The following is a 115343-nucleotide window of genomic DNA, read 5'->3' on the forward strand; positions in this document are numbered from 1 at the left end:
AGCGGCATATTCATTCACCACCAACTCTTTAAGAGACGCCGCCACAATGGCCGCCCCTCTTGCTTGACCAAGTTTGAGCGCTGAATTGGCGTTTTTTGCCAAAAACACTTCTTCGATGGCAAATTCACTTGGCTGATATTGGTCCAACAACTCCGTCACGTTGTTAAATATGTGCTTGAGTCGAACAGACAGAGCTTCATCAGGTAAACGTATACAGCCGCTGTTTACATATACGCTTTTGCCATTGATTACATCAAGGATACCAAAGCCCGTAATCCGAGAACCAGGGTCGATGGCGAGAATTCGTGTTGTGGCCATGTTTCTTGCGCCTTATATAGTAACGGCATATTTCAGCAGCCCTTTAAGCAGTATGCAATGAGAATGAATAAAAAAGGCCGCTTTATAGCGACCTTTTACGGTTTTTTTGCACATGGGTGACATAACGATTGCTTATCTCACCCCCATTGAGCTCGAAAACAATCAATAACCGCCTTATTGACTACCCTTCAACCACAGGTTTTCTGACTCGAATGTTAAGCTCTTTCAGCTGCTTATCGCTCACTTCACCAGGTGCTTGCGTCAACAAACAAGTCGCGCTTTGCGTTTTAGGGAACGCGATAACATCACGAATAGAACTAGATCCTGTCATCAACATAACCAGACGATCAAGACCAAATGCCAAGCCGCCATGCGGTGGCGCACCGAATTTCAAAGCATCCAGTAGGAAGCCAAATTTCTCTTCTTGCTCTTCCTTGCTGATATTGAGCAATTCAAATACCGTTTCTTGCATAGAGGATTGATGAATACGAATTGAACCACCGCCCAACTCTGTACCGTTCAACACCATGTCATAGGCTTGCGACAGCGCATTGATTGGGTCAGCTTTTAGATCTTCTGGAGAACATGAAGGCGCTGTAAATGGATGGTGAATAGCCGTAATGCCGCCGTCAGATGTTTCTTCAAACATAGGGAAGTCAACAACCCATAAAGGCGCCCATTTGCATGTGTAAAGATTCATATCTTCACCCAATTTGCAACGAAGAGCACCAAGGGCTTCACACACAACCTTTTTAGAATCTGCACCGAAGAAGATCAGATCACCATCCTGCGCTTCTAAACGCTCAAGCAAGGCCGCTCGCACTTCAACAGGCAAAAACTTAACGATAGGCGACTGCAAACCCTCTTCTAAATTGGATTTATCGTTTACCTTGATGTAAGCCAAGCCCTTAGCACCATAGATACCCACAAATTTCGTGTAGTCGTCAATCTGCTTGCGAGTTAAGGCATTGCCACCCGGCACTTTCAGTGCAGCAACACGGCCTTTTGGATCCTTTGCAGGGCCAGAGAAGACTTTAAAATCCACATCCGACATCAGATCACATACACTGACAATGGTAAGCGGAATACGCAAATCTGGCTTGTCGCTGCCGTAAGTTTCCATTGCTTCCGAGTAAGCCATGCGTGGGAAAGTTCCCAAATCCACATTCATCAACTCTTTGAAAAGACTCACGATCATCTCTTCCGTCATACCCATGATTTGCTCTTCACTCATGAAAGACGTTTCGATGTCCACTTGAGTGAATTCAGGCTGACGATCGGCGCGCAAATCTTCATCACGAAAACATTTAGCGATTTGGTAATAACGATCAAAACCAGACACCATCAACAACTGCTTGAAAAGCTGAGGCGACTGAGGTAGCGCGAAAAAGCTACCTTGCTGAGTACGACTAGGTACCAAGTAATCACGCGCGCCTTCTGGTGTGGCACGGGTCAAGATAGGCGTTTCAATGTCCAAAAAGCCGTTATCATCTAAATAACGACGCAAAACAGAAGTTACCTTGGAGCGAAAACGCATCTTTTGTTGGATTTCTGGACGACGTAAATCGATGAAACGATTTTTCAAACGAACGTCTTCACCAACAGATTGATGCTCATCCAACTGGAAAGGTGGTGTTTTAGCAGAGTTTAGGATTTCAAGCTCTGTACCCAAGACTTCAATTTCGCCGGTGTTCATGTTCGGATTAACCGTACCTTCAGGACGAGCTCGAACCAAACCTTTCAGTTTTACAACGAATTCGTTACGCACACTGTCGGCGATACCAAAACTTTCCGCACGATCAGGGTCAAAAACAACCTGCGTCACCCCTTCACGGTCACGCACGTCTAAGAAAATAACACCACCGTGGTCACGGCGACGATGTACCCAACCGCAAAGGGTAATTTCTTGTGAAATGTTAGAAGCATTTAACTCGCCGCAATAATGGCTGCGCATAATTTCTTTCCTATTACTGTCTCAGTAAGAGAGTGATGTGTTCTTTGGGTGTTCTCTATCTTGGTAGGCACCTTGGGTGTTTCTAGCACGAGATAGAACAACAGAATATTTAAGGCAACGCATTATATGCGAAGCGAAGGCGACTCTCTAGGGTCTGAACCAAATTTGTCTTATACAAGTCATGGATTAACAAACATCGAGGATCTCATATTGAGTTTGTTGCCCGTTTTGCATCAGTGTCACTTCGTCTTCTATTGAACGCCCCAGTAACACCTTACCCACAGGGCTTGATGGCGTGACCAAAAATATCTCTTCCTCTTCAAGGTCGACCCGCAAACCGCCAGCACAAGGGGAAAGAAAGAAATGCTTATTCTTCGGGTTTGGCGAATCAATGGCGGCCAAAGACACCAGACTCCATAATTTTATTGGCGACTCTTTGTCCACTGAGTTGAGCTCAGCTTTTACGAAGCTTTGCCAGTCCGCCTCACACTCCAATACTCGCTGGGATTGACCGTGAGCTAAATAAGAGGCTTCTAGTCCAAAAGTATCGTACTTATTTTCCGCCACACTTTCCTCGTTCGTCGCGGCATCATGAGCTTGCTTAGCCGCCCATTTCGCATTGTTATATCGGGCTAACAAGGCGTCAATTATCTGTTGATGTAGGTTACGTTTGTTCATTGCGCCCCAATTGTAAAATCAGCATTGTAACGAGCCGTTATCATTTAGACATTGCTTTATTTCTTAGTTGACATAATCAACTCAAATAAATATAATGAAAACCATTCTCATTAAAGAGGCAAATATGAACACTCAACTCGGCGAGTCATTACACCAACTAATGCACAGCTACCGCAATCAGTTGCGAATTGCCGCTTTAGAAGCAGGCATCAAATTGCCCATTTGTCAGATTCGATCACTAAAATGCATTAACTCGATCGAACACTGCAATGCCAGTGACATCTCCAATCAACTTATGCTCGATAAGTCACAAGTCGCTCGCGTGCTAAAAGAGCTGGTCAATGAGGGCTTAATCAGCAAAGCCCCCTGCCCAACGAATCACAGAAGTCAGCGCTTAAACCTAACATCAAAAGGCGAAAAGACACTGCTTGATATACGCACACTTGATCAGCACGCCGCTCAGACCATGACTCAAAACATGACCGAAAAACAAATAAACGACTTTATCGCATTAACCAGCATCATGCTGAGCAACCTTCGCTAACCCAGCGCCCCGCTTCTCATAATGCCTTTGAATCACATGTTTACACCAAGGAGTGAACCATGAGTAAACCACAGCCACGCGAACTCACTGTTATACAAAAAACATTGATCACACCTCATATGCTGCGTATCACGCTGGGTGGAGACAACATAAACACCATTCCAGACAACCAAGAAAGCGGCCACATCAAGCTTATTTTTCCTCAAGAAGGTCAGCGTCCGTTGATGAGAACCTACACTATACGACAACAACGAGCTGATGAAATCGATGTAGACTTTGTACTGCATGACGAGCCAGGCCCAGCGTCTTCTTGGGCGCAAACCGCAGAAGTGAACGATTCTATTTTGATTGGCGGCCCCGGCCCGACCAAAAGAATAGCCAAAGCCGATTGGTATTTACTGATTGGTGATATGACCGCCCTGCCAGCCATCAGTGTGAATTTAGCCGAATTGCCAGACAACGCCATTGGTTATGCCGTCATCGAAGTCATTTCGAAAGACGACATTCAACCATTGCCACACCCAGATGGCATTGAAATCATATGGGTAATCACCCCGCATCCAGGTGAAAACCCAGCCAATTTACTGGATCAGGTCACTGCGCTGAAATGGTACCTAGGGGAAGCGTCTGTGTGGATCGCCTGCGAATTTAGCAGCATGAAGGCATTGCGTCAGTATTTTAGACATGACAAACCGATTGCTCGGGGTCTGTTATACATTTCAAGCTATTGGAAGCTTGGTAACAATGAAGACCAACATAAAGTACACAAGCGAATGGACGCTGAAAGCGCCGATTAAACGCTTTGCTACCTTTTGTCGTAAAAAATTAGTCAAAAAAGACCCCCATCAATTGGATAGTCCAACTATTGGGGGTCACTTACATTTAGGTTGATTTTTTGTGGTGTATTTAAAGACGAACGCTTTCGATTATTAAGTCCACCACGCTATCCAAGCCAGTTTCGGCTATTGAAGAATCCGCCAAGGCACTGTCTTCAATAATAAAGGTGACGCCCGTTTGTCGAATAAGCGACACCTCTTGAGCCGTCGCATCTGCTTTGGCCAACGCCACCACGCCCTGTTTAAGTAGCAGACGCTCTAGCGCTTCAGCTTGAACCAATACCTCAGCCGTTACTGCGATCACCGCTGGTTTTTGTCCCAACCGTGCTGCACGATCTTCTGCACTGACTTTTGTCGCTTGTTCAAGATCTGCTGCGACCTCTTCCACCATACCAGCGCCAACGGTTACATTGGTTAAACGATCAATAATAATCAATGCACCGGTAAAACGACTGTCTGTGTATTCATCAAATGCCACAGGAGCATCAAATTGAACCACGGCCTCACCAATACCATTTAATTCCAAAGCATCGATTTTATGTTTGTCTAACGTATTCACATCGATACGATGGTTAAAATGGTGCACCTTACCAGGCACTGTTTGCGTGCCCAGCTTAAAATCGTAAAGTTTAACGGGCACCAGAGGATGCTCAGCCATCCACACAACAGAAGCACGCAGTGTCGAGGCGATCTGCGGCGCTTGGCCAACGTGCGACAACATACCACCACGGCTGATATCAATTTCGTCTTCCAAGGTGATCGTTATCGCTTGACCGGCTTTTGCCATCGCAAGATCACCATCATACGTAACAATACGCTCAACCTTTGATGTTTTACCTGATGGTAAGGCCACCACGGTATCGCCTGGCTGAACACGACCCGCCGCAACTGTCCCAGAAAAACCACGAAAATCAAGATTAGGTCGGTTAACGTACTGTACCGGGAAACGAAACGCATCTTGCTTCAAATCGCGATTAATTTGTACACTTTCCAAAATCGCCATGAGCGGCTCGCCTTGATACCAAGGGGTACTGTCCGACGCATTGACCACGTTGTCACCGCGAAGTGCTGACATGGGAACAAATTGTATGTCCGCGGGGTTACGGTCACCCAATTGATCCACAAACGACAAATAATCGTCTTTGATTTGATTAAAGGTCTCTTCTGAGAAGCCCACCAAGTCCATTTTATTGACCGCGACCACAAGGTGCTTGATGCCTAATAAAGAGGCAATAAAACTGTGACGACGAGTTTGTGTTTGTACGCCATATCGAGCATCAATCAATATGATTGCAAGATCACAGGTGGATGCGCCTGTTGCCATGTTACGAGTGTATTGTTCGTGACCTGGTGTATCCGCAATGATGAACTTGCGTTTTTCCGTTGAAAAATATCGGTACGCCACGTCAATGGTAATGCCTTGCTCGCGCTCAGCTTGCAATCCATCGACCAGTAATGCCAAGTCTACTTCTTCGCCTTGCGTACCAGATTTTTTGCTGTCGCGCTTTACGGCGTCCAAGTGATCTTCATAAATCAATTTTGAATCGTGTAGTAAACGGCCAATGAGTGTACTTTTGCCATCATCTACGTTGCCACAAGTTAGAAGGCGCAGTAGATCTTTTTCTTCATGTTGTTTCAAATAGCCAAGTATGTCTTGGCTGATCAATTCTGACTGGTGTGACATTTTGTTTACTCCAAACCTTAGAAATAACCTTGCTTCTTCTTTTCTTCCATCGATCCAGAAGAATCGTGGTCAATCATTCGCCCTTGTCGCTCTGAGCTTTTTGTCAGTAGCATTTCTTGGATAATCTCTGGTAAAGACGTAGCATCGGACTCCACCGCGCCAGTCAGCGGGTAGCAACCCAAAGTACGAAAACGCACCGACTTCATCTCTGGAACTTCACCATTCAATGGCATACGTTCGTCGTCAACCATGATCAAAGTACCATCACGCTCTACAACAGGGCGTTTTGCGGAGAAATACAAGGGCACAATTGGAATGCTTTCTAGGTAAATGTATTGCCAGATATCTAATTCGGTCCAATTCGACAAAGGAAAGACGCGAATGCTTTCGCCTTTGTTCACTTTGCCGTTATAGATATTCCAAAGTTCAGGACGTTGGTTTTTAGGGTCCCAACGGTGTTGTTTATCACGGAAAGAATATACCCGCTCTTTGGCTCTGGATTTTTCTTCGTCGCGACGAGCACCACCAAAGGCCGCATCAAAACCGTATTTGTCTAAGGCTTGCTTCAGTCCCTGAGTTTTCATCACATCCGTGTGTTTAGAACTACCATGTGTAAAAGGCCCTACTCCCTGCTCAATGCCTTCTTGATTTTGGTGAACAATCAATTCCAACCCTAATTTAGCCACCAGCTCGTCTCTAAAAGAGATCATTTCTTTAAATTTCCAACCTGTGTCCACGTGCATTAGTGGAAATGGCGGCTTGCCTGGGTAAAAAGCTTTCATTGCCAAATGCAGCATCACGGCGGAATCTTTACCGATCGAGTACAACATAACCGGATTATCAAATTCTGCCGCCACTTCACGAATAATATGAATACTTTCGGCTTCTAGCTGTTTTAAGTGAGTCAGTCTTGCCTCTGTCATAATTTCCTATCTCTGTTATCTGGCTTGAACAATGAAGCCAATATAACATTCTTTAAAGTTATAAAAACAAAATTAAATAGATGTATTTAGAATAAGCATAGCAAGAATGCCTTATAACTAAAATTCATAGAAATGGCAGTTAGAATGCAAAAAGCCGACATAAAGCCGACATAAAGTCGGCTTTAGTTCAGTTTTTGTGACAGTTTAAAAAGAGAGTGAGAGCCCTAGAGGTTTATTCATCACTAAATTGTTGCTCTAACATAAGCTGATTAATTTGCTTGCGAAGACGAATGATCTCGCCATTCACTTGGGTTCTGAACGCATCGCTGGATTCAATCGCATCTTGATGATTTGCCAAGGTTTGCTGAATTTTAGCCGTATCTGCGTTCTTAGACTCGATCGAAGCTTTTTGCAATGAAGCGACATCATCTTGTAAGGCATCCAGCTCTTGCAAAATTTGCTCTAAACTCAAAGCTTGCGCTTCGTTCTGACCCGTTTGAGCAGCAATTAGCGCATCCGCTGTTTCTAATTTTTTCGCCTGGGTTTCTTGTTGAACAGCGACTGCTTTAAGTGTTTCATCTAATGTCGCAACAGATGGTACTAGTTTGTTGTAACCGGCTTCTACATCGTTAAAGGCGTCTGCTTGAACGGCAATGCGCTTCGACTGCGTCGATAAGGTTTCCCGCATGGCAGACATTTTTTTGTCCAACGCATCAAGCGATTCGTTATTGCTAGCAATGGCTTTTCGGTTGGTATCATAAGAAACACCCCATAGCTTACGAATTTCACTGTCGTGCTTTTTCAGGGTTTCTTCTAACGTCTCACCTTGCTTGTTAGCCGACACATCGGCCGCTAGTAGCTGGTGATCCAAGTTTTGAATTTCACTTTTCGCACCGTACAACTCATTGCGCAACTGCATATTTTGTTGCCACAGCCAATAACCTGCACCAGAGGCAGCGACAATCAGCATAATTAACAAGAAGTACACGCCAGCAAGGCTTTGCTTTTTATGCACGACCGTTGGCGCATGGGCAGGTCTTTTAGGGGTAGGAGTGGAAGGCCCTTTTTTGACTGGTGTACTGGGTCTTCTTTCGCTGACTTCATCTTGATCCAGAGTCAGGCTTGGGATCTCAACATCATCGTCTCTTCGCATGGAAATCTTATATGGCCGTTATTAACAAAAATTATAGAAAATTAAACTAGAACAATCCTAAATAATATTATCTTAAGATGTTCGGTGCTACTATATAAGCACCATTAACTGCTTGATAACAAGCATTTTTCGTTAATAAAAAGCAAGGAGAATTGAAATGGCTTTTGAATTACCCGCTCTTCCTTATGCTAAAAACGCACTAGAGCCTCATATGTCTGTTGAGACGCTTGAATACCATCATGGCAAGCATCACAACACCTACGTTGTTAAGCTAAACGGTTTGGTTCCTGGTTCTGAATTCGAAGGCAAAACGCTTGAAGAAATCATCGCCTCTGCTCCAGCTGGCCCTGTGTTCAACAACGCAGCACAAATCTGGAACCATACGTTTTTCTGGAACAGCTTAAGCCCTAACGGCGGCGGCGAACCAACTGGCGTACTGGCTGATGCCATCAATGCAAAATGGGGCTCTTTCGCAGACTTCCAAGCGGCTTTTGATGACAAAGCCGTTAACAACTTCGGTTCAAGCTGGACTTGGTTGGTGAAAAACGCTGACGGCTCTCTAGACATCGTTAACACAAGCAATGCTGGTACGCCAATGACAAGTGGTCAAACGCCTGTTATCACCGTTGACCTTTGGGAACACGCTTACTACATCGACTACCGCAACGTACGCCCTGACTACTTAAAAGGTTTCTGGGCTCTTGCTAACTGGGAATTTGCTTCTGCAAACTTCGCCGCTTAAGTAAGCGTTCGTCTTTTAAGACCAGTCACAAAACGCGGCCTTTGCCGCGTTTTTTTTGTGAAAAAATATGGTTTATCGCTCTACTTTGGCGAACTCATTTCATTTTGCACAGACAACTTAGCCTGTATAAATTCAGAGTGCGGCATAAAGAGCAGCTCGCTAATTCGACGAATCCGATGATCTTCGTGAGCATCGATATCGCCATCCGCCAGCGCTACTCGCCAAAGGGCTTTCAACAATGCTAACTTTTGCTCTAACGTCGCATTTTCGTTAACCACTTTAGTGAATTGATAAAGATCGTTAGCATGATCCACACCTGAACGCGCTTCCGCATAGATACTGTCGATATCATCGCCTAAATCGCTCACTTGATGCAAAAAGGCTTTTACTTGTTGTTCTTCTTTTTCGTCCACTTCGTGATCGGCTAACATGACTTCCATTAGCAGAACCGTCACGGCTTTTTGGTACGATATTTTCTCACTTTCTTCAACCGGAAAACTGAACAGACGCTTTAACGCTTCTAACATGATCACTCCAAAATATAGGCTCTTAAGGCCTCAATAAGACTATTAGGAAATTGTCGATAATCAAGATAAGGACACCAGACACGCGGCAAAGACACATGCGCTAATTGCGCTCCACCGCCATAAACCGGCTCACCATTTACAGGCAAACGGTCTTCAAATGTTTTACCGACAATAAATAAGCCGCCTTTATAATCAACGAGCTGATCAACAGAAAATGTAATAGCGATGTTGTTAAATAAGCTGTTATCTCGATGATAGCGCCATTTCGCAGCATCCTCCGCGGTCAATTTCGCCATAATAGTAAAGATTTTACGCCAATGGTTGCCATTTAGTGCCACTAACTCAGCTACATTGGGTACTTCCAAGTAAGCCTTATTAGCATCACTCGGTAACTTAGGGGTATTTGGCAGTAAAAATACAAATGTTGCTTGAGCTGGAGGCGCACCTAACCATAGATCGTCCATTGTCTCTCCTCATTAATACAACCAGATTACCTTGTGACACTATCAATATCAGCAAATCAATCGGTAAAGATTATGGAATTGGCGCTATCCGCGACTGCAGAGCACCTTCTTTTGCGTAAATCCACAAAGAAAAGGTGTCTTTTGCCGCTTTAGTATTAGACACAGACGACACCTTTAAATTAGAATTCACTCATATAAATATGAGGAGTCAAATATGGATTCAATTTTTAACCCCCTGGTCGGTGGCCTACTCATTGGTTTAACTGCCACGGTTTACCTACTCACAATAGGTAAAGTCATCGGCATCAGCGGTATTTTATCGCAATTGCTGTTTAGCAAAGAGCGCCTCTTACCTTTCTTATTTATTGCCGGCCTGATCATCGGCGGCAGTGCTTACGGAGTTTTCACTGAGCAAACGGTGCCCTTTCCTGAAGTAAGAAGCCCTTGGTTGTTGATTATTTCCGGTTTATTAGTCGGCTACGGCACACGATTGGGTGGCGGCTGTACCAGCGGACATGGCGTTTGTGGTATTTCTCGATTTTCCCCTCGCTCCATCATAGCCACACTCACCTTTATGGCGACGGCCATCATTACCGTCGCGATCGTCAACTAGGAGACATTTTATGTACGCGTTCATCACATTGGCTTCTGGCTTGGTCTTTGGTTTGGGTCTGGCATTTTCTGAAATGACCAACCCAGCAGTTGTTATTGGTTTCTTGGACATCATGGGAGATTGGAATCCTTCTCTTATCATAGTGATGGCCAGTGCCATCGGTGTTGGGGTTATTGGTTACGCCATTAAAAATAAACGTATCAAGCCTTTAGTCGCGAGCACTTGGCAAGTACCGAACCTGCGCCATATTGATTCACAACTCATCATTGGCTCTGGCTTATTCGGTATTGGTTGGGGGCTGAGCGGCTACTGCCCAGGTCCAGGTCTTACGGCATTAACCAACAACCCAAATGAAGGACTGTACTTCATCGGTGCATTAATCGTAGGCAGTGGACTGCACTTTTTACAGAACAAAGCCACGCAAAAATAGACCCTTGAAATCATTCAATGAAAGAGACTTTTTCGGTCTCTTTTTTTTGCCTAAAAAAGCAAAAAATACTTGACCCAAAGCCCCTTGCGCCTTAAATTTCGCCCGCGTCATTGCTGAACATAATCCGCACCGCTTCAACTGCTGCGCTAGTCGCTTAAGGCCTTTAGGCCGGATAAGTAACAGCCACAAGTAGGACGGGAGAAGGTAAAGGCGTTTACTTATTTAATCGGTTTATGTTTTGCATAATCAAGGAGCTAAAAGCCCATGTCTATTGACGTTAATTCTTTTTACACCCCAGAAAGTTTCGCTCGTTTTAAAGCCTTTGCAGATACAAAAGAAACGCCTTTTGTGGTTATCGATACCAGCATTATCGACGAAGCCTACACAGAGCTGACCAAAGGCTTCCCTGTGGCGGACATTTTTTACGCTATCAAAGCCAACCCCGCACCGGAAATTTTAACCCTGCTGCGTGATCGTGGTTCAAACTTCGATGTGGCTTCTCGCTACGAGCTAGACAAGTTATTCGCTATTGGCGATGTGGCTCCAGAACGCATTAGCTACGGCAACACCATCAAAAAAGCCAAAGACGTACGTTACTTTTATGAAAAAGGTGTGCGTATGTTCGCAACGGATTCTGAAGCGGATTTACGCAACATTGCCAAAGCCGCACCAGGCTCTCGCGTTTATGTGCGCATTTTAACGGAAGGTACAGTAACAGCAGATTGGCCATTGTCTCGTAAGTTTGGTTGCCGTCCTGACATGGCGATGGATTTGTTGGTCTTGGCAAAAGAGCTGGACTTGATCCCTTACGGTATATCATTCCACGTAGGATCTCAGCAAAGAGACATAGGCGCTTGGGATGCGGCCATCGCTAACGTAAAAGTGATCTTTGAGCGCCTAAAAGAAGAAGACAACATTGAGTTACAGATGATTAACATGGGCGGCGGCTTCCCAGCCAACTACATCACCCGCACCAATGAGTTGTCGACCTATGCCGAAGAAATCTCGCGCTTTTTGGAAGAAGATTTTGGTACAGACCTACCACGTATTATTTTAGAGCCTGGTCGCTCTTTGATTTCTAATGCCGGTATTTTGGTGAGCGAAGTGGTGCTGATTTCTCGTAAATCACACACCGCATTAAATCGCTGGATTTTCACCGATGTGGGTAAATTTTCAGGGTTAATTGAAACCTTGGACGAATCCATTAAGTATCCTATTCACGTTGAAAAAGGCGGCGAATTGGAAGAAGTGATTATCGCTGGCCCAACCTGTGACAGTGCCGACATCATGTATGAAAACTACAAATACGGCCTTCCATTGAATTTGGCGATTGGTGATCGTATGTACTGGCTCTCAACAGGGGCCTACACTACGACTTACAGCGCGGTAGAGTTTAATGGCTTCCCGCCATTGGCGTCTTACTATTTGTAAAAACAGCGGTTGTTCTGTTATTGAATATCAAGCCTCTGCGGTCATCGCAGGGGCTTTTTTATTGAAATAGCGTTGCGCCTGGGTAATCATACTGACCTATTGCAAAAAGGAACTATCATGCCATTCTCTCTTAGTGAATTGACTATTTATCCCATTAAATCCATCCAGGGCATTCATCTTCAACACAGCCACGTAGACCTGGATGGCCTGCGAGGCGATCGGCGCTACATGTTGGTAAAGCCAGATGGTCAATTTATCAGTGGTCGTGAATACCCAACCTTAACACTCATTCGAGCAACTCAAACCGCAAATGGCATTTGGACCTTGTCACACCCCAAAGCCTCAGACTCTCTTACACTTGATGAAAGTCTATTCTCATGTATTTATCTGTCCGTCACCGTTTGGGACGATACCGTCGCGGGGCAAAAAACTCACAACCAAGCAGACGCCTGGTTCAGCGAGTTACTCGATAAACCCATTCAACTGGTCTTTTTTGGTGAAGCATCACGGCGCCAAACCCATCGTCGTCCCAACGCGCCTGTTACCTTCGCTGATGGTTATCCTTTTTTACTCACCACCCAAGCGTCTTTAGACGACTTGAATAAAACCAGCAAAATGCACATTGAAATGGCGCAGTTTCGCCCAAACTTAGTGGTTCAAGGTAATGAGGCTTTCGCTGAAGACAGCTGGAAACGTATTCGTATTGGTTCAGTCGAATTTGAGAACGTCAAACCCTGTGTTCGCTGCATTTTCACCACATTAAATCCCGCCACTGCGGAATCCGTTGGTAAAGGGGAACCATTAAAAACGCTGGGGAAATTTCGTTTGTTGGATAACCAAGAAGGCATCACCTTTGGCATTAACATGGTGGCCGTTACTACCGGAGAGATTCAACTTGGTGATTCAGTCGAAATATTAGAATACCAAGAAGCCGACCATTATATTGATCGCCGATAGTCCACTAAAACGAAAAAAGGAAGCGATGAAGCTTCCTTTTTTCGTTAGGCATTTAGTGAAGGAGTAATTAAGACTCTTGTTTTGCTAAGTACTCATCGTAGGTGCCGTGGAAATCAACAATGCCTGCATTTGTCACTTCGACAATGCGTGTTGCCAATGACGATACAAACTCACGGTCGTGAGAAACGAAGATCAGGGTACCGGGGTAGTTTTCCAATGCCAAGTTTAATGACTCGATCGATTCCATGTCCATGTGGTTAGTCGGTTCATCCATCACCAAGACGTTGGGTTTTTGCAGCATCAATTTACCAAACAACATACGACCTTGCTCACCACCCGATAAAACTTTAACGGATTTCTTGATGTCGTTTTGAGAGAACAATAAACGCCCTAATGTGCCGCGGATCACTTGCTCGTCGTCACCCTCTTGGCCCCACTGCCCCATCCATTCGATAAGGTCGACGTCTTTTTCGAACTCGTGATGATGGTCTTGTGCGTAATAACCGATATTCGCATTTTCAGACCACTTCACATCACCTTTGGTCAGTTCCGTATCGCCTACCAAACATTTCAATAGTGTGGTTTTACCGATACCGTTTGGCCCGATGACCGCGATACGTTCACCCACTTCAACCATCATGTTCAAACCGCTGAACAATTCTTCGTCATAGGATTTCGCTACGTTTTCGATTTGAACCGCCATACGGTGCAATTTCTTCTCTTGCTCAAAACGAATAAAAGGACTTTGACGGCTAGAGGGCTTAACTTCTTCCAACTGAATCTTATCAATTTGCTTAGCACGAGATGTGGCTTGCTTAGACTTAGACGCGTTTGCAGAAAAGCGGCTAACAAAAGATTTAAGTTCGTTAATTTGCGCTTTTTTCTTCGCGTTATCCGACAACAAGCGCTCACGAGCCTGAGTCGACGCCATCATGTATTCGTCGTAGTTACCGGAGAACAAACGCAATTCACCGTAGTCCAAATCGGCCATATTAGTACAAACCGAGTTTAAAAAGTGACGGTCATGGGAAATGATTATCATGGTGCAGTTACGCTCAACCAAAACACCTTCTAACCAACGGATAGTATTGATATCCAAGTTGTTGGTTGGCTCATCAAGCAATAAAATTTCTGGATCAGAGAACAGCGCCTGAGCCAGCAATACACGCAATTTTAGACCTGGCGCCACTTCACTCATCAAGCCGTAATGTTGGTCTGTCGGAATGCCCACTCCCAGCAATAATTCACCAGCACGAGCATCAGCAGTATAACCATCCATTTCTGCGAATTCAGCTTCCAAATCACCGGCGCGTAAACCATCTGCTTCGGTCATTTCAGGGTTGGCGTAAATCGCGTCTTTTTCCGATTTAATCGCCCAAAGCTCAGTATGCCCCATGATAACGGTGTCGATGACTGAATATTCTTCGTAGGCAAACTGATCCTGCTTCAATTTACCCAAACGCTCGTTTGGATCCTTAGAAACGTTACCAGAACTCGGCTCTAAATCGCCGCCAAGAATTTTCATGAAGGTGGATTTACCACATCCATTCGCGCCAATAAGACCGTAGCGCTTCCCTTCTCCAAATTTAACAGAAACATTTTCAAAAAGAGGTTTGGCACCAAATTGCATGGTGATATTGGCTGTCGTTAACAAAGCATTCTTCCGTATATCATGAGGTAAATTAGGCTGATCGTTCACCTTGCTAGGCAACGACAGCATTGATGTGGCGCATTATCGCACAAATTAGCCGAAGTCTTTAAGAGAGAAACCATCTATTTTCAACAAGAAACCTCTTTTAAAGATTTTGCTCGAACCAAACACTTTAAACTAGGTCAAAATAATCATCGGATTTCATAATTACACCGTAAAATTTAATCAAATCGCCTTACTTATTGATGATACTAATGTAAAGCTACATTTAACCGATAAAGTGATATGCCTAACTTGAATGGAGGAAGCAATGAATACGGTTTTAAAGCAAGAAGCCCATTACGACTTATCCCCATCGTACTTGAAAACAGGTTCTGTTCTTGGCGCCTTGTCCGAGGAGGCCATTCAATTTCTGGTCAATACCGGCGTGTTACACACTGTGAGTAAAGACGATTTGGTGTTTGCCTATGGCAGCAAAGGCGAAAGCTTCCATCTTGTATTGCACGGCAGCCTAGATTATTACAAGCAACACGACAATAAACTGCAGCGCACCCGCACCATTCGCTTTGGTGAAGCAATAGGTTTTGTTTCAATGATTGCTTTGCATGACCGAGTTGGCAGTGTTTACGCGCTGGAAGAGAGTTTATTGCTTGAAATATCCAGTCAACTATTCAGTGATTTCCATGACAAGTTCCCATTTGATTTCGGTATTTTAATCATGAATTTATCTCGAGATATGGCTAGGATTATCCGAGTACTGAGTAACGAACTGGTCAGAAACGATGTGGTCATCGAAGATGTGATAAAGAAACAATGAAGAGAAAATTGCGCTGGCACAAGTCTGTGCCAGCTGCGGGTACTGATAACTTATTTAACAGCAGCAACTACGGAGATTTCAACCAACAACTCCGCACGCGCCATTCTCGCTTCAACACAAGCACGCGCTGGGGCGTGACCTTCTGGAATCCAGGAGTCCCATACGGCGTTCATAGCAGCAAAATCTTTCATATCACGAAGGTAAATGGTGGCAGACAAAATGTAAGATCGATCCGATCCTGCTTGCTCCAACAGAGCATCTACTTTGTCTAGCATGGTACGAGTCTGCTCAGAAATATCCGTGTTCGCATCTGCACCCACTTGGCCGCACAAATACACGGTTTCGTTGTGCTTAACGATACGACTCATGCGTTGACCTACTTCCATGCGTTCAATTGTTGCCATAAAAACCTCTATACAATCTAAAAAATAACACCCGATGATTCTAGGTATGTCGCTTGCTGTTGCTCTGTTAAAAAAACAACGGCACCAATATAAAACGAGACGAGGTTAAAATTCCAGACCTTTTTGCGCTTTAATACCGCGTTTAAACGCGTGCTTGGTTTCTTTGATCTCGCTGACTGTATCGGCAAGCTCAATCAAGGCCTCTGACGCCCCACGCCCCGTAACCACAAGATGTTGGTTTTCTGGGCGATTCATTAAGGCGGTTAACACGTCGTCTTCCACTAAATATTCATAATGCAGCAGGTAAGTAAGCTCATCGAGCACCACCAAATCGATGCTTGGGTCTGACAGCATTTGAGAGGCTTTTTCCCATGCTTGCTCTGAAGACGCCACGTCGGACTCGCGGTTTTGCGTTTCCCATGTGAAGCCCGCTGGCATGATTTCCCATTGCACATTGTCTTGGCGTTTGAAGAAATCAATTTCACCTGTGTTCCATTCGCCTTTTAAGAACTGCACCACTCCGACTTTCATACCGTGACCAAGGGCTCTGGCCACCATGCCCAAAGCGGAACTGGACTTGCCTTTACCATTACCCGTCAGCAATACAAAAGTACCTTTATCTTCCTGCGCTTTTGCAATGCGTTTATCAACGTGCGCCTTAATTGATTTCATGCGCTCTTTGTGTTTTTCAGGGTCTTTAATCGCTTTTGCCATCGTGCTCTATTCCTATTAACCGTTGTGATTAAATTCGATCGTCTTCTGGGTCGTAACCAAGGTTCGGCGCTAACCATCGTTCTGCATCGTCTTTCGTCATACCCGTACGAGCAGCGTAATCGTCCACTTGATCCGGACCAATCTTACCAACACCAAAATAAGCGGCATCTGGGTGAGCGAAATACCAACCACTCACGGCCGCCGTGGGCAACATGGCATAACTCTCCGTAATCTCCATACCTATGTTGTCCTTCACGTCCAATAAACGCCACAATTTGGCCTTTTCTGTGTGATCTGGACACGCAGGGTAGCCAGGAGCCGGGCGAATACCTTGGTATTTTTCTTTGATCATTTGCTCATTGGTTAAGGCTTCATCTGGCGCATACCCCCAGAACTCTTTCCGTACTTTTTCGTGAAGATATTCCGCCGTGGCTTCGGCCAAACGATCCGCTACGGCTTTAATCATAATGGAATTATAATCATCATGATCCGCTTCATAAGCAGCGACCAATGGATCAATACCAAAACCAGCCGCACAGGCAAAAGCCCCCATATAATCTGGCACGCCCGCGTCTTTAGGGGCAATAAAGTCGGCAAGACTATGATTGTATTTACCCGGCGCCGTCAGCTCGTTTTGAATACGAAGGAAAGACAAACGCTCGATCACTTCTGAACGAGATTCATCGGCGTAAATTTCTATGTCGTCGTGATTCACTTGGTTGGCTGGAAATAATCCCACCACAGCACGGGCTTGCAAACACTGGCTGGCAATAACTTCATCCAGCATAACCAAAGCATCTTTGTACACACGGGTGGCTTCAACACCGACCACGTCGTCGGTCAAAATACGTGGGTAAGCCCCTGCCAATTCCCATGTTTGGAAGAAAGGTGTCCAGTCTATGTAAGCTTTCACTTGCTCGAAGTCGATGTCCTGCTCCGTCAAAATAGTTACCCCCAGTTTATTTGGCGCTACGACTTTGCCAGCAAATTCAATGGGGGCTTTGTTCAAACGCGCCTTGTCGAGCGACACACGACGACCCGCTTTGGCACGATCTTTATAGCGAATGCGGGTTTTTTCGTAATCGGCTTTAATGTCATTCACAAAGGCCTGATAACGATCTTTGTCTTTGCTGAGTAAAGCACTAGCAACACCCACACTGCGAGACGCATTGGTGACGTGAACCACTTGGTTACGCTTGTAGTTTTGTTCGATCTTCACCGCTGTATGGGCTTTTGATGTGGTGGCACCACCAATCATCACCGGCAAATCGAAACCCTGACGCTCCATTTCTTTTGCCACATGTACCATCTCATCGAGCGACGGGGTAATTAAGCCAGACAGGCCAATCATGTCGGCGCCTTCTTCTTTGGCGGTACGCAGGATTTTTTCCGCCGGCACCATAACGCCTAAGTCGATGACTTCAAAGTTATTACATTGCAGCACTACACCAACGATGTTTTTACCAATGTCATGCACATCCCCTTTCACCGTCGCCATCACGATTTTGCCGTTACTGGACGATGCTGTGTCCATATTAAGGCGCTTTTCTTCTTCGATATAAGGCATCAAGTAGGCTACGGCTTTTTTCATTACGCGAGCAGATTTCACCACTTGTGGTAAAAACATTTTACCAGAACCAAACAAGTCACCAACAATCCCCATGCCATCCATCAATGGCCCTTCGATCACCTCTAGCGGACGTGGAAAAGCAAGGCGCGCCTCTTCGGTGTCTTCGTCGATAAACTCGGTAATCCCTTTTACCAGGGCGTGACTCAAACGCTCAGACACGGGCAACCCGCGCCATTCTTGGGTTTCTTTCTCGGCGACTTCCCCCGTACCAGCAAATTCACCCGCCATCGCCAGCAAGTTATCAGTGGCATCCGGCGTACGATTTAATACCGCGTCTTCGACGGCATGACGTAATTTTGGTGGAATGTCTTCGTACAACGCCAATTGACCGGCATTGACGATACCCATGGTCATCCCTTGTTTGATAGCGTGATACAAGAAAACAGCGTGGATTGCTTCACGCACAGGGTTGTTGCCGCGGAATGAAAAAGACACATTAGACACACCGCCTGATACCTTGGCGTACGGTAGCTCCCGAGTAATATCTCCTGTCGCTTCAATAAAATCTAAGGCGTAGCGGTTGTGCTCTTCAATACCGGTGGCAATGGCAAAGATGTTCGGGTCAAAAATAATGTCCTCTGGCGGAAAGCCTACTTCGTCGACCAAGATATGATAAGAACGACGACAAATCTCAATTTTGCGTGCGCGCGTGTCCGCCTGCCCCACTTCGTCAAATGCCATCACGATGACCGCAGCGCCATACTTCATCAGCTTACGAGCTTGCTCGCGAAACTTGTCTTCGCCCTCTTTCATGCTGATGGAGTTGACGACACCCTTGCCTTGCACCCATTTCAGACCGGCTTCGAGTATTTCCCATTTGGAAGAATCCAACATGATGGGCACACGCGAAATATCAGGCTCAGAAGCGATCAGTTTTAGAAAGCGCTCCATGGCCGCTTGCGAGTCCAACATGCCTTCGTCCATGTTGATGTCGATGATTTGTGCGCCGTTTTCAACCTGCTGACGCGCCACGTCGAGGGCCGTGTCAAAGTCACCTTCTTTAATAAGGCGCTTAAACATGGCCGAACCAGTAACGTTGGTACGCTCACCCACGTTAACAAACAAGCTGTTGCCATCGATGTTAAACGGCTCCAGTCCTGACAATCGACACACTTTTTCAATATGGGGAATGACTCGCGGCACGGCGTTTTCAAAGGCTTTTGCAAAGGTTTCAATATGCTCTGGCGACGTTCCACAACAGCCACCAATAATATTCAAAAAGCCAGAATCTATCCAACCTTGAATCTCTTCTAACATTTCTTCTGGTGTTTCGTCATATTCACCAAAGGCATTTGGCAAACCCGCATTGGGGTGTGCCGAGACGTAGGTGTCGGCGATGCGAGACAATTCTTCAACGTACTGACGAAGTTCTTTCGGCCCTAACGCACAGTTTAAACCCACAGACAATGGCTTAGCGTGGGAGATGGAGTTCCAAAATGCTTCTGTGGTTTGACCCGATAAAGTACGACCAGACGCATCGGTGATGGTACCCGAGATCATGATGGGGTAACGCACACCGGTTGTTTCGAAATAATCTAATACCGCATAAATCGCCGCTTTAGCATTTAAGGTATCGAAAATAGTTTCAATCAAAATTAGATCTGACCCGCCTTTTATTAAGCCATCAACGGCGACCGCATAGGCTTCCACCAGCTCATCAAAGTGAATATTACGAAATCCAGGGTCGTTTACATCAGGAGAAATAGTACAGGTACGGCTGGTAGGCCCAAGTGTGCCAGCGACAAACCTTGGTTTATCTGGATTTTGCGCGCTAAATTCATCGGCTGCTTCTCGAGCCAAACGGGCCGATTCAAAGTTTAACTCGTAGCTGAGGTCTTCCATGTGATAATCAAGCATGGAAATATAGTTTGCATTGAAAGTATTGGTTTCAATGATGTCGGCACCGGCTGCTAAATAACCTGAGTAGATTGCCTTGATGATGGAAGGTTGAGTCAAGGAAAGCAGGTCATTGTTACCTTTTAAGTCACTTTCCCAATCGGCAAAACGCTCGCCACGATAGTCTTGTTCTTCCAGCTTGTACGCTTGGATCATGGTGCCCATGGCGCCATCGAGAATCAATACGTTTTCAGCTAGTCGTTTCTCAATAATAGAATACGAATCGGACTTTACCACTCTCACCACCTCAAAAAAGAATATGCGAGGGTACTATACCGAAAAGTCTGCATCAGCGCGTTGAAAAAAAGTAATAAGGAGTTGAATGATCCGATATGAAAAAGCAGAACACCCACTTCATAGCGAAGTATCGGTTCTGCCTTTTATAATGAAGCGAGAGACAAAGTTCAGAGCGTGATTATTTTTTCGGCTTATTCAACCGACCCACTAAGAAACCACCTAATAAGCCCATTAAAATAGCGATCGACCAATAACCATATTTTTCCAGCAAATTAGTGTTAATCAAAGACAGGGTTTCACTGCCTCGATACACTTGTCGCTGAATCTTTTGGTCTTGAAAGTTCATTTGTTGCGACACAAACAGATTCAACTGTGCATTTGGCTTTTCATTCAACCCAGCCACACGCCAGCGCCATTGTAAGCGAGCGTTTTGCACCACCGCACTGGCCACCGGTTCGCTAACCATACGAATGTCGCTGTCTGTAATCAACTCCGCTTGATAGGTCTGACCAGTTAAAGCGGGCGAAACGTCTGCAGAGACTAGTATTTCAAAATTGTCATACAAGGCCATTTCACTGGGTAATTGCCACTGCACATTTTGCAAGGTAGAACGCGTTTGTGACTGTAATGAATCGATAGCAGCGGCAATGGTGATGCTGCGATTTTCATTTAACTCAAGAGATTGCTGGGTTTCATTTAGCTGCATAGCCAAAGCGGTTAATTCCGCTTGGCTGGCCAACAATGCCTCTTGAGCCGCGTTTAAACGGATGGAAAGCGCAGCATTGTCTTGCTGTGATTGAGCAAGTTCTTGGTCTAACGCTTTCCAGCGCGCTTCGTAGTTCGAGCTCTCATCTAGAGCCGCTTCCAACCTAACCACATCAGCATGGTAATCGTCTATCGCTTGCCCCTGTTCCAGTACGCGATTTTGTAAGCTTTCCAATTCGGTTCGTAGACGTTGGTTTTCACCTTGATAATCGAAAGCGTCATTTTTAGGTAATAAGCTTGCCATCGAGTCAGTTCTAGGTTGTTCAGTCATGCTAGAAGAAGGCTCTGCAACCTCAGAAGGAACGTCTGTTATAGTAGGCGCCACTTCGAAAGCTCGAATTCTATCCCACAGTATTTGCTGCTGCGCTCTGGAATCGGACAAGGCCCCACCCAAGATTAAGTTTTCTTTTTTTAACGCAGATAAACGCTGCTGATTGGCCTCGTTATCGACTTCAAGATTGGCGTAGGCTTGCTGTAATTGCGTGTTTTCGCTGAGCAAAGCCAAATAGCGAACGGGATACTCGTCGTTATTTTTGGGTAAGGACTCTAATCGTACAATTTGCTGTTTGAGAGCGGTATTTTCATTTTCTAATTGGCTAATGCGACGCTTGAGTAAATCGTTATCTAAAGTTAAAGCGGTATAACGGGATTCAAGCGCTGCCCGTGACGCTTTTTGCTCTTCTAAAATAGACAGTGTTTCTGCATCGATATTGCTTTTATCGCTTTGCAAACGCGCAATTAATTCGTCTTTTTGATCCAAAGACTGGTTAAGTGCGGCTAATTGAGCTTGATTATCGGCAATTTTCTGTTGCAAGGAGGATATTTGAGTGTCTTTGTCGCTTATTTCTTGCTCTAACGCAGAAATTTTCTCCTGATCTTGGTCTGCTTCAGGAGCAGTTAACTGCTGAGCGTCTTGACCTATCAAGGAAGTATCGATACCAGATTCAACGGCATCGGTAGACATCATGGAATCAGATTGTTCTTGGGAAGTGGTACTACAGGCCGACAATAACAGCCCAAAAGTAATCGGAATAACCATCCGCTTACATGATTTCATTTTTCGCTCCTTAACAAACTCAAGGTCGACAACAGATTAGATTCCCTCACTTATGACAGATTTCAGTTTAGATTGCAAAGAACCCGTAAAGATGACACGGGAGCGGTGGATTTAAGCCCACCACTCCCGCGTGTTTGTTATGCTAAGTAAGCATTATTATTGTACCTTCGCTTATTTAGCATAATCACCTCTTAACGGTATTTTAAAGATTACGCCAAACTTTTGGTGATAACCTCGTAAACGTCTTTCGACAAGTCTTCTGCCAAAATACGCTCTAACTCTGCCTTCATTTGCACACTCAATTCTGGCTGAAGCTTCTTCCAGCGCGTAAGCGGTGTGCAAAGTCGAGAAGCGATTTGCGGATTGCGTTTGTTGAGCACAATAATCTGATCCGCTAGAAAGCGGTAACCGCTGCCATCCGCCTTGTGAAAACCAGATACGCTTTGACCAAAGCCACCCAATACAGAACGCACCTTGTTCGGGTTTTTCAGATCAAACGCTGGGTGTTCCATCAAGCTTTTGACCGTTTCTAAGGCGGTGTCTTGCTCCTGGGCTGCGCTCAACATCAACCACTTATTGACAACTAATGGTTCGTTTTGCCATTGCTCATAAAAGGCTGCCAGTAATTCTGACGCGCTATCCAGCTGACCATTCACCGCAATCGACAAGGCCGCAAATTGGTCTGTCATATTATCGGCGCTCTGGTATTGAGCACGAACCGCTTGCTGCGCTTTCTCGTCACCCGCTTCAACCCAATAAGACAAGGCTATGTTTTTTAGTGAACGATGAGCGATTTGCTCCGCACTAGGTTGGTAGCCACTCGACATACTATGGGCTTGGTATGTGCGCTCGAACTCAGCGGACAAGGCGGTTGCCAACTGCTGTTTTAGGTATTGACGCGCCTGTTTAATCGCTGCGGGATAAATCGGATTCGCCAGTTCAGACAAGTAAGCTTGACTTGGCAAAGCAAGCACCAAGGCCACCATAGCGGGGTCTAGGCTGTCGTCGTTTAACAGTGTTTTAAAGCCGTCGACCAACTGAGAGTCAACCGCTAACGTTTCACCTTTAATGGCTTGATCGATCAAGGTATTAAGTTCGTTAACGGCCAATTGTTGAGCCGCGCTCCAGCGGTTGAAGCCATCATTATCTGTCGACATAAGCAGCAATAAATCTTCTGACGAATACTCATAACGCAACTTCACCGGCGCTGAGAAGTCTCGTAACAAAGACGGCACTGGTTGTGTGGTCACACCGGAGAAAACAACCGTTTGTTCCGACTCAGTGAGATGCAACACATGATCTTGCGCCGTCACGCCCTCAACTGTGGCTTCTAACGCCTTACCCTCTTTGTCCAACAACCCGACTCTAACCGGAATGTGCAAAGGCAATTTGGTCGGTTGGCCTGGTGTCGCTGGCGTCTCTTGTTTCAGCGTTAATTGGTAGCTTCCTGTTTCCGCATCAAAATGATCTGTGGCGGTCACAATCGGTGTTCCGGCTTGAGAATACCAGCGCTTGAATTGGGTTAAATCCACACCCGAAGCGTCTTCCATAGCGGCAACAAAATCATCGCAGGTAACGGCTTGACCATCGTGGCGCTCAAAGTACAAATCGGAGCCAGCGCGGAATTTTTCTTCTCCAAGCAAGGTATGTATCATGCGGACAATTTCTGAGCCCTTCTCGTACACAGTTAAGGTGTAAAAGTTGGATATTTCAATAAAAGACGCAGGACGCACTGGGTGCGCCATTGGGCCTGCATCTTCAGCAAACTGAGCCGTTTTCAAAAACGACACATCTTCAACACGCTTAACCGTGGCAGAATGCATGTCGGCCGAAAAGGTTTGGTCACGAAATACGGTAAAGCCTTCTTTTAGGCTTAACTGGAACCAATCGCGACAGGTCACCCGGTTGCCTGACCAGTTATGAAAGTACTCGTGAGCCACAATGGCTTCAACGCGCAGATAATTATCGTCCGTGGTGGTTTCTGGGCTGGCCAATAAACAAGAGGAATTGAAAATATTCAGCCCCTTGTTTTCCATCGCCCCCATGTTGAAGTCGTCCACTGCCACTATCATGAAAATGTCTAGATCGTATTCGCGGCCATAGACTTCTTCGTCCCAGCGCATAGAGCGTTTAAGGGCTTCCATGGCGTAATCGACTTTATCAATATTATGGGATTCCGTGAAAATTTGCAGAGTGATTTCACGCTGACTCTGCGTCGTAAACACATCATTTTTCACCGCAAGATCGCCTGCCACAAGAGCAAACAAATACGCTGGTTTCGGGAAAGGGTCGTGCCAAACTACGACGGTTTTACCTTCGTCGTTTTTACCACGCTCCACTTGGTTGCCGTTTGACAGCATGACAGGGTATCGAGCTTCGTCGGCAATAATGGTGGTAGTAAACACCGACATCACATCAGGACGGTCTAAATAAAAAGTGATATGACGAAAACCTTCCGCTTCACATTGAGTACAAAACATAGAAGAAGAACGATACAGGCCTTCTAGTTTTGTGTTGTTCTGAGGCTCAATAAGCGTTTCGCAGGTCAATACAAACTCGTCAGCGGTGGCGGTAATGATCAGCTTGTCTTCGCTAACACGATACTCTTCCGGCGGCAATGGGTAGTCGTCCATGGCCACACCAATCAATTTGACATCTTCGCCGCCATCCAACACTAAAGGCGCAGTGGATTTACCAAAAGCAGGGTTACGACGCATGTGCAAACGCGATGTGACAACCGTAGTGCTCTCATCAAGATCGAAGGTTAATTCAGTTTTGTCGATCAAAAAAGCCGGTACTGTGTAGTCTTTAAGGTGTATCGCGGAAGGTTGACTCTCTTTCATGTGCTGTCGCTCCTAAAATGTCAATGTCGCTTGGTAGCCAGTGTATTTGCGGATGTTGATAACGCCCGTGTCCAGAATCCAATATTGGCCTTTGATGCCCATTAGCGTCCCTTCTATTAAAGGCGTTTTTTCGGCATTCAGACTGGTAATTTTTGTGGGGTATTCAATAACAGGGTAAACGAACTCGTGGGTTTCGTTCTCATCAGACAAATCTGTAATGGATTGCAATCCAAACTCGCTCTGCAAAGCATCCAAGCCTTCGTATAACTGGCCGATCAGGCGCTCTTGTTCATGCTCAAGATCCATCACCAAGCTGTTGCCTTTGAGCATATTACGCCAATTGGTTTTGTCTGCCACCTGGGTTTTAAATAAGGTCTCCACCAGCCCTGACATACGACGATTTTGCACTCTAAATAAGGCCCTAGCCTGAGTGGCACCCTGATCTATCCAGCGAGTTGGGAGCTGGTCGCCGCGAGTGATCCCGACTTTTAATGCCGAAGAGTTGGCTAAGTAAACATAATGGCTTTGCATGCAATATTGCTCAGCCCATTCTGGTTCTCGACAGGTGCCAAGATGAAAATGACATTTTTCTGGACTCATAATGCACACATCACAGGCCGCTAATTTGCGAAAGCAGTTATAACAAAAACCTTGGCTGAAGGACTTTTTAGTCACTTTTTTGCAATTCGTGCAATGAATCACGCCATCAAGATGAAGGGAGACTTTCTTCGATAATAAATCGTTTACCAGTAACGATTCGCCACCAAGAGTCAGGGTATAAAACACCTGACCCTCTCGAGCTTCGGTAGACATTTTTCGTATATTGCCATGCAACATTAAGCCTGACCCTCAGGACCGTCGCCTACCCATTTGATGGTGTCTTCTTCTTTTTTGGTACTTTTACCGCCAATATTTTTATGCCCCGTGGTGTCTATAAAACCAACGCGGTCTTTCTCTTCTTTGTTGTTGTAATCGTAGGTAATAATCGCTTGCAGACAAAGTTCGGTTTGGTCTGGCGTCAAACGTACACCGTTTGGCCATTTTCCAAGCTCAACCGATTGCTTCAATCTCACGTATACTTCTGGCGACATGTTGTCGATCATTTCTTTAAAATTCATCTTTGTATCTCTCTGTCATGAAACAGGCTGTTTCGTTATTTATTACGATATTTGGTGATTAACCAATACAAAATACCGAGCCCTAAGCCCGATAGTAAACCAATGGTATGGGCGGTGTTTGCAATGCTGCCAAGTCCCACCATTTCTGGTAAAGGCGTGTAGCCAACCAACAACCACAGGGCAAAAAACGCCATCAATTGCTTGCTGATCAGCACCGGCCATCGAGGACTCAATAAAGGCAATAACCAAGCAAACCCAATCACGCCATACACCACACCAGATAAGCCACCGAATAATGGATAACCACTAATCTGGTATTGCAACACATTACTCAATACGGCAATGATCACTACACCTAGACTCCAGGCTACAGAGCCTAAAATGCGTTCTAACTTCCCACCGATGTCCCAAACCCAAAGCGTGTTAAACACAATGTGCAACACACTAAAATGCAACAACGCGGGGGTAAAAAGACGCCAATACTCATGGGAGTCTAATACTTGAGAAAGGGTAAAATAGTAAATTTGACCATTGCGAACATCAAACGAGCTGATGGCGAAATACCCGACAGTGGTAAGGTCAGCCCCCAGATTGGTCAGCGCGGCCACCAAAAAGGTGGTTAGCAACAAAATGGTAGTAACTGGCGCTGTTTTAATCTGAGCTAAAAAGCCATTTTCTTCGCTACGATTGTTGCCATGAGAAGTAGGCTCTTTTGACGGCCGAGCGTGTTGCAATGCCGTGGGATCTTGTTGCCAAGTATGAAACAGACTTTCAACGGTTGGTAGCTGATTAGGATCGCGAATCCAAAGTTCATTATGACCGTCTTTTGACACCACCTGATGCGCCACTTTATTCCGCCAAAGCGCCTCGGTTAAGTGCTTGGGGTCTTCGGTTGCTTTGAACTGATACACAAAATACATGACGGCCGCCGACTGACTTTTTTAGATCATTATGGTAAAAACACGCTTTACCGGTTCTCTCTATACTCGCTCTTCACTAAGTTGGACTACTTTATGGTCGATAACCCGTTTGCCAGCCCAATTTATCACGACAGACGTTATAAAAATCGTGGTTTTTAGGATGAATCAGTCGAATGCTTCCGGCTTTTTTAGTGATGTGTATTTCATCACCCGGCGCGGCGGTAATGTTCAACTGGCCGTCACAGCTCACACTGGGATAAGTCAGGTTAGATTCACACACCACAATACGAATGCGTGCATTCGCATCTATCACAATAGGACGATTACTCAAGGTATGCGGGTGCATAGGCACCAAGACGAGAGCGTCAAGCTTCGGCAGCATAATAGGCCCGCCTGCCGACAAGGCGTAAGCCGTCGACCCGGTTGGTGTGGCGACAATTAAACCGTCTGATTTTTGGTTCATCACAAACTGATCATCAATAAACAAATCAAAACGAATCATTCGAGCCGATTTACCCGGGTGAAGCACCAAATCATTCAGGGCTATGCCCTCACCGCTTGGGCGATTTTGACGCTTAATTTTCGCCTCTATCATAAAGCGTTTTTCTTCATGGTATTCACCGCCAAAAATAGGATCCAACTCTTCTTGAAGGTTGTGCGGGGAGATATCGGTTAAAAAACCAAGTGTGCCACGGTTAATACCCAATACAGGAATGTCGTAATTGCAAATGGCTCTGGCGGCACCCAAAAAGCTACCATCACCACCGACCACCATCACCATGTCACAGTGATCACCCAGCTCTTTTAATACTGATGAGTCAACTTTGATACCAGGCATCATGGCTGCTAACTGATCTTCAAGAACCGGCGCTATGTCTTTTTCTTGAAGATATTCCATCAGTTTCTTAACTGTGTCTAAAATCTGAGGTTTATCTAGTCGAGCAATAATACCAACACGTCTAAAAAGACTCATGTGTCATTCTCTTCCCGTATGTCGATGTCAAATAAAGTTACTCACACAAACGAATTAACCAAAAGATAGTGGCTATGTGAGTTTACATATGTGCAGCAACTCTAACATGAAGATGGCTATTTTCGCTATCTCGTTAACGGCCAACAAAAGGGTTACGACTTTGTGGATAGCCTCGCCAGCCTTGCAAGCCACCCGTGTGGATAAATAACGTACGTCGATACGGCCATTGACCCGTTTCTATGGCCTGACAAACTGCCCGCAAGGCCTTACAGGTATACACTGGATCCAGCACCTCAGTCGGATTGCATCGAGCAAATTCCGCCATAAAATCGATCAGTCGTTGACTATGTTTTGCGTAACCGCCCTCATGGCAATCACCATGAAAGTGCAGTTTCCCTTTTAAATCGCTCATGCTTACGCAAGCATCAGACAGCGTGTCAGCCACATCGAGAATCGTTGCTTTTTGTTCTGGCTCACCTTTTAAAGCACTAAAAACATGCAGCGCCGGCACATGAGAACACGCTAAGAAACCTGCTGCGGTGGTGCCTGTGCCAGAGGCGACAACCCACGCATCGTAATCGGGGTTTGCCGCATAAATTTGCTCCGCCCAATCACGACATCCCAACGCCCCCAGCAAGCCACCCCCGCCTTCCGGAATCCAATAAATATCTTGATGACGAGACGTTATACAGTTGGCCACATCAGACAATTCACCCAATCGAAAATCCTTGCGTTGTGAAGGCCACAACTCTACGCCCTGATCGGCCATGTCTCTTAAGGTTGGCGTCAGTGTGGGTTGCAACTCTCCTCTGACAACAGCCACCGCTTTAAATGGCAAATCTTTTAAGGTCGCACCAAACGCGTGTAAATGATTGGAAAATGGCCCTCCAAACGTACCTATTGTTGTCACATTTTGCGCCCTTGCCGCCTGCAAATGATGCTGCAACTTATGCCATTTATTGCCAGGTGCACTAGGGTGTTCCAAATCCCCGCGATAAATGGCTAATTGGCATTCTTGATCCACGGCAGCGGTGCGCCCGTAAGGCAACACAATCGAATGAGTAATTGACACAAAAACCACCCCAAAACAATGACGAATAAAAACGACAGAATAACACACGCTCATTCAACAAAAAGCTTGTTAATTAGGCGCTTAACCCAACATTGCTCCTTGGCGCGATGCGCCTGACATGATTTTTCCGCTTATTGTTAATCGTTTTTTTCGCCGTAAAAAGATCACTCAATGGGGCTTTTCTTTGTTAAAATTCGCGCACTCATCATTTGTGGAGATGAAACATGATTCCAAAGCTCTCTGAAGTTTCGCCAATTCAGGCGAAATACCTTTCCTTCATTGAACGCTTGAAAGCGTCTGGCTTCTCAGGGGAATTAAATCCTGATTACGCCAATCGCGTGGTTCTTTCGACCGATAACTCGATTTACCAAGTATTGCCTCAAGGGGTGATTTACCCCAAAAACATCCAAGACATTCAACTGTTGGTCAATTTATCCAATCAAGATGAATTCAACGATGTAGTGCTCAGTCCAAGGGGCGGCGGTACGGGCACGAATGGCCAATCTCTCACCGATGGTTTAGTCGTAGATTTATCCAAACACATGAATCGCGTGTTAGAAATCAATACCGAAGAAGGTTGGGCTCGAGTAGAAGCGGGTGTCGTAAAAGACCAACTTAATCGCGCGATTAAACCGCACGGTTTGTTTTTTGCCCCAGAACTGTCCACCAGCAACCGCGCCACCATTGGCGGCATGATCAATACCGATGCCAGTGGCCAAGGGTCGGTCATGTATGGCAAAACTCGCGATCATGTACTGTCCCTAAAAACCGTTTTGCTTGATGGAAACATCTTAGAATCTGGGCCGATCGACGACGACACACTGGCCAGCATTCAAAGCGGCAGTGATTATTCAGCCTATGCGCACCGTGTAGTAGACGGCATTCAAAAAAGCAAAGCGCAAGAAATCAAAGACACCTTCCCTGCCCTTAATCGCTGTTTAACCGGTTACGACTTGGCTCACATTCGTACCGAAGAGGGCCAATTCAACATGAATTCCGTGTTGTGTGGGTCAGAAGGCACTCTCGGCTTCATCGTCGAGGCCAAAGTTAACTTGCTGCCTATTCCAACGTATGCGGCTTTGGTCAATATTCGTTACGACAGCTTTGAAGGCTCATTGCGTCACGCCGGAGAACTGCTGGCGGTTAAACCAACGTCTATCGAAACCGTAGATTCCAAAGTTCTCGGTTTAGCCAAAGGCGACATCATTTGGAATTCTGTGTCTGAGTTTTTCCCGGAAAAAGAAGGCGAAAACATTCAAGGCATCAACTTGGTGGAATACACAGGCAACGACGAGCAGGCATTGGCAGACAGCATTAAAGTCCTCACCGATGCCTTAGACGCTTTGGCCGAAGAAGGCGGCAGCAGCGCCTTGGGTTATACCATTGCCATGGGCCACGAGAACGTCAACAAAATCTGGGCAATGCGTAAAAAATCGGTCGGATTGTTAGGTAATGCCAAGGGTGAAAAACGCCCTATTCCATTTGTGGAAGACACCGCGGTTCCGCCAGAAAATCTAGCGGATTTCATTATGGAATTCCGCGCTGTGTTAGACAGCTATAATGTGCAATATGGCATGTTTGGCCATGTAGACGCAGGGGTATTGCACGTTCGCCCAGCGTTGGATTTAAAAGACGAATCTCAAGAGCCGATGATTCGCGACATCACCGACAAGGTGGTGGCGCTCACTCAGAAGTACAACGGCTTATTGTGGGGCGAGCATGGCAAAGGCGTTCGTTCTGAATACGCGCCGGCGTTCTTTGGTGATCTATACCCGAGTGTTCAGCAAGTCAAAGGCGCATTTGACCCTCGCAACCAGCTGAATCCAGGAAAAATCGCGACGCCTTTCGAGCTAGGCGCTGACTTACTAAAAATCGATGAAGTACCATTACGCGGCCAGCTTGATCGCCAAATTCCGTTGCAAAACCGCGATCAATTCAAAGAAGGCATGTACTGTAACGGTAACGGCGCTTGTCACAACTTTGACCCGAACGACGCCATGTGCCCGTCTTGGAAAGGCACCCGTGATCGTCGTCATACTCCGAAAGGTCGCGCCTCGTTAATGCGCGAGTGGTTGCGTGGTATGAGTGGCCAAGGGGTCGATACCACTAAAGCCAGCCAAAACGCCAAAGACGCTAACTTCCTGCTCAGTTTCATTCCAAGAATGAAGAACACCTTGGCGAAACGTCGCGGCGAATACGATTTTTCCAACGAAGTGCACGAATCCATGATGGGCTGCCTCGCGTGTAAATCGTGTGTCGGCCAGTGCCCTATCAAGGTGGATGTGCCAGAGTTCAGAGCCAAATTTCTTGAACTTTACTACAGCCGTTACTTGCGCCCAGCCAAAGATTATCTAGTCGGTTCTTTGGAATTCATGATGCCTACCATGGCCATGTTCCCGCAACCATATAATTGGCTCGTCAGTCGTCGCTGGGTTAATCACTTCAGCAGCAAATACGTAGGTCTGACCGACAACCCAAAACTAAGTAAATTGAATCTCAAAAAAGAAATGTCCCGCCGAGGCATTCGTCTTGCCACTCCTTTGGCGATAGAGTCTCTTAGCTTAAAAGACAGATCTCGTGCCGTGATCGTGGTTCAAGATGCTTTTACCAGCTATTTTGAAACCGAGCTTGTCTTGGACACCATGGAAACCTTGAGTCGCCTTGGCTTCCAAGCCTATCTTGCTCCCTACATGCCTAACGGCAAGCCGCTGCACGTACACGGTTTTATGAAGGCATTTAATCGCACGGCTCGGAAAAACCTCGACATGCTGCAAAGCCTGTCATTTTATGGCCTGCCGTTTATTGGCATTGATCCGTCAATGACATTGACCTATCGCTCCGAATACGCCAAGACATTCTCAGACAGCCGACAAGTGCCAAACATTCAGCTAATGCAAGAATGGTTGATGACCAAACAAGAACATCTCGCTAAGCAACCTCTGCGCTGCGACGATTCGACTTACCACTTGATGACCCATTGCACCGAGAAAACCAACGCGGCAGGCTCGATTAAAGACTGGCAAGAGGTTTACAAGACCCTAGGGCTTAATCTTAAAATTGAAAGTGTCGGCTGTTGTGGCATGGCGGGAACCTACGGTCACGAATCGGCGAACAAAGAGACGTCTAAAACCATTTATGATTTGTCATGGAAGGAAAAGGTGAATGACCCAGGTCTGCTCGGCAAACTGGTCGCCACTGGTTACTCTTGTCGTACTCAGGCCAAACGCTTTGACGACGTGGCTATCCCGCACCCAATTCAAACATTGTTGAAGCATTTGCGAACCGCCCAAGTCGATTCATAGTCGGTAGCTAAGCAAAGACACTCTGTCCAATAAGGCTCGGATGAACCCGAGCCTTATTTTTATCTATAGGAATACCATGAGCCACCAAAATTTACTTCATGACAGTGCCGATGAGTTAGGCCCTATCCGCGTGTTTGATGACGGCCAATATCGCATCTTATCTTTCGCTGAGGGCGACGAACAAAGCCGTATTCGTTTATCCACGCCGCATATTTTGCAGCACGAATATACCCAAGCCATGATGCTGCCATTGCTGTTTTGTGAACCGAAACGCGTGTGCATTCTTGGTCTCGGCGGCGGCACCTTGTTGAATGCGTTGCACCATACTGTGCCGGCCATTCACATCACCGCTGTGGAATTGCGCCAAGAAGTCATGGACGCGGCCGAAATGTATTTTAAGCTTCCCAGAGGCAAACGCATCACCCTAGAAGTGGCCAACGCCATTGATTATCTGGCCGACGGCCTGCCCAAAAAAGTCGACCTACTCATGACTGATCTATACAACACCAGCGGTATGGACAGAGGCGTATTACAGGCCAGCTTTATTGAAAACTGCGCAAATAACATAAAAGAGGATGGCTGGTTGGCGTTGAACTGTTGGATTGATAATAAAAACAATACAGAACTTACTGAAATTATTAAAAAGCATTTCAATGACGTGCGAGCGCTCGATACTGGCACAGGAAACTGGATTATCCTCGCAGGCAAACGCATTAACACAGACAACGCTAAGGAACTCAAAGCCAGCGCTCAAAAACTCAGCAACACCCTAGGTTTTCAGCTCACCAAATGGCTATCTCGTCTAACAAGTCTTTAGGCTGCTCCCTTCTTTGGGTTTTGCTCTTGCACTTTCATCAGACCAAAAAAAAACCACTTACACACGAACATAAGTGGTTTTCATAAAGCAAGAAGCCAGGTAAACGCTGTTAGCCAGCTAACACGTTATCGACTAAGGCTTTGGCTTCGTTTTCCAATTCCGCCAAATGCGCTTCGGACACAAAGCTTTCTAAATAAATTTTGTACACATTTTCCGTGCCCGATGGACGTGCGGCAAACCAGCCATTCTCTGTAGACACTTTAAGACCGCCAATGGCCGCGTCATTGCCCGGCGCGTGGGTCAATACCGAGACAATAGCCTCGCCTGCCAAGGTCGTTTGAGTGACGTTTTTCGCATCAAGCGCACCCAATAACGCTTTTTGCGCACTGGTCGCTGCCACATCGATTCGCTTATAGAAAGGCTTGCCGTACTTAGCAACCTGCTCTTCGTACAGAGTTTGCGGATCTTTGCCGATCACCGCCAATATCTCAGCCGCCAACAGCGCCATGATGAAGCCATCTTTGTCCGTCGTCCAAACACTGGCGTCTTTTCGCAAAAACGACGCCCCTGCGCTTTCTTCGCCACCAAATCCCATGGTGCCATTGAACATGCCCTCAACGTACCACTTGAAGCCCACAGGCACTTCACATAAGTCGCGACCAAGCCCAGACACCACTCGATCGATCATGCCACTCGACACGAGGGTTTTGCCAAATTGAATGCCTTGCGGCCAGTTAGGTCTGTGCTGTGCTAAGTATTCTATCGCCACGGCTAGGTAAGCATTGGGATTCATCAAGCCGGATGAGGCACAGACTATGCCGTGACGGTCGTAATCTGGGTCGTTACCCACGGCAATGTCGAAATCGTCTTTTAGCTTTAGCAAACCTTGCATTGAATACGGTGATGAACAATCCATACGAATACGGCCATCTTTATCTCTTGGTACAAAACGGAAGGTAGCATCCACCTCTGAATTTACCACCGTTATGTTTAAACCGTATTTTTTTGCGATCGGCTCCCAATAATGGATGCCTGATCCGCCCATGGGATCAACCCCGATACGCACATTAGCCTTGGCGATCGCTTCCATGTCGATCACATTCTCAAGATCGTCCACATAATGCTGAATGTAGTCAAAAGGCTCAATCAAACCACTGGCTTGTGCCGCCTCAGCTGAAAGGCGCTTAACGCCTTCTAAATTATTTTCCAATAATGCATTGGCACGCTTTGCCACCCAATCGGTGATGTCTTTGTCGGCTGGCCCACCTTTACTGGCGTTATATTTGATGCCGCCGTCTTCTGGCGGGTTGTGCGATGGCGTAATCACAATGCCGTCACTCACATCGGTTTGCGACTGGTTGTGAGTCAAAATAGCGTGAGAAATAACCGGAGTCGGTGTATAGCCACCGTTTAATTGAGTGCGCACTCTTACGCCATTGGCAGTCAAAACGCTCAAGGTCGTTTGAAAAGCAGCCTCAGACAGCGCATGAGTATCTTTGCCCAAATATAAGGGGCCAGTTAACCCTTGCTCCTGACGATATTCCGCAATGGCCTGCGCAATCGCCAAAATGTGAGGCTCGTTAAAACTGGCGGCAAAAGCACTGCCACGATGACCCGATGTACCAAAACTGACTCGCTCATCAGGGTGCGTAACCACCCTCGGCTGCTTGGTGTAATACGCGGTCATCAGCTCAGGTACATTCACCAATAACTCATGGGAAGCAAGCTGCCCTGCTTGTGGATGAATTGCCATACAATCTTACCCCTGCTTTATCATAAAAAATGGATAGCAAGAGTCTCGCCTAAATACTCACCCGTTTCAATGACTTAACCCGTAAGCTCGGTAAGGTATGTGAAAAAACTAGGGTATTAGCGTTTACGCAAGATCAAACTGCCGATCGAATAGCCTGCGCCAAACGAACAAATCACCCCAATATCGCCTTTTGCTAAATCCTGATGATACTTAGCAAACGCTATGATGCTGCCCGCTGAGGCCGTATTGGCATATTCATCTAGCACCACGGGCGCTTCTTCTAAGGTTGCATCGCGACCCAGTAAACGACGACTGATGAGCAAATTCATATTGATATTCGCTTGATGCAACCACCAGCGCTTTAGTTCTGTTACCGGGATCCCTTCACTCGATAAATGGCTTTCTATGTGTTCGGCCGCCATGGGGCACACTTCTTTGAAAACCTTACGCCCCTGCTGGTGGAATAACTTATCCGCAGAATAAGGATCTTCGTCTGTCACACGAGTAATGTAGCCAAAATTCGATCGAATGGCATTTGAGTACACGGTCACACAGCGAGTGCTGAGCACATCAAAAGCCTGTTCAGAACGGCACGTCGCTGCGCCTTCTACGACCGTTGCGGTCGCCACATCGCCAAAAATGAAATGGGAATCTCGATCCATGTAATTCACTTGTGGGGAGGTTAATTCAGGGTTAATCACCAGCACACCTTTTGATGTACCAGCGGCGACGGCGTCAACCGCTCTTTGCAAACCAAATGTGGCGGCAGAACACGCCACCAGCATATCAAAACCAAACCCTTCGATACCCAGCGCCGCTTGCACCTCAATGGCGATCGCGGGATAGGATCGCTGAGTATAGGCACAAGATACAATTACCATATCAATGTCTGCCGGTGATTTATTCGCCGCGCTCAACGCCTTCTTCGCAGCAGCAATCGCCATTTGAGCCTGATGAGAAAGCTGATCGTCATCGCGAACTTCCAAAACAGGACGCATCCGATCAATATCAAGCACCCCTTCTTTTGAATAGACAAAACGGCTTTTGATGCCTGAGGCTTTCTCAATAAACGCCGCACTGGACAAAGGCTTTGCCTCTTCCCTTCCTTGCTCAATGAGCTCAGCATTTTGCTTATTAAAGCGCTCTGCCCAAGCATTGTAACTTTCCACCAACTCTTCATTGCTAATTTTGTGTTCTGGAGTCCACAACCCCACACCACTAATGACCACAGAATGACTCATGCTGTTATCCTTATTATTATTTTGACTATGCTATTTAATATGTACTAATGAGAAATTGTGACCCACTTATCATAACCTGTCCACTTATTGTAATAACAAAGATCAACAGACATAATAATTACTGATATCTTGACACCGATAAACAATACAACACAGCAAACAGGTGGGCCTATGACAAATAACAATGCATTAGTGTTATCAGGCGGCGGCGCTCGGGCGGCTTATCAAGTGGGCGTCTTATCGGCAATGGGGAAAATGGTACCTAAACACTCGCCCCTGCCCTTTCCTATTTTGTGTGGTACTTCGGCTGGCGCATTAAATGCTACCATGCTGGCGACCTACGCAGACGACTTCTCGAAAGCCGTTTCTACCCTCGCTTTTGTGTGGCGTCAGCTAACACCCGATCAAATTTACACGGTTGGCCGCTGGCCCATGGCCAGTTCAATGACAAAAACGCTCATGGCCCTGTTTCACTTACACAACCGCGATAACCCCATTGCCCTTATGGAAAATACGCCATTAAAGGATTTACTCACCAATAGACTGGATTTTTCACACATCCAAACCGCCATCGACAAACAACACCTCAAGGCGCTCGCCATCACCGCCATGAGCTACAGCACCGGCGAATCTACTACCTTCGTTCAAGGCCAGTCTCAATTGGCGGGATGGCAAGGGAATCGCCGCAAAGGCGTAATTACCAATATGGGAGTGGATCACCTATTAGCATCCAGTGCCATTCCTGTGATTTTTCCGGCTCATAAAATACAGCAACACTACTACGGAGATGGCGCGATAAGACAAAAGTCAGCCATTTATCCAGCCCTTAAATTGGGGGCTAAAAAGCTCTTTATTATCGGCGTGAGTGGCAACAGTCAGGTAGCATCCTCAACGCTTGTAGAGCCCAGTGATGAACTGAGCGCGCCGAGCATGGCACAAATTCTTGGGCAATTACTAAACAGTGCTTTTATTGATAACTTGGAGGACGACATTCGCCAACTGGATATAATGAATCGCTTAATTCAAGATTTACCGGAAAACAAGAAGGCGCAATACAGCCATTTGCCCACAGACACACTCATCGTTTCCCCCTCGCAAGAACTCAATGACATTGCGCATCACTACTTGGATACATTGCCTAAAAACATTCGTGTGGTACTAAAAGCGGCGGGAGGCTCTGCATCGGACAAGGTTAGCTCGGCAGCCAGCTATTTGCTGTTTACACCGCCCTATTGCAAAGCGCTGATGACGCTAGGATATCAAGATGCCATGAAAGAAAAGGAACGCATACACCACTTTTTATTCGAAAAATAAAAGTTATTCGCCCGAAAACTAAATGTGGACATGACGCTGAGCTAAAACCGCCGCTTTATCCGTCACCCAATTCAACAGGCGAGGCATGTTATCAAGGCTTATCGAGCTGCATAACTGTATCTGCCCCTTTGCAGTACAATTACTGTCAAGGTGGGACATCATCTGCTCAGGGTAAGCCGCCGTCAAACGTCGAATCAACTGTGAAGACACGCCCTCACTCGGCTCAACAATTTCACAAGCAGCGCCAAGCTCTTCTTCAAACAAAGCTTTTACTAAGGGATAATGGGTGCAAGCAAGCACCAAGGTATCTATTTGCTTCGTTTGCATGTTCTTCGCTAAAGAAGCAATGGTTTGTTTGATCCTCCCCACTGATTCAGGCCACGCATCTATGTCATAAGCCAGGCTTGAGCTGGATATAATAGACACATAGCTGTCGGCTTTCCAAAGCTCGATTAGCTGCGTCAGACGCGCACTTTGCGCTGTCACCGGTGTGGCTAACACCGCAACCCTACGCTGATTCCCCATGCGACAGGCGGGCTTAACGGCTGGCTCTACGCCGATAACAGGCAAGACAGTGGACGCTCTTAATGCTTCGATGCCAACCACAGTCGCGGTATTACACGCCACCACAATGGCCGACACACCTTCTTGATGAAAGAAGGCACCGATCGCCACCAACCTATGCTGCAACGCTTCTGGGTCTTTGTTGCCATAGGGCGCGAAGGTCTCATCAGCCAAGTACACCAAATCCAAGCTCGGAAGCTTGGTATGGATGCGATTTAAAATGGTCAGGCCACCTGCGCCTGAGTCCATGATGCCAATTTTCAAGGTTGTTCGAGCTCCAGCTTTCGAGCACTTTCTGGTAACAAAACCGGCTCTCTTTCTAATAGCACACCGTAACGCTCAAACACAGAGGCTTTAATGTCCGACTCTAACGCCAACAAACCTGCTGCCGAGATATCAGAATAATTCACTAACACCAGAGCCTGCTTATCATAAACGCCAACACGGTCACGTACCTTGCCCTTCCAACCAGCGTGATCAATCAACCAGCCAGCGGCCAGTTTCATACCACCTGCCACAGGAAAGGCGACAAGATTCTCGAAACGCGTTTTTAGATTCTCGTATGCAGTTTGGGAAACAACGGGATTCTTAAAAAAACTGCCGGCATTGGGCAGCTCGCTAGGGTCAGGCAATTTCTCACTACGCACTCGACAAACTAACTCGAACACCTCTTGCAAGCTTGGCTTCTCACTTAAATGCGCCGACAAACCACCGTATTCAAGTGTGAGTTCAGACTCTTTGTGTAGCGTTAATTCAATCGCCGTAATTAAAAGAGTACTTTTCCATTGTTGCTTAAAAAAACTGTCTCGGTAGGCAAAACCACACTCGTTAGCGTCCATCCAAAACACTGACCCATTATGCGTGTTAATCACTTGAATTCGAGTCAGTACATCTTTTACTTCGACACCGTAAGCGCCGATATTTTGTACCGGCGCGGCACCTGCCGTACCTGGAATCAAAGCAAGGTTTTCAATGCCGTGCCAGCCTTGCTCGACGGTATAGCGTACAAGCTGATGCCAGTTCTCCCCCGCCGACGCCGTGACTGTGACAGAGCCATTGCTATGCTCGACCGCATCAATTCCCTTCAAGCGATTGATGATCACCAGGCCCGAAATAGCACCACAAATAAGCAGGTTGCTACCACCACCTATCATGGTCACAGGCTGATCGGCGGCGTTCGCCCATTGCAATAGTGTGGCTAAATACTCTAAAGAATCCGCCACAGCAAAATACTCGGCTGGATAATCAAAACGAAAGGTATTGTAGCTGGCCAAAGAAACCTGTTTTTGCAAGCTCGCTTCTATTGCCTGTAACGCGTCGTCCGTCACTTTGCCGAGCCAGACTCTAAACGCTCGTCTGCGGTCAAGGTACGCGCTTCGGTTTCCAATAACACGGGAATGCCGTCTCGTACTGGGTAAGCCATACCACCGACCTTGCTAATCAATTCGGTACCATCTTTGCTTAATGTCAGTGCCGCTTTGGTAACAGGACAAACAAGGATATTTAATAAGGTTTTATTCATGGGTAAAGTCCGTTGTAATGAGGTTTAATTTGTCTAAAAAAGCGCGCTGAAACGCCTCAGATAATATTAATGATACGGGTAAATACCAGACATTGGTGTTTTCTAGCACCAAAGACTGACATTTAACCGCGTCTTTTTCTGTCATGATCACCGCCCCAGAGGTTGGAATATCGGCAGAAGTAAATTGATGGTGATCAGAAAACCAAGAATGGCGACTGTTCGTCGCTGAAAGACCTAAATCGTAAAGGGTATCCATAAAACGCTCTGGGTTACCAATGCCGGCCACAACGTGCCAGCTTGTCTTTGGTGTCGTCCCATTAGGCTCGAAAGCCGCCTGAAAATCGAGCCGGCGCTGTCCATCTAAGGATATGAGCTCAGTAGGAACCAAAGTCGCCAGGGTCACTGGCCAAGAAATTTTCTGCAAAGCCGGCGAAATGGCATTGGTCACACTGACGATAAAATCCACCGACGCCAGCCGCTCAGTAGGCTCTCTTAATGGCCCCACTGGCAGTAATTGGCTATTTCCCAACCCTCGTTTGGCGTCTAACATGGCGATTTCGATATCACGCTGCAGATGGTAGTGTTGCATGCCGTCGTCACTGATCACCACGTCAACATCATGATTAGCCAGTAGGTGCCTAACCGCATCCACTCTTTTCGGACACACTACCAGGGGGCATTTTGATCGGCGCGCTAACATCACAGGTTCATCGCCTACGGTTTGCACAGAACTGTTCTCATCCACTGATATGGGCGATGTGATCTTCGCACCATGACCACGGGACACAATCCCTGGGCGATACCCCTGCTGAATTAGCAATTCACACAAGGCCACCACCATGGGAGATTTGCCCGTTCCGCCCACACTGATATTACCGACCACGATCACAGGAACGGGGGCTTTATAAACATTTTGAGTATTGGTCAGAAACGCTTGGCGTTTTTTGGCTACCAAATAGCGCACCAAGGGCTGCAACGGGCGAAAGACATGTGTCCACCCCCATCGACCATACCAAGACCGGGTAAATAAAGACTCAAGACTCACTGAGACGATTCTCTTTGGGCTGTGTGAGCCAATTTCGTCATACCCAAGGAAGCCGCCGCATCATAGACTCGAAGCACCATATCGTAGGAAGATTTCGCGTCCGCCGTGATGATCAAAGGACGACTTACATCCCCTTGCGTGGTTTCTTTTAAGCCTTGTATCAAGGTACTGACTTTCTCATTGATCAAGGTTTGCCCATTGATGACATATTGACCATCCGCCGTTATTACCAACTCGACCTGCTTACTACGATCACTGCTTGGTGCATCCGAGGTAGCAGTGGGCAAATCAATGGTTAATTCGGTGCTTTGGTTAAAAGTGGTACTGACCATAAAAAAGATCAGCAACAGAAAAACAACGTCAATTAACGGCGTAAGATTAATTTGTACGTCATCTATTTTTTGACGTCTGAATTTCACTGAGCAACTCCTGACTTATCTCGTTCGCCGTGTAACGCATCAATCAGCTTGCTTGATTGCTGCTCCATGGTAACCACTAACACATCAATACGACGACTGAAAAAACGATGAAAAATCAAGGCGGGAATGGCCACACCCAAACCTGCGGCGGTGGTTAACAAGGCTTCTGAAATACCGCCTGCGAGCAAGGCCGTATTGCCAGCGCCATTTTCCATCAGCACCGCAAACACCTTGATCATACCAACTACGGTACCTAGCAGACCCAGTAAAGGTGCAATGGCGGCAATAGTACCCAAGGTGTTCATGAAGCGCTCCAATTCGTGAATCACATGACTGGCGGCGTCTTGCACACTTTCCTTCATGGCGCTACGTCCATGCTTAGAATTCAATAATCCGGCGGCAAAAATGGACGAAAGCCCCGCTTTGGATTGCATGGAACGAATGTAATCCAGCGTCATTCTATCGTCTCTAAGACGCGTCATTACTTCGGACAACAACCCCTGGGGAGCAACACTTGCTTTACGTAAGGTCCAAAAGCGCTCAAGAATGATGGCCAGCGTCAAAATGGAACAGGCCATTAACGGCCACATAAAAAAACCACCTGTTTGAATAAAAGCTAACACATCGCTCTCCAAATTAAATTTGTTGGTAATTTAACACACTCTCTAGCTTTTCAACACGTTTGCAAGTGTCAGATTTAAAGAGAAAAAATGAATACACACAAGCCGAATGTTGCAAAACCACGCCATCATTTTGAAAGAAGAAAGATAAGCGTTCTTCCTCGTCAACAATCAGCCAATTCACCTTTAATGCATCGAATAGTTCAACATGAGGTGACGGCTTTTGCAGCAGTATCCAGGCTACATCATGGGACAAAAGCCATTGCGGTGAGACATCCGCTAACCTGTTTGGCGACATCATCAATACATCGGAATGAAGGTGAGGGAAATAAGGATTTAATAGCAAAGAGGCCATGTCTTCTTTTGCCCAGCTGGCGTTAAGAGCAATGCTATCTTGTGCTCTAAACACAAATTGTCCCTGTTGATTTGATAACGATAAATCGGCTCTACTATGCTGAAAAAAACTCGGCAAAAAAATCACCAACCAAATCACCGCGGCACTTAAGACGCCTCGTTTTAACGGGCTTTGATAGACCCATCCCAACACTAATAACAGCATGATCCATCGCGGTACATCGGTCGAAAATGCCGTATAGAACAACAAAGGTAGACGAAAGACCGCCCACTCAAGCCCGAGAACAACAAACCCCAGCACCCAATCCAGCCCCATATACACATAGCTGGTGGACACCAGCAGCACTTCCAAACAGGACACAATGCCAACGGGGAACCAGACAAACGCAGCCAGAGGGATGAGCACAATATTCACCAATACAGAAGCACTGGAAATAGCCTCTTGCCAACCTAAAATCAACACCATGGAAGCGGTGCTCAGCATCACTTGTGCCATCAATAGTCGGGTCCATTTTATCGATGTTTGGCAATAGCCAACCAATAAATACACCATACTAAAAGACAACCAAAGACCCGGACTCAGGATCGACCTTGGCTCCACCAGCAACACCAACCAAAGTGCAAAAGAAATGATCCTGTGCGGCGAGACTTTCAATGACAACATCCGTGCCAGCATATACACGCTAAGCATAATGCCAGCCCTCACCACAGGCTCTCCCCAGCCAGTCACATAGGCGTACCCCAGCAATAAAGGTATTACAAGAATCCCATCGCAATGCCAGCGAGTTACACCAGAAAGTACTAGCCTTGCTGGCAAGCTTTGCCAGACCAGCCAACTGATTGAGCGACCAATAACGAACATAAAACCTGTGTGCAAACCCGATACAACAAACAAATGCGCCAAACCAAGGGTTCGAACGATCCAAGTGTCGCGCTCACTCCAAAGGTTATTGTCTCCCAATAAAAGTGCTTTGGAAAAACGCCAGGTTTCAAAGGAAGATAAGCGCTCATCGAGCGTAGCACGCAGACGATCTCTTGGTTTTGCCGAATTTTCCAACGCAGCGGTCGGATCTGCGTCAAAATTGACTCTGATTTGGGCAACTTGTCGTGTGATATAAAGCTGTTTCTGCCACCAATTTCCCGCTTTATCCTGGCGCGTAATCTGGTTTATCTCGCCCTTAAATAGGGACGCTGCTCGCTCGTCTATATGACCATAAATAGGCACAGGACTTTCCAGCCGATGTAGGGTCATATCATGAAGGGTTTTTCTTTCTCCATCAGGAGTAAAAAATGTTAAAGAAAGTTTTTGCGCTTTATGCTCGAATTGAGTTGGATGACTTGCTGTCGTTTGGTGGAAAACTTTTTTTCGTTCAAAATCAACCCAAACCACATCGTCCTGATCAAGTTGTATTTGAGAATAAGTCGTATTTTCGCTTAAAAAAACAAAAATAAAGGAGAAAAGTGCCAAAAACAATACGAATAAACGCTTTGACCATAATAGGTAGAGACACAAGAAAACTATGTAAGTAGAATACACCCACGAATAATCACTCGGCACCAAAATGGCGCCCATCAATATGGACAAACTACTTAGTAACATAAGACCTCCTTGTCTTAAATTGCTAAATTATTTTATACCTGATTATGCCGAAGAATTATCTTAAGAAATTCATACCTAATCCTGAAAAACTCAAACAAAGTAAAGCCTTAAGCTTACTGGGCTCTCAGATTTATCAGGCCAATTTATGGCACCTTAACCGCAAATCTGTAGCAAGAGCATTTTTCAACGGCATATTATGGGCGTTTATACCCATGCCTTTTCAAATGTTAGCAGCAGCTCTGTTAGCCATTCCACTGCGAGCGAATATTCCTTTATCCATCGCGTTAGTCTGGATCACCAACCCATTTACCATGCCTTTTGTGTTTTATTTCAACTATAAAGTTGGCGCGCTATTACTCGATTACCACAATGAAAAAGACTTTCAGCTATCGGTTGAATGGATCTGGGACAAGATGGAACACATCTGGCCACCACTCTACGCCGGTTCTATTGTGTCTGGCTTAGTATTTGGTGCCATCGGCTATGCTGCCATCAGTATTTTATGGCGCGTTCATGTGACGAAACGCTGGCAAGAACGTAAGCTTCGCCATCAAGACAAGCCCTGAGCAAACACTCACCTTTGGCGCTTGCTTTAGGGCTCATCATCATTACTTCATTTGTTCTAATGCACCTTGAGACAAACAATATGCCGAATCCATCCAGCTAAGCATTTTTTCATCATGGGTCACAATAAGAAATGCCATGTCGTGGGTCGTTTTTAATTCGTTAATCAGATTTTGAATTTCTTGTGAGGTTTTCTCATCCAGATTACCCGTCGGCTCATCCATCAATACACACGCTGGCTTGTTCGCTAAGGCTCTGGCAATCGCCACTCGTTGGCGCTCACCGCCAGAAAGCTGAGAGGGTTTATGATGCAAACGATCCGCCAGCCCAACTTGCGCTAACAAGGCCTCGCCCTGCTGCTTTGCCGTTTTCTTATCCATCCCTGCAATCCACATGGGCATCAAGACATTTTCTAAAGCACTAAACTCTGGCAACAAATGATGAAACTGGTACACAAAGCCCATCTCTTTGTTACGCATTTTGGCGCGTTTTGAATCTTTAATGCTAGACCATGACACGCCTGCTAAAGCGACATCCCCTGTTGTGGCCAAATCCAGTCCCGCTAACAAATTCAACAAGGTAGTTTTGCCTGAACCTGAAGCACCAACAATGGCACAAGCAGTTCCTTTATTCAGACTAAAGTCGATCGAATTAAAAACCTCGACGGTTTGCTTGCCGTCTTGGTAGTGTTTTGACAAAGCTTGACACTCAAGCACCACTTGATTACTCATATCGTAATGCCTCTGCGGGTTCAACTTTTGATGCGCGCCAAGCAGGGTAAATCGTGGCGGCTATGGTCATAATAAAAGCGGACGATACAATCAATTTAACATCCGACCACTGTAGCTCGGAAGGCAAATAGTTAATGAAGTACACATCAGCACTCAAAAATTCCACATTCAATAAGGCTTGCAAGCCGGCAATAATTTCGCTCACGTTCAATGCCAGTGCGACACCCAGCACAACTCCAATCAATGTGCCCAGCATGCCGATGAAGACACCCTGCACAATAAATACCCACATCACCTGGCCGGACGTAAGGCCCATGGTTCGTAATATTGCGATGTCGTTTCGCTTGTCTGTTACCACCATCACCAACGTCGACACAATATTAAACGCCGCCACGGCCACAATCAGTAAAAGCAACAAACCTATCATGGTTTTTTCCATCTTAATGGCTTGAAACAAGCTACCGTGGGTACGCGTCCAGTCGCTTACTCTGTTTTGACCTGGAATCTCTCTGGCGATGTTCCAAATACGCGACGGCGCAACGAATAAATCGTCAAAGGAAATACGCAAGGCCTCTATTTCATCTTCTTTATAACGCTTAAGTTTGGCAGCGTCTTTAATGTTGATGTAGGCCAAACTGCTGTCTAACTCGGCGCCTACCTCAAATGTTCCTACCACGGTAAAACGCTTTAAAATAGGTGCCACACCAGCAATAGAAACATTGGCCTTGGGTAAAATAGCCGTCACTTTATCGCCAATATCCACTCTGAGCATTTTTGCCAACTGAGCGCCTAAAACAATGCCGAAGCTGGTGTCATTCAGTGCATTAAGAGTCCCAGACGCCATGTTTTCATCAATGATAGAGACCTTGGCTTCCATCTCAGGGTTCACACCATTCAAAATAGCACCATGAACACTTTCACCCGATTGGAACATCACCTGAGCTTGAATATGTGGCGCTACGCCAACCACATCTGGCATACCTTCGACCAGTTGAGCCGTATTGCGCCAGTCATTGAGAACAGGGCTTCCCCACAAGGTGGCGTGAGGCACCATGCCCAAAATACGTTCACGTAATTCTCGGTCAAAGCCATTCATAACCGACAAAACAGTAATCAGCACCATTACACCCAGTGCAAGGCCAGCAATGGAAGAAAAGCTAATAAAGGAGATAAAATGATTGGATCGTTTGGCTCTGGCGTATCTTAGGCCGATAGCAACAGGTAGAAAATTAATCAATGTGTATCCTTGCGCGGTAAAAGCGTGGTAAAAAAATGGAGGGGTATGCGCCCTCCATTATGTACTAGGTTACCAATACGCTTATGCGTCGAAATCGATCCCGATACGACGACCTACATCTTCGTACGCTTCGATCACGCCGCCTAAGCCTTGACGGAAACGGTCTTTGTCTAATTTCTCTTTGGTTTTGGCGTCCCACAAACGGCAACCGTCTGGCGAGAACTCATCACCCAACAAAACCTCCCCTTTATATAGACCAAATTCCAATTTGTAATCAACCAGAATCATGCCACCTTCAGCAAAAATCGCTTTTAATACATCATTAACCTTGTATGTCAGCGCTTTGGCTTTGGCTAGATCTTCCGCTTTGGCCCAGCCAAATGATTCAACATGTGACTCGTTGATCATAGGATCACCCAAGGCGTCGTTTTTCAAAAACAATTCAAATGTCGGTGGGGTCAAAGTAACGCCTTCTTCAACACCCAAACGACGACATAAGCTGCCGGCAGCGACGTTACGCACCACACACTCCACGGGCATCATGTCTAGATTTTTGACTAGCGCTTCGTTATCACTCAACAAGGCTTCAAAATGAGTTGGGATACCAGCTTCTTGCAACTTAGTCATGATAAAAGCGTTGAACTTGTTGTTCACCATGCCTTTACGGTCAAGCTGCTCGATACGCTTGCCATCAAAAGCAGAAGTATCATCACGAAACACTAGAACCATTTTGTCAGGATCATCTGTGCGAAATACAGATTTGGCTTTACCTGCATACAGCTCTTGTCGTTTTTCCATTGGAGAGTCTCCGATTACTTGAGTGAGGGTTAATCTAATTTATTTTACAAAACGCTGGGCCAAAAGGAACGAGGTTAACTCTGGAAACTCCATAGTTGACACATCGATAACCAAGAAGTCGCCGGCTTTTTGATGGGTAATTTTGTACGAGTACTCGCGTTTGTCCCAGCTTACATCGTCTAAATTACGACGACGAACATTGAATAATTTTGTGCTACCACCGGTTCCATTAGGCACGTCAAAACTGATGACATCACCAACACGTTCCACTTCTTCATTAGGAACGGGCGCAATCATCTGTTCTGCATCAGGGATAAAGTAAAATCCCGCCGCATTTAGGTTCGTTTCAATCTCGGCTGGTGATACGTCTTTGCCCAAATATAGGGAGAAGTGACCTTGGTGATCTACCCAAATCGGGAAAGGTGCGCCATCGCCACGGTTCGACAAATACGCAGATGACTGATTGAGTTGACGCCCCATGGTTCCCCATAAACGAGCAACAATAGTGTGAGCGTCTTCGTTATTGGCCGGGGTCATCCAATCGCTTGGGTCGAGATTCTTCACTTCATCACGGTATTGAACCGATACCACGGTTTTACCGTCACGTTCAGAGAAGTTGAATTGGAAAGCAGTTTTAGCTGGGTGCAATCGAGTAATGTCACTCCATAGTGCCGCCCAGTAACCTTGAGGGTGAAAATCAAATGGTACCGTGGTAATGCTGGTGTCGGTTTGTTCCGCAATGGCAGAACCAGCTCCGTGGATAGCCGTCAAAAAGTCAGTAACAATACGTTTCGCCAACACGCCATTAGCAGACATGATCAATTCAATAGCGTCGCTGGTTTCGGCCACATCTACTTTCACCATTGGGTAAAAAATAAAGGGCGCTCTTGGATTTACAAATGGCTTGGAGTCTTCGAGATCGGCAATGGCGTTTTCATTTGGAATCACTAACACGTCTTTTGACGGTACAGAGCCTTCAGGCGCTTCTAACGTGGACGCGACCGCAGACTCTTGCTGATAATCATCTGAGCTGTCGGTAAAGAACGTACTACAGCCAGACAACATAAGCGTGACAGAACCAGCAGCCACTAGCTGCAAAGTAACTTTATTCATTTTCATAACACTCCAGCCTCTATCATGGCTTGGCGAACCGCAGAATGATGCGGTTGAGATAAAAGGGTCAAAGGTAAACGTATTCCCTCGTCACACAATCCTAGCTGACTGCATGCCCATTTTACTGGGATAGGGTTTGATTCTAAAAACAAATTTTGGTGTAAAGACGCTATGGCTGAATCCGTGGCGTGGGCTTGATCACTCAGACCCGATAAGGCCTGCTCAGCGGCTTGAGCCACCATTTTAGGCGCCACATTAGCGGTCACTGAAATGTTACCTTTACCGCCCAATAGCATAAGAGACACAGCGGTCGGATCATCACCAGAATACACAGCAAAATCGCTTGGTACGGCGTTGATTAACGCCTCACCACGCTCTAGATCGCCTGTGGCGTCTTTGACACCGACAATATTTTTAATCGCAGACAAACGCACTACCGTCTCGTTCTGCATATCGCATGCGGTACGACCCGGCACATTGTATAAAATTTGAGGGATATCCACCGCCTCTGCAATGGCTTTAAAATGTTGATACAAGCCTTCTTGAGTTGGCTTGTTGTAGTAGGGAGTGACTAACAAGCAGGCATCGGCACCGGCGTTTTTCGCACTTCGCGTCAGGTCTATTGCTTCGTGGGTGGCATTGGCCCCTGTTCCCGCGATGACAGGCACTCGACCTTTTACGGTTTCGACGACTTGACGAATCACATTAGCGTGCTCTTCTGTTGTCAATGTCGAAGATTCACCTGTGGTTCCAACCGCTACAATGCCATGTGTGCCGGCTTGTATATGAAACTCGATCAGATCATCCAATTTTTTAGCATCCACAGCGCCATCTAACGTCATCGGCGTGATAAGCGCCACTAAACTGCCCGTGATCATGTCAAGTCTCCGATAAATTATAAGCGCGCCTATAGTAACGTCCAGGCTCAGGTTTAACAATAATGAGGCGGCGTAAAGCCGGAGTAAATTCGCTCCAATAGGTGATTTATTAGGATTTTTAGAGTATCTGTTGTTAAGCTTAGGGGTCTTAAAACACGAGTTGGCAAAACGAATATTTGCTGATTCAAATCCACCTAATAGAGAGTAATTTTATGACCCTTGAGATTGGACAAGTCGCGCCGGATTTCAGCGCTAACGACCAAAACGGCAATACCATTACCCTAAGTCAATTCAAAGGCAAAAAAGTTGTCTTGTATTTCTACCCAAGAGATTCCACTCCCGGCTGCACCGCCCAAGCCTGCGACCTGCGCGACCACTACCAAACACTGCTCGACCAAGGTTTCGTTGTGCTTGGTGTAAGCACAGACACTGAGAAAAAACACCAAAACTTCATTGCCAAGTACGAACTCCCTTTCCCACTTATTGCCGACACAGAAAAAGTGGTACACGAGCTTTATGGTACTTGGCAGCTGAAAAAATTTATGGGGCGAGAGTCCATGGGAACAGTCAGAACCACGTTTGTTATCGATGAAAACGGCCTAATCAGCGACATCATCAGCAAGGTAAAAACCAAGGCTCACGCTGAGCAAATCTTAAAATAAGCCGGTACCTTGCAGAAAAAAAGAGAGCATTTTAGCTCTCTTTTTTTATGTCACTTTTGTCTCTTACACAGGGTTATCATTAGATTATTGGCGTGTTAAGCGATCGTTACTCAACACCATCGGAGACGAAGCACGATATGGATTGATATCTAACCCGCCACGACGAACATAACGTGCATAAACCGTTAAACTTTCTGGCTGACACTGGCGCATGATATCAATGTAAATACGCTCAACACATTGCTCATGAAAGTCTGTGTGTTCACGAAAGGACACTACGTATTTCAATAAGCTTTCATGATTGATCTTAGCGCCTTTGTACTCGATAAAAATCGAGCCCCAATCCGGCTGATTGGTAACAGGACAGTTCGACTTCAACAAATGACTGACTAAACGCTCTTCTGTTACGCCAACGCCCCTGTCCGTTTTCAGTAGATTTGCATCAGGGTGGTAAACATCCATATCAATGTCTAATTCATCGATACAATAATCTGGCGTTAACATCACCAAGGCCGCCATGGAATCCACATCACGAATAATCACAGTGACCTCGGCGCCAGCCGCTTTGGATAAATCACGCTCAATAATCGCCTGTACTTCCTCAACCGAGTCATAGCGCATTTGATTCAAGGAGTTTAAATACAATTTAAACGACTTAGACTCAATGATGTTCGGCGAGCCACAAGGCAATCGACATTCGGCAATGGCCACGATTGGCTTGCCTTTGGTGTTCAACCAAGACAATTCGTAAGCGTTCCAAATATCCTCCCCATAAAAAGGAAGATGCTCAGACTCAATGCCCATTTCAGACCATTTATTCACTCTTGCTATGGGGTAAAGCAACCCTGCATCGTATTCAGAAACATATTCTGTTTGCTGACCTAAGGGTAAAAAGCCCATTTAATTTCCTTAACTTCTAATACCTTTGCCTTGATTCAGTAACCGCAGTCCGAACCCAAACAACACCACAATAAACACGCACACAATTACCAACGCCCAGTACACGTTGATGTCGGACACGCCCAAAATACCAAATCGAAATGCATTGACCATGTATAAAACAGGGTTAAGCATGGAAACCGTCTGCCAAAAATCTGGCAATAAGTCGATCGAATAAAACACCCCACCAAGATAGGTTAAGGGCGTCAAAATAAAGGTCGGAACGATCGACACATCATCAAAACTTCGAGCGTAAATGGCGTTCACAAAACCGCCTAATGAAAACATCACTGAGGTCAGACACACCACTACTATGGTGAGCAGCAAACTTTCTAGCGCCATATGAGTAAAAAACAACGATAAAACCGTCACAATCAAGCCCACACACAAACCACGAGACACGCCGCCAAGAGTGTAACCGAGCAAAATCACCCAATTCGGTGTTGGCGAAACCAACAACTCTTGCACGCTATGCTGAAACTTCGCAGAAAAAAACGACGACGATACATTTGAATAAGAGTTCGTAATCACCGACATCATAATCAAGCCCGGCACTATGTATTGCATGTAACTAAAGCCACCCATTTCGCCGATTCTTTCGCCAATCAGATTACCGAAAATAGCAAAATATAAGCTCATGGTAATAGCAGGAGGCAATAAAGTTTGAGGCCAGATACGCGTAAAACGACGGATCTCTCGAACTAAAATGGTGTAAAAGGCGATCCAAATTTCTGAGTTTTTCATCCTATTAGCCTTTAATTAATTTAACGAAGAGTTCTTCAAGTCGATTGGATTTATTGCGCATGCTCACCACATTGGCAGAAATCGCATCCAATGCCTGAAAAATCACATTAATAGACTGACCTTTTGTTACTTCGACTTCTAACGAAGTACCATCTTGATTCACCACCACCCCGTAATTCGTCACTGTCCAATCTGTTGGAATTGGGGTATCTACGTCCAAAATAAAGGTTTCTTGATTCAAGGTTTTTAACAAGGCTTTAACGCTGGTGTTTTCGACAATTTCGCCGGCACTGATGATGGCGATGTTGCGACATAACTGCTCAGCTTCCTCAAGATAATGGGTGGTCAAAATAATGGTCGTACCCTGCTCGTTGAGTTTTTTAATAAACTCCCACATGGAACGACGCAGTTCGATGTCCACACCCGCAGTGGGTTCATCCAGAATCAATACATCCGGCTCATGTATCAGGGCCCGTGCAATCATTAGTCGACGTTTCATACCGCCTGACAACATACGCGATTGCACGTCTTTTTTTGACCACAAATCCAACTGTTTCAAATACTTTTCGGCGCGCCCTTCCGCTACTGCTCGGCTGATGCCATAAAAGCCCGCTTGCGTTACCACCACATTGAACACAGTTTCGAACACATTAAAATTAAACTCTTGCGGCACAACGCCTAAATGACGCTTTGCTTTGGCAAAATCCTGATCAATGTCTTTGCCAAAAATCGACACCTGCCCCGATGTTTTATTCACTAAGGAACATAAAATACCAATAGTGGTCGACTTACCCGCACCATTGGGACCAAGTAAGGCAAAAAAATCGCCTTTTTCTACGGTGAGATCCACGCCCTTTAATGCTTCAAAGCCGCTTTCATAACGTTTTTTGAGGTCTCTAATTTCGATTGCATATGTCATAATTGAAGTTCTCATACGGCATTGCCGACTAAACAGTGACTAACTTGAATAGGGTTTTACGTGGAATCACGCACAAAATACATACTTGACGCTTTTGCTGACTTACGTGGTCGAATGGCAGAACACACTCCTTTTGATCAAACCGATTTAGCAGAAGAGGACACCGACTTCTTAGAAAAATGGGACAATCTGACGCAACTCATTCAAGAAAACAACCACAGTTACACATTTGAAGCACAAGATATCTTATCGCGCTTTATACGCTGCTACGCGAATCTTGTACCATTAATTAAACGCGAACTTTTGTGGTTTGTTGGTGGAGAGTGTTTGCATTTTCTTGGCGACGAAGAAATTGCCCTCTATCAACAGCTTGAAGAGCATCTATACGAGCTCGATAGCCAAAATCAATCCTACGATATTGCGACAGAGATTCAGACTTTGCGCGAAACACCAGCGAACATCCATTAATACCAGCACAATCAACTGGGCGGGGATTACCGTTACCGCCCAGTCACTTTAAGACACCTTTTTAAATACCAAGGTACCATTAGTACCACCAAAGCCAAATGAATTGTTCAACACCACGTCTATTTTACGTTTTTGTGGTGTGATGGGGACATAGTTCAAATCACACCCTTCGCCTGGCTCTTCTAGGTTAATCGTAGGCGGTGCTACCTGATCTCGAATAGCAAGGATCGAGAAAATAGATTCTACCGCACCCGATGCACCCAACAGGTGACCTATCATCGACTTGGTCGAGCTGATGGCCACATCCGAAGCATCTTCGCCCATTAACGCTTTGACAGCCTGAGTTTCTGCCAGATCGCCTGCTGGTGTAGAGGTGCCGTGTGCATTAATGTAGTCCACATTTAAAGGCTTAAGTTTGGCATCTTTAAGAGCCGCACTCATAGCCGCAGCCGCGCCCTCACCACTTTCTGGCGGCGCCGTCATGTGGAAGGCATCGTCGCTCATGCCAAAACCAGCCAATTCTGCGTAGATTTTCGCTCCGCGAGCGACAGCATGTTCGTACTCTTCTAGCACCAAGATGCCTGCACCGTCGCCCATAACAAATCCCTCGCGACTTTTATCCCATGGACGGCTGGCGGTTTTATAATCGTCGTTACGAGTGGAAAGCGCTCTTGCTGCACCAAACCCACCGATACCCAGTGGGGTAATCGCCATTTCAGCACCACCGGCGATCATCACATCGGCATCACCATAGGCAATCATACGGCCCGCCATGCCAATGTTATGAGTCCCTGTTGTGCAGGCGGTCACAATGGAAATATTAGGACCTTTAAAGCCAAAACGAATCGCAACATGGCCCGAGATCATGTTTATGATCGCGCCTGGAACAAAAAAAGGAGAGATACGTTTTGGACCTGACTCTTTTAGCAGCTCAAGATTTTTTTCAATCATTGGCAAGCCACCAATACCTGAACCAATAGCACAACCTACACGCTGCAAGTCGGCAGTATCGCCATTAAGGTTGGCGTCGTCTAGGGCTTGAACAGCCGCAGCGATGCCGTATTGGATAAACAGATCCATCTTGCGCGCTTCTTTAACACTCATGTATTGAGTCGCATCAAAATCGGTAACTTGCGCAGCAAAACGAGTGGAAAACTGGCTAGCGTCAAAAGAAGTGATCTCCGATACACCACTTTTGCCTTCCAAGATGTTATCCCACGTATCTTTCACGTTATTGCCAAGGGGTGTCACCATTCCCATTCCTGTGACTACAACCCGACGACGAGACATAAGATTTCTCCAGCAATTCGCCCAAACTCTTAAGAGCCGTTAAATAAGAAAAGCCGCTGTAAAAAATACAAGCGGCTTTTCGGAAAACTCAGTTAACCAATAGCTTACAAGTTAGCGTTGATGTAATCGTTCGCTGCTTGTACGGTAGTGATTTTTTCAGCTTCTTCATCAGGAATTTCAGTGTCAAATTCCTCTTCCAAAGCCATAACTAGCTCTACTGTGTCTAGGGAATCGGCACCTAGGTCATCAACGAAAGAAGCAGATGCAACAACATCTTCTTCTTTAACGCCTAGTTGTTCACAAACGATTTTCTTAACGCGTTCTTCAATGCTACTCATTAGAAGTTCCTACTTTACTTATTAACAGCTCAGTGTGAGCATATTATAAAAATTCGATCACCTGAAAGGCGTGATTCTCAACATGAACCGGAGACGTATTTTCGTTGAATTAATTCTAAAATTCAACTCAAATTACGACATATACATGCCACCATTGACATGTAATGTTTCTCCAGTGATATAAGCAGCCCCATTTGACGCTAAAAACGCCACGGCGGCTGCAATTTCTTCTGGCTGACCAAGACGCGCAGCAGGCACTTTTTCAGTCAATTTTGCTTTGTGCTCATCTGGTAAAACCTTGGTCATGTCGGTTTCAATGAAACCGGGCGCGACACAGTTTACGGTGATACCACGAGATCCAATTTCAGCCGCTAAAGAACGACTAAAACCTTCTAACCCTGCTTTTGCTGCAGAATAATTGGTTTGACCGCCGTTCCCCATTGAACCTACTACCGAACTGATGCTGATAACACGACCGAATTTCGCTTTGGTCATGCCACGCAAACACGCTTTAGTGACGCGATATACAGAGGTAAGGTTGGTGTTGATCACCTGATCCCACTCATCAGCCTTCATGCGCATCATCAAGTTGTCACGAGTGATGCCTGCATTGTTAATCAACACAGTTGGCGCGCCAAATTCTGCTGTAATTTCTTTAATAACAGTATCTACAGACTCATTTGAAGAAACGTCCAACACCCAGCCTTTACCGTTATCACCTAGATAATCGCTGATGCTTTGCGCACCTGATTCGCTGGTCGCCGTACCAATTACCGTCGCACCCTGCTCAACCAATGCTGTTGCAATGGCTTTACCAATACCGCGAGTAGCGCCCGTTACTAAAGCCACTTTTCCTTCAAGACTCATGCTTGTCTCCAACAATGTATTTTACTAAACAAAACCACAATGGTTACGCAGACAAGGCTGCTTCAAAACCAGCCACATCCCCTAAAGAAGACGCCGCTAACCCTTTTACAATGCGCTTATTAAGGCCACTCAAAACTTTACCAGGGCCACACTCAAACGTAGTATCCACACCAAGTTCAGACAACAATTGCACCGATTGCGTCCATAAAACAGGCTCACTGAGCTGAGCCACCAAATTGGCTTTGATTGTTTGAGGATCAGACACCGCTTGAGCTGTCACATTTTGAACCAAAATGCAGCTAGGAGCGCTAAATTCAATGGATTCGAGCTTTTCAGCCAGTTTTTTACCCGCTGGAACCATTAATTCACAATGAGACGGTACGCTGACAGGAAGCGGTAACGCACGCTTAGCGCCGGCCTCTTTCGCCTTTACCATCGCTGCTTCAACGGCGGCCACATGACCAGCAATCACCACTTGTCCCGGCGAGTTAAAATTCACGGCACTAACAATACCAGATGCCTCTTCGCAGGCCTTGATGACCTTCTCATCATCAAGCCCAATGATCGCTGCCATTGCACCTTCGCCTGCAGGCACAGCTTCTAACATGTACTCACCGCGCAATTTAACCAAAGCCACGGCATCAGCAAACGCCATCACACCAGCACATACTAGGGCCGAATATTCGCCCAGACTATGACCCGCAACATAAGCAGGCTTAGCACCGCCTTGTTGCTCCCAAAGACGCCACAAAGCAACACTGGCGGTTAATAATGCAGGCTGAGTTTTATCTGTCTGGTTAAGTTTCTCGGCGTCATTCTGCACAAGATTCCATAAATCGTAACCCAGCACTTGCGAAGCTTGCGCGAAAGTTTGCTCAATAATATCGTGTTTCTCTGCGATGTCCGCCAACATTCCCAATTGCTGAGATCCTTGACCTGGAAAAACAAAAGCTAATTTAGTACTCATTTACTCTCCTGACTCTAACGCTTCATTACAAAGACGCGCCTCAATAGCAGAACACAAATCCGCTCGCGCAATATCAATTCCGTACTCAATCGCCCCAATCATTGCTGACAAGTCAGAACAACCATGACCTTTTACCAAGTTGCCACGTACACCGACCAAACAGGCCCCATGTCGACGCTCATCTTGGTAAAAAGTCTCAAACAAAGAAGACGCTCCTGCTACCCCTTTAAAACGCCCCATCAAAAAGGACAACAAACCTTCCGACGCTTTCAGTACCGCATTACCAACCATGCCATCACACACAATGACATTTTTATCTCCCTCAAATAACTCCGACCCTTCAGCATAGCCCAAATACAGCGGCCATGTTTTCTGGCTCAATAAAGCATCGGTTTCTTTGATTACCGCACTGCCCTTGGTACTTTCCACACCCACATTTAATAGGCCTACTTTTGGCGTTTCCTGACTCAATGCCTCAACATAAGCCGCACCTAATTCAGCAAAACCCACCAACATAGAAGACGGACAATGAACATTTGCACCAAGATCTACCAAACAGCGCAAAGGGTTCGAATACAATTCACGAATCAATGCAGGGTAAAGCTTGGGTTTTAACACACCTAGAATATGACGAGCCAAAGCCACCATAGCACCGGTATTACCCAAGGTCACCACAACATCGGATGATTTCTGCGCTAATGCATTAAGAGATTGATACAGGGAGCTATTTCGACGACGAAACAAAGACAAGACGATTTCTTCATCGCAGCCAACTACGTCTGAGCAAGGAACCAGCAATAGACGTTCGTTAGGAATAGGAAGCGCCAAATCAAACGAAGGGGAATAGTAGATGGTGATGACGACATCTTGATGACGAGAAAGAATCTCTACTGCACCGTCAAATGCAATGCGGGGACCTAAGTCCCCGCCCATCGCGTCTAAAGCTACCCTGATCATGGGTATCTTAGTTACTCACCTTTAGGGGTGATAACTTGACGACCGCGATAAAAACCATCAGCAGAAATATGGTGACGACGGTGAAGTTCACCTGTTGTCTTTTCTACAGAAAGAGTTGGTCCAGTCAAAGCATCGTGTGAACGGCGCTGGCCGCGACGTGAACGAGTTACTTTACTTTTTTGTACTGCCATTTTTGGAGCTCCTAACTTTACTTGGCCTTTAATTGGGCCAATATACTAAATGGATTCGGTTTTTCGTCATCCGGTGCGTCATCGGTAGACGAGGCATACTTTACAGCTGTTGGGTTGCAACCACTTTCTTCGTGATAAGCGACGATAGGCAGAGCAAGTATAATTTCTTGTTCAACCATATCTGCCAAGATTACTTCACCATCGGTCATGACAACAGGATCGTAATCATCTGGTAGATTTTTAGCGTGATCTTCGTCATAAACGAACGCCAGCGACAAATCTAACGCCAAATCATGATTAACCGCTCCCATACAACGTTGACAAACAACCTGCACTTGAGCTGTTAATGATCCGGTAGCAATATAACGCCTATCCTCATCAACTCTAAAGTCTAGATGAATAAAAGCATTACCCTCATTAGAGGCTAAAATAGCACAAAGCTCCTTAAATTGATTAAGGGGCAAGCACCCTTCTAACGCTTGCTCATGGCTAGCGTATTTACGAGGGTCAAAATATTTAGGTAACGTATCATTCAACATGGCGAGGAATACTATTGCCAAGCAGCCTTGATGTCAAAGTCTATGTGCTCTGAAAGTGGTTTTTTTCACTCTTTTGACCTATTCGTCAAAAAAAATCGTAAAATCCACCTACCTTCCCATTCAAACGGTGAAAAACATGCACCCAACACTTATTCTCGGCTCCTCTTCTCCTTACCGAAAAAGCCTATTAGAGCGACTACAGCTGCCCTTTTCATGCCATTCACCTGACATAGATGAAACCGCAAAAACTGACGAATTACCTATCGATCTCGTAAAGCGCTTGCCCATTCAGAAAGCACACGCTGTGCACCAAGAAAGGCAGCAGCAAAACAAACCTGCTGAAGCCTTAATCATTGCCTCCGACCAAGTAGCTGTTTTAGAGAACGACATCCTGGGCAAACCCATCACCGAAGAAAACGCCATTGCGCAACTTTCTCGTTTCAGCGGCCAACGCGTCACTTTTTTAACTGGGCTTTGTGTGCTTAATGAAAAAGACCAGTCTTATGAATACGCCCTCAACAAGTACCATGTGTACTTTAAAGTACTAGAATTAGCCGACATCAAACGCTATATAGCCATTGAACAACCGCTAAATTGCGCCGGCAGCTTTAAGTGCGAAGGGCTGGGCATTTGCTTATTTGAAAAGATGGAAGGCGAAGACCCCAACAGCCTCATAGGGCTGCCTTTGATCTCACTGTGCCGCTTACTAACTGTATACGGCGTTAACCCTCTTAGATAGGCTCAGTAGCCTTTTGGAAAAGAGTAATAGATAGACGATGGCGATTCGAGCTCATCGAGGGCTTTTTTCGCCACATCGTAGCCAAAATCAATCAGCTCTTTCGCTCGCCAGAACTCGTAAAAACCAGACACATTTTTAGGAATCGAAATCAATAGATCGGGCGGATACCCTGCCAATTTGTACTGAGTTAGAGATTCCTGCATGGTTTCAAACATCATGTTGATGGTTTGCAAGCGGCCCCAGCTTACCGGCGAGTAAGCAACCTCTTCCTCTAATTCTTGTTTATCGTCCTTTGAGAAAAATTCTTTGGCGCTTTGCCACCAAGCAGATGACTCATGCTCCTCTTCTTTTTTCACATCCTCATGTACCGTATGAGCCGGACCATTCAGGTCCACCGCAACTATATAATCGGCACCCGCGGGCACTGAAGGAATGATTGGCAAAGGATTAAGCACCCCGCCGTCAACATACAAACGCCCATTCAAATTGACAGGAGAAATAAGCGATGGGATCGCCGAAGAAGCGCGCATGGCATTGATAAGATCGCCCCGCTGAAACCAAAACTCTTTTTGATTCAACAAGTCCACCGCAACCGAGGTATAAGCAATGGGTAAAGACTCAATATCTGGCTCACCAATCATGCTGTGTATTTTTTCGAAAAAACGTTCGCCTTTAATGTAGCCCCCGTTTAACAGCGACATATCCAGTAGTCGAAGAACACTCATGCGATCTAGCGATTCAGCCCACTCCCGGTATTCGGCTAATTTACCCGCTGCAAAGACACCGCCAACAATGGCGCCAATTGAACAACCTGACACACTGACAATCTTATAACCACGTTCTTCAATCGCTTGAATCACACCTATATGAGCATGGCCTCGAGCAGCACCACTGCCCAATACCAAGGATACCGTCTTTTTCATCTTTACTTTGCTCTCATCTAAGGCCGAGCATATACAAATGAGACGCGATCTACGCCTAAAGACGGACGCCCAAGATCGGCCAAATTAATAAAACGTACCTTTTCTACCAATTGAGCGCCAAGCCCAGAAGAGACTTGATTAATCCAGCGATCACCAGACTGAATAGCACTCATTGTCGCGCTTGATTCGCTAGTAACAAAGCCCACCACCATTTGACCTGGCGGCAAGTCATTCAAAAATCGACGAATTCTTGGTGTGTCTTGAATTGGCATCTGCGCCACTATTTCGAACTCAGTATCCTTAGCCTGAGATGATGCCATTTCGTCCAGGCGAACCATCACATCACCCGCACCACGACGATTCAGATACAATACCTGATAAACTTCTTGTCGATTTTTAACCACCAGCAAATATTGGCTCTGATCGGCACCATACAATAAATAATCGCCAAAAAAATCGTTGGCCCACGCATTACTACTACCACAACTACGGCTTTCACACTCAAACACCACAGTTCGACCGCCTAACAGCATTTGCGAGCGATAATGAGCATAAACATCGGTTAACAAGATATTACGGTTTATTTTATACAAAGAAGAAAAATAATCACCTTGAAGCCTTACCACAGTATCTGGCTCCCAACCACGACCAGAGCGGCTGATTTTGCTTAACGGCACCTCCATTAACTGATCAGTTTTTGAATAGCTTTTTACCAGTTGAGCGTCTCGATAAGGCTGCATCGCAAGCACACTGGCCAATGAGTTCGCGCTAACGCACAACAATAAAGCAGAAAAAAACCAACCAGTCACACCTTGAAGTCGAATCATATTATTGTCCTACTACCCAATTAAACATCGGATTTACATCTTAGTTGAGGTCAATAAACTGCTGAATTTCAACAGCCACAGACAAGCAAGTATCTGACTCCAAATGGAAATGATGGTTCCCATCTAGCCATTTCAGTTTGATCCAAGGAAATTGGGCCGCACGCGCCTCAACCAGAGAAGGATTGTTCTTGTAAATACCGTCATTGGCAATTAAAGCCAATGTAGGGCATTTAATTTCTTTGATAAAAGACGTCACGCTCGCTTCGTCCATACGAAACGGGGAAGGAAAAGTCAGTTTGCCGTCGTGTCGCCACGTCCACACGCCCTCAGCATTTTGCTTAGCGCCACGTTCGACAAGCAAACGAGAAGCCGCATTGGACAAAGGGGTAAAGCCTTCCATACGAGCAATTACCATCTCTTCTTTGGAACCATAACTGGTTTGCCTATCTAATCGGTGCTTGGTCATCTTGTGAATCGCCCTATGAAGCGTCACCACTCTGTCATCTGGCGTACCTGTCAGTGGCCCCATATTATCCAGCACAATCAAACCACGCACCTTATCCGGCACAATGGAAGCGACCAACATAGCAACTGCACCACCCATGCTATGACCAATCAACCAAACACTTTGTTTAGACTGATTTAAAATAGACACCATGTCTAAAACATAATCCCAAAGATGATAAAAACTACCTGCTGGACGATGCTGGGATAGACCATGCCCAGCAAGGTCCAAAGCAACATGAGAAAAATTCGCTAAATGGGGTGACAAATTTGAAAAACTGGCGGCGTTATCAAGCCAACCATGCAAAGACAGAATTTTCACTGCAGATGCTTGCTTAGGTAAAGTTTGAACACCGGCCAACTCGGTGTGCGCAAGCTTATAAACTATTTCATTCCCCATATGGCACCGCTTCCTTATTGATCAAATATTAATACCCATTCGCTGACGATACTGATAGCAAAACAAGCATCAAGTTGGTGATGCATGCCAACGCAACTGACAGCACGCGCCGGCAAAAAACTCTCCCTCGATAGCCGCAATGCTCGCTGTTGTCATAGCAAAGCTCAGCGGCAAAGGGTCTTGAGCTAAATAATCCACAAAGTGATGAGCAAAAGGCTGATGTGTTACCAGCAACACAGACTCATAAGGCTGCTTTTCCAGCCAAGTAGCCACTTCAATCTTATTTGCTTCTGGTGTGATTAAAGGACAAGTCTCCACGACAACAGACGTATCCAATTCAGCCAAAAAGATTTTCGCCGTTTGTTGCGCACGGACAAAAGGACTGACAAAAACAGCACCCAAGGTTTCGGACCGACTCTTAAATTGTTTTGCCGCGGTTTTCACCTCAGCCACACCCAATTCAGTCAGCTCACGTAACTCATCTTTTGCATACCCAAAAGCTTGGGCGTTGCCATGCCTTAACACATACAGTCGTTTACGCATTGTCATCCGTGCCTGATTGAGGCCATGGTTGAAATGGAAAAGGTTTTTCTTCTGTTTGATAGGACAAGAAAGAAAAAATCTGGCGAATAAACAAAGCTATGCTTTTTAACCAAGAACCAAGAGTTTCAGGCTCAGTTTTAGAGCCAAACTTAATCATACTGACCAATACCAGCAAGAAACCAAACACGGTCACAGCAATGTTTAATATCACCCAAAATAACAACATAAAAATCACACGAAACCAAAAACCTTGGTCAGAATAGCCAGGCTTAGACATTATCTTTCTCCTCATGTGTCGCAAATTCGACATCCCATTTTTGCTCACCCGTCATCATTGAATCAATCAAAGATTCCAATGTCGCGTGCTCAAATAACAATTTAGACAAACCTTCAGCTAAAGGCATATACAAGTCATTGCGGCGCGCTTCTTCAACAACCATTTTAAGAGTGTTCACGCCTTCAGCTACTTCACCAATTCCTCCGACAGCATCCGCTAGAGGCTGACCAGAACCTATGGCAAAACCAACACGATAATTTCGGCTCAAGGGTGATGTACAGGTAGCAATTAAATCGCCCATTCCCGCCAGGCCCAGAAATGTCATGGGATTGGCACCAAAATGTACCGCAAAACGACTCATCTCAGCTAAACTGCGAGTCATAATCATCGACATGGTATTTTCACCCACCTTAAGCGCTTTAGCCAATCCACATACAATGGCATAAATATTCTTCAACGCCCCGGCCAACTCAACACCTTTGCTGTCTCTACTTTCATACAGTCGAAACGTCGGCGACTTCAACAATTCAATCACGCGAAGACGAACCTGTTCGTCCGCACTAGCAATAACAGAACCCGTCATTTGCCCTGCGGCAATTTCTTTGGCTAAGTTTGGGCCGCTCAATACCCCAATATGTTGAGTAGATGGGTTTCTACGCAATACATCGCTCATTAGCTCAAAATGGTTAGGGTTGAAGCCTTTTGTTGTACTGATTAATATTTTATCCGCTGTCAATAAGGGTGCGATACGCTTAACCACCTGTTCAAAGGATTTAGAGGGAATAGAAACAAACACAGTGTCACTGTCTCGTATAGCCTGCTCTAAATTACTGGTTGCTAATAGCTCCTGATGTAAGGGCGAATCGGGTAAATAACGGCTATTTAACCCCGTTAAATTAATCTCATCTACTTGTTGCTCATTGCGCATCCACTGACTAACTTGGTGACCATTTTTAGCCATAATGTTAGCCAACACAGTACCAAAACTACCACCACCTAATACGCAAACAGAATGTTTCATACTCTTGATTTCTCTTAGAAAGATCGCCTTGTTAATAAGACAAAAAACATTAACACCAATAAAAAAGACCGCGAAAGAACAATGCAGTTAGCGACTAAGAAGAACAGCTCACTTCTAACGACTTACCCCAACTAGGTGCCCTTTGTGCTAACGCCTCAGATTCTATGTGCTCCTCAAAAGGACGATTAAGCACGTTGAGCAATCGGCGAAATAATAAATAGTCACCCTGCTCTGCAGCTTGAATAGCTTCATGAGCCAGATAATTACGCAGAATGAACTTTGGATTCACTGATAACATCGACTGACTGACCACTTCCCAGGAACGTCCTTCTTCCAATCTCACCGCTTGATAGTTTAGTAGCCAATCTTGTAAACGCTGCCTGTCCACAACTTCGTCTAATAAAGGTGTGAATTCATCTGGCTTGAGGTGACTTAGCAAACGAAAGAAAACCGTATAGTCGAGTTTCTCAACGGACAAAATAGTCAACAGCGGCGTCAATACCGCTTGAAGGCTAGCATCAGAAACAAGGCCCATTTTCTCAAGCATTAACCCATTATAGTGTGCTTGCAACTCTACTTCATACTGTTCCAGAATGCTCACGAGCTGATGTTTTTCAAGACGTTTTGAGAAGCATTTCAACAAGCAATTTAAATTCCACAACCCTACACCTGGTTGACGTGAAAATGCATATCGACCTTCATAATCGGAGTGATTGCATACCCAATCTGGCTCATAATCTTCCATAAAACCGTAAGGACCATAGTCGATAGTCTCACCGGTGAAAGAAAAATTATCCGTGTTCATCACCCCATGCTGAAATCCAATCACATGCCATTTCGCTATCATATGAGCTGTACGCTTCACTACTTCTGTCAGCATATTTTCAAGTGGCGAATCAGTATCTAAACACTCAGGATAATAATACTGTAGACAATAGTCGATAAGCTGATCTAGCTCCGCATGTTTGCCTTGATAGAAAAAATATTCAAAGTGACCAAAACGAATATGACCATAAGCCGTGCGCAGCAACATTGCGCCTACTTCTGGCGTTTCTCGGTAAACCGCTTGACGGCTATCATAAAGTGCCAAAGCACGTGAAGTAGGGACAGATAAGGCGGACATTGCCTCGCTTGCTAGGTACTCACGAATACAAGAGCGCAGAACGGCGCGACCATCACCACGTCGAGAAAACGGGGTCAAGCCAGCCCCCTTCATGTGCAAATCGTAGAGACGGCCATCTGAGCCAGTAATTTCACCCAATAAGACACCACGTCCATCACCAAGGCGTGGTGAAAAACCACCAAACTGATGACCCGCGTACACCATGCTAAGACTCTCAGGCACAGGCACTTCGCCACTTAACTGGCGCTTGGTTTCGTCGGATTTAAAATCGATGGATAAAAAATCAGCCAGCGCAGGGTTAAACTCAACCAAACGCTGTTCTGATAAAGGCTGAATGAGCGTTTTCGCAGAAAACGCCTCACCCAGTTGTGCAAAGTGATGTTCTAAATTCATCTTGCCTCACTTCACGATAAGCTATGTATTATCGTGTTGTATCAACCATGTATTCACAACGAATGCTTTCACCCACTACTTTTTCAATTTCTGGGATCATAAAGGCATCGTCTTCACTGGCAAAGCTGACGGATTTACCCGTTTCCCCACCACGGCCAGTTCGACCAATACGGTGCACATAATCTTCTGGGTCTTCTGGTAAAGCATAATTGACCACTAACTGTACATTATCAACATGGATACCACGCCCAGCAACGTCGGTTGCGACCAATACTTGGATAACACCATCTTTGAAGTTTTTCAGTGTTTTTACGCGTTTATCTTGGGCGACTTCACCAGACAAAATAGCGCAGTTAATGTTGGCCTTACGCAAACGCTCGTACAAATCACGAGTTTCATCTCGGCGGTTAGCAAAAATAATCGTGCGCTGACCACCATTTTCTTGAATAAGCTGCTTCAATACCGGCCACTTTTGGTCTGCTTCAACCGTGTAAATCACCTGTTCAATGTTTTGGTTGGTTGCTTCTTTAGGCACCACTGACACTTCTTTAGGGAAGTAGGTCCACTGCTGAGCCAGTGCTTGAATGTCCTTCGGGAAAGTCGCACTAAACAACATGGTCTGACGACTTTCTTTGTGCGGCGTCATACGAATAATGCTCTTTACATCGGGAATAAAGCCCATAGATAGCATGCGATCGGCTTCATCTAAAACCAGACACTCGACCTTACCAAGCTGGACTTTACGACTGCGTGCGAAGTCCAATAGCCGACCGGGTGTTGCCACCAAAATATCAACATTCTCGGTTTCCAAAGCGATTTTTTGTTTTTCATAACTTAAACCACCCACCAAGGTCACCACATTTAAATGGCAATTACTGGTCAACTTGATCGCTTCATCGGCAATCTGAATGGCCAGCTCGCGAGTTGGCGCGATAATCAAGCCACGGGCAAAGTTATTCGGACGCTTTTCTTCTAGTGGGTAATCAAGGAAATCACTGATCATGGCAATCAGAAAAGCGGCTGTTTTACCGGTTCCTGTTTGTGCCTGCCCGATAATGTCATACCCCAACAGAGTCATCGGTAGTGTTTCCGCTTGGATTTCACTGCAGTACTCAAAACCCATTTCTGCGATAGATTTGATAACACGGTCGGGCAAGTTTAAATCGTGAAAGCGCAATTTACCTTCAACCGGCTCGACAGGAAAATCTTCAATCGACCAAATACTTTTGGCTGTTTTGGGTGCGTTTTGAGCTTTTGGTGACGCATCTGAATTGTCTGTAGATGAAGATTGATTATGATTATTCAGATGTTCAGAATTTTTTGATCGTTTGCTGTTACGACGGGTGCGTTTGGGTTTAGTGGTAGTTTGTGTGGCAGCTTCTTGAGTTTGTTTTTCCATATTGGAATCTATACGCTTCTATTGTGTTTTGAGGATGATAATCTTTGCAAGGAGTGTACCTAATTGGTGTGGCTTTATCACCCCTTGCTTACGCTTTGTTGAGTTGCTTTATTGATAACGGTAAGGAGGTAGACTGCTTATCAACTGAGAACCATAACGCTTTGTTCGCAAACGCTTATCTAGGATATGAATATCACCCGCGTCGGTTTCACTTCTCAACAAGCGACCTGTCGCCTGCACTAGCCGTAAAGACGCATCTGGAATGGTGATTTCCATGAAGGGGTTACCGCCACGTTGTTGAATCCATTCCGCAAGCGTGGCTTCAACAGGATCGTCTGGCACAGCAAACGGAATTTTAGCGATGAAAACCGAAGTCAGATAGTCCCCCGGCAAGTCCACCCCTTCAGCAAAACTGGCTAAACCAAGTAATAAGCTGCCTTTGCCATCATCAATGTGAGCCTTATGAGAATCCAGTATCACCCGCTTAGACTGCTCCCCTTGCATCAAGAGTATATCTTGTAAACCAGCCGACAAGGCTTGAGCCACCTCTTCCATTTGTCGGCGAGAGGAAAACAACACCAAGCTTCCAGATTCTGGGTTAACGTTTTTATTCAGGTAAGCTACGATTTCCGCTGTGTGCTGTTCAACACGATTCGGCTCATTGTCCATAGCAGGTACAATTAGGCGACCGTTTTGCTGAAAATCAAACGGACTTAACACCCGTAAGTACTCGCTATCTCTTGGCACACCAGAACGCATATTAAAGCGATGAAATTGATTCAATGCCGTCAAGGTCGCCGATGTCACTACCGCTCCAAAACATTTATCCCAAAGCTGCTGACGTAATGTGTTGGCCGCCAGAATAGGAGACGCCCCCAGTTCGATATCCTGCTCCATGCCTTGACCCGATAACACCAGCCAGCGCGCGTTAGGCGGGTAATTTTGATCGTCCACCGTGGAATACAATTGCCACAGACCGACACATTGCTCTAAACGTCCTAAAATCACCCCCAAAATCGGCTGCCATGTTTCCGCCGTTTCTGGCGTGACGCCCATACCTTCATTTTGTTTGGTTTTTTTGCATTCATCTTGAATGCTTTCAATGCTGTTGAAGAGTTTTTGATAGGCCGTTTGCAGACTATACGCCAACTGGCGCAGCTCGTCGGGAATTTTGCCAAATTCAAATCTATGCTGGTTGTTCTCTTTATCAAGCCCCAGCCCTTGAATATAAGGCGCCAACCCTTGTTGAGAATATTGAATAAAATTCACAATGGTCTGAATTTGCTGAGGAATTTTAAGCAACAACTGTCCCGTCAAGCTAACATCATCAGTAAGCTCTTGCTTTAAATTAACCAAGTTTTTTTCCAATTGTCGAAGCCAGGTAATGCTTTGCTGTAGGCGCACCTCATGACGGAAATGCCCAATGGCTTTGTCTGGTAAGTGATGACCCTCATCAAACACATAAATGGTTTCTTTTGGTGGTGTTAAAATAGCACCGCCACCGAGAGACAAATCAGCCAACACAAGGTCATGATTGGCAACAATAACATCAGCCACCTCAATTTCAGCCCGCGCCTTGAAAAATGGGCAGGCTGAATAATTGGCGCAGTTACGATTAGTGCACTGCTGGTGATCTGTAGTGAGGCGTCGCCAGTCTTGCTCGCGCACAATACCAGACCAGTTATCCTTGTCTCCATCCCACTCGCCTTTTCCAAGCGCCGCATCCATTTCTTGATACAGAAGGGTATTCACATCATCGGAGCTTAAGTGCTGTTCAAACAAGCCAGCAAACATATCGTCCATGGCTTGCTCTTCAGAACTCAAAAATCCCTCTAGATTATTAAGACACAAATAACGACCTCGCCCTTTCGCCAGTGTGTACTTAAAACTTAGCTCTGTATGTTCTAGCAAATTAGGCAATTCTTTATGAAGAATTTGCTCTTGCAAGGCCACAGTGGCGGTGGATATGACCAAGGTTAACCCTCGCGCCTTGGCGATAGGAATGGCCGCCAAGCAGTAGGACAAGGTTTTACCCGTACCCGTACCTGCCTCGATAACAGCAACGTGTTTTTCATCCAGCCGCTCACCTTCTGAGCCTTGCTTTATATTGCCTAACGTACGAGCGATAGCCCCTATCATTTGGCGCTGTCCGGCTCTAGGTTTATGGGATTTAGCATCCAATGAAGCACGGTATGCAAGCTGAATTTGTTTTTTTAGTTCGTCTGAAAGCATTTATATTATTGAGTATCGTTAAGAATGCTGTATATAATAACAGTTACTGTATAAACAACCAGATGCCCTATGATTAAATTAACCAAAAGACAATCTGACGTACTAGAAACCATTCGCGAATTTATTAATGAAACGGGATTTCCACCAACCAGAGCCGAAATCGCACGCCGCCTCGGGTTTAAATCCCCGAACGCCGCCGAGGAACATTTAAAAGCCCTTTGCAAAAAAGGCGCGATAGAAATGCTCTCAGGTGCCTCACGAGGTATTCGGCTTGTTGAACCCGTAAATGAGGAAGCACCTAAGCAAGACCTGGGCTTACCTGTCATTGGTAAAGTAGCAGCAGGCTATCCTATTTTAGCGCAAGAAAACATTGCCTCACATGTCAGCATACCTGACAACATGTTTTCACCAAAGGCCGATTACTTTTTATCTGTGTCTGGCACCAGCATGAAAGACGTTGGGATCATGGAAGGCGATTTACTCGCGGTCCACAAAACCAACACGGTGCGCAATGGTCAAATCGTCGTGGCACGCATTGGCGACGAAGTCACCGTCAAACGCTTCGAACAAAAAGGCAAGATCGTTCGCTTGAAGCCTGAAAACGAGGCTTTCAACGACATCATTGTCGACCTTGAAAGTGAGGACTTTGCTATTGAAGGCTTGTCTGTCGGAGTTATACGGCAAGGCATTTGATCTTTTCGGCACCACAAGCTAAACAAAACAAGCAAAAAGGCGAAACACAAGTTTCGCCTTTTTTATATCGTGAGCCGACCAGATATCAATGAAGAATTTTAGGCCGAAACTCGTCGTCATCTATGTGATCGGTGTCTTCGTCAAAAAACGATTCGTCGGAATAAACAAAATCTATACCTGCATGAAACATATGCTTAGCCAAATCGAAGTAACGATCTTTTAAATAAGACCGTGTATCATCTGAAATAGTCAGCGTGGCCAGAGGAACCGTTTCCTCTCCATCTTCACTGGCTGGACGCAACACAATGTCACCATTCTCCAGCTCAACAATTTCTAGGTAGGACTCTTTCATACTCAATACTCTGATGACTCTTCTCTAAAACGCAACACCAACTCCACCAGTTTCGCCAAATACAAACTAACTGAAGCGCCCGCATCGGAACCGCGACCAATAAGATTTTCACTACTCACCACCGCTGACATAGACACTCGACACTCAAACTGAACAAGGTATGCTTGCTCAAGTTGCGAACACCATGACTCGGGACGACTCATTAAATCTGCAAGTTCAGACAACACAGGCACAACAATGCTTTTCTTTTGCGTCTCAGCCAATAACTGAGTCACATCTAAACCACCTGACAATGAATAAGCCGAGGACACTTCTTTTAACAAGCCATTCAATGCGCTTCTAAGTTGGAAAATAGCCGAACTTTCTAAGCCGACGTTTAGCCAAGCTTCTTCACTGACTTTGCCTTGTTGAATGAGGCGTCTTGCTGTGTCCAGCTTTTGATTGGTAAGGCTGGCTAAACTCGCACTGCTCATTTCTTTTTGCCTTCTTCAACAACCCATTTTGAGCCAACGTAGAACGCTTTCCAGCCTGTTGGCTTGCCTTCTTCTTCCGTCATAACGTATTGCTCTTTGGTCTTACGACTGTAACGAATAATGGTCGGACGCCCTTCAGAATCGGCAATCGGCGCTTTTTCGAAAAAGTGATACTTAGAATCAATTTGCTCCATATAAGGCAGCAATTCAGAGACCAGAGGCGCACGAGTCTCCCGCTTACGAGGAAACTGACTGGCGGCCAAAAACAGCCCCGTTGCCCCGTCACGCAACACATAATGATCTTCAACTTTCTGACAAGCCAGGTCCGGCATAGGTACAGGGTCCATTTTTGGTGGCGCCGCTTCGCCGCTCTTTAACAATTTACGAGTATTTTTACACTCTTCATTTGTACAACCAAAGTACTTGCCAAAACGACCCGTTTTCAACTGCATGTCAGAGCCACATTTATCACACTCCAACAAAGGACCATCGTAGCCTTTGATTTTGAATGTACCCTGCTCCACTTCGTAACCAGAACAAGCAGGATTATTACCACACACATGCAGCTTACGGTGTTCATCCATCAAATAGCTGTCCATAGCAGAGCCACAGAGCTTACAACGCTGCTTGTTGATTAATGCTTTAGATTCGCCTTCTTCATCGTCTACCGCCACCGCTTCATCACCGCGGATTAGGTTAATCGTTGCTTTGCATCGTTCTTTGGGAGGCAAAGCATAACCAGAACAAGACAAAAACACGCCCGTACTGGCAGTACGAATTTGCATGGGCCGAGAACACTTTGGACACTCTATGTCCGTGGGTGTTGGCTCATTCAGCATCATGCCATCATCTGGCGATTCTGCTTTTGCTAACACTGAACTGAAGTCTTTATAGAACGCATTCAAAGTTTGAATCCAATCTTTCTCTCCTTCAGCAATGTGGTCAAGCTGCTCTTCCATTTGCGCGGTGAAACTGAAGTCCATTAACGACGTAAAGCTGTTAACCAGTCGCTCAGTCACTATGTCACCCATTTTCTCAGCATAAAAACGGCGATTTTCAACACGAACGTAGCCGCGATCTTGGATGGTAGAAATAATAGACGCGTAGGTAGAAGGACGACCTATACCACGTTTTTCAAGCTCTTTTACCAAGCTGGCTTCGCTGAATCGAGCAATCGGCTTAGTAAAATGTTGCTCTGGAAGCAATTCTTTAAGAGATAAATACTCGCCTTTTTCCACATCTGGCAAGATATTGTCTTCACCTTTCTTCACTACAGTTTGCATCGCACGAGTGTAACCATCGAAGCGCAAAATACGGCCTTTAGCTTTAAACTCGTACTCTCCAGTAGCCACTGTAATTGTTGTGGAAGTGTATTCAGCGGGTGTCATTTGACACGCCATAAACTGGCTACGGATAAGATCGTAAAGGCGATGGGCGTCTTTTTCCATACCCAAAAGGTCATCAACACGAATGGTCACATCAGAAGGTCGAATGGCTTCGTGAGCCTCTTGCGCGCCTTCTTTGCTGCTGTAGCGAATCGGTTCTTCAGGCAAGTATTTGTCGCCAAAGCTTGACTGAATATAACCTCGCAACACTTCTACTGCTTCTGCACTTAAGTTAGTCGAGTCTGTTCGCATGTAGGTGATGTAACCACCTTCGTACAAACGCTGGGCTAACATCATGGTTTTCTTAACGCCATAACCTAAACGTGTGCTAGCGGCTTGCTGCAATGTTGAAGTAATAAAAGGTGCTGATGGCTTACTGCTGGTCGGTTTGTCTTCACGGCTGCTGACCAAGTATTTGGCGTCTGTCAAACGCGCCAAATGCTCATCAGACTGCGCCTGATTGACCGGTCGATATTCTTTGCCTTGATACTTTGCAGCCGCAAACTTAATCACCTCTTTCGATGGTGTGGCCAGCATGGCGTCTAATTCCCAGAACTCGTCTGGAACAAAGGCACGAATTTCTTTTTCACGCTCAACAATTAATCGCACAGCCACTGACTGAACACGACCCGCTGATAAACCACGAGCGACTTTCGCCCAAAGCAAAGGCGACACCATAAAGCCCACTACACGGTCTAAAAAACGACGCGCCTGTTGAGCGTTTACACGGTACATATCCAGTTCAGAAGGCGTTTCAAAGGCCGCTTTAATGGCTTTTTTGGTGATTTCATTAAACACCACACGCTTATAACGGCTGTCATCACCACCAATGGCTTCACGTAAATGCCAAGCGATGGCCTCACCCTCTCTATCCAAATCGGTCGCGAGATAGATGGTGTCGGCGTTTTTAGCCAAGCGTTTAAGTTCGTCAACGACTTTTTCTTTGCCTGGTAATATTTCGTAGTGGGCTTTCCAATTATGTTCTGGATCTACGCCCATCTTGGCAATTAGCTGCTTACGCGCTTTTGTCGTTCTGTGAACTAGCTTTTCTTCAGGACTCATTTTGCGCGTCAATGCGGCTTGCTTAGCACGTTCTTGAGGCGTAGAGGTAGCCGTTTTACCGGTTGGTAAATCTCGGATGTGTCCGACACTCGATTTAACAATAAAATCGTTGCCTAGATATTTGTTGATGGTTTTCGCCTTAGCGGGCGATTCCACGATAACCAGTGATTTTCCCATTGAACTGTGTAAGCCTTTTAATAAAGTAGGTCTGCAAATCCACGTTGCACGAAGTTTAATCTCTAGGGGCGCTGATATTAAGCAAACACCTTTTATATAACAAGCTATCCCTGTATTGTTTCACACATTAAATCTTGCCGAACGCCGTATTTCTTATTTAACATACTGGATTCGCTGCTGAAGGACAATCATGGCTACCCTCCAAATCTTAACCATCGCGTTTTTAATCATCATAGTACTTATTTCTGTTGTTATTGGCTCTCGTGCTCACCAAAAAGAAAAAGAGCTAACCCAAAGACGTGTGAAACAGATGCAATTTGCTAACCGCGCAGACCGTGTAGAGCAACATATTCGCGGATTGCGAGACATTAACACCGACACCATAGCAACCGACGTACTCTATGACTTTTACTTGGATACTTTAAGAGAATTACTCCAGTACTCTGATGATCCAGAAAAAATTGAAATTCGCATCGCGGCCGCCGAGGATGCCCGTAATACCGACCCTATTACGTTTAATCCAGAGCCCGAACTGCTGAGCTTTCAAGAAAAAACCAATTACAAAGAGCGACTCACTAAGCTCGCTAAAATGTTGCTTTTTTTGCGTCGCCGCGGTCGAATCAGCAATACACACTATCAAGCCTGTTACGAGTACTTACGTTGGTTAAATTTATGGACACAATTAAATCGCCAGATTGTTCAAGCCAACAAAAACTTTAATAACGGCGATATGCGAGTGGCGCAGACTCTATATGGGGTGATTTTATCTCATGTAAAAGCAGATGCCGTTGAGCGCCCCGAAAAGAAGATATTACTGACATTTATTAACGATAGAATGAAAGAAATTTTATCTCCCAAAATTGCAGCGATGAAAGAAAGCGACAATCCTGAAGAAGTTTTGAGCGAATTACTCCACGATATAGAGAACTCGCAACCAAAACACTCCTAACACCATATTCCATCAATCATAGATTCGATTAATAGAAGAAGCGTTAAATTGCCTTCCCCTTGTATTCAACAAGAGAGTGTACCAGCATTGATAACGCCTCCAAGGCCAAAGCGTCTCCTTTTTCGCGCCAATAAAAGGTCACTGAGTCTGCGGTTAACTGAACGCCTGTTAATAAGTCACCGTATTCTGACAATACTTTTTTCACCTCGTCCGATGCATCCAATTGCTCACTCGACCACCAGCCATCAATCACATCATGGTACTTCCACACCTCGTAGGGCAAAAGCCAAACATTGGCTGTGATGGTCTCAATCGGTTTCAGTCGATAAAGCGCATAAGCGACGGTTTTTTCACGGTTCTTTGACTTATCCCACTTGTCAGGGAGGTCAATTGATGTAAGCTGAACGTTAAGCCCAAGCTGTCGAGCCTGCATACGCAATGCCATTCGCTCGCGCTCTTTTTTAGGAGGCAAGATCCACAACGCAGACCCCATCAGCGACAAGGTAATAAAGACAACAATAAGCGTGGTCATATTTCAGTTTTCTCTAATTTTAACAAAATTAATTGAGCCAAGTTTGGAGGCATTCCATTATGTACAATAAAATTCTACTCGCTATCGACCTAACCGATGAAAGCATCAAGGTCGCAAACAAAGCTGCAGCCCTATGCAAAGCAACCGGCGCAGAACTTACCATACTTCACGTCATTGAATCACTTAATTACGCCTATGGCGGCGACGTGCCAATCGACATCACCGACATTCAGGCACAATTACAAGAAACGGCTAAAGAACGCATTGCTATTCTAGAGTCGCAATTGGACGTTCCTGTATTAGAAAGCTGCATTTCTCAAGGTGGCATTGAAAGCGAAATCCACCGCATCGCCACAGACAAACAAGCCGACTTGATTGTTGTTGGTAGTCATGGACGCCATGGTCTAGCCTTGTTACTTGGCTCTACTGCAAACGGCGTTCTGCATGGTGCACCGTGCGACGTGTTGGCAGTAAAAGTAAACAAAGAATAAACAGGCAACTGGTTCATTCAGTTTAAAAGTCATATAAAAAAGGCGATGTCTCCATCGCCTTTTTTTGTGCTTCAAATAACGTATTAACTTCGAGTCCAAGTTGTGCCTTCACGACTGTCTAGCAACTCAATGCCTTGGGACAACAACTCATCACGAATTTCATCGCCGCGAGCAAAGTTTTTATCTTTACGCGCTTGCGCTCTTTCTTCAATGAAAGCCTGAATATCCGTATCGCTTAACCCTTCAGAAAAAGTACTGTTTTGCATAAAGTATTCTGGATCTTGATATAACAAGCCTAAAAGCTCAGCCAAGCCTCGCAACTCTGCCGCCAGCAACGTCGCTTTTTCAGCGTCTTCCGTTTTGGCTTTATTGAGCTCGCGTACCAATTCAAACAACACAGATACAGCAACCGCCGTATTAAAGTCGTCATTCATGGCTTCTTCGAAGCGCTCAGTGAAAACGGTGGGCGTATATGAATGAGCAACGGCTTGATCACGAAGCGAGGTGTACAAGCGCTCTAATGCCACTTTCGCTTCGTGCAAACTTTGGTCTGAATAATCAATGGCGCTTCGATATTGGCTCGACACCATCAAGTAACGAATCACCTCAGGGTTAAATTTTGCCAATACGTCTCGCACAGTAAAAAAGTTGCCCAAGGATTTGGACATTTTTTCGTTATTGACACGAACCGCGCCACAGTGCATCCAATAGTTCACATAATCCTTACCTGTAGCGGCTTCGGATTGGGCAATCTCGTTTTCGTGGTGAGGAAACTTAAGATCAGGACCACCCCCGTGAATATCAAAATGACTGCCAAGGCAATTTGTTGACATTGCAGAACACTCAATGTGCCACCCAGGTCGCCCTTCGCCCCAAGGGGACGGCCAAGACACCTCACCGACTTTGGTTTGTTTCCACAACACAAAATCCGCTGGATGCTCTTTCGCGGCTTCCACGTCGATGCGCGCACCGGCTAGCATCTCATCCAATTTACGATTGTTTAATTTGCCGTAACTTTCAAACTTGGTGGTTCGGTAATACACATCGCCAGACGTGCCTTGGTAAGCAAAGTCTTTATCGATCAGCACCTGAATCATGTCGATGATTTCTTGCATGAATTCCGTGGCTTTTGGCTCACGATCTGGCATTTTGTTGCCCAAACGCAACTCATCTTCACGCTGTGCGGCAATCATGCGCTCTGTCAAAGACTGGGTAGATTCGTTATTTTCTTCCGCACGCTTGATAATTTTATCGTCCACATCGGTGATGTTACGAATGTAGTTCAAATCGTAGCCTAGATGGCGAATAAAGCGCGAAATAATATCGAAGGAAATCATCGCACGTGCATGACCAATATGGCAGTAGTCATACACGGTATTACCACACACGTACATGCCAACCTTACCGTCCACGATTGGTTTGAAAATCTCTTTTTTGCCCGTCTGTGTGTTGTAAATCTTTAACATGCCCTTACTTTCCTTTTGCTTCTATTTTCGCCCATGAATCTCGCAGTGTTACCGTGCGGTTAAAGACCACACCCTCTTCTTTTAAGTCACGACAGAAATACCCTTCGCGCTCAAATTGGAAGCCTTGACCCTTTTCAGACGCCAACAAAGACGGCTCTGCTTTGGCGTTGGTCAATACAGACAAAGAATCCGCGTTAATAAAGTCTAGGAAAGTTTTGTCTTCATAATTGGCGTCTGGCGCTTCATTAATGAACAAACGATCGTATAAATTCACGGTCGCATCAACCGCATGCTTTGCACTTACCCAATGAATAACACCTTTAGGCTTATAGCCCTCTGGGTTAACGCCCAAAGTGTTTTCATCGTAGCGGCACAGTAGTTCAACCACCTCACCGGCATCGTTCTTAATCGCTTCATCACAGGTAATTACATAACCTCCACGCAAACGAACCGCGCCTTCTAATGTCAGACGCTTCCACTTACGCGGTGGCACTTCTGCAAAATCGGCTGCATCAATGAAGAGCTCTTTGCTGAAGGGAACATCGCGCTTGCCTGCGTCTTCATTTTTCGGATGATTACCCACTTGGAAAATTTCTTCTTTGTCATCTGGGTAGTTCGTCAACGTCACCTTAATCGGGTTCAACACCACCATGGCACGATTAGCGCTGGCGTCTAGGTCTTCACGAATCGCATGTTCTAGCATACCCACGTCAACAACACTGTCTGACTTAGTGACACCAATACGATCACAGAAGTTACGAATCGACAAAGCTGTGTATCCGCGACGACGCAGACCAGAAATGGTCGGCATGCGTGGGTCATCCCATCCCTGTACGTGTTTTTCATCAACAAGTTGTTTCAGTTTGCGCTTACTGGTCACTGTGTAATTCAAGTTCAAGCGAGCAAACTCAATTTGCTGCGGGTGGAATGTGCCCAGCGTATCCAGCACCCAATCGTACAAAGGACGGTGATCTTGGAACTCAAGTGTACAAACAGAATGAGTAACTTCTTCGATCGCATCAGACAAACAGTGAGTAAAGTCGTACATAGGGTAAACACACCACTTATCACCGGTTTGGTGGTGATGAACGTGGCGAACACGGTAGACAATAGGGTCACGCATGTTGATGTTAGGACTAGCCATGTCGATTTTCGCACGCAGCACCACTTCGCCGTCTTTGTACTTGCCGTTTTTCATGTCCATAAAAATGGCCATGTTTTCTTCAACGCTACGATCGCGGAAAGGGCTGTTTTTACCCGGCTCTTTCAACGTACCGCGGTACTCGCGCATTTGCTCTGCATTTAATTCACACGTGTAAGCTTTACCCGCTTGAATGAGCTGAACAGCAAAATCAAACAATTGATCAAAGTAGTCAGAGGCAAATTTTGGCTCGTCTTTCCACTCAAATCCTAGCCACTCCACATCATGTTTAATGGACTCAATGTATTCCACACTTTCCTTTTCAGGGTTAGTGTCATCAAAACGAAGATTACATTGACCCTGGTAACGCAAGCCTAAACCAAAATTCAAACAAATGGATTTGGCATGGCCTATGTGCAAATAGCCGTTTGGCTCAGGTGGAAAACGGGTCAGTACTTTGCCGCCGTGTTTACCTGATTCGTTATCTTTATCAATGATTTGGGTAATGAAATTACCTGGTTTTGACGTTTCTGACATGGTTGATGTAAGTCCCGATAAGTGTGATCTAACAGTATTGTTACGTTAATCGATAAGTATATAGTATTTAGGTTTCTATAGGATATTGAGCCGAAACTCTTTTCATGGTTTTTTTACATCGCAAAGGCGTATTTAGTAACGAAAAAAACCGCAACCCCAACACAAATGGTTAGCAATTGCTGCTGTCGCCACACCCCAATGACAAACGCGGCCAAAGCGCCCAGCAACCAAGGATTTAACAATGAAAGATGAAGGTGATCGTCTTTCATCAAAATCATGGGGGAAATAATCGCCGTTAACACCGACACAGGCACAAAGCGTAGGGCTTTTTCCAAAAACGGCGGCATAACAACTTTATGGGCACGAGCAAACAAAACGAAGCGCACGCCGAAGGTCACCACAAACATCCCCAGAATAGTTAAGGTTGAATCAAGCAAACTCATCGCGCCTCTCCCTTTCCTTTTCCCTTTGCAGTCAGTATATCCGCCCAGAAGCCCACCGCCACACCAATCACCGCGGATACCAACAAGCCTAAATTATTAGGCAAACCAGCCAACAATATCGACGATGCACCCGCGCTTAACATACAAAGCCAAAAAGGCTGGGTTTTTAAATACGGCGTAATAATCCCGATAAAGGTAGCTACCATGGCAAACTCAAGCCCCCACTCGCTCATGCCGGGAATTAATTCTCCCGACAACACACCCAAAATCGTGGTGGTGTTCCACATCACGTAAAACGCCAAAAATGACCCCAAGTAGGCTTTGTGGCCGGTTTTATCGTCAACGATGCCTGCACCATACATAGGACGCAGTGCCGCGTAGGTTTCATCTACCAAGCCAAACCCCATCACCACTCGAATCGGCATAGGCAAATGCTTCACGTATTTCACCATATCGGCGGCGTACAGCAGATGCCGTAAATTAACAATAAACGTCGTCGAAACAATCACCCAAATATGCGCATGCAAAGCGATTAACCCCAGAGCCACAAACTGGGCAGAGCCAGCAAACACAATAGAGGACATGGCAATGGCGAACCAAGGGCTCAGCCCATAGCTTGACGCCAAGGAGCCAAACAGCAAACCAAACGGAATGCCGCCGATGATCATGGGAATCGATGCAACCATACCCCGTCGCATGTAGTGCAATGTGCTCATAAACACTCTCTCGTTATTTTTTGCCGTTTTATAACGTCAAACGCCCCAGCTTGGCAATAAACCTTGCTTAACGGATTGCTAAAAACCTTGCTGGATGAACACTGCAAGGCGAGAAACGATCTGCTACTATGCCACTTTTACATTGTCGCGTTTTCAAGGATCCCTCTCCCATGACTCAAACATCAGAAAAAGCCGTCGTTGTATATTCCGGCGGTATGGATTCCTTTACCGTATTGCATACCGCCATAAAAAGCGGGTTGGAAGTGTACGCTATTTCCTTTAATTATGGGCAAAAACACAGTAAGGAATTACAGATAGCCGCCGACGTGTGCAAGGCACTTAACATCGAACACAAGGTCGTGGACATTACGGCGATTAACAGCCTGATGGCTAATTCATCACTCACCGGTGACGCTGACATCCCTGAAGGTCATTACAAAGGCGACAACATGAAATCCACCGTGGTGCCTAATCGCAACATGGTACTTTTGTCGATGGCCATTGCCTACGCCGTGTCACTGGAAGCCGGTAAAGTGTATTACGGGGCGCATTCTGGTGATCACCACATTTACCCCGATTGCCGCCCTGAATTTGTCGAGGCCATGAACGCTGTCGCCCACATCGCCAATTACCAGTCGGTCGACATAGTCACGCCTTTTATACATGTTTCTAAAGGCGACATTTTAAAAGCGGGTTTAGAAATGGGGTTAGATTATGCGAACACCTGGACCTGCTACAACGGCCGAGAACAGTCTTGCGGTAAATGCGGTGCTTGCCACGAGCGCCTTGAGGCCTTTGCAGAGCAAGGAATTACCGACCCACTGAGCTATGAAACGGCTTCATAACCCACATTCAACACGGGATTATTGCCTTCACGGTGGCGTCTTTGCTAACAAACACATAAAATGCGCTCAGCAATTTAATGCGCCATTATTTATTCGTACTTTATATAAGGACTACCCATGATCATTTTACACACGAACCACGGTGACATTCACGTTGAGTTGGATTACGAAAAAGCACCAAAATCTGCTAAAAACTTCGAAGAGTATGTGACCTCTGGTTTTTATAACGGTGTTATTTTCCACCGTGTCATCAACGGCTTCATGGTTCAAGGTGGCGGTTTTGAACCAGGCATGACTCAAAAAGACACTCGCACAGCGATTGAAAACGAAGCGGACAACGGTTTGAAAAACGAAATCGGCACCTTGGCGATGGCTCGCACCATGGACCCGCATTCTGCTTCAGCGCAATTTTTCATCAACGTAGCAGACAACAGCTTCCTTAACCACCGCAGCAAAACGCCAGACGGTTGGGGTTACGCTGTATTTGCAAAAGTTGTTGCTGGCATGGACGTGGTCAATAAAATCAAAGAAGTGAAAACCACGACTAAATCTGGCCACCAAGATGTGCCCGCTGAAGATGTCATCATCGAAAGCGCTGAATTGGTTGAAAGCGAAGACTAATGCGTCGTTATTTCATTTCCGATTTGCATTTAAGTGACAAACGCCCGGATCTAATCCGGGCGTTTGTTCAACTAGCTGACGAATTGATTCAACAGGAGCAAAGCGCCGAGCTGTATATTCTCGGGGACTTTTATGAAGCTTGGATCGGTGACGATTATCAGGCCGATTGGAACATCCCTATAGAGGCCGCACTTAAAACCTTGTCGGATTCCGATATTGCTTTGTATTTTTTGCATGGTAACCGAGACTTTCTGATTGGCAAACGCTGGGTGGATCGTGTTGGCGCCACCCTAATTCAAGAACAAACTCGTTTGACGCTTGATAAAGGTAGCCTGCTCTTAACCCATGGCGACGAATATTGCCTAGAAGACACCGAATACCAATCGTTCCGACAAACTGTCCGCTCGCCTGCTTGGCAAGCAAACATACTCGCCCTGCCCATCGAGCAACGCTTGGCTTTGGCCGCTCAATTGCGCAATGACAGCAAAACCATGTCGTCGGAAAAGTCATCTGCCATTATGGATGTGACCCCAGACGCGGTACAGCAGTCGCTTGTAAAAAATGGCTGCGCCACTGTCATTCATGGCCATACTCACCGACCTGCTGTTCACAAAAGAAAACAACAGCTGCGCTTAGTTTTAGGCAACTGGGACGACGCTATATGGCTAGCCTGCATTGATAAAGATATTTTCACGCAGTCTTCCTGCTCTGTTGAACATTTCTTAGAGCAAGGAATCGCAGGCTTAACCACTGTTCATAAAGAACCAGTGTTGTTTCTCTGCGATTAACACCAAAATGCCAGCACATGGCTGGCATTTTGGTTATTTTGCTGGCTAATCGTTAGGCTGCGATCGGTGGCCCACTGTGCACACGAAACTCCACGTCAGGCTCTATGATCAACTGATGCTCTAGTTCTCGGAAAAAGGCCACTCGTTCATCGATGGATTCGTTAGCGTATTCTTGCGCCAACGCCAAATAGTCTTCAAAGTGACGAGCTTCGGATTTCAGCAAAGATATATAGAATTTCGCCAATTCTTCATCTAAATGCGGCGCCAAAATGGCAAAGCGTTCACACGATCGAGCTTCAACAAAAGCACCGATAATCAGTGTATCGACTAATCGTGCTGGTTCATGGGTACGGATGTGTTTGCGAAGACCGTCGGCATAACGAGATGCCGAAAGGTGCTCATAGGCGATGCCACGCTTTCTCATCAATTTGTGAACTTGCTCAAAGTGCAACAACTCTTCACGTGCCAGTCGTGACATTTTGTGCAGCAAATTATCTCGATCAACATAACGGTACATTAAGCTCATTGCCGTTGATGCCGCTTTTTTCTCACAATGCGCATGGTCATTCAGTAACAAAGTTTGGTTTTCTATCGCCCAATTCACCCAGCTTTCAGGGGATTGGCACGGCAGAAATTCAACAAGCTCAGGGTACGCAGATAACATTAAGTCTACCTTTTTATGCTAAAAAACGTGATTATACTCGGTATTAAGCTCTTAGGCAGCAACGTCTTGATGTGGATATCAAATTCGTAATGAATGATTTTTATGACACCAAAAAACTGAAGATAGGCCAACACGTTGGTGTTGAACTCGACCCCTACGTTTTGAACTACCCCATGGACAGCGATAAAACCACCTGGGTCGCCGATCAAGGCGGTTGTCCTTTTGTGCTGCGCTTTTTTCAGTCCAACAAGGGCAAGGTGGAAGATTTTTTACAAAACGCCAGAAAATACGCCAGCGTCAAACACCCTGCTATCACACCTAACTATCCGCCCTTCTATTCGAACTTGTGGGTATTTTCTTGTTCGGCGGTCTGCGGCGGCGAAAATCTCTATAGTTTTTTAGGCAAATACCCAGACGGCGCGCCTCTTAATGTGGTGATCAGCTTATTTGACAACATTGCTAAGGCGCTGGATCAAGTTCACAAAAACAACCTTTTTCATGGCCACTTAGATTTAAGCTCTATCCATGTGGTTAATGGCATTGGCATCATGACGGGGTTTGGCGCGCATAACTGGATGAAGAGCATCGATAACAGCGTGATGGACGCCCGTTTCTTCCCTCCAGAATATGTAAAAAAAGAACAGAAACGTGCAGCCTCTGCCGACAGTTTTGCCTTCATGCGCTTGTTGATGGCCGCTCTATTAGGAGAATCTATCCTTGATAAAGATATTGTTGCTGACCTGCCAGACTCACACCCGAGTTTAAGCGAGGCTACGTGGGAAAAACTGGTCAAATGGTCTCGAGCCAATGAACGCCATCGCCCCAAGTCGTTAACTGAGGTCATTCGAATCATTCGAGCTAACCTTTATAAGCCAGATACTCGTCCATCTAACTCGGCTAAACGTGCGTTCAAACGTTATACGAAACACGTCTCTACTCCTAAACTGGCCGGTACAGCAGGGCTCATTGTCGCCAGCGTGGTTGCAGCGGCTGTTTTTTGGCCTGAGGACGTTATTGAACCTGTTCCTGTGGTTGTCCAGAATGCGCCACCAACACCCCAACCCACGCCATTTGAGGCCCTACCTCAAGTGCTCGAAGAACCGCTAAGCACCATTGAAGCCACAGCGCCAAAAATTGAGAAAATCCCACCGGCTACCTTTGTTATGGGCGATCAAAGCCGCATTGGAGACGACAACGAGCGCCCTGCCCATGAAGTAGATATTCCTGATGGTTTTTACATCAGTAAATACGAAGTGACCTTTGATCAATACGATAAATTTGCTAATGCCACCAATCGTGAACTTCCGCCTGATAATGGCTGGGGGCGAGGAAAACGCCCGGTTGTAAACGTCAGCTGGTATGACGCCAAAGCCTATACCGCTTGGTTGTCAGACGAAACCAACGCCGAATACCGTTTACCTACCGAAATTGAATGGGAATATTCCGCCCGCGCTGACTCCAATACGTCCTTTTGGTATGGAAACGAGGTTAAACCTGGCTACAGTGTCTGCGACAGTTGTGGCAGCCAGTGGGATGGTATTTCTTCTGCTCCGGTGGGAAGTCAAGCCAGCAATCCACTGGGGCTGTTCGACATGCACGGTAATGTGGCTGAGTGGGTAGAAGACTGTTATCACGACAATTACGAAGGTGCCCCAACGAAAAACCAAGTGTGGTTGGCAAACCAATGCGACCATAGAGTGCTGCGCGGTGGCTCTTGGTTTGATATTCCCAGGGTAGGACGAAGCGCCACACGCTTTCGGGCACAACCTGCACTCAAAGCCAGCAATTGGGGTTTTAGGGTTGTGAGGATTATTCAGCAATCTAATGACGTAGCCAAATCAGAATAATTCCACTAAATGTCACCTATTCGAAATTGTTATGGTGCATGGTAACCCTTTGTCCTGTTTTTTCTATAGAATGCTTGCATCAAAAATTATAATACTCTGTATTTAAAGTCATTGAATAACCATGACATTTTGATACAAACACATGTGTGTTGTGGGGCATTCGTCTATTATTAGACTGCACTATCAGCAGACAACTTTACCGTAAATTACACATAGAGGTCGAAATGAGCCTATATCTTGAGTACTTAAAAGAAATCGAAGTTCGTAAAAACGAACTTGGTTTACATCCTAAGCCAATTGATGCCGCTGATCTAATATCAGAAATCATCGCGCAAATTAAAGATACTGACAATGAGTACCGCGCTGACTCCCTAGACTTCTTTATTTACAACACAATCCCAGGCACAACCAGTGCGGCGGGCGTTAAAGCGGCGTTTTTAAAAGACATCGTCTTGGGTAACGAAGTAGTTGCAGAAATCACCCCTGCTTTTGCCATTGAACTCCTTTCTCACATGAAAGGCGGCCCGTCTGTTGCCGTGCTTTTAGATGTCGCTTTATCTGATAACACTCACGCAAAAGCCGCTGCAGAAGTACTAAAAACACAAGTTTATCTATACGAAGCAGATACAGACCGCCTTGCAGACGCTTACAAAGCGGGTAACCCACTTGCCAAAGACATTCTTGAAAGCTACGCAAAAGCAGAATTCTTCACAACACTTGCTGAGATTCCAGAAAAAATCGACGTGGTTACTTACATTGCTGCGGAAGGTGACATTTCTACTGACCTACTTTCTCCTGGCAACCAAGCGCACTCTCGTAGTGACCGTGAATTGCACGGCCAGTGCATGATCACGCCAGAAGCACAACAAGAAATCGTTGCACTAGGTAAAAAACACCCGAACGCGAAAGTCATGTTGATTGCTGAAAAAGGCACCATGGGCGTTGGTTCTTCACGTATGTCTGGTGTTAACAACGTTGCACTTTGGGCTGGCGAAAAAGCAAGTCCATACATTCCTTTTGTAAACATTGCTCCAGTAGTTGCCGGCACGAATGGTATCGCACCTATTTTCTTAACCACGGTTGGTGTAACTGGCGGTATCGGTCTTGACCTTAAGAACTGGGTTAAAAAAGTAGACGCAGATGGCAATGTTGTTAAAGATAAAAACGGCGATCCTGTTTTAGAAGAAAAATACTCTGTTGCCACAGGTACGGTTCTTACTATCGATACAAAAGCCAAAAAACTCTACAACGGTGACAAAGAACTAGTTGATGTTTCTGACGCCTTCACACCGCAAAAAGTTGAGTTCATGAAGGCAGGCGGTTCTTACGCACTGACTTTTGGTAAGAAGCTACAGACTGTTGCTGCCGGCATTCTGAATATTGAAGCGCCAACCGTTTTTGCCCCTTCAAAAGAAATCTCTCATGAAGGTCAAGGCCTAACAGCGGTTGAGAAAATTTTTAACCGCAATGCTGTTGGTGTGACGTCTAAAACACCATTGCATACTGGTTCTGACGTTCGCGTTAAAGTGAACATTGTTGGTTCTCAGGACACAACAGGATTAATGACATCTCAAGAACTTGAGTCAATGGCGGCTACCGTTATTTCTCCAAGTGTCGACGGTGCTTACCAGTCTGGTTGTCACACAGCGTCTGTTTGGGACAAAAAAGCACAAACAAACATTCCACGTTTGATGAAATTCATGAACGACTTTGGTGTTATCACGGCACGTGATCCTGAAGGTGTTTACCATGCAATGACAGACGTTATCCACAAAGTATTAAACGATATTACGGTAGACGATCGCGCTATCATCATCGGTGGTGACTCTCATACACGTATGTCGAAAGGCGTTGCTTTCGGTGCAGATTCCGGTACGGTTGCTATCGCATTAGCTACTGGCGAATGCGCTATGCCAATTCCTGAATCGGTTAAGGTTACCTTTAAAGGTCACATGAAAGATCACATCGATTTCCGCGATGTAGTTCACTCAACGCAAGCGCAAATGCTGAAAAAATTTGGCGAAAACGTTTTCCAAGGTCGTGTTATCGAAGTACAAATCGGTACCCTAATGGCTGACCAAGCGTTTACTTTCACTGACTGGACAGCAGAAATGAAAGCGAAAGCGTCTATCTGTATTTCAGACGACGAAACTCTCATCAAGTCTCTAGAACTTGCTAAGAGCCGCATTCAGATCATGATCAACAAAGGCATGGAAAACCGCGACAACATGTTGCAAGGCCTTATTGACTTAGCAGACAAGCGTATTGCAGAGATCACTTCTGGCGAAGCACCAGCGCTTTCTCCTGATGATAACGCTAAATACTACGCAGAAATGGTTGTTGATCTAGACTTGATCGACGAGCCAATGATCGCTGACCCTGACGTGAACAACGAAGACGTTTCTAAGCGCTATACTCACGATGTTATCCGTCCAGCGTCTTTCTACGATGGCCGCAAAGTGGATCTAGGCTTTGTTGGTTCTTGTATGGTTCACAAAGGCGACATGAAAATCATCGCTCAAATGTTCCGTAACATGGAAGCACAAGGCAAAGAGATTAAATTCAACGCACCGCTTGTGATCGCGCCACCAACGTACAACATCGTTGATGAGCTTAAAGCAGAGGGCGATTGGGAACTTCTTGAGAAGTACTCTGGTTTCGAATTTAACGACACTAACCCGAAAGAAGCGGCTCGTACAAAATACGAAAACATCATGTATCTAGAACGCCCTGGTTGTAACCTATGTATGGGTAACCAAGAGAAAGCAGAGCCTGGTGATACCGTGCTTGCGACCTCTACCCGTCTTTTCCAAGGCCGCGTTGTAGAAGACACTGCAGAGAAAAAAGGTGAATCTCTACTAGGTTCAACACCAATCGTGGTTCTTTCTACCATCTTGGGTCGTTTCCCAACGATGCAAGAGTACAAAGAAGCGGTTCAAGGCATCAACTTGACGTCTTTCGCACCACCATCACACGATCTTAGCGTGCCATCTATCCCAGTTAAAATGCTGTAATATTTAACTAACAGATGCACTTACCGACTAGGTAAACACATTATTACCTAGTCAAATTTGCTAAAACGTTTACTTTTTAAAAACCTGATACTCAATTAAGTATCAGGTTTTTTTTCGTCTCTGCCTTATCCAACTGATCTCTAGCTTCTCTATCTAACGGACTTAAAACAGTTTATAAGTGGCAAAAAAAAAGCCCCGCAATGCGGGGCTTCTCCTAAGATGTATCGTTTAAATAACTTCGCGTTCGACTAACTCATCGAACTCTGCTTGCTCCTGACGTTCTTCAGCGGATTCTACGTCATTTGCATTGATGTGGTGTTGTCGACCTGTGTGTTTGGCCTTGTATTTAATAAGTTGCTTCTCAAGTTTACCAACTAAAAGATCTAGAGCGGGTTTTAGTTGTTTATCTGTCTTAACCGTAGCGAATAGGTCATGACCAGGAATATGAACACTGGCTTCGACAATTAATTCATGAATTTCATGCTTCTCTGTATTGAGTATCACCTTAATACTGGTTATCTGGTTATTAATACGAGATAGGTGATCCATTTTTTCTTTTACTACTTCTTGAACTTCTTCACCAGATTGGACATGGTGACCGCTAATATTCAATGTATACATACAGAATTATCCTTCTATTTTGGTCAGATTTTTTTATTAACTTAAAGTAACTTCCTCCTCTTCTGCCCTTACCTATAATCTATGGATGATTGGATCTGTTTTCAATGCCTAAGATGTAAATACTTTCAAAAAACACCTACAATTAAAAATTTATTGATATAAAACAATAAGATAACGAGTAAAAAACCTTCTCAGCAATGTCATGCACTTTAAATTTAGCAAACTATTGAGCATGCTGCCCAATAAAACAACGCTGCGAAACATTAATTTTGTCAGACATCGCTTTCACTTCTAACCTTGTCTCGCACTCGTATCAAACCTGTATAGTAAGCTCGATATAGAATAGACAGTGCAACACAAAACATCGCAGGCACCCATAGAGCATAAAACCCCAACATCATAAAGAGCCAAGCCCCGAGTGTGCCACCCACAATAAAACCGACTGCAATAATAATAAATAAGGTGACTTTTCGTCTGTCGACAGACTTACCACGAAAGGCGCTGCCAAGCATTATGCCTAAGTCCGTGACTATACCGGTTAAGTGGGTTGTTCTCACTACCGCCCCGCTGTGCTTGGTTGCTAAGGCATTTTGTAGACCGCAAGCGATAGAGGCAAAGAAATGACCAAATGCAAAACCACTCACCAACAAATACATGGCTACGATTAAAAAAAGCGCTTCAATTAACAATAAAACATCGTAAAACCGTCCGATACGCAAGGAACGTCCTGTTAACAAGGCACCCGAAATGGCAGCACCTAATAAAAAGCTCACCATCATTCCAGATAAATACAATAAGGTTTCAAGGTTTGGATTGAGTAATGCCTTACCAAGCAATGTGGCGGTGCCTGAGAGGTGTGAAACAGCCTGATGCTGAAAACCAAGCAATGCAACCGCATTAACACTGCCTGCCACCAAGGCCAGCATAAAAGCACCGTATTCCACCCATTTTGGCAATCTCGATAACATCATTCCCTCCAAACTCGTCCATTATTCTTATGATTTTTTAGTGCACGCCAAAGCCTATTGTTTACAAGATCATGTTGTTGCGCAAAAAAAACGCCAGTCGATGACTGGCGTTTTTACAGAGTCGTCACTAATAATTTAGTCGTTTAACAAGATGCGTAGCATACGACGAAGTGGTTCCGCTGCACCCCACAACAACTGATCGCCCACAGAGAAGGCACTGATGTATTCAGGTCCCATGTTCAGCTTACGTATACGGCCAACAGGAATATTCAATGTGCCGGTTGCCGCCGTCGGTGTTAGTCGCTCCATAGTCGCCTGCTTGTCGTTAGGCACGACGCTGACCCAATCATTGTGCTCAGCCAACATACCTTCGATGTCCGCCACTGGAATGTCTTGGTTCAGCTTAATGGTGAACGCCTGACTGTGACAACGCATGGCACCGATGCGAACACATAAACCGTCTACCGGCACAATAAGATCGGTATTGCCCAGAATCTTATTAGCCTCAGCTTGCGCTTTCCATTCTTCACGACTTTGGCCATTATCCAGCTGAGAATCGATGTAAGGAATCAAACTACCTGCTAAAGGCACACCAAACTGATCCACAGGCATGGTGCTGGAACGCATTTGCTCTGCAACTTTACGATCAATGTCTAGAATCGCGCTAGCAGGATCCGCCAATTCAGAGGCTACACTGCCTTGCAACATACCCATTTGATTGATGAGCTCACGCATATGACGTGCACCGCCACCAGAGGCCGCTTGGTACGTCATAGACGTCATCCACTCGATATGGCCTTTTTCGAACAAGCCACCCAATGCCAACAACATCAGACTGACGGTACAATTACCACCCACAAAGGTTTTAACGCCGTTACTTAAACCGTCTTTGATGACATTTAAGTTCACTGGGTCAAGCACGATAATGGCGTCTTTCTCCATACGAAGTGAAGACGCCGCGTCAATCCAGTAACCATTCCAACCAGCTTTACGCAACTGTGGGTAAATAGCCTTGGTGTAATCCCCGCCTTGGCAGGTAATAATGATGTCCATCTTTTTCAATGATTCAATATCATTGGCGTCTTGCAACAATGGAATATCTTTACCAATTTCTGGACCTTTTTGCCCCGTTTGCGAAGTAGTAAAAAAGACCGGATCAATATGATCAAAATCGTTTTCTTCTCGCATCCGTTGCATCAACACAGAACCGACCATTCCGCGCCATCCGACTAAACCTACAGTGTGTTTTGACATGGTTAACATTACCTTTTTTTGTGGGGCCACTCATACCAAGAGCAGTATCCCGAGTGAATACCCAGCAACCGTTTGTCGCTAGGTTGTTTATTTCAATGCAGCCAATGCGCTTAATACCGCATCGCCCATTGCTTGCGTGCTGACGGTTTCGCACTCTTTTGACGCAATGTCTGCGGTGCGCAAACCCAGATCCAACACATTACTAACGGCCGCTTCAATAGCGTCCGCTGCGTCTTTGGCGTCCAAAGAATAGCGCAACATCATAGCAACTGACAAAATTGTCGCCAAGGGGTTAGCAATACCTTTGCCCGCAATATCTGGCGCTGAACCATGACAAGGCTCGTACATACCACGACCTTCTGCGTTTAAAGAAGCAGAAGGCAGCATGCCGATAGACCCGGTTAACATAGCCGCAGCATCCGATAGAATATCACCAAACATGTTGCCCGTAACCATGACATCAAACTGTTTTGGTGCACGAACCAGCTGCATAGCCGCATTATCGACCAACATATGAGTCAATTCGACGTCTGGGTACTCTTTCGCAACTTCTTCCATGACTTCTTTCCACAGCACTGTCACTTCCAGTACATTGGATTTATCAATAGAACAAACACGCTTACCACGTTGACGAGCCGCTTCAAACGCAGAACGACCAATGCGACGAATTTCAGATTCACTGTAAACGTAGGTGTTGTAGCCTTGGCGCTCGCCGTTTTCCAAGGTACGAATGCCACGAGGCTGACCGAAATAAATACCGCCGGTCAATTCACGTACGATCAAAATATCCAAACCTGCCACAATCTCTGGCTTCAAGCTGGACGCATCTGCTAACTGTGGGTACAGAATGGCAGGACGAAGGTTAGAGAACAACTCAAGGTTAGAACGCAACCCCAACAAGCCTTTTTCTGGACGAACCGACATATCAAGTGCATCCCACTTAGGGCCACCCACAGCACCAAGCAAAATAGCATCGGCGGCTTTGGCTTTTTCTAAGGTCGCTTCTGGCAAAGGAGAGCCTGTTTCGTCGTAAGCCGAACCACCTACCAATGCGCTTTCATGCTGAATATTCAAAGAAAACTGCGCGTTTACTGCGTCTAATACACGAACCGCTTGCGTTACAATTTCTGGGCCTATGCCGTCACCTGGCAAAATCAATACATTCTTAGTCATGATAAATCCTTATTATTCTGGGTCATTTTGTGTGTTTTAGTCTATTTAGCGCTTATTGCTCACGTGACAAGAACAACCAAGGGGCGTCTTGCATGCGCTTTTCTTCGTAACGACGAATCGCGGCGTCTTGCTGTAAAGTCAGGCCAATATCGTCCAAACCGTTCAATAAACAATGCTTACGGAAGTTATCGACGACAAACTCAAACTGCGCACCAGAAGGTGAGGTTACCGTTTGATTTTCAAGATCCACAACAATCTCAGCGCCTTCACGCAACGCCACTTCGGCAAACAACTGATCCACTTCATCTGGGTGTAACACAATCGGTAACAAACCATTTTTGAAGCAATTATTGTAGAAAATATCCGCAAAACTCGGCGCGATAACGGAACGAAAGCCATAATCGTCCAAGGCCCAAGGGGCGTGTTCACGGCTCGAACCACAACCAAAGTTTTGACGAGCCAACAACACACTGGCGCCTTGGTATCGAGCTTGGTTCAACACAAATTCTTCGCGTAATGGGCGACCATCGCATTCTTGGTCTGGCTGCCCTTCGTCTTCGTAGCGCAGCTCATCAAATAAATTTTTACCAAAGCCGGTGCGCTTGATGGATTTCAAGAACTGCTTCGGAATAATCATATCCGTATCAACGTTGGCCAAATCCAAAGGAGCGGCTAACCCTGTGTGTTTAGTAAAGGGACGCATAAAACTCTCCTTTTAATTAGTGTTTAACCAATTCGTTAACATCAACAAAATGACCCGCAATCGCGGCCGCCGCCGCCATCGCAGGGCTGACTAGATGCGTACGACCACCAAAGCCTTGACGGCCTTCAAAGTTACGGTTCGACGTAGAGGCACAATGCTCACCAGCACCCAATTTGTCCGCGTTCATCGCCAAACACATAGAGCAACCCGGCTCACGCCATTCCAAACCAGCGGCTTCAAAAATAGTGTGCAAGCCTTCTTTTTCCGCTTGCGCTTTTACCAAGCCAGAACCCGGTACCACAATCGCTTGTTTCAAAGTCGACGCCACTGTGCGGCCTTTGACAACCTCTGCAGCGATGCGCAAATCTTCAATACGGGAATTGGTGCAAGAACCGATAAAAACACGATCAAGCGTGATGTCTGCTAAGGTGGTTTTGCCTTCTAAGCCCATGTATTTCCATGCGCGGGCGTAACCTTCTTTTTTCACCGGATCTTTTTGATCTTCTGCGCGAGGAATCGGCTCATCAATGGCGATGACCATTTCTGGCGATGTACCCCAAGTGACTTGAGGTTTGATGTCTTCGGCTTTGATAACAACCACTTCTTCAAATTGAGCGTCTTTGTCCGACACCAAGTCTTTCCATGCCTCTACCGCCATGTCCCATTGCTCGCCTTTTGGCGCATAAGGGCGGCCTTTCACATACTCAATGGTGGTGTCATCGACAGCAATCAGGCCCACACGAGCGCCCGCTTCGATTGCCATGTTGCACACCGTCATGCGGCCTTCCATTGACAATGACTGAATGCCCGTACCGCCAAACTCAATCGCAAAACCGGTACCACCCGCGGTGCCGATCGCACCGATGATCGCCAACACCACATCTTTGGCAGACACCCAAGGGGACAATTCACCATCGACTCGAACCAGCATGTTGCGACTTTTCTTCTGCACAAGACATTGGGTCGCAAGAACATGCTCTACTTCAGAGGTGCCGATACCATGCGCCAATGCTCCAAACGCACCGTGGGTCGAAGTGTGAGAATCACCACACACGACAGTCATGCCTGGCAAGGTCGCCCCTTGTTCTGGCCCAACAACGTGGACAATTCCTTGGCGGATGTCTTTCATATTGAATTCAGTAATACCAAATTCATTACAGTTATCGTCAAGTGTGGTGACTTGAATCTTAGAAACTGGGTCTTCGATACCATCCACACCGGACATACGCTCTGTTTTCGTGGTTGGTACGTTATGATCAGGAGTCGCCAAGCTTGACGACACACGCCACGGCTTACGACCCGCTAGACGTAAACCTTCAAACGCTTGCGGGGAAGTTACTTCGTGAAGCAACTGTAAATCGATATAAATCAACGCACTACCGTCGTCGCGCTGTTGTACAAGGTGGCTGTCCCACAACTTGTCATAAAGGGTTTTTGCAGACATACATTCTCTCCTCAGAAATCTATTGCGCTATCCTAAAACTTTGGCTTAAATAACTCCAATTCATATTTTTCATATTTTGGATAATTTTTTGGAATGATAGACATTGCCGAGCTGCTCACTTTTATCAAGGTGGCAGAAACCGCTTCTTTTTCTCAAGCTGCTACGCAGCTGTTCGTTACCCAGCCGGCCATTAGCAAGCGTATTTCTGCCCTAGAAAGTAATTTAGGCGTACGTTTATTTGATCGTATTGGTCGACAAGTTCAACTCACTGAAGCGGGTATGCGACTCTTACCAAAAGCGCGCAAAATGGCTGATGACTTGCAAGACATTCAACGCAGCATGTCCCTACAAATGCACGATGTGAGCGGGGAATTAAAGTTGTCCACCAGCCATCACGTAGGATTGCACCGCTTACCCAAATCGTTGAAGTGCTTTCAAGAAAATTTCCCGAGCGCTCATTTGGAAATCGAATTTTCCCAATCAGAAGAAGCGTATCAAGATGTTTTAAAAGGTCGAGCTGAATTAGGCATCATCACCCTCTCCAACAAAGAAAATCCCTTAATTGAATCTCTTGCGATCTGGTCCGACCCCTTAACCTGTGTGGTCAGCCAAGATCATCCTCTTACCATGACTTACCAAGTCAGCCTTGAAGAGTTAGCGCAACACGCCTGTGTGCTACCCAATAAAAACACTTTTACCCGACAGATCGCCGAACAAGTATTTGGCAAACAAGGACTAAAACCTCAAGTAAGAATGAACACCAATAACTTGGAAACATTAGCCATGCTAGTTAGCATTGGCTGGGGCTGGTCACTTTTACCTTCCACCTTGGTGGATGAAAAACTCGTGGTGTTAAACATTGCAGACTTAAATGTAGAGCGAAAACTGGGCGTCATTTATCACAAACAACGCACTTTAAGCCGTGCCGCCCTCGCCTTTATTGAATTATTAAAAAGCGAGCGCACCGAACGGTAAGTCAATCACCGTCGTTGGCTAATCAATAAGAGCGTCAACGCCAAAGCGCTAATGCATCCCGCGGCCGTAAACACCCAAGGGCCTCCAATCCATTCCCATAAATACCCAGTAATCACCATGCCAAGACCACCACCCAAACCAATCGCAAAAGCACTGTACATAGCCTGACCTTGACCCGCATAGCGCTCAGGAAATAAGCGTCGGATTTGCTCAATAGACACCATGTGAAACAACGCAAAGGTAATACTGTGCAACAATTGGGTGAAAATCAGCACCCACACCACAGAAGCAAACCACCCCACTAAAAACCAGCGCACGATCCCGCAGACAAAACACAACACGATCAGGTGCACAACGTCAAAGCGCTTAATGGTGTTACCAAAAAATAAAAACAGCAAGATCTCAATCACCACACCCAACGCCATGAGTAAACCTATGTTTTGGCCGCTGTAACCGGCGTTCGATAAATGTACGGCAAAAAACACGTTGAACGGAGCGTGGGACATAAAAGCCAGAAACGCCAACGAAAAAAACAACAAGGCCTCTGGATTTTTCAGCAGTGTAAAAAAGGACGTGGTGGCTTTTTGCGTTTGTATCTCATAAGGCTGCTCTTTGATAAAAAACGCTGTCACCACGGTCAGAGCGGCGAATGCCGTCATGATGGGAATCACCACGCTGATACCAAAATGCTCGATTAAAAAACCGGCACCGGCCACAGCGAACACATAACCAATAGAGCCGCCCACCCGAAGGCGGGTATAAGGTACATCTAGCTTGCGAATACTTCTCACGGCCAACGAATCCGTCATTGGAATCAGCGCCGAATAGAACAGCGCCATAGAGCAGGTCAGAAGCCAGAGGGTTTCAAACTGCTGATTCCAATTAAAGGGAATCAGCGCAATAAAACACCCCAAAATGGCGAGCTGCAGAATGCGTTTGGGCAAGCCTATTTTTGCAGTTAACCAGCCCCAAAAATGCGGAACTAAAATCCCTGATAAAGTAAAAGTCGACATCAGTCGACCGATTTCGGATGCAGTTAAACCAATCGATTTATAATACATCGAGATGTAAGGCATCATTACGCCAACCAAGGCGCAGAAGAAAAAGTAAAAGAAAAACAGCGGCCACGCCACAGGACGAGCATTTTCGGAAAACATGGGAGCTCCATCGGCAGTGATCAATTTGCCGCAAAATACAACAAACATCATGCATTCATTATGATGATTGAGTATGCTGGAAAGTATGAAAAAAAGCACGATAGATAATGATGTCGCCAAGGCTCTCTTGCATACACTCTGTCGTTTATTACCCGTCCCATGTTTTTATAAATAGCGAGAAGTATTATGACAAATCATTCCGAATGGTGGCGTGGCGCCGTCATATATCAGGTCTATCCTCGAAGCTTTTTTGATTCAAACAACGACGGCATTGGCGATTTACCAGGTGTAACGCAAAAAATGGACTACATTGCAGCACTCGGTGTCGATGCTATTTGGTTGTCGCCTTTTTTCACCTCTCCAATGAAAGATTTTGGTTACGATGTGGCCGACTACTGCAATGTTGACCCTATTTTTGGCACCCTTGATGATTTCGATCAGTTGATACAATCCGCCCATAATCACGGCTTAAAAGTGATGATTGATCAGGTACTAAATCATTCATCTGATCAACACCCTTGGTTTGTAGAATCTCGCAGTAGCCACAATAACGACAAAGCAGACTGGTATATTTGGGCGGACGCAAAACCAGACGGCACTGTGCCCAATAACTGGCTATCGGTATTTGGTGGCCCGGCATGGCACTGGGATAGCCGTCGTCGACAGTATTATTTGCATAACTTTTTAGACAGTCAGCCAGACTTAAACTTTCACAACCCTGACGTGGTTGATGCCGTATTAGACACGGTGGAATTTTGGTTACAACGCGGCGTGGATGGTTTTCGATTAGACACCGCCAACTACTATTATCACGATGTAGAATTGCGCAATAACCCGCCTAAAGAAGAGGTGGTCGAAGGCAGTATTGGTGTGCGATTAGACAACCCATACGCTTATCAACTTCACCTTTATGACAAGTCGCGACCTGAAAACATTGGATTTTTACAACGTCTACGCCAGCTGCTTGATCAATACCCAAACACCACCACCGTTGGCGAAGTAGGATGCGATTTTGCCTTAGAAACCATGGCCGCTTACACCCAAGGCCAAGACAAATTACACATGTGTTATTCCTTCGATTTGCTCACCCACGACGCCAGCATGAAACATATTCGTAACACCATGGAAACCATAGAAGCGGGACTCGGCGACGGTTGGCCATGCTGGTCTATCGGCAACCACGATGTTGAGCGAGTCGTCACGCGATGGGGACAAAATCAAGACGCCATCGCCAAAAGCAAGGTCTACATGGCCATGCTGTTAAGCTTGCGTGGAAGTGTGTGTTTGTATCAAGGAGAAGAATTAGGATTGCCCGAAGCCGAGTTGTCCTTCGAGCAATTAGTTGATCCATTTGGTATTGCCTTTTGGCCAGAATTCAAAGGCCGAGACGGATGTCGGACGCCGATGCCATGGGAAAACACCGAATTAGGTGGATTTACCCAATCATCACAACCTTGGTTGCCTATGGATGAAAAGCAACGGGCGCTGGCAGTCAGTGAGCAAGAAGGCAATCGTGACTCTGTATTACATGCTTATCGTGACTTTTTGCATGTAAGACGCACTCACCCTGCACTCTGTTATGGGGATATCGAGTTTTTGTACAATGACGACACTACTTTAACCTTTGTTCGCCAATATCAAGAACAGCGCCTGTTTATTGCTATCAACACAGCCGCACAAGATAAAATTTTACCCCTCGAACAAGCGCTTACAGTTCTCACGCTACCGGAAGCACTAAACAGTGGTTACGTCGATGGAAACACCATTGTCTTACCGCCATACAGTATTTTGCTGGCGTCGCTGCCGTTATAAACCCTCTTGTGTTAAACACGACTGCAACCAGCCGAGTTATGAGGATAACTGCTCATGACTTGGCCATGCATTAATGATCGCTTTCACTAAGGTGGCTAACGGAATCGCAAAAAAGATTCCCCAAAAACCCCACACTCCCCCAAAAAACAAGACCGCGACGATAATCGCCAATGGGTGCAAGTTCACCGCTTCAGAAAACAATAAAGGCACCAATACATTGCCATCTAACGCCTGAACAACAAGGTAAGCCACCACCACATAAATGAACTCGTTTTGCGTACCATATTGGTAGAAAGCCACTAAAATAACCGGAATGGTCACCGCTGCCGCACCTATATAGGGAATAAGAACCGATAGCCCCACCAATAGCGCCAATAATTCAGCGTATTTCAAACCAAACACTAAAAACACCACATAGGTCACGATACCCACCAAGCACATCTCAATAAATTTACCACGGACATAATTGGCAATTTGATCGTTCATTTCGTGGGCAATGTTGCGCATCATCTTGCGTTCTTTGGGTAACCAAGACGTTAAGTAACTCAATATCTTTTGTTGGTCTTTCAGCAAAAAGAAAATCACTAATGGCACCAAGACTAGGTAAATCACCACAGAGAACAAGGAGGGAATACTGGAAATAGAAAAAGACACCAACCACTGACCAAGATTGGCAGATTCATTGGCTAGAGAATTAGTCAGTTCATCTATCGCCGCTTGGCTCACTAACTCACTGTGCCCTTCTGCAAAACGCTGAACTTCATCGCGAATAACAGTAAACATGCGTGGCGCGTCTTGCACGAATCGCACCGCTTGACGCCAGATAATGGGCACCATAACGCCCACAAACATGCCGCAACTGGTCAAAAATGCAGTAAACACTAACAACACCGACACAGTGTGCCCTAAGCCTATAGATTGCAATCGATCAACTAAGCCCTGCAGCAAAAATGCCAACACAATGGCAATGAGAATCGGCGCTAAAATGCCCCCCCAAAGGGCCAGACCAAACATGACGGCCACCAGCAGCAAGACAAACACCACTACTTCTTCGTTAGAAAAGTAACGTTTAATCAGTGAATCAACAATTTTAAACATATCAAACTCGTTTTTCGTTTTTTTGAATCACAAAAAGATAAACGCCTTCGTCTTCTTGCACGTTTAACAAAGTGTCGCCCGTGAAGGCGACATACTGAGGGATATCTTTCAAAGAACCGGAATCGCAAGTAGTCACACAAAGCTGCTCGCCTGGCACCATTTTGTTCAGGGCTAGCTTGGCTTTGAGCAAGGGCATTGGGCAACGATCTTCTCTTGCATCCAAGATTACGTCATACTGCTGGTTCGAATTGATCATCATTTTATCTTTTACCCAAAAATTGCATCTGTCATATTATGAGACTATTTTCACACGTTACAACAACCTTAAGTATCTTAGCCATTGTTTTTACAAGTAGTTTTTCTCTCGCTAACCTACCGGACTTAGAAGCAAACAAAGACGAAAGAGCCCTTTCTAACCCCTCATACATACTTGGTCAATATTGGTTTCGTAAGCTCAACGGCAGTCGCGCCTTAATAGACTTTCCACCCGCTTATGACTACTTAAAAGATGCCATGTCTCGTATCTTGCCACAGACCAGCTTGTATAACACAACCGTAGAAATGACACTGCTTAACAGTTCACAAAGTAACGCTTTCGTTATTCCTGGGAACCACTTGTTCATCTATTCAGATATTATGGAAATGATTCATAATGAAGACATGTTGTATGGGTTACTGGCCCACGAGATTGCTCATCTGGATTTACGTCATTACGAAAGGCAAAACAAGCGCTCTGGAGAGGAATTACAAAAAACTTTGGCCATGTTAGGAGCAGGTATTGCGGCTGCATTAGCTGGCGCTGCACCAGACGCAACGACGGCACTTTGGCTCGGCGGCATTGCTAACCAAGCGGAAAACACCCTTACCTACAGCCGTAATCAGGAACAAGAAGCCGATCGACGTGGTCGTGATTATTTAACAGAAGCGGATATTGCGCCCGATGGCATGACACAACTTTTTCAAGCCTTTTTTAAAAAAGCGTTAGGACGACCTACGCTGGAATTTTTATCTACACACCCTTCGCCAAATTCCCGACTCGCAGACTCTTTGCAAGTCGATACCAAGGCCACTATTTTAAGCAATACGGAAAAAAGCGACTTTGTTTTCTTTCGCGCCAGTATGCTAGCTTATAGAGCAGGCATTGAAGATAAACCTTTTGCGTACCTTGACCACAAAATCTATAACAGCAACGCAAAACTGTTTGCTAAAGCGCTGTTTTCGTACCTCATTCAGTCTCCTGAAAGAGCGCTTATTTTCTTGAACAGACTTGAGCAACACAACCACTTTACAGACTATCTGCTTGCATTAAGCTACGCCGCTTCGGGCAAAGACAAACGTGCTTTAGAGGTTATTCAGGCACGTCTTGATTTATCGCCAAACAACATTCTCTTTTCTACTCTTCATGCCCAACTAAGCCAATCAAAGCCTACTCTTGATAGCGCCCATTATTTATATGAAAAACGTTTAATATGGCGCTCTAATATTCAATACTATCAGTCTACGGGTAATATTCCGATGGCGCTCAATTATCGTGCCCAATTAGACTTTAGTCAGGGGAAAGACAAAATAGCGGAATATTTAATTACACGAGCTGAAAAAAACGCTTTGATAGCAGAACAAGGTAAGATAAGAAAAACTAAAAGTTATTTCGATGTGATTAACGAAGCCGAAAAAATAGAAGATCTAGATAGAGAGAACTAACCAAAAAATCAATATAGGGTTAGATTTAAAATTCACAGAAAACATCACTGCAACTAAATATAAAAATACAAATAAAAAAAGCCAAACACAATGTTTGGCTTTTCTAGGTCGATCATTTCAAATAACTTATTCTGCAGATTGTGCGCGCAAGTCGTTGAATTGAGTTTGAAGCTCAGCGTATTTAGCGCTGTAGACAGCTTCTTTTTGGTTCAAGGTATTCGCACCGCTCAGGTCAACACTGGTATCTACATTAGCACCCATGTTTTCCAAAGACTGGCCTAGCGAATGAAGGCCCGCTTTTGTCGTTTGCAAACGGTCATAAGCTGTATCGTCACTACTCGCAAAAGCAGCGGTAGACATGGTAGAAGCGGCGATAACAGCAAGTAGTGCTTTGTTAAAAGTTTTCATAATAGTGATCCTTTAAATTAAAAATAGAAGTAAATTATTAAAATTCGTTTTAATGATTATTCAGCAGACTGTGCGTTTAATGCATTAAATTGAGCTTGTAGTTCACTGTGTTTTGCTGAGTAAACCGCTTCTTTTTTATTTAATGTGTTTGCACCATTAAGATCCACACTCGCATCTACATTGGCACCCATATTTTCTAGTGTGTTTGCTAAAGATGTCACACTGGCTTTGCTGGCTTGAAGTTTTTCATACGCAGTATCATCGCTAGCAAAAGCAGAAGTGGCCATAGCGGCTGTGGCTAAAAATGCTAACGTTGTTTTAGTGAAAGTTTTCATATTAATCTCCTAAGAAAGTGATTATTACTATTTAATTGTTTAAGACGTTTAAAAGCGTTTACCGTTTCGATGGAGTTATAATAGCGTCTCAAAAAAAAATAAAAAAGCCTTTCAACCTCGCTTCCACCTTTGTTCCAAATACGATAAAAAGTGCGTCATATTGAATTAAAATCACACTCAAGTGACAGAAAAACAAAGAAATAAGACCGGATCACAAGCAAATGAGGATCAAAAAAACAATTCCAGCGTTATGAGCAAGCTTCGCTGACGGTATTGGCCAAATTTGACTCTCTACAGGGCGCTATTTGTCGTTCTACCCTGCAAATTTTGTTAATCTAGCCATTCCAATTAGATGCGAATCACTATGACACCACTTGCTTTAATCGATAACTTAGAACATTTGCCCAATCCATTTACTCAATTTGATGGCATTGTCACGCACCTTAAAAAAAACAACCCTCTTTTAGAAGAGCCAACGTATCGCCGTGACTTACAGCTGGCCTTATGTTTTATCTACAGTTACAACGGCTCTCAAGCGACGTTTAACTCTTATCGCCGAGAAGTGGAGCGTTTGTTGCTGTGGTCGTGGCATTTTGCTCAATGTCCCACTACAGAACTGCGCCGAGATCAAATTGAAGAATTCATTCATTTTTGCATCGCGCCACCAGAAAGCTGGATCGGCACCAAAAATGTCGCGCGCTTTAAGCTGTTCATGGGTGAGCGAACAGCCAACAAAGACTGGCGACCCTTTGTTGCCCACGTCAGCAAGTTGAATTTTAGAAATGGCGAAGTGCCAGAGGTCAAACAACACTCTTTGTCACAGGCAGCGATTCGAGCCACCTTCTCAATTTTATCCTCTTACTATGGCTTCTTAATGCAAGAAGACGCCGCGGGGCAAAATCCGGTCGCACTGATTCGTCAGAAAAGTAAATTTGTTAAAAAAGAAGTAACGCGCAAACAAGTACGACGAATCTCAAATCTACAATGGGATTACGTGATTGAAACCGCCGAGTTACTGGCAGAAGAAGACCCCATTGTTCACGAACGAACCCTGTTTATCATGAACGCCTTGTTGGGGATGTATTTACGAATTTCAGAACTGGTGGCCGATGAGCGATCGGCTCCGGTCATGGGCGATTTCATCAAGGACACCGATGGCCACTGGTGGTTTAAAGTCTTGTCGAAGGGCAACAAAGAGCGCCTAGTGGCACTGTCTGACGACATGCTCAATGCCTTGATGCGCTATCGTCGCTTTCGAGATTTACCCCTACTACCGACCATTGCCGAAAATACGCCGGTGATTCCCAAAACCCGCGGCCAAGGCGCCATGACCAGCTCACGCCAGGTTCGAAACATAGTGCAGTTTTGTTTTGATCAAGCCTACGAGCGTATGTGTGAAGACGGCATGAAGGCCGACGCGGAAGACCTGCGCGTGGCCACGGTTCACTGGTTGCGACACACAGGGATATCTGAAGATGTAAAAACACGCCCTAAAGAGCACGTAAGAGAGGACGCCGGTCACGCCAGCATGGCCACAACAGACAAATACATCGATACCGAATATCGAGAGCGTCACGCCAGCGGTCGAAAGAAAACCCTTCGTCCACATTAAAGAATCGCTGGTCGGCTAGTTATACTTGCGAATCTGACCAGCGAGCCAAACTCAGTGCATCGTCTTCTTTCGCACTCACCCACTGGCTCTGCTCACCTTGGGTTTCTTTTTTCCAAAACGCTGCGCGGCTTTTTAGGTAATCCATGATGAAATCGCACGCTTGAAACGCTTCTGCTCGGTGGGAGGCGCTGACACCAACAAAAACAATTTGGTCGTCCACTGACAAACGCCCCACCCGATGCACCACACACACATCCAGCAAAGGCCAACGTGTGTTAGCCTCATCGACAATACTTTGCAAATTATGCTCAGTCATACCAGGGTAATGCTCTAGCTCAAAGGTACAGGCGTCTTTTGGCAAATCAGCGAACTGCCTGACCAAACCGACAAACATCGCCACCGCACCGGTTTGATTACTTTTTAACAACCGCTCATAAAGCGCTTGCACCTGAAAGTCTTCTTGTTGAACCGATATCATCTAGCCTCCAGTGACAGGTGGAAAAAATGCCACTTCTCGCGCTGTGTCTGAAATCACATCATTATCTCGGGCAAAATCAAAATCCACCGACGACTGAATCCCCGACGCCAACAGAGCTTGTCCATTGTCTAAACGTTCAGCTAACTGCTTTTTTAGCTCACCAATGGTCATCGGCGCGTTCAGCGTAAATGAATATTCTCCCAACCCTAGGGATTCTCTTAACGAAGAGAAAAATACCACGGAAATGCTATTCATCACCTTGTCTCCAATCGCCACTCTTGCCGCCTTTTTTCTCCAGTAACGCCACCCGCTGAATCACTATGCCTTTATCAACGGCTTTGCACATATCGTATAGGGTTAATGCCGCCACACTGGCGCCGGTTAAGGCTTCCATTTCCACGCCCGTTTTACCGGTTAACGCACAGGTGCAAAGTACTTCTAACTCACAATCGCTGATCACATTAATGTCGACCGTTACCTTGGTGAGCATCAGTGGGTGGCACAAGGGAATCAGGTCAGGGGTCTTTTTCGCCCCTTGAATACCGGCAATGCGCGCCGTTGCCAATACATCCCCCTTTGGTAAACCGCCTTCGATCACTTTGGTTAATGTGCTCGGCTTCATAGAGAGTATGGCTTGAGCGGTGGCCGTGCGCTTGGTTTGGCTCTTGTCTGACACATCCACCATGTGCGCATGACCTTGGTGATCCAGGTGGGTTAGTTGCTCACTCATAAAAATCCTATCGAGTCCGTCTGAGGGTAATGGGTTAAACGCTATTCGTTTAAAGGTGAGTATATTTTAAGAAAGCGCCTTCAATTGCAAGCCATTGCGCCTTTGTCAGCGTCATTAAATCGTGCATAATGCTGAATCGGTACTCATTACTCACCCTGTTAACACGGTAAATAGCCAATATCGCATGAGCTTATTAGACGATTATCAATTGCTGGATATTCCCACCACCGCCAGCGAGCAAGAAGCGAAAACCGCATTTAGGCGTTTGGCGCGTCGATATCACCCCGACAAAAACCAAGACACCGACACAACCGAGCTATTTCAGCGTTTACAAGCGGCCTATGAAAACGTCATAAACGCCATTCGACAAGGTCAGCAAGTTCAAGATTGGAAGCCTTTCACCTTCACCAAAGAAAACACCCACAGCAGTGGCGCGAAAAATCGTTATACGCACTTTTCTAATGCCACCGATGAAGAACAAGAAGCCTTCGTCAAAGAGCGACAACGCGCCTATGAGGAAATGAAGCGTAACAACGCACATCACGAAAAAACCCGTGACGATGCTATTAAAGCCGCTCGCAATGCGCTCAATGAAAAACGTGCCAAAGCCCTTTACGAAGAAGCACTGGAATCCTCAAAGCATTTTTCTGCTCAGGGATACCGGTATTCTGACACCAACGATAAAACCTTTAACACAGACAACGAGATTCCCAGCTACCAAACCTTTGTAGATTCAGAAGACGACGCCCACCCTATTCGCCAACCGATACGCCTAGACGCCGCCAAAGCCGCTTTTCGCGCCACAACCTATCTCGCTTGCTTTGCGGCGGGCATTTACAGCACCCTATATTGGCAATCGACACAAGTCGACGAAACCCTGTCGGATACTGGTTCGGCCTTTGTGAGCGGCTTATATCCGCAATTTCGCTTGGGCGCCAACTACACTCTGCAAGCGATCAGCTTGTACGCAGAACCCAGTGTGTCCAGTGCCTCAGTTAAAAGCATCCCGAAAGCCGCAGATTTGCAAAGCATTCGCGTTCAAGGCGATTGGCTAGCGGTTCGCTATCAAGATACAGCCGGCTGGGTGCAGGCAAAATATCTCGGTTTTGGTAGTGCTCAACAAGCGCAAGCGTCGGGGTGTTTTGGCCAACCGGGTATCGCTCCACAACATGGGGAACTCATCGGACAAGCCCAAGGCAACAGTCGTTTGCGCATTTTGAATCAATTACCACAACACAGCTTATTAACCTTCGAATCCTACGATGGGCAGCCACCCTTTTCTATTTACCTTTATGCTAAGCAAGCTTACGCGGCCAATTATATACCGAGAGGAAACTACCGGTTGGTGTTGCAAACCGGTTCCCTGTATCATCACGCCTGCAATCAATTCCTCTTTAATGACACAACCCAAGTCATCTTAGACCACGTCGATTTTGCCAGCACTGAGCAATCGCTCACCCTGACGCCCTAATCGCAGCAACACCGTCTAAGACGACACAACGCTGAGTACTTTACGACCCATGTTAAGCAATATCCGAATTGTATTAATCAACACCTTCCACCCTGGCAACGTTGGCGCCATTGCCCGCGCGATGAAAAACATGGGGCTGACGAATTTGTATTTAGTCGACCCAAATGACTACCCTTCTGACGAGGCCACTAGCCGAGCCGCTGGCGCAGTCGATTTACTTGAAAACGCCACCATTGTCCCGACATTAGAAGAAGCCATCAGCGACTGTAGCCTTGTTATCGGCACCAGTGCCCGTCATCGCACCTTTCAATTGCCGATCATGAACGCCCGCGAATGCGCTGAGAGTGTGATTCCTGAAGCGGTTCATCATAACGTGGCAATTGTGTTTGGTCGTGAAACCACCGGTTTGCTCAACGAAGAAATCGCTCAGTGCCATCGTCAGGTGTACATAGACGCCAACGACGAATACCCCGTACTGAATATTTCTCAAGCAGTGCAAATCGTGGCTTATGAAATCTGGATGGCGAATCAACACAAGGACTTCCCTGCGAAGAACAGTTCTCAACAAGACAGCCTAGAATACCCCCACAAAAAAGACATGGATCTTTTCTATCGCCATTTAGAAGATACCTTGTACGGCATCAACTTTATTGTGCGTAACCATCCGGGTAAGGTGTTGGATAAGTTACAACGTTTCTTTAATCGCTCACGTCCTGAAAAACAAGAATTGGGGATTTTACGAGGTGTTTTGGCAGCGGTACAACGTGAGACTGGCTTAACCGAAGCCAACAATCATCCAGAAAAACCAGATAAGCACTCAGAAAAGCAAGACAATTAAAAATAGCTGGGGTCAGCCCACACGTCGCTTAAATCAACACATTGTGCGCAAAAAAATGCAGCCATTTGGCTGCATTTTTGTTTGAGGCTATTTTGCGTGACGCTATCGAGCCGAAAAGATTACTTCTCAGCACGACCTGCAAATTTACGTTCTTCCACGTTCACTTTAATGCGATCGCCAGTAGAAATGTGCTCTGGTACTTGAATCACCGCACCGGTCGATAATTTTGCCGGTTTGTTACGAGACGTAGCCGACGCGCCTTTAATAGAAGGATCGGTTTCCACTACTTCTAGCTCGACGTTTGTTGGTAACTCGATGGCCACAGGAGCATCGTCTACCAATACCACTTGAATGCCTTGAGTGTCTTCGTTAACAAACAAAATTTCTTCTTCTATCGCGCTCTTATTCAGGTTGTAAGGTGTGTAGTCTTCATTGTCCATGAACACGAATTCATCACCATCGGTATAAGAAAACATCACCTGACGACGAACCAAATCGGCAAGATCGATCATGTCTGAATCTTTGAATGTTTCATCCAATTTACGACCACTTACCACATCGTACATGCGCATACGATAAAGGCTACCACCCGCACGACCCTGAGGCACAGAGCGTTCGATATCTTTCACTATGTAGGTTTTATTATCATAGCTAATCGCGATGTTCTTTTTGATCTCACTTGCCTTCGGCATTTTTCTACGTCCTAACAATATGGTCTATAAAATAAAAAACGGCGTCCCATGCGATGGCCATTTTGAACGCCAGATGCTAATCCAGTTTGACAAACTACACCAGCCACTAATGTAAGATTTTGCTAACAAAACCACGTCTGAATCGGTTTTAATCGTTGGCTTTCATATGAGGACTCATGATCACCTGATAAATCGGGTACAAGACATCGGCGCCCAGTATTTTTGAACGCTCTGGCGACCAGCCCACCCATTCGTCTGGCAGGTTTTGGTTGTCTTTAAACGGCATTTCCAACGTGAAAGACAAACACTTGTAAGTTTCGCCCACCCACTTGGTCGCCACGGTCAAATTCGCTTCGCCAAATTGATCAGGCGTGTAGCCAATCTCCGTTTGAAAATCAGGACTTACCGACACAAATATGTCTTTAAACAGACTTTCCATCGCTTCCATCCGAGCGTCGAAAGAAGGCACCCCTTGGCAGCCATCAACAAAGTTCACCGGCAAGGCCTCGTCCCCATGAATGTCTAAAAACATGTCGACGCCGGTTTCCGCCATTTTCTTTTGTACGGCCAACACTTCTGGGCTGAACTCTGGAGTAGGGTTTTTCCATTCACGGTTTAAGTTCACGCCTTTGGAATTCACCCGCAAATTACCATGTACCGCGCCGTCTGGGTTCATGTTCGGAACCACGTAAAAACGGCACTGATTCAACAAGGCACGAGCCACCGGATGAGATTCATCGAATAAACGCTCTAACAAGCCTTCGATAAACCATTCCGCCATGGTTTCCCCTGGGTGTTGACGTGCGATGATCCAGATGTTTTTCGCTAACCCTTGGGTTTTGCTGATTTCCAACAAGGTAATATCGCGGCCTTCTGCGGTTTCCCCAAGGTGATCGGTGATGCAGTCGTCGTGGCTGGCGGCCCACGCAATCATGTCTAAATGGCGCTCGTAACTGTATGGGGCAAAATACGCGTAATACACACTGTCTTGTTCGGGTTGATGGGTGATCACTAGCTTGCCATCGACGTATTCCGTTGGCACACGAAACCAGTCTTCACGGTCGTAAGACGCGACGGCTTGGTAATCGACCCAGCCGTCTGGGTAAGCGGCGTCGCTGGCATTTTCAAATTGAATCACACAGCTCTCGCCCATTCCGCCCTGTAAACGAAAATAAAACCACTGCAAAAATTTAGAGTTTGTATCATTAGGGATCTTTACTCTAATATTGTCCGGCTCCGAGGCATCAATAACGGAGATGTTACCGCCATCAAACGCACTACTGATCTTGATTCGGCTGGTCATTTATCTTTCCTTAACAATCAAACATTGGTTCAAAATTATGGCAAGTTTACCTATATTCATCACGGCTGTCGCGAATTCTTCCGACGAACCCGCCTTCCCTTTGCTGTTCACCTGGTCAACCCACGAAGCACAGGTAAAAGAAGTCTTAGTAATACCAGACGACGAATGGCTTGAGTCCCACAGCATAGAACCCAACATTCAGAATCTTGATGAACAGCAACTCTATGAATTTGGTTTTGAAGCCAGTGATATTTTGGCAGAATGGATCAACGAGTTCGACACCGACGTGATTTATGGTCTGGACGCCGAGCTGATCAGTGAAATGGTCGAGGCCACCTACGACATCAAGGGGCTTGAACCCAGCTTTGAAGTACAGAGTATCCATTCTTGGTTCGAAGAACGCGATGTGAATTTAAACGACGCCATTGCTGAACAAGGCAACAATACGCCGCTTCACCTCATGGCACCGGATGAATTGATTGTGCAACTGTTGAACATTGCTGTTGAGCATGGCCTGATTGATCCGAGCGACATTCCAGCAATAGAAGACTAATCAAACGCCATAACGCTTCACGCTACGTAAAAATACCGAGTATAGCCCAGAAGAATTGGCTATTTAATGGCGCCCTATTTAAAGTCGAAAAACAGCGTCAAAACAGAATTTTTGACTCGTCCACTTTAACGCTTTTTCTTTGACTTTAAATAGGTAGAACCATGAAAGACATCTTGCCAGACTTGTGTGACCTGTACCCTGAACAGCTGCAAATAGCCGACCCCATTTTTTCCTCTTACGGTAAACGCCAGCATTTTTGTGGCGAAGTGGTGACGGTTTCCTGCTTTGAAGACAACAGCCGTGTGCGTGAACTTGTTGCTGAGAACGGCAAAGGCAAAGTCATGGTCGTTGATGGCGGCGGCAGCAAACGCCGTGCTTTGTTAGGTGACATGCTGGCTGAAAAAGCCGCGGCCAATGGCTGGGAAGGCTTTGTTATTAATGGGGCAATTCGTGATGCCGCTGCGCAAACCACCATCAATGTGGGTATTCACGCTTTATGCACCTTCCCCATGCCTACAGAAAAACGTGGTTTAGGCGATGTGGGCAAAACCGTGCGCTTTGCTGGTATGACCATCGCCCCTGGCGATTACATCTATTGCGATCTCAACGGTATTGTCGTCTCCAAACAACCATTGGCACTGCCTTAGCTGATTAGTTCAATGTAACGAAAAAACGGCGCTCTTTGAGTAATAAAAGCGCCTTTTTTCTAGGTTAGCCGCAGCCCTATTGGCAAGCTTTCTCCAACTAAAGCGTTTAGTTCATCATTGTTGATTTCTACCTGACTTTCCAAGCGCTCTAACCATTGGGCAGGGCATTTGTCTTTTTTGAGTTTATTGGCCACTTTCTTACGATAGCCGCTCAGCTTGTCTGATTCACCTACGCTCATTTGGCTCATCAATACCGCCGCAAGACCGGCTTGTTTGCGCTTTTTCCAGTCTTCTTTGAGTACAAACTCTAAAATACCAAACAGTTGATCTTCGCTAATACGTTGAGTTTGATCACCTGATAACAAATGCCGTGAAGCAATACGCCCCACCGTCCACCAAGCAGTATCCGGCTCAGACGATTTTTTTAACCGCTTTAGCAACCAGTCAATGGTGGTGGCTTTATCTTGAGCCGAAAGCGATTCAAGCGCCCCAACAAGACGAATAAGGTCGTCGCTGGATTTAGTCGTCAGCGCTTTCATTTTATCCCGAGAACGCTGTCCGCTCGGCGAATAATATTGGCTAAACTGCTTATAAAAATGGTTTTGCTGATCGACCGACAAGCCACCCGCAATGCGTCGAAACAAGGTCCAATACTGTCCCCACACAGGCGCATTATCAAACTGGGTACCCGCTTTGATAGCATTCATCACTTGCTGCACTCGAGCCGGATCTTCTGGCGAGCCAAACCCAGGGCGCAAACAATACCCCATCAGCTGTAACCATTGGCGCTCATGCTGAGCACTTTTCGTGCGCCCTGATTTAACGCTCAATAGTTTATCGACCAAACGACGGGACGTGGCTAAATTCCAATCGTCTCGATTGCCTAATAACTGGTCTAAGTCTTGTTTGAGGGATTTCACTAATTCTGGAAATTGTTTTTGACCAGCGTTCGAAAAACACTTGGCCAAATGCTCTTCCGCCGACCCCATGTTACTGTGCAAAAGGCCTGCTTGGTCATTGCCGCTGCCCGTGTTATCCCTCGAAGCGTCGGTAGAGGGTTGAGTGGAAAAATCCAACCGCCACTCATCGCGCTGATTATCCGCAAGCAAGTTCACCTGCAACACACCCACTTCCGTCATTTGTGCCGTTAATCTCACCGACATGTCTTGCACATCGTGGCTGGCGTCTAGCTCTGTCATCAAAGTAGAAATATAGTGCAAGCCAGCTTCAGAACGCACCGAACCAATGTCGCATTCTAGGTGATCATCGGAGCGATATAAGGGAAACTGAACTTGCTGACCCAGTGTGACGGAAAAATTTTGATCCAGCGTGATCACATCGCCTTTTAAAGTGCCTTTTGGCAAAATACCAACGAACTGTTCGTCGCCCATTTTTAAATACAAGCTATGGGGCACACCGCTTTCAATTCGTGCCGTGTCACCAGCCAAAGCACTCAAATACATTACCGCACCTTTTGCCACGGCATCATTTGGCTCGTCGGCCACGCAGGCTAACAAGGGCTGAGTCGACCATTGATTCAACTGCTCCAACAGACGATTTTTCAGTATTGGACTGTTAAACAAACCGCCATTAAACAACACCGCATCCGGCATCGTAGAACCGGTTGCGTCTAGAACAGCGTCTTTATGTTGTGTCAAAAAAGCGGCTAAATGTCGCGTAAAAGCAGGGTCCGACTCATAAGGCAAACCCAAGGTGTGCATGGCGTAGTCGCTTTTTTGCACCGGCTCATCATTCAATACCAAGGGGAAAAAGCCCGTTCGTATTTGCTCGTGCAAGGCGGCTTTATCCACGGAGAATTTTTGCGAACCACCAATCAATCGACTGCCACCGCCCAACACCGTGATGGTGAGCGAATCAGGGGCGTCATCACCCAATAAGGTTTCTTTAGCCTGTCGAGTTTGTTGCACCAAGGCGGCAAGACGTGTCGCTGATAACGCAGAGATTTGTTTGGGGTCAAGCTGAAACGCCAGAGCTTGGTCCAAATTGTCGCCACCCAATAACAAATGCTCACCCACTGCGATGCGCTTCAACGACACAGAGGACGAGCCAGGTTGAATGGCCACCAAGCTAAAATCACTGGTGCCACCGCCGATGTCGACCACTAACAGCATTTTTTTATCCGCCAATGCGGCTAACTTTTCGTCATCGCTGATATAGTGATAACAGGCGGCTTGCGGCTCTTCGAGCAAATACAAATTTACTAAACCGGCTAGATTTGCCGCTTCTAGGGTCAATGCTCTCGCCTCTTCATCAAAAGAAGCGGGCAAAGTTAAGGCGATTGCTTGAGACGCCAAGGGCGCATTGGCAAAACGGTAATCCCAGCTTTGCTTGATGTGCTCTAGCAACAATTTACTGGCGTCTAGAGGGCTGATTTTCTGGGTGAATTCACTTGCCCAAGGCAAGATCGCCGAGCGGCGATCTACTTGTCGATGGCTAAGCCAACTTTTTGCGCTTTGTATTAACTGACCGGCTCGGCGCTGACCTAGCGCCAAAGCCCCCATGCCAACCACCCGATTCTTATCGTGATGACGCCAAGGCAAAACCGGCTCTAATTTCCCTTTTTCATCGGCAGCCAACACATAAATGGCGCTGGGCAAATGGGTGAACTCCTGCACCGAACCGTCCGCCATAACTTGCGGAATGGGCAACAATTGCGGTGATTTGTCCACCGCAGCATTGTCATCGATGGCCACATAAGACACCACGCAGTTGGTAGTTCCTAGGTCAATACCAACACGAAAAGCCGGTTGTGCCATGGTTACGCCTCCCTAACTTGAAACTCGATCGTCCAACTTAGATCAGATTGGGTATCGTGCGCCTGCAGTAACAATAAGCCCAACTCGGTTACTCGCGCCGTTAAATACACTCGTACCATGTCGCCCGCTTGATAATGGCCTGCGTCTAATCGGATGCTCAGAGGGTTAAGCTCGTTGAGTGTGCCAACAGAAAAAGACGCGACTACTCTACCGACGGATTCCACATCGCTGGTTTTCGACTGAAAAAAGCGAAAGGTCACGCTTTCGCCAACGACCAGTGAAAACTCATTCGGCAACATTTGCTCGTCTGAGCCTTCTTCTAAACCAAAAGGGGCGACACAAATGGCATCGACCGGCGGGGCCATACCAGGAATCGCTGGCATTGGGCTGGCAACACCGATGTAGTAATTGGCCGCTAAACCACTTTTTACCTTAACGCCGCCTTCCGCTTGTACTTGGGCGTAGTAGGTGGCGCCTTTTGCGACCGCATGATCCAAATGGGACGGCGTCAGCATGGTTAAAGCGTCTTGGCCAAGCATCTGCTCCAAACGCATTTCGATTGTAGATCGAATGACGTTGGCGTTGAATACCCCACCGTTTAACAAGATTTTCGTCGGCTTAATATCGTGTTGTGCCAAAAACTCGCTGATGTGACGAGTGATCGCAGGATCACCTTCGTAATCCAAATTGATGGTGCTAAAACCACTGCGGGCGGTTTTTTGTGCTGCTTCACCAAACTGAACAGCAGGGAAAAAGCCATCGATCAGCAGTCGTTGAACGTCTTGCTGAGTCAAGGTGGTTTTGATGCTGTTATTAAACAGGCTACGCCCACGACTTGGCACCACTACACTAACGTCTTCTAATTCTGCGTTTGACAATAAACGTTCTTTGGCTTCGCGACACGCCTGAGTCAACCCGCTGATTTGCCAAGGCTCTAGGTTGGTACCCTCTTGAGCTAATTGCGCAGCCAAATGATACGTTAAAGTGAGATCCATGTTGTCGCCGCCGAGCAAGATGTGTCGGCCAACGGCCACTCGCTCAAGACCCAAAGCACCGTCGTTGTCCACGGCTTGAATCAATGACAAATCCGTCGTGCCGCCGCCCACATCCACCACTAGGATATGTTCGTTAACGTCTAGGCTGTCGCTCCATTTTTGCTGATCGGCCAGCCAAGCGTAAAACGCCGCTAACGGCTCTTCAATTAAACGCGCTCGCAAGCCGACACGCTCAGCGCTTTGTTCAGTAATCGCTCTTGCTGCAGGGTCAAAAGACGCTGGCACGGTAATGACCACATCTTGCTCGCCAATGGGCGCATTCGGAAATTGCTGTGCCCAAGCATTTACCAGGTGTGCTAATAGGTTTTCAGTGACCTGAGCAGGTGAGATTTTGGTCACTTCTTCCAACGCATCCACCGGCAAAACGGCTTCATCGGCGGTCACGCGAGAATGGCATAGCCAGCTCTTAGCGCTTTGTATCAAACGCCCTGATGACTTGGCGCCCAACTCGCGAGCTAATTGACCAACAACCGACGACGCCTTACCCCAAGGGAGTTGCAAATCACTTTCGAGAAATTCGCTTTGATGAGGGAAATACACAAACGACGGTAACAAGGGGCGCGCATCTACTTGACCTGCAGCGATTAATTGCGGAATAGCCAACTGATGAATCTGCCCTGCCATTTGCCCTTCAGGCGCGGTGGCCTTAGCAGAAAGGGAATAATAGACAGCAGAATGCGTGGTACCTAGATCGATACCAATAAAATAGTCGCCCATGGGTTATACCTCGACTTCAGCGGGAGCCAGAACAGTCAAACTGTCTGTGTTGGAGACTTTCGGCAAACGTGTTTCCGTTACCTTCCAGCCAGGGTGAATCAAGGTGCCAGCATAAGGCCCCTTGCCTTCCACACGTCCTTCTAACTTAATTTGCTTAGCATCGTAATCCGCCGGCACTTCTACGCGACTGTTTTCTGTCGCGGCATTGACCACATCTATGGTGAAGTGCTGTTTTATTACCTTGGCGCAACCGGAATGAATCTGGCGAGACGCGGCACCGACATCTGCATCGCTGTAATCATCGATGCTTTCTTGGATAAAGTCGATGAAGCGCGCTTCTTGCTGCAGTAATTGCAACAATTGATGAGCGCCGTCGGCGTTGACCGAATCCAGCACCAGCGCGGCCACCTCAATTTCACGGATCACTTCTACGGTTTCCGTGATCACTTTCGGCTCGGCTTCAAACGCAAACAACTGGCCTTGGCCAGCCGCTTGACAACGAGCGGCGTAGTCGCCGCTCGCAATGTATTTAAAAAACTGTCCAAACGCGCCAAAAAAGCGCGGAATAAAAGACACTGGCTTCATTTTATCTGTCATAACTTACCCGTTTTGCATGTCTTCAAGCTCAAGCCAGCGCTCCATGGCGCTTTCTAGCTCTTCTTCTTTGTGCGCCAACTTGGCTAAGGTTTTTTGTACCTTATCCGCATCGCCTGTGTAAAAGTCGTTGCTGCTCGTGGTCACATGTAACGCGGCAATCTCCTCTTCAAGCTTAGCGATCTTAGTCGGCATCTCGTCGAATTCGCGTTGAATTTTGTAACTGAGTTTAGGTTTGGTTTTGCCTGGCGCACTGGCTGGCGCAACGCTGGCGTCTGCGTTGGTGATCGCTTTAGCTTTGGCCTTTGGCGTGTCCGTTTGCGACGTGGATTCAGTGGGGAATTTACCGCCTTGGCGAATCCAATCCTTGTAGCCGCCCACGTATTCTTTCACGCGGCCTTCGCCTTCAAAGGCAATCACGCTGGTTACCACGTTATCGAGGAAAGCACGATCATGGCTGACCAAAAGCAAGGTGCCGTCGTAGTTCATCAAAAGCTCTTCTAACAACTCCAATGTTTCTACGTCGAGGTCGTTGGTCGGCTCATCCATCATCAATAGGTTGGCAGGACGGGTGAACAACTTCGCCAATAACACACGATTACGCTCACCACCGGACAAGGCTTTCACTGGGGTACGAGCACGCTCTGGTGGGAACAAGAAATCGCCCAAGTAGCCAATAACATGTTTGTTTTGGCCATTGATTTCGATAACGTCTTTGCCCTCACCGACGTTTTCCGCCACGGTCTGTTCAGGGTCAAGCTGCTCGCGAAGTTGATCGAAATACGCCACATTCAATTTCGTGCCTTGACGAACGGTACCTGAAGCTGGCTCTAAATCGCCTAACAAAATTTTCAAAAAGGTACTTTTACCACAACCATTGGGTCCGATAAGACCAATACGATCGCCACGGTTAACGATGAAGTCCATCGGCTGAAGAATAACCTTGTCTTCAAAGGAATGACTGACTTGAGTAAATTCCGCCACCAGCTTGCCGGATTTGTCTTTGGTCTCGATCGCCATTTTGGCGTTGCCTTGGCGATTAATGCGCTCTGAACGCTCTTCACGCAGGGCTTTTAACGCTCGCACACGGCCTTCATTTCGCGTTCGACGGGCTTTTATCCCTTGGCGAATCCACACTTCTTCTTCTGCTAAGCGTTTATCGAACAGGGCATTGGCTCGCTCTTCTTCTTCTAAGAGCTTTTCTTTGAAGACCAAGAACTCGTTGATGTTGCCACTGAAAGAAATCAGGTTGCCGCGATCCAGCTCAATAATGCGATTGGCCAATTTTTCGAGGAAGCGACGGTCATGGGTAATGAAGAGGATCAAACCACGAAATTGCTGCAGCTGTTGCTCCATCCATTCGATGGTCGGCACGTCCAAATGGTTCGTCGGCTCATCCAATAACAATACGTCAGGATTGGAAATCAACGCCTGCGCCAAAATCACTCGACGACGCCAGCCACCCGATAATTCGGACATAAGTTTGTCTGCTGGCAAGGCCAAACGTTGCACCATATGATTGACACGCTGCTCCAAATCCCAGCCT

113 protein-coding genes (2 of these 113 only partly in view) are annotated in these 115343 nt (G+C 46.0%); 32 read left to right on the forward strand and 81 right to left on the reverse strand.

Annotation, left to right across the window (positions count from 1 at the left end; translation table 11 throughout):
• The 3 genes from ruvC to J9B83_RS05935 all read right to left on the reverse strand — a co-directional run.
• Positions 1–318: the 5' portion of a crossover junction endodeoxyribonuclease RuvC gene (gene ruvC, locus J9B83_RS05925; RefSeq protein WP_211535823.1), read on the reverse strand. The gene continues 240 nt to the left of window position 1, outside the view; 318 of the gene's 558 nt are visible here — the first part of the coding sequence; the start codon lies at positions 316–318; its stop codon lies off the left edge, out of view.
• Between the two features lie 181 nt (positions 319–499).
• The gene (gene aspS / locus J9B83_RS05930; protein WP_211535824.1) at positions 500–2272 is read right to left on the reverse strand and encodes an aspartate--tRNA ligase; all 1773 of its coding nucleotides are present in this window, start codon (positions 2270–2272) and stop codon (positions 500–502) included.
• A 186-nt stretch (positions 2273–2458) separates the two neighbouring features.
• Positions 2459–2950 (reverse strand): GreA/GreB family elongation factor, encoded by a 492-nt coding sequence (locus J9B83_RS05935; protein ID WP_211535825.1) that lies wholly within the window; start codon positions 2948–2950, stop codon positions 2459–2461.
• 124 nt (positions 2951–3074) lie between these two features.
• On the opposite strand from J9B83_RS05935, the gene J9B83_RS05940 reads away from it, so the two are divergent.
• Complete coding sequence (locus tag J9B83_RS05940) at positions 3075–3494, forward strand: MarR family winged helix-turn-helix transcriptional regulator (protein WP_211535826.1); 420 nt, start codon at positions 3075–3077, stop codon at positions 3492–3494.
• 59 nt (positions 3495–3553) lie between these two features.
• Entirely contained in the window at positions 3554–4291 is a 738-nt protein-coding gene (locus J9B83_RS05945; RefSeq protein ID WP_211535827.1) for a siderophore-interacting protein, read from the forward strand.
• 109 nt (positions 4292–4400) lie between these two features.
• Here J9B83_RS05945 and cysN read toward each other — a convergent pair whose 3' ends face one another.
• The 3 genes from cysN to J9B83_RS05960 all read right to left on the reverse strand — a co-directional run bounded on the left by cysN (position 4401) and on the right by J9B83_RS05960 (position 8090).
• Positions 4401–6014: a sulfate adenylyltransferase subunit CysN gene (gene cysN / locus J9B83_RS05950; protein WP_211535828.1), complete on the reverse strand. Its 1614-nt coding sequence runs from the start codon at positions 6012–6014 to the stop codon at positions 4401–4403.
• A 17-nt stretch (positions 6015–6031) separates the two neighbouring features.
• On the reverse strand, positions 6032–6937 hold the full coding sequence (gene cysD / locus J9B83_RS05955) for a sulfate adenylyltransferase subunit CysD (protein WP_211535829.1): 906 nt from the start codon (positions 6935–6937) through the stop codon (positions 6032–6034).
• Positions 6938–7169: 232 nt separating this feature from the next.
• Positions 7170–8090 carry a hypothetical protein gene (locus tag J9B83_RS05960; RefSeq protein WP_211535830.1) on the reverse strand — a complete coding sequence of 307 codons (921 nt, stop codon included), beginning with the start codon at positions 8088–8090 and terminating at the stop codon, positions 7170–7172.
• A 157-nt stretch (positions 8091–8247) separates the two neighbouring features.
• On the opposite strand from J9B83_RS05960, the gene J9B83_RS05965 reads away from it, so the two are divergent.
• The gene (locus tag J9B83_RS05965; RefSeq protein WP_211535831.1) at positions 8248–8832 is read left to right on the forward strand and encodes a Fe-Mn family superoxide dismutase; all 585 of its coding nucleotides are present in this window, start codon (positions 8248–8250) and stop codon (positions 8830–8832) included.
• Between the two features lie 80 nt (positions 8833–8912).
• Here J9B83_RS05965 and J9B83_RS05970 read toward each other — a convergent pair whose 3' ends face one another.
• Positions 8913–9359 carry a tellurite resistance TerB family protein gene (locus J9B83_RS05970; RefSeq protein WP_211535832.1) on the reverse strand — a complete coding sequence of 149 codons (447 nt, stop codon included), beginning with the start codon at positions 9357–9359 and terminating at the stop codon, positions 8913–8915.
• A 2-nt stretch (positions 9360–9361) separates the two neighbouring features.
• Positions 9362–9823: a DUF6942 family protein gene (locus J9B83_RS05975; RefSeq protein ID WP_211535833.1), complete on the reverse strand. Its 462-nt coding sequence runs from the start codon at positions 9821–9823 to the stop codon at positions 9362–9364.
• Between the two features lie 214 nt (positions 9824–10037).
• Between J9B83_RS05975 and J9B83_RS05980 the strand changes: the two genes are divergently transcribed.
• The 4 genes from J9B83_RS05980 (at position 10038) to J9B83_RS05995 (ending at position 13254) form a co-directional block, all read left to right on the forward strand.
• Entirely contained in the window at positions 10038–10436 is a 399-nt protein-coding gene (locus J9B83_RS05980) for a YeeE/YedE family protein (protein ID WP_211535834.1), read from the forward strand.
• A 10-nt stretch (positions 10437–10446) separates the two neighbouring features.
• Positions 10447–10866, forward strand: a complete 420-nt coding sequence (locus tag J9B83_RS05985; protein ID WP_211535835.1) for a DUF6691 family protein — start codon at positions 10447–10449, stop codon at positions 10864–10866.
• A gap of 264 nt (positions 10867–11130) precedes the next feature.
• Positions 11131–12297, forward strand: coding sequence for a type III PLP-dependent enzyme (locus tag J9B83_RS05990; RefSeq protein ID WP_211535836.1), 1167 nt, complete (start codon positions 11131–11133; stop codon positions 12295–12297).
• A gap of 117 nt (positions 12298–12414) precedes the next feature.
• Complete coding sequence (locus J9B83_RS05995) at positions 12415–13254, forward strand: MOSC domain-containing protein (RefSeq protein WP_211535837.1); 840 nt, start codon at positions 12415–12417, stop codon at positions 13252–13254.
• 67 nt (positions 13255–13321) lie between these two features.
• Here the strand turns inward: J9B83_RS05995 and J9B83_RS06000 are convergent, their stop codons facing one another.
• Positions 13322–14908 (reverse strand): ABC-F family ATPase, encoded by a 1587-nt coding sequence (locus J9B83_RS06000; RefSeq protein WP_211535954.1) that lies wholly within the window; start codon positions 14906–14908, stop codon positions 13322–13324.
• A 307-nt stretch (positions 14909–15215) separates the two neighbouring features.
• Here J9B83_RS06000 and J9B83_RS06005 point away from each other — a divergent pair, with 307 nt between their 5' ends.
• Positions 15216–15722 carry a Crp/Fnr family transcriptional regulator gene (locus J9B83_RS06005; RefSeq protein ID WP_211535838.1) on the forward strand — a complete coding sequence of 169 codons (507 nt, stop codon included), beginning with the start codon at positions 15216–15218 and terminating at the stop codon, positions 15720–15722.
• Between the two features lie 50 nt (positions 15723–15772).
• Here the strand turns inward: J9B83_RS06005 and J9B83_RS06010 are convergent, their stop codons facing one another.
• From J9B83_RS06010 to J9B83_RS06055, 10 genes are all read right to left on the reverse strand, one after another.
• Positions 15773–16126 (reverse strand): RidA family protein, encoded by a 354-nt coding sequence (locus tag J9B83_RS06010; protein WP_211535839.1) that lies wholly within the window; start codon positions 16124–16126, stop codon positions 15773–15775.
• 105 nt (positions 16127–16231) lie between these two features.
• Complete coding sequence (gene cobO, locus J9B83_RS06015) at positions 16232–16840, reverse strand: cob(I)yrinic acid a,c-diamide adenosyltransferase (protein WP_211535840.1); 609 nt, start codon at positions 16838–16840, stop codon at positions 16232–16234.
• A 28-nt stretch (positions 16841–16868) separates the two neighbouring features.
• A complete protein-coding gene (gene metH / locus J9B83_RS06020) occupies positions 16869–20603 on the reverse strand; it encodes a methionine synthase (protein ID WP_211535841.1) in 3735 nt (1244 codons plus the stop codon).
• Between the two features lie 178 nt (positions 20604–20781).
• Entirely contained in the window at positions 20782–22425 is a 1644-nt protein-coding gene (locus J9B83_RS06025) for a coiled-coil domain-containing protein (protein ID WP_211535842.1), read from the reverse strand.
• 209 nt (positions 22426–22634) lie between these two features.
• Complete coding sequence (gene pepN, locus J9B83_RS06030) at positions 22635–25268, reverse strand: aminopeptidase N (protein WP_211535843.1); 2634 nt, start codon at positions 25266–25268, stop codon at positions 22635–22637.
• Between the two features lie 12 nt (positions 25269–25280).
• The gene (locus tag J9B83_RS06035) at positions 25281–26105 is read right to left on the reverse strand and encodes a DUF2797 domain-containing protein (RefSeq protein WP_211535844.1); all 825 of its coding nucleotides are present in this window, start codon (positions 26103–26105) and stop codon (positions 25281–25283) included.
• A complete protein-coding gene (locus J9B83_RS06040; protein WP_211535845.1) occupies positions 26105–26386 on the reverse strand; it encodes a YeaC family protein in 282 nt (93 codons plus the stop codon). The genes J9B83_RS06035 and J9B83_RS06040 overlap by 1 nt, the downstream gene beginning before the upstream one ends.
• A gap of 35 nt (positions 26387–26421) precedes the next feature.
• Positions 26422–27306: a rhomboid family intramembrane serine protease gene (locus tag J9B83_RS06045; protein WP_211535846.1), complete on the reverse strand. Its 885-nt coding sequence runs from the start codon at positions 27304–27306 to the stop codon at positions 26422–26424.
• A gap of 91 nt (positions 27307–27397) precedes the next feature.
• Positions 27398–28279, reverse strand: coding sequence for an NAD(+) kinase (locus J9B83_RS06050; protein ID WP_211535847.1), 882 nt, complete (start codon positions 28277–28279; stop codon positions 27398–27400).
• A gap of 133 nt (positions 28280–28412) precedes the next feature.
• Positions 28413–29351: a 1-aminocyclopropane-1-carboxylate deaminase/D-cysteine desulfhydrase gene (locus tag J9B83_RS06055; protein WP_211535848.1), complete on the reverse strand. Its 939-nt coding sequence runs from the start codon at positions 29349–29351 to the stop codon at positions 28413–28415.
• Positions 29352–29575: 224 nt separating this feature from the next.
• On the opposite strand from J9B83_RS06055, the gene ydiJ reads away from it, so the two are divergent.
• Both ydiJ and J9B83_RS06065 read left to right on the forward strand, forming a co-directional pair.
• On the forward strand, positions 29576–32653 hold the full coding sequence (gene ydiJ, locus J9B83_RS06060; RefSeq protein WP_211535849.1) for a D-2-hydroxyglutarate dehydrogenase YdiJ: 3078 nt from the start codon (positions 29576–29578) through the stop codon (positions 32651–32653).
• 76 nt (positions 32654–32729) lie between these two features.
• Positions 32730–33470, forward strand: a complete 741-nt coding sequence (locus J9B83_RS06065; protein WP_211535850.1) for a spermidine synthase — start codon at positions 32730–32732, stop codon at positions 33468–33470.
• Positions 33471–33579: 109 nt separating this feature from the next.
• Here the strand turns inward: J9B83_RS06065 and pgm are convergent, their stop codons facing one another.
• Together pgm and J9B83_RS06075 are read right to left on the reverse strand one after the other, a co-directional pair.
• Positions 33580–35223: a phosphoglucomutase (alpha-D-glucose-1,6-bisphosphate-dependent) gene (pgm, locus tag J9B83_RS06070; RefSeq protein WP_211535851.1), complete on the reverse strand. Its 1644-nt coding sequence runs from the start codon at positions 35221–35223 to the stop codon at positions 33580–33582.
• Positions 35224–35339: 116 nt separating this feature from the next.
• Positions 35340–36464 carry a beta-ketoacyl-ACP synthase III gene (locus J9B83_RS06075; protein WP_211535852.1) on the reverse strand — a complete coding sequence of 375 codons (1125 nt, stop codon included), beginning with the start codon at positions 36462–36464 and terminating at the stop codon, positions 35340–35342.
• A 171-nt stretch (positions 36465–36635) separates the two neighbouring features.
• Here J9B83_RS06075 and J9B83_RS06080 point away from each other — a divergent pair, with 171 nt between their 5' ends.
• Complete coding sequence (locus J9B83_RS06080) at positions 36636–37778, forward strand: patatin-like phospholipase family protein (RefSeq protein ID WP_211535853.1); 1143 nt, start codon at positions 36636–36638, stop codon at positions 37776–37778.
• Between the two features lie 18 nt (positions 37779–37796).
• Here the strand turns inward: J9B83_RS06080 and murI are convergent, their stop codons facing one another.
• Genes murI through J9B83_RS06115 form a run of 7 tightly spaced genes read right to left on the reverse strand, consistent with a single transcriptional unit; the run spans position 37797 to position 43554 of the window.
• Entirely contained in the window at positions 37797–38606 is an 810-nt protein-coding gene (gene murI, locus J9B83_RS06085) for a glutamate racemase (protein WP_211535854.1), read from the reverse strand.
• Positions 38603–39670: a UDP-N-acetylmuramate dehydrogenase gene (gene murB / locus J9B83_RS06090; RefSeq protein ID WP_211535855.1), complete on the reverse strand. Its 1068-nt coding sequence runs from the start codon at positions 39668–39670 to the stop codon at positions 38603–38605. The genes murI and murB overlap by 4 nt, the downstream gene beginning before the upstream one ends.
• Positions 39667–39864 (reverse strand): Trm112 family protein, encoded by a 198-nt coding sequence (locus tag J9B83_RS06095; RefSeq protein ID WP_211535856.1) that lies wholly within the window; start codon positions 39862–39864, stop codon positions 39667–39669. The genes murB and J9B83_RS06095 overlap by 4 nt, the downstream gene beginning before the upstream one ends.
• Positions 39857–40909, reverse strand: coding sequence for a tetraacyldisaccharide 4'-kinase (lpxK, locus tag J9B83_RS06100; RefSeq protein WP_211535857.1), 1053 nt, complete (start codon positions 40907–40909; stop codon positions 39857–39859). The genes J9B83_RS06095 and lpxK overlap by 8 nt, the downstream gene beginning before the upstream one ends.
• Complete coding sequence (locus tag J9B83_RS06105) at positions 40906–41328, reverse strand: ExbD/TolR family protein (RefSeq protein ID WP_211535858.1); 423 nt, start codon at positions 41326–41328, stop codon at positions 40906–40908. The genes lpxK and J9B83_RS06105 overlap by 4 nt, the downstream gene beginning before the upstream one ends.
• On the reverse strand, positions 41325–41951 hold the full coding sequence (locus J9B83_RS06110) for a MotA/TolQ/ExbB proton channel family protein (protein ID WP_211535859.1): 627 nt from the start codon (positions 41949–41951) through the stop codon (positions 41325–41327). Before J9B83_RS06110 ends, J9B83_RS06105 begins: the two co-directional genes overlap by 4 nt.
• Before the next feature lie 13 nt (positions 41952–41964).
• Entirely contained in the window at positions 41965–43554 is a 1590-nt protein-coding gene (locus tag J9B83_RS06115) for a ComEC/Rec2 family competence protein (RefSeq protein ID WP_211535860.1), read from the reverse strand.
• A gap of 38 nt (positions 43555–43592) precedes the next feature.
• Between J9B83_RS06115 and J9B83_RS06120 the strand changes: the two genes are divergently transcribed.
• Together J9B83_RS06120 and J9B83_RS06125 are read left to right on the forward strand one after the other, a co-directional pair.
• A complete protein-coding gene (locus tag J9B83_RS06120) occupies positions 43593–43754 on the forward strand; it encodes a hypothetical protein (RefSeq protein ID WP_211535861.1) in 162 nt (53 codons plus the stop codon).
• A 192-nt stretch (positions 43755–43946) separates the two neighbouring features.
• The gene (locus J9B83_RS06125) at positions 43947–44468 is read left to right on the forward strand and encodes a DUF2062 domain-containing protein (protein WP_211535862.1); all 522 of its coding nucleotides are present in this window, start codon (positions 43947–43949) and stop codon (positions 44466–44468) included.
• Positions 44469–44510: 42 nt separating this feature from the next.
• Here J9B83_RS06125 and J9B83_RS06130 read toward each other — a convergent pair whose 3' ends face one another.
• From J9B83_RS06130 to dapA, 5 genes are all read right to left on the reverse strand, one after another.
• The gene (locus J9B83_RS06130; RefSeq protein ID WP_211535863.1) at positions 44511–45197 is read right to left on the reverse strand and encodes an ABC transporter ATP-binding protein; all 687 of its coding nucleotides are present in this window, start codon (positions 45195–45197) and stop codon (positions 44511–44513) included.
• Complete coding sequence (locus tag J9B83_RS06135; protein WP_211535864.1) at positions 45190–46434, reverse strand: lipoprotein-releasing ABC transporter permease subunit; 1245 nt, start codon at positions 46432–46434, stop codon at positions 45190–45192. The genes J9B83_RS06130 and J9B83_RS06135 overlap by 8 nt, the downstream gene beginning before the upstream one ends.
• A gap of 81 nt (positions 46435–46515) precedes the next feature.
• Complete coding sequence (purC, locus tag J9B83_RS06140) at positions 46516–47232, reverse strand: phosphoribosylaminoimidazolesuccinocarboxamide synthase (RefSeq protein WP_211535865.1); 717 nt, start codon at positions 47230–47232, stop codon at positions 46516–46518.
• 39 nt (positions 47233–47271) lie between these two features.
• Positions 47272–48345 (reverse strand): hypothetical protein, encoded by a 1074-nt coding sequence (locus tag J9B83_RS06145; protein ID WP_211535866.1) that lies wholly within the window; start codon positions 48343–48345, stop codon positions 47272–47274.
• A 2-nt stretch (positions 48346–48347) separates the two neighbouring features.
• Positions 48348–49223, reverse strand: coding sequence for a 4-hydroxy-tetrahydrodipicolinate synthase (gene dapA, locus J9B83_RS06150; protein ID WP_211535867.1), 876 nt, complete (start codon positions 49221–49223; stop codon positions 48348–48350).
• 212 nt (positions 49224–49435) lie between these two features.
• Here dapA and bcp point away from each other — a divergent pair, with 212 nt between their 5' ends.
• A complete protein-coding gene (gene bcp, locus J9B83_RS06155) occupies positions 49436–49885 on the forward strand; it encodes a thioredoxin-dependent thiol peroxidase (protein WP_211535868.1) in 450 nt (149 codons plus the stop codon).
• Between the two features lie 84 nt (positions 49886–49969).
• On the opposite strand, the gene queF is transcribed toward bcp, so the two are convergent.
• The 3 genes from queF to J9B83_RS06170 are packed head-to-tail and all read right to left on the reverse strand — an operon-like array spanning position 49970 to position 52487.
• Entirely contained in the window at positions 49970–50785 is an 816-nt protein-coding gene (queF, locus tag J9B83_RS06160; protein WP_211535869.1) for an NADPH-dependent 7-cyano-7-deazaguanine reductase QueF, read from the reverse strand.
• A 9-nt stretch (positions 50786–50794) separates the two neighbouring features.
• Positions 50795–51568, reverse strand: a complete 774-nt coding sequence (locus J9B83_RS06165) for an ABC transporter permease (RefSeq protein WP_211535870.1) — start codon at positions 51566–51568, stop codon at positions 50795–50797.
• Positions 51569–51572: 4 nt separating this feature from the next.
• Positions 51573–52487: an ABC transporter ATP-binding protein gene (locus J9B83_RS06170; protein ID WP_211535871.1), complete on the reverse strand. Its 915-nt coding sequence runs from the start codon at positions 52485–52487 to the stop codon at positions 51573–51575.
• Positions 52488–52547: 60 nt separating this feature from the next.
• Here J9B83_RS06170 and J9B83_RS06175 point away from each other — a divergent pair, with 60 nt between their 5' ends.
• Positions 52548–52955 (forward strand): PA2817 family protein, encoded by a 408-nt coding sequence (locus tag J9B83_RS06175; protein ID WP_211535872.1) that lies wholly within the window; start codon positions 52548–52550, stop codon positions 52953–52955.
• Between the two features lie 48 nt (positions 52956–53003).
• On the opposite strand, the gene fabF is transcribed toward J9B83_RS06175, so the two are convergent.
• From fabF to J9B83_RS06210, 7 genes are all read right to left on the reverse strand, one after another.
• Positions 53004–54245, reverse strand: coding sequence for a beta-ketoacyl-ACP synthase II (gene fabF, locus J9B83_RS06180; protein WP_211535873.1), 1242 nt, complete (start codon positions 54243–54245; stop codon positions 53004–53006).
• A 104-nt stretch (positions 54246–54349) separates the two neighbouring features.
• A complete protein-coding gene (gene acpP / locus J9B83_RS06185) occupies positions 54350–54583 on the reverse strand; it encodes an acyl carrier protein (protein WP_012069834.1) in 234 nt (77 codons plus the stop codon).
• 132 nt (positions 54584–54715) lie between these two features.
• Entirely contained in the window at positions 54716–55450 is a 735-nt protein-coding gene (gene fabG / locus J9B83_RS06190; protein WP_211535874.1) for a 3-oxoacyl-ACP reductase FabG, read from the reverse strand.
• A 43-nt stretch (positions 55451–55493) separates the two neighbouring features.
• Positions 55494–56417 (reverse strand): ACP S-malonyltransferase, encoded by a 924-nt coding sequence (fabD, locus tag J9B83_RS06195; protein WP_211535875.1) that lies wholly within the window; start codon positions 56415–56417, stop codon positions 55494–55496.
• Positions 56418–57374 (reverse strand): fatty acid synthesis protein, encoded by a 957-nt coding sequence (locus tag J9B83_RS06200; protein ID WP_211535876.1) that lies wholly within the window; start codon positions 57372–57374, stop codon positions 56418–56420.
• A gap of 11 nt (positions 57375–57385) precedes the next feature.
• Positions 57386–57565, reverse strand: a complete 180-nt coding sequence (rpmF, locus tag J9B83_RS06205; protein ID WP_072839128.1) for a 50S ribosomal protein L32 — start codon at positions 57563–57565, stop codon at positions 57386–57388.
• Between the two features lie 17 nt (positions 57566–57582).
• Positions 57583–58104 carry a YceD family protein gene (locus J9B83_RS06210; RefSeq protein WP_211535877.1) on the reverse strand — a complete coding sequence of 174 codons (522 nt, stop codon included), beginning with the start codon at positions 58102–58104 and terminating at the stop codon, positions 57583–57585.
• 136 nt (positions 58105–58240) lie between these two features.
• On the opposite strand from J9B83_RS06210, the gene J9B83_RS06215 reads away from it, so the two are divergent.
• Positions 58241–58843 (forward strand): Maf family protein, encoded by a 603-nt coding sequence (locus J9B83_RS06215; RefSeq protein WP_211535878.1) that lies wholly within the window; start codon positions 58241–58243, stop codon positions 58841–58843.
• Positions 58844–58845: 2 nt separating this feature from the next.
• On the opposite strand, the gene J9B83_RS06220 is transcribed toward J9B83_RS06215, so the two are convergent.
• The 9 genes from J9B83_RS06220 to dinG all read right to left on the reverse strand — a co-directional run bounded on the left by J9B83_RS06220 (position 58846) and on the right by dinG (position 68485).
• Positions 58846–59766: a patatin-like phospholipase family protein gene (locus J9B83_RS06220; protein ID WP_211535879.1), complete on the reverse strand. Its 921-nt coding sequence runs from the start codon at positions 59764–59766 to the stop codon at positions 58846–58848.
• A gap of 17 nt (positions 59767–59783) precedes the next feature.
• Positions 59784–60593 carry a DUF4892 domain-containing protein gene (locus J9B83_RS06225; protein WP_211535880.1) on the reverse strand — a complete coding sequence of 270 codons (810 nt, stop codon included), beginning with the start codon at positions 60591–60593 and terminating at the stop codon, positions 59784–59786.
• 40 nt (positions 60594–60633) lie between these two features.
• Positions 60634–61497: an alpha/beta fold hydrolase gene (locus J9B83_RS06230; protein ID WP_211535881.1), complete on the reverse strand. Its 864-nt coding sequence runs from the start codon at positions 61495–61497 to the stop codon at positions 60634–60636.
• A gap of 69 nt (positions 61498–61566) precedes the next feature.
• A complete protein-coding gene (sixA, locus tag J9B83_RS06235) occupies positions 61567–62040 on the reverse strand; it encodes a phosphohistidine phosphatase SixA (RefSeq protein WP_236037137.1) in 474 nt (157 codons plus the stop codon).
• A complete protein-coding gene (locus tag J9B83_RS06240; protein ID WP_211535883.1) occupies positions 62033–62317 on the reverse strand; it encodes a DUF4389 domain-containing protein in 285 nt (94 codons plus the stop codon). Before J9B83_RS06240 ends, sixA begins: the two co-directional genes overlap by 8 nt.
• Positions 62310–63338, reverse strand: coding sequence for an NAD(P)H-dependent glycerol-3-phosphate dehydrogenase (locus J9B83_RS06245; protein WP_211535884.1), 1029 nt, complete (start codon positions 63336–63338; stop codon positions 62310–62312). The genes J9B83_RS06240 and J9B83_RS06245 overlap by 8 nt, the downstream gene beginning before the upstream one ends.
• Positions 63339–63432: 94 nt before the next feature.
• On the reverse strand, positions 63433–64854 hold the full coding sequence (locus J9B83_RS06250) for a protein adenylyltransferase SelO (protein WP_211535885.1): 1422 nt from the start codon (positions 64852–64854) through the stop codon (positions 63433–63435).
• Positions 64855–64882: 28 nt separating this feature from the next.
• Positions 64883–66160, reverse strand: a complete 1278-nt coding sequence (locus J9B83_RS06255; protein WP_407944018.1) for a DEAD/DEAH box helicase — start codon at positions 66158–66160, stop codon at positions 64883–64885.
• Positions 66161–66361: 201 nt separating this feature from the next.
• Positions 66362–68485, reverse strand: a complete 2124-nt coding sequence (gene dinG / locus J9B83_RS06260; RefSeq protein ID WP_211535887.1) for an ATP-dependent DNA helicase DinG — start codon at positions 68483–68485, stop codon at positions 66362–66364.
• 69 nt (positions 68486–68554) lie between these two features.
• On the opposite strand from dinG, the gene lexA reads away from it, so the two are divergent.
• Complete coding sequence (gene lexA, locus J9B83_RS06265) at positions 68555–69178, forward strand: transcriptional repressor LexA (RefSeq protein ID WP_211535888.1); 624 nt, start codon at positions 68555–68557, stop codon at positions 69176–69178.
• Between the two features lie 85 nt (positions 69179–69263).
• Here the strand turns inward: lexA and J9B83_RS06270 are convergent, their stop codons facing one another.
• Genes J9B83_RS06270 through topA form a run of 3 tightly spaced genes read right to left on the reverse strand, consistent with a single transcriptional unit; the run spans position 69264 to position 72627 of the window.
• Entirely contained in the window at positions 69264–69530 is a 267-nt protein-coding gene (locus J9B83_RS06270; protein ID WP_211535889.1) for a hypothetical protein, read from the reverse strand.
• Positions 69531–69532: 2 nt separating this feature from the next.
• Positions 69533–70003 (reverse strand): DUF6586 family protein, encoded by a 471-nt coding sequence (locus J9B83_RS06275; protein ID WP_211535890.1) that lies wholly within the window; start codon positions 70001–70003, stop codon positions 69533–69535.
• Positions 70000–72627 (reverse strand): type I DNA topoisomerase, encoded by a 2628-nt coding sequence (gene topA / locus J9B83_RS06280; RefSeq protein WP_211535891.1) that lies wholly within the window; start codon positions 72625–72627, stop codon positions 70000–70002. The genes J9B83_RS06275 and topA overlap by 4 nt, the downstream gene beginning before the upstream one ends.
• Positions 72628–72817: 190 nt before the next feature.
• Between topA and J9B83_RS06285 the strand changes: the two genes are divergently transcribed.
• Entirely contained in the window at positions 72818–73576 is a 759-nt protein-coding gene (locus J9B83_RS06285; protein ID WP_211535892.1) for a DNA topoisomerase I, read from the forward strand.
• Between the two features lie 43 nt (positions 73577–73619).
• Here J9B83_RS06285 and J9B83_RS06290 read toward each other — a convergent pair whose 3' ends face one another.
• Entirely contained in the window at positions 73620–74108 is a 489-nt protein-coding gene (locus J9B83_RS06290) for a hypothetical protein (protein WP_211535893.1), read from the reverse strand.
• 59 nt (positions 74109–74167) lie between these two features.
• On the opposite strand from J9B83_RS06290, the gene J9B83_RS06295 reads away from it, so the two are divergent.
• Complete coding sequence (locus tag J9B83_RS06295) at positions 74168–74599, forward strand: universal stress protein (RefSeq protein WP_211535894.1); 432 nt, start codon at positions 74168–74170, stop codon at positions 74597–74599.
• A gap of 83 nt (positions 74600–74682) precedes the next feature.
• On the opposite strand, the gene cysS is transcribed toward J9B83_RS06295, so the two are convergent.
• The 4 genes from cysS to J9B83_RS06315 form a co-directional block, all read right to left on the reverse strand.
• The gene (cysS, locus tag J9B83_RS06300) at positions 74683–76065 is read right to left on the reverse strand and encodes a cysteine--tRNA ligase (protein ID WP_211535895.1); all 1383 of its coding nucleotides are present in this window, start codon (positions 76063–76065) and stop codon (positions 74683–74685) included.
• 4 nt (positions 76066–76069) lie between these two features.
• Complete coding sequence (locus tag J9B83_RS06305) at positions 76070–77743, reverse strand: glutamine--tRNA ligase/YqeY domain fusion protein (protein ID WP_211535896.1); 1674 nt, start codon at positions 77741–77743, stop codon at positions 76070–76072.
• Positions 77744–77856: 113 nt separating this feature from the next.
• Positions 77857–78186 carry an AzlD domain-containing protein gene (locus J9B83_RS06310; RefSeq protein WP_211535897.1) on the reverse strand — a complete coding sequence of 110 codons (330 nt, stop codon included), beginning with the start codon at positions 78184–78186 and terminating at the stop codon, positions 77857–77859.
• Positions 78183–78902, reverse strand: coding sequence for an AzlC family ABC transporter permease (locus J9B83_RS06315; RefSeq protein WP_211535898.1), 720 nt, complete (start codon positions 78900–78902; stop codon positions 78183–78185). Before J9B83_RS06315 ends, J9B83_RS06310 begins: the two co-directional genes overlap by 4 nt.
• Positions 78903–79072: 170 nt before the next feature.
• On the opposite strand from J9B83_RS06315, the gene queC reads away from it, so the two are divergent.
• The 3 genes from queC (at position 79073) to J9B83_RS06330 (ending at position 81156) form a co-directional block, all read left to right on the forward strand.
• The gene (queC, locus tag J9B83_RS06320; protein ID WP_211535899.1) at positions 79073–79747 is read left to right on the forward strand and encodes a 7-cyano-7-deazaguanine synthase QueC; all 675 of its coding nucleotides are present in this window, start codon (positions 79073–79075) and stop codon (positions 79745–79747) included.
• Between the two features lie 117 nt (positions 79748–79864).
• Positions 79865–80368, forward strand: coding sequence for a peptidylprolyl isomerase (locus tag J9B83_RS06325; protein WP_211535900.1), 504 nt, complete (start codon positions 79865–79867; stop codon positions 80366–80368).
• A complete protein-coding gene (locus J9B83_RS06330; protein ID WP_211535901.1) occupies positions 80368–81156 on the forward strand; it encodes a UDP-2,3-diacylglucosamine diphosphatase in 789 nt (262 codons plus the stop codon). The genes J9B83_RS06325 and J9B83_RS06330 overlap by 1 nt, the downstream gene beginning before the upstream one ends.
• A gap of 52 nt (positions 81157–81208) precedes the next feature.
• On the opposite strand, the gene miaE is transcribed toward J9B83_RS06330, so the two are convergent.
• Positions 81209–81820 carry a tRNA-(ms[2]io[6]A)-hydroxylase gene (miaE, locus tag J9B83_RS06335; protein ID WP_211535902.1) on the reverse strand — a complete coding sequence of 204 codons (612 nt, stop codon included), beginning with the start codon at positions 81818–81820 and terminating at the stop codon, positions 81209–81211.
• Between the two features lie 89 nt (positions 81821–81909).
• On the opposite strand from miaE, the gene J9B83_RS06340 reads away from it, so the two are divergent.
• Together J9B83_RS06340 and J9B83_RS06345 are read left to right on the forward strand one after the other, a co-directional pair.
• On the forward strand, positions 81910–83667 hold the full coding sequence (locus J9B83_RS06340) for a formylglycine-generating enzyme family protein (protein WP_211535903.1): 1758 nt from the start codon (positions 81910–81912) through the stop codon (positions 83665–83667).
• A 224-nt stretch (positions 83668–83891) separates the two neighbouring features.
• Positions 83892–86681 carry a bifunctional aconitate hydratase 2/2-methylisocitrate dehydratase gene (locus J9B83_RS06345; RefSeq protein WP_211535904.1) on the forward strand — a complete coding sequence of 930 codons (2790 nt, stop codon included), beginning with the start codon at positions 83892–83894 and terminating at the stop codon, positions 86679–86681.
• A gap of 228 nt (positions 86682–86909) precedes the next feature.
• On the opposite strand, the gene hpf is transcribed toward J9B83_RS06345, so the two are convergent.
• The 6 genes from hpf to leuC form a co-directional block, all read right to left on the reverse strand.
• Positions 86910–87302: a ribosome hibernation-promoting factor, HPF/YfiA family gene (gene hpf, locus J9B83_RS06350; RefSeq protein WP_211535905.1), complete on the reverse strand. Its 393-nt coding sequence runs from the start codon at positions 87300–87302 to the stop codon at positions 86910–86912.
• 272 nt (positions 87303–87574) lie between these two features.
• The gene (locus tag J9B83_RS06355) at positions 87575–88273 is read right to left on the reverse strand and encodes a YoaK family protein (protein WP_236037138.1); all 699 of its coding nucleotides are present in this window, start codon (positions 88271–88273) and stop codon (positions 87575–87577) included.
• 132 nt (positions 88274–88405) lie between these two features.
• A complete protein-coding gene (gene asd / locus J9B83_RS06360; RefSeq protein ID WP_211535906.1) occupies positions 88406–89524 on the reverse strand; it encodes an aspartate-semialdehyde dehydrogenase in 1119 nt (372 codons plus the stop codon).
• An 87-nt stretch (positions 89525–89611) separates the two neighbouring features.
• Positions 89612–90697: a 3-isopropylmalate dehydrogenase gene (leuB, locus tag J9B83_RS06365; protein WP_211535907.1), complete on the reverse strand. Its 1086-nt coding sequence runs from the start codon at positions 90695–90697 to the stop codon at positions 89612–89614.
• Between the two features lie 52 nt (positions 90698–90749).
• Positions 90750–91400, reverse strand: a complete 651-nt coding sequence (gene leuD, locus J9B83_RS06370; RefSeq protein ID WP_211535908.1) for a 3-isopropylmalate dehydratase small subunit — start codon at positions 91398–91400, stop codon at positions 90750–90752.
• Between the two features lie 16 nt (positions 91401–91416).
• Positions 91417–92844, reverse strand: a complete 1428-nt coding sequence (gene leuC, locus J9B83_RS06375; RefSeq protein WP_211535909.1) for a 3-isopropylmalate dehydratase large subunit — start codon at positions 92842–92844, stop codon at positions 91417–91419.
• Between the two features lie 93 nt (positions 92845–92937).
• Here leuC and J9B83_RS06380 point away from each other — a divergent pair, with 93 nt between their 5' ends.
• Positions 92938–93819, forward strand: coding sequence for a LysR family transcriptional regulator (locus J9B83_RS06380; protein ID WP_211535910.1), 882 nt, complete (start codon positions 92938–92940; stop codon positions 93817–93819).
• A gap of 5 nt (positions 93820–93824) precedes the next feature.
• Here J9B83_RS06380 and J9B83_RS06385 read toward each other — a convergent pair whose 3' ends face one another.
• Positions 93825–94976 (reverse strand): MFS transporter, encoded by a 1152-nt coding sequence (locus J9B83_RS06385; RefSeq protein ID WP_211535911.1) that lies wholly within the window; start codon positions 94974–94976, stop codon positions 93825–93827.
• Positions 94977–95162: 186 nt separating this feature from the next.
• Here J9B83_RS06385 and J9B83_RS06390 point away from each other — a divergent pair, with 186 nt between their 5' ends.
• Positions 95163–96788 carry an alpha-amylase family glycosyl hydrolase gene (locus tag J9B83_RS06390; protein ID WP_211535912.1) on the forward strand — a complete coding sequence of 542 codons (1626 nt, stop codon included), beginning with the start codon at positions 95163–95165 and terminating at the stop codon, positions 96786–96788.
• Positions 96789–96824: 36 nt separating this feature from the next.
• Here the strand turns inward: J9B83_RS06390 and J9B83_RS06395 are convergent, their stop codons facing one another.
• Complete coding sequence (locus J9B83_RS06395; protein WP_211535913.1) at positions 96825–97886, reverse strand: AI-2E family transporter; 1062 nt, start codon at positions 97884–97886, stop codon at positions 96825–96827.
• A gap of 1 nt (position 97887) precedes the next feature.
• Positions 97888–98145 carry a sulfurtransferase TusA family protein gene (locus J9B83_RS06400; RefSeq protein WP_236037139.1) on the reverse strand — a complete coding sequence of 86 codons (258 nt, stop codon included), beginning with the start codon at positions 98143–98145 and terminating at the stop codon, positions 97888–97890.
• A gap of 35 nt (positions 98146–98180) precedes the next feature.
• Between J9B83_RS06400 and J9B83_RS06405 the strand changes: the two genes are divergently transcribed.
• Positions 98181–99587 carry a M48 family metallopeptidase gene (locus tag J9B83_RS06405; protein ID WP_211535914.1) on the forward strand — a complete coding sequence of 469 codons (1407 nt, stop codon included), beginning with the start codon at positions 98181–98183 and terminating at the stop codon, positions 99585–99587.
• A gap of 126 nt (positions 99588–99713) precedes the next feature.
• Here J9B83_RS06405 and J9B83_RS06410 read toward each other — a convergent pair whose 3' ends face one another.
• Complete coding sequence (locus J9B83_RS06410) at positions 99714–99995, reverse strand: hypothetical protein (protein WP_211535915.1); 282 nt, start codon at positions 99993–99995, stop codon at positions 99714–99716.
• Between the two features lie 56 nt (positions 99996–100051).
• Positions 100052–100330, reverse strand: a complete 279-nt coding sequence (locus J9B83_RS06415) for a hypothetical protein (RefSeq protein ID WP_211535916.1) — start codon at positions 100328–100330, stop codon at positions 100052–100054.
• Positions 100331–100694: 364 nt separating this feature from the next.
• On the opposite strand from J9B83_RS06415, the gene J9B83_RS06420 reads away from it, so the two are divergent.
• Complete coding sequence (locus J9B83_RS06420) at positions 100695–101942, forward strand: tyrosine-type recombinase/integrase (RefSeq protein WP_211535917.1); 1248 nt, start codon at positions 100695–100697, stop codon at positions 101940–101942.
• Between the two features lie 19 nt (positions 101943–101961).
• Here J9B83_RS06420 and J9B83_RS06425 read toward each other — a convergent pair whose 3' ends face one another.
• Genes J9B83_RS06425 through moaC form a run of 3 tightly spaced genes read right to left on the reverse strand, consistent with a single transcriptional unit; the run spans position 101962 to position 103150 of the window.
• Positions 101962–102420, reverse strand: a complete 459-nt coding sequence (locus J9B83_RS06425; protein WP_211535918.1) for a molybdenum cofactor biosynthesis protein MoaE — start codon at positions 102418–102420, stop codon at positions 101962–101964.
• A complete protein-coding gene (locus J9B83_RS06430; protein ID WP_211535919.1) occupies positions 102421–102675 on the reverse strand; it encodes a MoaD/ThiS family protein in 255 nt (84 codons plus the stop codon).
• Complete coding sequence (gene moaC / locus J9B83_RS06435) at positions 102668–103150, reverse strand: cyclic pyranopterin monophosphate synthase MoaC (RefSeq protein ID WP_211535920.1); 483 nt, start codon at positions 103148–103150, stop codon at positions 102668–102670. Before moaC ends, J9B83_RS06430 begins: the two co-directional genes overlap by 8 nt.
• A gap of 121 nt (positions 103151–103271) precedes the next feature.
• Between moaC and J9B83_RS06440 the strand changes: the two genes are divergently transcribed.
• Both J9B83_RS06440 and trmJ read left to right on the forward strand, forming a co-directional pair.
• Positions 103272–104621 (forward strand): DnaJ domain-containing protein, encoded by a 1350-nt coding sequence (locus J9B83_RS06440; protein ID WP_328797699.1) that lies wholly within the window; start codon positions 103272–103274, stop codon positions 104619–104621.
• A gap of 49 nt (positions 104622–104670) precedes the next feature.
• Positions 104671–105459, forward strand: a complete 789-nt coding sequence (gene trmJ, locus J9B83_RS06445) for a tRNA (cytosine(32)/uridine(32)-2'-O)-methyltransferase TrmJ (RefSeq protein ID WP_211535921.1) — start codon at positions 104671–104673, stop codon at positions 105457–105459.
• 119 nt (positions 105460–105578) lie between these two features.
• Here the strand turns inward: trmJ and efpL are convergent, their stop codons facing one another.
• Positions 105579–106151, reverse strand: coding sequence for an elongation factor P-like protein EfpL (gene efpL / locus J9B83_RS06450; RefSeq protein WP_211535922.1), 573 nt, complete (start codon positions 106149–106151; stop codon positions 105579–105581).
• 148 nt (positions 106152–106299) lie between these two features.
• Positions 106300–107454: a M14 family metallopeptidase gene (locus J9B83_RS06455; RefSeq protein ID WP_211535923.1), complete on the reverse strand. Its 1155-nt coding sequence runs from the start codon at positions 107452–107454 to the stop codon at positions 106300–106302.
• Positions 107455–107491: 37 nt separating this feature from the next.
• Between J9B83_RS06455 and J9B83_RS06460 the strand changes: the two genes are divergently transcribed.
• A complete protein-coding gene (locus J9B83_RS06460; protein WP_211535924.1) occupies positions 107492–108007 on the forward strand; it encodes a hypothetical protein in 516 nt (171 codons plus the stop codon).
• 161 nt (positions 108008–108168) lie between these two features.
• Entirely contained in the window at positions 108169–108654 is a 486-nt protein-coding gene (locus tag J9B83_RS06465) for a putative 4-hydroxy-4-methyl-2-oxoglutarate aldolase (RefSeq protein ID WP_211535925.1), read from the forward strand.
• 59 nt (positions 108655–108713) lie between these two features.
• On the opposite strand, the gene J9B83_RS06470 is transcribed toward J9B83_RS06465, so the two are convergent.
• The 4 genes in view from J9B83_RS06470 to J9B83_RS06485 are tightly spaced (at most 3 nt apart) and all read right to left on the reverse strand, a layout consistent with a single transcriptional unit that may run on beyond the window.
• Positions 108714–111431: a hsp70 family protein gene (locus J9B83_RS06470; RefSeq protein ID WP_211535926.1), complete on the reverse strand. Its 2718-nt coding sequence runs from the start codon at positions 111429–111431 to the stop codon at positions 108714–108716.
• Positions 111432–111433: 2 nt separating this feature from the next.
• A complete protein-coding gene (locus J9B83_RS06475) occupies positions 111434–113203 on the reverse strand; it encodes an Hsp70 family protein (RefSeq protein WP_211535927.1) in 1770 nt (589 codons plus the stop codon).
• Between the two features lie 3 nt (positions 113204–113206).
• Complete coding sequence (locus J9B83_RS06480; RefSeq protein WP_211535928.1) at positions 113207–113800, reverse strand: DUF2760 domain-containing protein; 594 nt, start codon at positions 113798–113800, stop codon at positions 113207–113209.
• Positions 113801–113803: 3 nt separating this feature from the next.
• Positions 113804–115343, reverse strand: the 3' portion of a protein-coding gene (locus J9B83_RS06485; RefSeq protein WP_211535929.1) for an ATP-binding cassette domain-containing protein. The gene runs 380 nt beyond the window's last position; the window shows 1540 of its 1920 coding nt (coding positions 381–1920); its start codon lies beyond the right edge, outside the window; it ends in the stop codon at positions 113804–113806.

Source organism: Marinomonas vulgaris, from assembly GCF_018145875.1.
GTDB lineage: Bacteria > Pseudomonadota > Gammaproteobacteria > Pseudomonadales > Marinomonadaceae > Marinomonas > Marinomonas vulgaris.

What these genes read in the sequence shown, in the direction of transcription:
- J9B83_RS05990 (WP_211535836.1), top strand. Translation starts at nt 11,131, where the DNA reads ATGTCTATTGACGTTAATTCTTTTTACACCCCAGAAAGTTTCGCTCGT.
- J9B83_RS05975 (WP_211535833.1), bottom strand. Translation starts at nt 9,823, where the DNA reads ATGGACGATCTATGGTTAGGTGCGCCTCCAGCTCAAGCAACATTTGTA.
- J9B83_RS06005 (WP_211535838.1), top strand. Translation starts at nt 15,216, where the DNA reads ATGAATACGGTTTTAAAGCAAGAAGCCCATTACGACTTATCCCCATCG.
- J9B83_RS05935 (WP_211535825.1), bottom strand. Translation starts at nt 2,950, where the DNA reads ATGAACAAACGTAACCTACATCAACAGATAATTGACGCCTTGTTAGCC.
- purC (WP_211535865.1), bottom strand. Translation starts at nt 47,232, where the DNA reads ATGGAAAAACGACAAGAGCTGTATGCAGGTAAAGCCAAATCTGTATTT.
- fabD (WP_211535875.1), bottom strand. Translation starts at nt 56,417, where the DNA reads ATGAGTACTAAATTAGCTTTTGTTTTTCCAGGTCAAGGATCTCAGCAA.
- moaC (WP_211535920.1), bottom strand. Translation starts at nt 103,150, where the DNA reads ATGAGTGAGCAACTAACCCACCTGGATCACCAAGGTCATGCGCACATG.
- J9B83_RS06165 (WP_211535870.1), bottom strand. Translation starts at nt 51,568, where the DNA reads ATGAAAAACTCAGAAATTTGGATCGCCTTTTACACCATTTTAGTTCGA.
- cysD (WP_211535829.1), bottom strand. Translation starts at nt 6,937, where the DNA reads ATGACAGAGGCAAGACTGACTCACTTAAAACAGCTAGAAGCCGAAAGT.
- J9B83_RS06010 (WP_211535839.1), bottom strand. Translation starts at nt 16,126, where the DNA reads ATGGCAACAATTGAACGCATGGAAGTAGGTCAACGCATGAGTCGTATC.
- cysS (WP_211535895.1), bottom strand. Translation starts at nt 76,065, where the DNA reads ATGTTAAAGATTTACAACACACAGACGGGCAAAAAAGAGATTTTCAAA.
- J9B83_RS06125 (WP_211535862.1), top strand. Translation starts at nt 43,947, where the DNA reads ATGCCGAAGAATTATCTTAAGAAATTCATACCTAATCCTGAAAAACTC.
- J9B83_RS06315 (WP_211535898.1), bottom strand. Translation starts at nt 78,902, where the DNA reads ATGAGCACATTGCACTACATGCGACGGGGTATGGTTGCATCGATTCCC.
- J9B83_RS06240 (WP_211535883.1), bottom strand. Translation starts at nt 62,317, where the DNA reads ATGTCTAAGCCTGGCTATTCTGACCAAGGTTTTTGGTTTCGTGTGATT.
- J9B83_RS06065 (WP_211535850.1), top strand. Translation starts at nt 32,730, where the DNA reads ATGAGCCACCAAAATTTACTTCATGACAGTGCCGATGAGTTAGGCCCT.
- J9B83_RS05940 (WP_211535826.1), top strand. Translation starts at nt 3,075, where the DNA reads ATGAACACTCAACTCGGCGAGTCATTACACCAACTAATGCACAGCTAC.
- J9B83_RS06035 (WP_211535844.1), bottom strand. Translation starts at nt 26,105, where the DNA reads ATGTTGCATGGCAATATACGAAAAATGTCTACCGAAGCTCGAGAGGGT.
- J9B83_RS06395 (WP_211535913.1), bottom strand. Translation starts at nt 97,886, where the DNA reads ATGTTTAAAATTGTTGATTCACTGATTAAACGTTACTTTTCTAACGAA.
- cobO (WP_211535840.1), bottom strand. Translation starts at nt 16,840, where the DNA reads ATGGCAAAAGCGATTAAAGACCCTGAAAAACACAAAGAGCGCATGAAA.
- J9B83_RS06270 (WP_211535889.1), bottom strand. Translation starts at nt 69,530, where the DNA reads ATGAAAGAGTCCTACCTAGAAATTGTTGAGCTGGAGAATGGTGACATT.
- J9B83_RS06275 (WP_211535890.1), bottom strand. Translation starts at nt 70,003, where the DNA reads ATGAGCAGTGCGAGTTTAGCCAGCCTTACCAATCAAAAGCTGGACACA.
- J9B83_RS05995 (WP_211535837.1), top strand. Translation starts at nt 12,415, where the DNA reads ATGCCATTCTCTCTTAGTGAATTGACTATTTATCCCATTAAATCCATC.
- dinG (WP_211535887.1), bottom strand. Translation starts at nt 68,485, where the DNA reads ATGCTTTCAGACGAACTAAAAAAACAAATTCAGCTTGCATACCGTGCT.
- pepN (WP_211535843.1), bottom strand. Translation starts at nt 25,268, where the DNA reads ATGAAAGAGAGTCAACCTTCCGCGATACACCTTAAAGACTACACAGTA.
- J9B83_RS06225 (WP_211535880.1), bottom strand. Translation starts at nt 60,593, where the DNA reads ATGATTCGACTTCAAGGTGTGACTGGTTGGTTTTTTTCTGCTTTATTG.
- J9B83_RS06420 (WP_211535917.1), top strand. Translation starts at nt 100,695, where the DNA reads ATGACACCACTTGCTTTAATCGATAACTTAGAACATTTGCCCAATCCA.
- acpP (WP_012069834.1), bottom strand. Translation starts at nt 54,583, where the DNA reads ATGAGTAGCATTGAAGAACGCGTTAAGAAAATCGTTTGTGAACAACTA.
- J9B83_RS05980 (WP_211535834.1), top strand. Translation starts at nt 10,038, where the DNA reads ATGGATTCAATTTTTAACCCCCTGGTCGGTGGCCTACTCATTGGTTTA.
- aspS (WP_211535824.1), bottom strand. Translation starts at nt 2,272, where the DNA reads ATGCGCAGCCATTATTGCGGCGAGTTAAATGCTTCTAACATTTCACAA.
- J9B83_RS06380 (WP_211535910.1), top strand. Translation starts at nt 92,938, where the DNA reads ATGATAGACATTGCCGAGCTGCTCACTTTTATCAAGGTGGCAGAAACC.
- pgm (WP_211535851.1), bottom strand. Translation starts at nt 35,223, where the DNA reads ATGGCAATTCATCCACAAGCAGGGCAGCTTGCTTCCCATGAGTTATTG.
- J9B83_RS06170 (WP_211535871.1), bottom strand. Translation starts at nt 52,487, where the DNA reads ATGACATATGCAATCGAAATTAGAGACCTCAAAAAACGTTATGAAAGC.
- J9B83_RS06465 (WP_211535925.1), top strand. Translation starts at nt 108,169, where the DNA reads ATGAAAGACATCTTGCCAGACTTGTGTGACCTGTACCCTGAACAGCTG.
- J9B83_RS06130 (WP_211535863.1), bottom strand. Translation starts at nt 45,197, where the DNA reads ATGAGTAATCAAGTGGTGCTTGAGTGTCAAGCTTTGTCAAAACACTAC.
- J9B83_RS06250 (WP_211535885.1), bottom strand. Translation starts at nt 64,854, where the DNA reads ATGAATTTAGAACATCACTTTGCACAACTGGGTGAGGCGTTTTCTGCG.
- J9B83_RS05960 (WP_211535830.1), bottom strand. Translation starts at nt 8,090, where the DNA reads ATGCGAAGAGACGATGATGTTGAGATCCCAAGCCTGACTCTGGATCAA.
- J9B83_RS06040 (WP_211535845.1), bottom strand. Translation starts at nt 26,386, where the DNA reads ATGAATTTTAAAGAAATGATCGACAACATGTCGCCAGAAGTATACGTG.
- lexA (WP_211535888.1), top strand. Translation starts at nt 68,555, where the DNA reads ATGATTAAATTAACCAAAAGACAATCTGACGTACTAGAAACCATTCGC.
- leuC (WP_211535909.1), bottom strand. Translation starts at nt 92,844, where the DNA reads ATGTCTGCAAAAACCCTTTATGACAAGTTGTGGGACAGCCACCTTGTA.
- J9B83_RS05970 (WP_211535832.1), bottom strand. Translation starts at nt 9,359, where the DNA reads ATGTTAGAAGCGTTAAAGCGTCTGTTCAGTTTTCCGGTTGAAGAAAGT.
- J9B83_RS06285 (WP_211535892.1), top strand. Translation starts at nt 72,818, where the DNA reads ATGGCTACCCTCCAAATCTTAACCATCGCGTTTTTAATCATCATAGTA.
- J9B83_RS06290 (WP_211535893.1), bottom strand. Translation starts at nt 74,108, where the DNA reads ATGACCACGCTTATTGTTGTCTTTATTACCTTGTCGCTGATGGGGTCT.
- J9B83_RS06330 (WP_211535901.1), top strand. Translation starts at nt 80,368, where the DNA reads ATGCGTCGTTATTTCATTTCCGATTTGCATTTAAGTGACAAACGCCCG.
- ydiJ (WP_211535849.1), top strand. Translation starts at nt 29,576, where the DNA reads ATGATTCCAAAGCTCTCTGAAGTTTCGCCAATTCAGGCGAAATACCTT.
- J9B83_RS06120 (WP_211535861.1), top strand. Translation starts at nt 43,593, where the DNA reads ATGTTAAAGAAAGTTTTTGCGCTTTATGCTCGAATTGAGTTGGATGAC.
- J9B83_RS06475 (WP_211535927.1), bottom strand. Translation starts at nt 113,203, where the DNA reads ATGGGCGACTATTTTATTGGTATCGATCTAGGTACCACGCATTCTGCT.
- J9B83_RS06355 (WP_236037138.1), bottom strand. Translation starts at nt 88,273, where the DNA reads ATGATGTTATCGAGATTGCCAAAATGGGTGGAATACGGTGCTTTTATG.
- dapA (WP_211535867.1), bottom strand. Translation starts at nt 49,223, where the DNA reads ATGATCACGGGCAGTTTAGTGGCGCTTATCACGCCGATGACGTTAGAT.
- J9B83_RS06415 (WP_211535916.1), bottom strand. Translation starts at nt 100,330, where the DNA reads ATGAAAACTTTCACTAAAACAACGTTAGCATTTTTAGCCACAGCCGCT.
- J9B83_RS06295 (WP_211535894.1), top strand. Translation starts at nt 74,168, where the DNA reads ATGTACAATAAAATTCTACTCGCTATCGACCTAACCGATGAAAGCATC.
- sixA (WP_236037137.1), bottom strand. Translation starts at nt 62,040, where the DNA reads ATGCGTAAACGACTGTATGTGTTAAGGCATGGCAACGCCCAAGCTTTT.
- trmJ (WP_211535921.1), top strand. Translation starts at nt 104,671, where the DNA reads ATGTTAAGCAATATCCGAATTGTATTAATCAACACCTTCCACCCTGGC.
- J9B83_RS06325 (WP_211535900.1), top strand. Translation starts at nt 79,865, where the DNA reads ATGATCATTTTACACACGAACCACGGTGACATTCACGTTGAGTTGGAT.
- rpmF (WP_072839128.1), bottom strand. Translation starts at nt 57,565, where the DNA reads ATGGCAGTACAAAAAAGTAAAGTAACTCGTTCACGTCGCGGCCAGCGC.
- J9B83_RS06095 (WP_211535856.1), bottom strand. Translation starts at nt 39,864, where the DNA reads ATGAATAAAACCTTATTAAATATCCTTGTTTGTCCTGTTACCAAAGCG.
- J9B83_RS06115 (WP_211535860.1), bottom strand. Translation starts at nt 43,554, where the DNA reads ATGACCCTACATCGGCTGGAAAGTCCTGTGCCTATTTATGGTCATATA.
- fabF (WP_211535873.1), bottom strand. Translation starts at nt 54,245, where the DNA reads ATGTCTCGTCGTCGGGTTGTAGTCACAGGAATGGGAATGGTGACACCC.
- J9B83_RS06470 (WP_211535926.1), bottom strand. Translation starts at nt 111,431, where the DNA reads ATGGCACAACCGGCTTTTCGTGTTGGTATTGACCTAGGAACTACCAAC.
- J9B83_RS06430 (WP_211535919.1), bottom strand. Translation starts at nt 102,675, where the DNA reads ATGAATAGCATTTCCGTGGTATTTTTCTCTTCGTTAAGAGAATCCCTA.
- bcp (WP_211535868.1), top strand. Translation starts at nt 49,436, where the DNA reads ATGACCCTTGAGATTGGACAAGTCGCGCCGGATTTCAGCGCTAACGAC.
- J9B83_RS06215 (WP_211535878.1), top strand. Translation starts at nt 58,241, where the DNA reads ATGCACCCAACACTTATTCTCGGCTCCTCTTCTCCTTACCGAAAAAGC.
- efpL (WP_211535922.1), bottom strand. Translation starts at nt 106,151, where the DNA reads ATGCCGAAGGCAAGTGAGATCAAAAAGAACATCGCGATTAGCTATGAT.
- J9B83_RS06345 (WP_211535904.1), top strand. Translation starts at nt 83,892, where the DNA reads ATGAGCCTATATCTTGAGTACTTAAAAGAAATCGAAGTTCGTAAAAAC.
- J9B83_RS06460 (WP_211535924.1), top strand. Translation starts at nt 107,492, where the DNA reads ATGGCAAGTTTACCTATATTCATCACGGCTGTCGCGAATTCTTCCGAC.
- J9B83_RS06145 (WP_211535866.1), bottom strand. Translation starts at nt 48,345, where the DNA reads ATGAATAAAGTTACTTTGCAGCTAGTGGCTGCTGGTTCTGTCACGCTT.
- J9B83_RS06385 (WP_211535911.1), bottom strand. Translation starts at nt 94,976, where the DNA reads ATGTTTTCCGAAAATGCTCGTCCTGTGGCGTGGCCGCTGTTTTTCTTT.
- J9B83_RS06050 (WP_211535847.1), bottom strand. Translation starts at nt 28,279, where the DNA reads ATGAGTCTTTTTAGACGTGTTGGTATTATTGCTCGACTAGATAAACCT.
- J9B83_RS06245 (WP_211535884.1), bottom strand. Translation starts at nt 63,338, where the DNA reads ATGAAACATTCTGTTTGCGTATTAGGTGGTGGTAGTTTTGGTACTGTG.
- J9B83_RS06405 (WP_211535914.1), top strand. Translation starts at nt 98,181, where the DNA reads ATGAGACTATTTTCACACGTTACAACAACCTTAAGTATCTTAGCCATT.
- J9B83_RS06220 (WP_211535879.1), bottom strand. Translation starts at nt 59,766, where the DNA reads ATGAAAAAGACGGTATCCTTGGTATTGGGCAGTGGTGCTGCTCGAGGC.
- J9B83_RS06455 (WP_211535923.1), bottom strand. Translation starts at nt 107,454, where the DNA reads ATGACCAGCCGAATCAAGATCAGTAGTGCGTTTGATGGCGGTAACATC.
- fabG (WP_211535874.1), bottom strand. Translation starts at nt 55,450, where the DNA reads ATGAGTCTTGAAGGAAAAGTGGCTTTAGTAACGGGCGCTACTCGCGGT.
- leuB (WP_211535907.1), bottom strand. Translation starts at nt 90,697, where the DNA reads ATGACTAAGAATGTATTGATTTTGCCAGGTGACGGCATAGGCCCAGAA.
- miaE (WP_211535902.1), bottom strand. Translation starts at nt 81,820, where the DNA reads ATGTTATCTGCGTACCCTGAGCTTGTTGAATTTCTGCCGTGCCAATCC.
- J9B83_RS06230 (WP_211535881.1), bottom strand. Translation starts at nt 61,497, where the DNA reads ATGGGGAATGAAATAGTTTATAAGCTTGCGCACACCGAGTTGGCCGGT.
- J9B83_RS06390 (WP_211535912.1), top strand. Translation starts at nt 95,163, where the DNA reads ATGACAAATCATTCCGAATGGTGGCGTGGCGCCGTCATATATCAGGTC.
- J9B83_RS05945 (WP_211535827.1), top strand. Translation starts at nt 3,554, where the DNA reads ATGAGTAAACCACAGCCACGCGAACTCACTGTTATACAAAAAACATTG.
- J9B83_RS05965 (WP_211535831.1), top strand. Translation starts at nt 8,248, where the DNA reads ATGGCTTTTGAATTACCCGCTCTTCCTTATGCTAAAAACGCACTAGAG.
- J9B83_RS06310 (WP_211535897.1), bottom strand. Translation starts at nt 78,186, where the DNA reads ATGAGTTTGCTTGATTCAACCTTAACTATTCTGGGGATGTTTGTGGTG.
- J9B83_RS06400 (WP_236037139.1), bottom strand. Translation starts at nt 98,145, where the DNA reads ATGATGATCAATTCGAACCAGCAGTATGACGTAATCTTGGATGCAAGA.
- J9B83_RS06305 (WP_211535896.1), bottom strand. Translation starts at nt 77,743, where the DNA reads ATGTCAGAAACGTCAAAACCAGGTAATTTCATTACCCAAATCATTGAT.
- J9B83_RS06210 (WP_211535877.1), bottom strand. Translation starts at nt 58,104, where the DNA reads ATGTTGAATGATACGTTACCTAAATATTTTGACCCTCGTAAATACGCT.
- J9B83_RS06025 (WP_211535842.1), bottom strand. Translation starts at nt 22,425, where the DNA reads ATGAAATCATGTAAGCGGATGGTTATTCCGATTACTTTTGGGCTGTTA.
- hpf (WP_211535905.1), bottom strand. Translation starts at nt 87,302, where the DNA reads ATGTATACATTGAATATTAGCGGTCACCATGTCCAATCTGGTGAAGAA.
- queC (WP_211535899.1), top strand. Translation starts at nt 79,073, where the DNA reads ATGACTCAAACATCAGAAAAAGCCGTCGTTGTATATTCCGGCGGTATG.
- J9B83_RS06410 (WP_211535915.1), bottom strand. Translation starts at nt 99,995, where the DNA reads ATGAAAACTTTTAACAAAGCACTACTTGCTGTTATCGCCGCTTCTACC.
- J9B83_RS05985 (WP_211535835.1), top strand. Translation starts at nt 10,447, where the DNA reads ATGTACGCGTTCATCACATTGGCTTCTGGCTTGGTCTTTGGTTTGGGT.
- leuD (WP_211535908.1), bottom strand. Translation starts at nt 91,400, where the DNA reads ATGCGTCCCTTTACTAAACACACAGGGTTAGCCGCTCCTTTGGATTTG.
- queF (WP_211535869.1), bottom strand. Translation starts at nt 50,785, where the DNA reads ATGGGCTTTTTACCCTTAGGTCAGCAAACAGAATATGTTTCTGAATAC.
- topA (WP_211535891.1), bottom strand. Translation starts at nt 72,627, where the DNA reads ATGGGAAAATCACTGGTTATCGTGGAATCGCCCGCTAAGGCGAAAACC.
- J9B83_RS06075 (WP_211535852.1), bottom strand. Translation starts at nt 36,464, where the DNA reads ATGAGTCATTCTGTGGTCATTAGTGGTGTGGGGTTGTGGACTCCAGAA.
- J9B83_RS06425 (WP_211535918.1), bottom strand. Translation starts at nt 102,420, where the DNA reads ATGATATCGGTTCAACAAGAAGACTTTCAGGTGCAAGCGCTTTATGAG.
- J9B83_RS06200 (WP_211535876.1), bottom strand. Translation starts at nt 57,374, where the DNA reads ATGATCAGGGTAGCTTTAGACGCGATGGGCGGGGACTTAGGTCCCCGC.
- J9B83_RS06480 (WP_211535928.1), bottom strand. Translation starts at nt 113,800, where the DNA reads ATGACAGATAAAATGAAGCCAGTGTCTTTTATTCCGCGCTTTTTTGGC.
- J9B83_RS06045 (WP_211535846.1), bottom strand. Translation starts at nt 27,306, where the DNA reads ATGTATTTTGTGTATCAGTTCAAAGCAACCGAAGACCCCAAGCACTTA.
- cysN (WP_211535828.1), bottom strand. Translation starts at nt 6,014, where the DNA reads ATGTCACACCAGTCAGAATTGATCAGCCAAGACATACTTGGCTATTTG.
- J9B83_RS06080 (WP_211535853.1), top strand. Translation starts at nt 36,636, where the DNA reads ATGACAAATAACAATGCATTAGTGTTATCAGGCGGCGGCGCTCGGGCG.
- J9B83_RS06340 (WP_211535903.1), top strand. Translation starts at nt 81,910, where the DNA reads ATGAATGATTTTTATGACACCAAAAAACTGAAGATAGGCCAACACGTT.
- asd (WP_211535906.1), bottom strand. Translation starts at nt 89,524, where the DNA reads ATGTCAAAACACACTGTAGGTTTAGTCGGATGGCGCGGAATGGTCGGT.